Annotated in this window: 90 protein-coding genes and 1 pseudogene; 37 read left to right on the forward strand and 54 right to left on the reverse strand. The window is 37.6% G+C overall.

The window, feature by feature from the left end; translation table 11 throughout:
- From CDOM15925_RS06455 to CDOM15925_RS06475, 5 genes and pseudogenes are all read left to right on the forward strand, one after another.
- Positions 1–658: pseudogene (locus tag CDOM15925_RS06455) on the forward strand (hypothetical protein); the annotation flags it as partial.
- Positions 659–817: 159 nt separating this feature from the next.
- Positions 818–1,867, forward strand: coding sequence for a dehypoxanthine futalosine cyclase (locus CDOM15925_RS06460; RefSeq protein ID WP_169942284.1), 1,050 nt, complete (start codon positions 818–820; stop codon positions 1,865–1,867).
- On the forward strand, positions 1,867–3,093 hold the full coding sequence (locus CDOM15925_RS06465) for a M16 family metallopeptidase (protein ID WP_169942286.1): 1,227 nt from the start codon (positions 1,867–1,869) through the stop codon (positions 3,091–3,093). Before CDOM15925_RS06460 ends, CDOM15925_RS06465 begins: the two co-directional genes overlap by 1 nt.
- The gene (gene recG, locus CDOM15925_RS06470; protein ID WP_169942288.1) at positions 3,083–4,900 is read left to right on the forward strand and encodes an ATP-dependent DNA helicase RecG; all 1,818 of its coding nucleotides are present in this window, start codon (positions 3,083–3,085) and stop codon (positions 4,898–4,900) included. Before CDOM15925_RS06465 ends, recG begins: the two co-directional genes overlap by 11 nt.
- A gap of 86 nt (positions 4,901–4,986) precedes the next feature.
- A complete protein-coding gene (locus CDOM15925_RS06475) occupies positions 4,987–5,199 on the forward strand; it encodes a 2-hydroxymuconate tautomerase family protein (protein ID WP_169942444.1) in 213 nt (70 codons plus the stop codon).
- Between the two features lie 133 nt (positions 5,200–5,332).
- On the opposite strand, the gene hpf is transcribed toward CDOM15925_RS06475, so the two are convergent.
- The 6 genes from hpf to fliW are packed head-to-tail and all read right to left on the reverse strand — an operon-like array spanning position 5,333 to position 12,294.
- A complete protein-coding gene (gene hpf / locus CDOM15925_RS06480; RefSeq protein WP_169942290.1) occupies positions 5,333–5,863 on the reverse strand; it encodes a ribosome hibernation-promoting factor, HPF/YfiA family in 531 nt (176 codons plus the stop codon).
- A gap of 39 nt (positions 5,864–5,902) precedes the next feature.
- Positions 5,903–6,373 carry a hypothetical protein gene (locus CDOM15925_RS06485; protein ID WP_169942292.1) on the reverse strand — a complete coding sequence of 157 codons (471 nt, stop codon included), beginning with the start codon at positions 6,371–6,373 and terminating at the stop codon, positions 5,903–5,905.
- Positions 6,373–7,299: a type II secretion system protein gene (locus CDOM15925_RS06490; protein WP_169942294.1), complete on the reverse strand. Its 927-nt coding sequence runs from the start codon at positions 7,297–7,299 to the stop codon at positions 6,373–6,375. The genes CDOM15925_RS06485 and CDOM15925_RS06490 overlap by 1 nt, the downstream gene beginning before the upstream one ends.
- On the reverse strand, positions 7,299–7,895 hold the full coding sequence (locus CDOM15925_RS06495) for a prepilin-type N-terminal cleavage/methylation domain-containing protein (RefSeq protein WP_169942296.1): 597 nt from the start codon (positions 7,893–7,895) through the stop codon (positions 7,299–7,301). Before CDOM15925_RS06495 ends, CDOM15925_RS06490 begins: the two co-directional genes overlap by 1 nt.
- Positions 7,895–11,881, reverse strand: coding sequence for a hypothetical protein (locus tag CDOM15925_RS06500; RefSeq protein WP_169942298.1), 3,987 nt, complete (start codon positions 11,879–11,881; stop codon positions 7,895–7,897). Before CDOM15925_RS06500 ends, CDOM15925_RS06495 begins: the two co-directional genes overlap by 1 nt.
- A 29-nt stretch (positions 11,882–11,910) precedes the next feature.
- Entirely contained in the window at positions 11,911–12,294 is a 384-nt protein-coding gene (gene fliW / locus CDOM15925_RS06505; RefSeq protein WP_169942446.1) for a flagellar assembly protein FliW, read from the reverse strand.
- 147 nt (positions 12,295–12,441) lie between these two features.
- On the opposite strand from fliW, the gene CDOM15925_RS06510 reads away from it, so the two are divergent.
- On the forward strand, positions 12,442–13,089 hold the full coding sequence (locus CDOM15925_RS06510; RefSeq protein ID WP_169942300.1) for an outer membrane protein assembly factor BamD: 648 nt from the start codon (positions 12,442–12,444) through the stop codon (positions 13,087–13,089).
- Between the two features lie 9 nt (positions 13,090–13,098).
- Positions 13,099–15,513 (forward strand): endopeptidase La, encoded by a 2,415-nt coding sequence (lon, locus tag CDOM15925_RS06515; protein ID WP_169942302.1) that lies wholly within the window; start codon positions 13,099–13,101, stop codon positions 15,511–15,513.
- Positions 15,514–15,793: 280 nt separating this feature from the next.
- On the opposite strand, the gene CDOM15925_RS06520 is transcribed toward lon, so the two are convergent.
- The 7 genes from CDOM15925_RS06520 to CDOM15925_RS06550 all read right to left on the reverse strand — a co-directional run bounded on the left by CDOM15925_RS06520 (position 15,794) and on the right by CDOM15925_RS06550 (position 22,070).
- Entirely contained in the window at positions 15,794–16,900 is a 1,107-nt protein-coding gene (locus CDOM15925_RS06520) for an alanine racemase (RefSeq protein ID WP_169942304.1), read from the reverse strand.
- A 125-nt stretch (positions 16,901–17,025) separates the two neighbouring features.
- Entirely contained in the window at positions 17,026–17,286 is a 261-nt protein-coding gene (gene rpsR, locus CDOM15925_RS06525) for a 30S ribosomal protein S18 (RefSeq protein ID WP_169942306.1), read from the reverse strand.
- A 20-nt stretch (positions 17,287–17,306) separates the two neighbouring features.
- Complete coding sequence (locus CDOM15925_RS06530) at positions 17,307–17,873, reverse strand: single-stranded DNA-binding protein (RefSeq protein WP_169942308.1); 567 nt, start codon at positions 17,871–17,873, stop codon at positions 17,307–17,309.
- Between the two features lie 9 nt (positions 17,874–17,882).
- Positions 17,883–18,269, reverse strand: a complete 387-nt coding sequence (rpsF, locus tag CDOM15925_RS06535; RefSeq protein WP_169942310.1) for a 30S ribosomal protein S6 — start codon at positions 18,267–18,269, stop codon at positions 17,883–17,885.
- 84 nt (positions 18,270–18,353) lie between these two features.
- Entirely contained in the window at positions 18,354–19,340 is a 987-nt protein-coding gene (gene holA, locus CDOM15925_RS06540) for a DNA polymerase III subunit delta (RefSeq protein WP_169942312.1), read from the reverse strand.
- Positions 19,333–21,255 carry an RNB domain-containing ribonuclease gene (locus CDOM15925_RS06545; RefSeq protein WP_169942314.1) on the reverse strand — a complete coding sequence of 641 codons (1,923 nt, stop codon included), beginning with the start codon at positions 21,253–21,255 and terminating at the stop codon, positions 19,333–19,335. Before CDOM15925_RS06545 ends, holA begins: the two co-directional genes overlap by 8 nt.
- The gene (locus CDOM15925_RS06550; protein ID WP_169942316.1) at positions 21,252–22,070 is read right to left on the reverse strand and encodes an HDOD domain-containing protein; all 819 of its coding nucleotides are present in this window, start codon (positions 22,068–22,070) and stop codon (positions 21,252–21,254) included. The genes CDOM15925_RS06545 and CDOM15925_RS06550 overlap by 4 nt, the downstream gene beginning before the upstream one ends.
- Positions 22,071–22,219: 149 nt before the next feature.
- Here CDOM15925_RS06550 and ilvC point away from each other — a divergent pair, with 149 nt between their 5' ends.
- Genes ilvC through ruvX form a run of 4 tightly spaced genes read left to right on the forward strand, consistent with a single transcriptional unit; the run spans position 22,220 to position 25,681 of the window.
- Positions 22,220–23,242: a ketol-acid reductoisomerase gene (gene ilvC / locus CDOM15925_RS06555; RefSeq protein WP_169942318.1), complete on the forward strand. Its 1,023-nt coding sequence runs from the start codon at positions 22,220–22,222 to the stop codon at positions 23,240–23,242.
- A gap of 2 nt (positions 23,243–23,244) precedes the next feature.
- Complete coding sequence (locus CDOM15925_RS06560) at positions 23,245–24,546, forward strand: divergent polysaccharide deacetylase family protein (RefSeq protein WP_169942320.1); 1,302 nt, start codon at positions 23,245–23,247, stop codon at positions 24,544–24,546.
- Complete coding sequence (gene dprA / locus CDOM15925_RS06565; RefSeq protein WP_169942322.1) at positions 24,543–25,307, forward strand: DNA-processing protein DprA; 765 nt, start codon at positions 24,543–24,545, stop codon at positions 25,305–25,307. Before CDOM15925_RS06560 ends, dprA begins: the two co-directional genes overlap by 4 nt.
- Entirely contained in the window at positions 25,304–25,681 is a 378-nt protein-coding gene (ruvX, locus tag CDOM15925_RS06570) for a Holliday junction resolvase RuvX (protein ID WP_169942324.1), read from the forward strand. Before dprA ends, ruvX begins: the two co-directional genes overlap by 4 nt.
- Positions 25,682–25,698: 17 nt before the next feature.
- Here ruvX and CDOM15925_RS06575 read toward each other — a convergent pair whose 3' ends face one another.
- From CDOM15925_RS06575 to hemW, 5 genes are all read right to left on the reverse strand, one after another.
- Positions 25,699–26,733, reverse strand: coding sequence for a hypothetical protein (locus CDOM15925_RS06575; protein WP_169942326.1), 1,035 nt, complete (start codon positions 26,731–26,733; stop codon positions 25,699–25,701).
- Positions 26,730–27,767, reverse strand: coding sequence for a tRNA preQ1(34) S-adenosylmethionine ribosyltransferase-isomerase QueA (queA, locus tag CDOM15925_RS06580; protein WP_502707280.1), 1,038 nt, complete (start codon positions 27,765–27,767; stop codon positions 26,730–26,732). Before queA ends, CDOM15925_RS06575 begins: the two co-directional genes overlap by 4 nt.
- Positions 27,742–28,533, reverse strand: a complete 792-nt coding sequence (gene tatC, locus CDOM15925_RS06585; RefSeq protein WP_169942328.1) for a twin-arginine translocase subunit TatC — start codon at positions 28,531–28,533, stop codon at positions 27,742–27,744. Before tatC ends, queA begins: the two co-directional genes overlap by 26 nt.
- Entirely contained in the window at positions 28,533–28,994 is a 462-nt protein-coding gene (tatB, locus tag CDOM15925_RS06590; RefSeq protein ID WP_169942330.1) for a Sec-independent protein translocase protein TatB, read from the reverse strand. Before tatB ends, tatC begins: the two co-directional genes overlap by 1 nt.
- A gap of 65 nt (positions 28,995–29,059) precedes the next feature.
- Positions 29,060–30,112 carry a radical SAM family heme chaperone HemW gene (gene hemW / locus CDOM15925_RS06595; protein WP_169942332.1) on the reverse strand — a complete coding sequence of 351 codons (1,053 nt, stop codon included), beginning with the start codon at positions 30,110–30,112 and terminating at the stop codon, positions 29,060–29,062.
- 142 nt (positions 30,113–30,254) lie between these two features.
- Between hemW and CDOM15925_RS06600 the strand changes: the two genes are divergently transcribed.
- The 13 genes from CDOM15925_RS06600 to CDOM15925_RS06660 all read left to right on the forward strand — a co-directional run bounded on the left by CDOM15925_RS06600 (position 30,255) and on the right by CDOM15925_RS06660 (position 41,513).
- Entirely contained in the window at positions 30,255–30,722 is a 468-nt protein-coding gene (locus CDOM15925_RS06600) for an RNA pyrophosphohydrolase (protein WP_169942334.1), read from the forward strand.
- Positions 30,722–31,921, forward strand: a complete 1,200-nt coding sequence (locus CDOM15925_RS06605; RefSeq protein WP_169942336.1) for an aspartate kinase — start codon at positions 30,722–30,724, stop codon at positions 31,919–31,921. The genes CDOM15925_RS06600 and CDOM15925_RS06605 overlap by 1 nt, the downstream gene beginning before the upstream one ends.
- Positions 31,918–32,460: a HobA family DNA replication regulator gene (locus CDOM15925_RS06610; RefSeq protein ID WP_169942338.1), complete on the forward strand. Its 543-nt coding sequence runs from the start codon at positions 31,918–31,920 to the stop codon at positions 32,458–32,460. Before CDOM15925_RS06605 ends, CDOM15925_RS06610 begins: the two co-directional genes overlap by 4 nt.
- 5 nt (positions 32,461–32,465) lie before the next feature.
- Positions 32,466–33,086 (forward strand): DNA polymerase III subunit delta', encoded by a 621-nt coding sequence (locus tag CDOM15925_RS06615; protein ID WP_169942340.1) that lies wholly within the window; start codon positions 32,466–32,468, stop codon positions 33,084–33,086.
- Positions 33,083–34,231: a dihydropteroate synthase gene (gene folP / locus CDOM15925_RS06620; RefSeq protein WP_169942342.1), complete on the forward strand. Its 1,149-nt coding sequence runs from the start codon at positions 33,083–33,085 to the stop codon at positions 34,229–34,231. The genes CDOM15925_RS06615 and folP overlap by 4 nt, the downstream gene beginning before the upstream one ends.
- Positions 34,224–36,161: an NAD-dependent DNA ligase LigA gene (ligA, locus tag CDOM15925_RS06625; RefSeq protein ID WP_169942344.1), complete on the forward strand. Its 1,938-nt coding sequence runs from the start codon at positions 34,224–34,226 to the stop codon at positions 36,159–36,161. Before folP ends, ligA begins: the two co-directional genes overlap by 8 nt.
- Before the next feature lie 30 nt (positions 36,162–36,191).
- Positions 36,192–36,917, forward strand: coding sequence for a 23S rRNA (cytidine-2'-O)-methyltransferase TlyA (tlyA, locus tag CDOM15925_RS06630; RefSeq protein WP_169942346.1), 726 nt, complete (start codon positions 36,192–36,194; stop codon positions 36,915–36,917).
- Positions 36,883–37,767 (forward strand): bifunctional riboflavin kinase/FAD synthetase, encoded by an 885-nt coding sequence (locus tag CDOM15925_RS06635; protein WP_169942348.1) that lies wholly within the window; start codon positions 36,883–36,885, stop codon positions 37,765–37,767. The genes tlyA and CDOM15925_RS06635 overlap by 35 nt, the downstream gene beginning before the upstream one ends.
- Positions 37,764–38,468, forward strand: coding sequence for a carboxy-S-adenosyl-L-methionine synthase CmoA (cmoA, locus tag CDOM15925_RS06640; protein ID WP_169942350.1), 705 nt, complete (start codon positions 37,764–37,766; stop codon positions 38,466–38,468). Before CDOM15925_RS06635 ends, cmoA begins: the two co-directional genes overlap by 4 nt.
- An 88-nt stretch (positions 38,469–38,556) precedes the next feature.
- The gene (locus CDOM15925_RS06645; RefSeq protein WP_169942352.1) at positions 38,557–39,648 is read left to right on the forward strand and encodes a transglutaminase family protein; all 1,092 of its coding nucleotides are present in this window, start codon (positions 38,557–38,559) and stop codon (positions 39,646–39,648) included.
- The gene (locus tag CDOM15925_RS06650; protein ID WP_169942354.1) at positions 39,645–39,968 is read left to right on the forward strand and encodes an aryl sulfotransferase; all 324 of its coding nucleotides are present in this window, start codon (positions 39,645–39,647) and stop codon (positions 39,966–39,968) included. Before CDOM15925_RS06645 ends, CDOM15925_RS06650 begins: the two co-directional genes overlap by 4 nt.
- Positions 39,961–40,233: a heavy-metal-associated domain-containing protein gene (locus CDOM15925_RS06655; RefSeq protein WP_169942356.1), complete on the forward strand. Its 273-nt coding sequence runs from the start codon at positions 39,961–39,963 to the stop codon at positions 40,231–40,233. The genes CDOM15925_RS06650 and CDOM15925_RS06655 overlap by 8 nt, the downstream gene beginning before the upstream one ends.
- A 2-nt stretch (positions 40,234–40,235) precedes the next feature.
- Entirely contained in the window at positions 40,236–41,513 is a 1,278-nt protein-coding gene (locus CDOM15925_RS06660) for a M20/M25/M40 family metallo-hydrolase (RefSeq protein ID WP_169942358.1), read from the forward strand.
- Positions 41,514–41,591: 78 nt separating this feature from the next.
- Here CDOM15925_RS06660 and nth read toward each other — a convergent pair whose 3' ends face one another.
- Positions 41,592–42,224, reverse strand: coding sequence for an endonuclease III (gene nth, locus CDOM15925_RS06665; protein WP_169942360.1), 633 nt, complete (start codon positions 42,222–42,224; stop codon positions 41,592–41,594).
- Positions 42,225–42,334: 110 nt separating this feature from the next.
- Here nth and CDOM15925_RS06670 point away from each other — a divergent pair, with 110 nt between their 5' ends.
- The 7 genes from CDOM15925_RS06670 to CDOM15925_RS06700 are packed head-to-tail and all read left to right on the forward strand — an operon-like array spanning position 42,335 to position 49,555.
- Positions 42,335–43,147 carry a peptidylprolyl isomerase gene (locus CDOM15925_RS06670; RefSeq protein WP_169942449.1) on the forward strand — a complete coding sequence of 271 codons (813 nt, stop codon included), beginning with the start codon at positions 42,335–42,337 and terminating at the stop codon, positions 43,145–43,147.
- Positions 43,148–43,157: 10 nt separating this feature from the next.
- Positions 43,158–44,222, forward strand: a complete 1,065-nt coding sequence (fbaA, locus tag CDOM15925_RS06675; RefSeq protein ID WP_169942362.1) for a class II fructose-bisphosphate aldolase — start codon at positions 43,158–43,160, stop codon at positions 44,220–44,222.
- Positions 44,223–44,230: 8 nt separating this feature from the next.
- Positions 44,231–45,559, forward strand: a complete 1,329-nt coding sequence (locus tag CDOM15925_RS06680; RefSeq protein WP_169942364.1) for a MotA/TolQ/ExbB proton channel family protein — start codon at positions 44,231–44,233, stop codon at positions 45,557–45,559.
- Entirely contained in the window at positions 45,543–46,601 is a 1,059-nt protein-coding gene (locus CDOM15925_RS06685) for an OmpA family protein (RefSeq protein WP_169942366.1), read from the forward strand. The genes CDOM15925_RS06680 and CDOM15925_RS06685 overlap by 17 nt, the downstream gene beginning before the upstream one ends.
- A complete protein-coding gene (locus CDOM15925_RS06690; protein ID WP_169942451.1) occupies positions 46,597–47,442 on the forward strand; it encodes a 1-aminocyclopropane-1-carboxylate deaminase in 846 nt (281 codons plus the stop codon). Before CDOM15925_RS06685 ends, CDOM15925_RS06690 begins: the two co-directional genes overlap by 5 nt.
- A gap of 4 nt (positions 47,443–47,446) precedes the next feature.
- Complete coding sequence (hisD, locus tag CDOM15925_RS06695; RefSeq protein WP_169942368.1) at positions 47,447–48,754, forward strand: histidinol dehydrogenase; 1,308 nt, start codon at positions 47,447–47,449, stop codon at positions 48,752–48,754.
- 48 nt (positions 48,755–48,802) lie between these two features.
- Positions 48,803–49,555: a flagellin gene (locus tag CDOM15925_RS06700; RefSeq protein WP_169942370.1), complete on the forward strand. Its 753-nt coding sequence runs from the start codon at positions 48,803–48,805 to the stop codon at positions 49,553–49,555.
- Positions 49,556–49,886: 331 nt separating this feature from the next.
- Here the strand turns inward: CDOM15925_RS06700 and dnaK are convergent, their stop codons facing one another.
- From dnaK to CDOM15925_RS06720, 4 genes are read right to left on the reverse strand one after another with little or no spacing between them, the layout of a single operon-like run.
- The gene (gene dnaK / locus CDOM15925_RS06705) at positions 49,887–51,770 is read right to left on the reverse strand and encodes a molecular chaperone DnaK (protein WP_169942372.1); all 1,884 of its coding nucleotides are present in this window, start codon (positions 51,768–51,770) and stop codon (positions 49,887–49,889) included.
- A 31-nt stretch (positions 51,771–51,801) separates the two neighbouring features.
- Complete coding sequence (locus CDOM15925_RS06710) at positions 51,802–52,035, reverse strand: hypothetical protein (RefSeq protein WP_169942374.1); 234 nt, start codon at positions 52,033–52,035, stop codon at positions 51,802–51,804.
- 23 nt (positions 52,036–52,058) lie between these two features.
- On the reverse strand, positions 52,059–52,583 hold the full coding sequence (gene grpE, locus CDOM15925_RS06715; protein ID WP_169942376.1) for a nucleotide exchange factor GrpE: 525 nt from the start codon (positions 52,581–52,583) through the stop codon (positions 52,059–52,061).
- On the reverse strand, positions 52,580–53,371 hold the full coding sequence (locus CDOM15925_RS06720; protein ID WP_169942378.1) for an HrcA family transcriptional regulator: 792 nt from the start codon (positions 53,369–53,371) through the stop codon (positions 52,580–52,582). Before CDOM15925_RS06720 ends, grpE begins: the two co-directional genes overlap by 4 nt.
- A gap of 316 nt (positions 53,372–53,687) precedes the next feature.
- On the opposite strand from CDOM15925_RS06720, the gene CDOM15925_RS06725 reads away from it, so the two are divergent.
- Together CDOM15925_RS06725 and CDOM15925_RS06730 are read left to right on the forward strand one after the other, a co-directional pair.
- Positions 53,688–53,942: a helix-turn-helix domain-containing protein gene (locus tag CDOM15925_RS06725; RefSeq protein WP_169942380.1), complete on the forward strand. Its 255-nt coding sequence runs from the start codon at positions 53,688–53,690 to the stop codon at positions 53,940–53,942.
- Complete coding sequence (locus CDOM15925_RS06730) at positions 53,935–54,090, forward strand: hypothetical protein (protein ID WP_169942282.1); 156 nt, start codon at positions 53,935–53,937, stop codon at positions 54,088–54,090. The genes CDOM15925_RS06725 and CDOM15925_RS06730 overlap by 8 nt, the downstream gene beginning before the upstream one ends.
- Positions 54,091–54,441: 351 nt before the next feature.
- Here CDOM15925_RS06730 and CDOM15925_RS06735 read toward each other — a convergent pair whose 3' ends face one another.
- The 8 genes from CDOM15925_RS06735 to CDOM15925_RS06770 form a co-directional block, all read right to left on the reverse strand.
- Positions 54,442–54,810 (reverse strand): nitrous oxide-stimulated promoter family protein, encoded by a 369-nt coding sequence (locus CDOM15925_RS06735; protein ID WP_169942382.1) that lies wholly within the window; start codon positions 54,808–54,810, stop codon positions 54,442–54,444.
- Positions 54,811–54,877: 67 nt separating this feature from the next.
- Positions 54,878–55,591 carry a 3-deoxy-manno-octulosonate cytidylyltransferase gene (kdsB, locus tag CDOM15925_RS06740; protein ID WP_169942384.1) on the reverse strand — a complete coding sequence of 238 codons (714 nt, stop codon included), beginning with the start codon at positions 55,589–55,591 and terminating at the stop codon, positions 54,878–54,880.
- Positions 55,588–57,054, reverse strand: coding sequence for a threonine synthase (thrC, locus tag CDOM15925_RS06745; protein ID WP_169942386.1), 1,467 nt, complete (start codon positions 57,052–57,054; stop codon positions 55,588–55,590). Before thrC ends, kdsB begins: the two co-directional genes overlap by 4 nt.
- The gene (gene cutA / locus CDOM15925_RS06750; RefSeq protein ID WP_169942388.1) at positions 57,051–57,359 is read right to left on the reverse strand and encodes a divalent cation tolerance protein CutA; all 309 of its coding nucleotides are present in this window, start codon (positions 57,357–57,359) and stop codon (positions 57,051–57,053) included. Before cutA ends, thrC begins: the two co-directional genes overlap by 4 nt.
- Entirely contained in the window at positions 57,356–58,198 is an 843-nt protein-coding gene (gene argB, locus CDOM15925_RS06755; RefSeq protein ID WP_169942390.1) for an acetylglutamate kinase, read from the reverse strand. The genes cutA and argB overlap by 4 nt, the downstream gene beginning before the upstream one ends.
- Before the next feature lie 37 nt (positions 58,199–58,235).
- Complete coding sequence (locus CDOM15925_RS06760; RefSeq protein WP_169942392.1) at positions 58,236–59,147, reverse strand: tetraacyldisaccharide 4'-kinase; 912 nt, start codon at positions 59,145–59,147, stop codon at positions 58,236–58,238.
- Positions 59,140–60,273: a DegT/DnrJ/EryC1/StrS family aminotransferase gene (locus tag CDOM15925_RS06765; RefSeq protein ID WP_169942393.1), complete on the reverse strand. Its 1,134-nt coding sequence runs from the start codon at positions 60,271–60,273 to the stop codon at positions 59,140–59,142. The genes CDOM15925_RS06760 and CDOM15925_RS06765 overlap by 8 nt, the downstream gene beginning before the upstream one ends.
- A gap of 17 nt (positions 60,274–60,290) precedes the next feature.
- On the reverse strand, positions 60,291–61,046 hold the full coding sequence (locus tag CDOM15925_RS06770) for an NAD+ synthase (RefSeq protein WP_169942395.1): 756 nt from the start codon (positions 61,044–61,046) through the stop codon (positions 60,291–60,293).
- Between the two features lie 123 nt (positions 61,047–61,169).
- On the opposite strand from CDOM15925_RS06770, the gene CDOM15925_RS06775 reads away from it, so the two are divergent.
- Positions 61,170–61,778, forward strand: a complete 609-nt coding sequence (locus CDOM15925_RS06775) for an MBL fold metallo-hydrolase (RefSeq protein WP_169942397.1) — start codon at positions 61,170–61,172, stop codon at positions 61,776–61,778.
- A 307-nt stretch (positions 61,779–62,085) separates the two neighbouring features.
- Here the strand turns inward: CDOM15925_RS06775 and dsbD are convergent, their stop codons facing one another.
- The gene (dsbD, locus tag CDOM15925_RS06780; RefSeq protein WP_169942399.1) at positions 62,086–63,846 is read right to left on the reverse strand and encodes a protein-disulfide reductase DsbD; all 1,761 of its coding nucleotides are present in this window, start codon (positions 63,844–63,846) and stop codon (positions 62,086–62,088) included.
- Between the two features lie 139 nt (positions 63,847–63,985).
- On the opposite strand from dsbD, the gene CDOM15925_RS06785 reads away from it, so the two are divergent.
- Positions 63,986–65,983, forward strand: coding sequence for a DUF4214 domain-containing protein (locus CDOM15925_RS06785; RefSeq protein ID WP_169942401.1), 1,998 nt, complete (start codon positions 63,986–63,988; stop codon positions 65,981–65,983).
- 25 nt (positions 65,984–66,008) lie between these two features.
- On the forward strand, positions 66,009–66,824 hold the full coding sequence (gene ppk2 / locus CDOM15925_RS06790; RefSeq protein ID WP_169942403.1) for a polyphosphate kinase 2: 816 nt from the start codon (positions 66,009–66,011) through the stop codon (positions 66,822–66,824).
- A gap of 38 nt (positions 66,825–66,862) precedes the next feature.
- Here ppk2 and CDOM15925_RS06795 read toward each other — a convergent pair whose 3' ends face one another.
- From CDOM15925_RS06795 to CDOM15925_RS10265, 5 genes are read right to left on the reverse strand one after another with little or no spacing between them, the layout of a single operon-like run.
- Positions 66,863–67,501 (reverse strand): hypothetical protein, encoded by a 639-nt coding sequence (locus CDOM15925_RS06795; RefSeq protein ID WP_169942405.1) that lies wholly within the window; start codon positions 67,499–67,501, stop codon positions 66,863–66,865.
- A gap of 46 nt (positions 67,502–67,547) precedes the next feature.
- Positions 67,548–68,309, reverse strand: coding sequence for an ABC transporter ATP-binding protein (locus CDOM15925_RS06800; RefSeq protein ID WP_169942407.1), 762 nt, complete (start codon positions 68,307–68,309; stop codon positions 67,548–67,550).
- Positions 68,293–69,273, reverse strand: coding sequence for a FecCD family ABC transporter permease (locus CDOM15925_RS06805; protein ID WP_169942409.1), 981 nt, complete (start codon positions 69,271–69,273; stop codon positions 68,293–68,295). The genes CDOM15925_RS06800 and CDOM15925_RS06805 overlap by 17 nt, the downstream gene beginning before the upstream one ends.
- Positions 69,270–69,911, reverse strand: a complete 642-nt coding sequence (locus CDOM15925_RS10260; protein WP_283956678.1) for an ABC transporter substrate-binding protein — start codon at positions 69,909–69,911, stop codon at positions 69,270–69,272. The genes CDOM15925_RS06805 and CDOM15925_RS10260 overlap by 4 nt, the downstream gene beginning before the upstream one ends.
- Complete coding sequence (locus CDOM15925_RS10265; protein WP_283956679.1) at positions 69,859–70,296, reverse strand: ABC transporter substrate-binding protein; 438 nt, start codon at positions 70,294–70,296, stop codon at positions 69,859–69,861. The genes CDOM15925_RS10260 and CDOM15925_RS10265 overlap by 53 nt, the downstream gene beginning before the upstream one ends.
- A gap of 385 nt (positions 70,297–70,681) precedes the next feature.
- Between CDOM15925_RS10265 and CDOM15925_RS06815 the strand changes: the two genes are divergently transcribed.
- Positions 70,682–71,458 (forward strand): TonB-dependent receptor plug domain-containing protein, encoded by a 777-nt coding sequence (locus CDOM15925_RS06815; RefSeq protein WP_169942411.1) that lies wholly within the window; start codon positions 70,682–70,684, stop codon positions 71,456–71,458.
- Between the two features lie 75 nt (positions 71,459–71,533).
- Here the strand turns inward: CDOM15925_RS06815 and CDOM15925_RS06820 are convergent, their stop codons facing one another.
- The 17 genes from CDOM15925_RS06820 to CDOM15925_RS06900 form a co-directional block, all read right to left on the reverse strand.
- A complete protein-coding gene (locus CDOM15925_RS06820) occupies positions 71,534–71,872 on the reverse strand; it encodes a M15 family metallopeptidase (RefSeq protein WP_169942413.1) in 339 nt (112 codons plus the stop codon).
- Positions 71,841–72,047 carry a hypothetical protein gene (locus tag CDOM15925_RS06825; RefSeq protein WP_169942415.1) on the reverse strand — a complete coding sequence of 69 codons (207 nt, stop codon included), beginning with the start codon at positions 72,045–72,047 and terminating at the stop codon, positions 71,841–71,843. The genes CDOM15925_RS06820 and CDOM15925_RS06825 overlap by 32 nt, the downstream gene beginning before the upstream one ends.
- Positions 72,047–72,388 (reverse strand): hypothetical protein, encoded by a 342-nt coding sequence (locus CDOM15925_RS06830; RefSeq protein WP_169942417.1) that lies wholly within the window; start codon positions 72,386–72,388, stop codon positions 72,047–72,049. The genes CDOM15925_RS06825 and CDOM15925_RS06830 overlap by 1 nt, the downstream gene beginning before the upstream one ends.
- A 13-nt stretch (positions 72,389–72,401) precedes the next feature.
- Positions 72,402–72,749 (reverse strand): hypothetical protein, encoded by a 348-nt coding sequence (locus CDOM15925_RS06835; protein WP_169942418.1) that lies wholly within the window; start codon positions 72,747–72,749, stop codon positions 72,402–72,404.
- Between the two features lie 482 nt (positions 72,750–73,231).
- Positions 73,232–73,588 (reverse strand): hypothetical protein, encoded by a 357-nt coding sequence (locus CDOM15925_RS06840; RefSeq protein WP_169942420.1) that lies wholly within the window; start codon positions 73,586–73,588, stop codon positions 73,232–73,234.
- Between the two features lies 1 nt (position 73,589).
- Positions 73,590–74,243, reverse strand: a complete 654-nt coding sequence (locus tag CDOM15925_RS06845; protein ID WP_169942422.1) for a hypothetical protein — start codon at positions 74,241–74,243, stop codon at positions 73,590–73,592.
- 3 nt (positions 74,244–74,246) lie between these two features.
- Positions 74,247–74,438 carry a hypothetical protein gene (locus CDOM15925_RS06850; protein ID WP_169942424.1) on the reverse strand — a complete coding sequence of 64 codons (192 nt, stop codon included), beginning with the start codon at positions 74,436–74,438 and terminating at the stop codon, positions 74,247–74,249.
- The gene (locus tag CDOM15925_RS06855; RefSeq protein ID WP_249934705.1) at positions 74,438–75,202 is read right to left on the reverse strand and encodes a hypothetical protein; all 765 of its coding nucleotides are present in this window, start codon (positions 75,200–75,202) and stop codon (positions 74,438–74,440) included. Before CDOM15925_RS06855 ends, CDOM15925_RS06850 begins: the two co-directional genes overlap by 1 nt.
- Positions 75,189–75,476 carry a hypothetical protein gene (locus CDOM15925_RS06860; protein WP_169942426.1) on the reverse strand — a complete coding sequence of 96 codons (288 nt, stop codon included), beginning with the start codon at positions 75,474–75,476 and terminating at the stop codon, positions 75,189–75,191. Before CDOM15925_RS06860 ends, CDOM15925_RS06855 begins: the two co-directional genes overlap by 14 nt.
- An 11-nt stretch (positions 75,477–75,487) precedes the next feature.
- Complete coding sequence (locus tag CDOM15925_RS06865) at positions 75,488–76,540, reverse strand: hypothetical protein (protein ID WP_169942428.1); 1,053 nt, start codon at positions 76,538–76,540, stop codon at positions 75,488–75,490.
- Between the two features lie 12 nt (positions 76,541–76,552).
- Positions 76,553–77,101 carry a hypothetical protein gene (locus tag CDOM15925_RS06870; protein WP_169942430.1) on the reverse strand — a complete coding sequence of 183 codons (549 nt, stop codon included), beginning with the start codon at positions 77,099–77,101 and terminating at the stop codon, positions 76,553–76,555.
- 11 nt (positions 77,102–77,112) lie between these two features.
- Complete coding sequence (locus CDOM15925_RS06875; RefSeq protein WP_169942432.1) at positions 77,113–77,442, reverse strand: hypothetical protein; 330 nt, start codon at positions 77,440–77,442, stop codon at positions 77,113–77,115.
- A 2-nt stretch (positions 77,443–77,444) separates the two neighbouring features.
- Positions 77,445–77,756: a hypothetical protein gene (locus CDOM15925_RS06880; protein WP_169942434.1), complete on the reverse strand. Its 312-nt coding sequence runs from the start codon at positions 77,754–77,756 to the stop codon at positions 77,445–77,447.
- Positions 77,757–77,834: 78 nt separating this feature from the next.
- Entirely contained in the window at positions 77,835–79,292 is a 1,458-nt protein-coding gene (locus tag CDOM15925_RS06885) for a hypothetical protein (protein WP_169942436.1), read from the reverse strand.
- Between the two features lie 2 nt (positions 79,293–79,294).
- Positions 79,295–79,474, reverse strand: coding sequence for a hypothetical protein (locus CDOM15925_RS06890; RefSeq protein ID WP_169942438.1), 180 nt, complete (start codon positions 79,472–79,474; stop codon positions 79,295–79,297).
- Positions 79,475–79,568: 94 nt separating this feature from the next.
- Complete coding sequence (locus CDOM15925_RS06895) at positions 79,569–80,009, reverse strand: hypothetical protein (RefSeq protein ID WP_169942440.1); 441 nt, start codon at positions 80,007–80,009, stop codon at positions 79,569–79,571.
- Between the two features lie 148 nt (positions 80,010–80,157).
- A complete protein-coding gene (locus CDOM15925_RS06900) occupies positions 80,158–81,141 on the reverse strand; it encodes a transposase (protein WP_169942442.1) in 984 nt (327 codons plus the stop codon).
- Positions 81,142–81,369 lie beyond the last annotated feature (228 nt).

Below are 81,369 nucleotides of genomic sequence, written 5' to 3' on the forward strand. Positions count from 1 at the left end.
TAAGATATATATGCGTCTGCCTGATGATGTTGTAGTAGGCGATAAGCTTAAAGTAACTTATACCGATCCTGATGATTCTAGTAAAACTATAAGCGAAGAGATAGAGATTAGTCAGCAAGATATAGACTTCGGAAAAGTTGGGGCAACTATCCTTACAAAACCTGATACTCAAATTTCGGTTAGCGGTCAGATAGTGGATCAAAACGGTGTAGCAAATACCCCTGTATCGTTTAAGATGAAAATCACTGACGACAACGCGAGCGATACTATCGAATATGATGCTAATAAAGGAGGTATCTACGGTGGTTTAGGAAATGATACTTTAGTGTTTAACTCGGATATCGATCTAAGTAAAGTTGCAAATCTAGACAAGAAGATAGATAGCTTTGAGGCTATAAAGCTAGGTAATGACGGCGCTAGTGGGGCTGTTAAGCTAACCATCACAGCCAAAGACGTATTTGATGTAACTGATGATTCTAACACCGTACTAAAGATACTAGGCGATAGCAACGATAAAGTTGCAGGCAAAGGCGAGTGGAGAGAGTCAGCCGATCAGTCAAAAGCAGAAGCGGGCTTTAAAGTCTATGAAAGTGTAAATCAAGTAGACGGTAAGACTATCCAAATTCAAATAGACTCAGACATCAAAACAGATTTTTAATCTAAATTTACCCCGAGAAACATATCTCGGGGTAATCAAATTTAACTTCTAACAAAAGATTTTTTATTTTAAATTTCACCATTCTTTTTATAAATCATTTTTTATCATAATTAAAACCATTTTTAGCTACACTTTTGCAAATTTAAACAAAGGAAAATTTTGGCAAGACTTAGTGTAGATGAAGCTGTAAATTTGATAGAAAATGCCGAGCTTAACGAGCTTGGAGCTATGGCGCTAGCCAAAAAGCGAGAGCTTCATCCTGAAAAAATCACAACTTTTATCGTCGATAGAAACATAAATTATACGAACGTTTGCTGGGTTGATTGCAAATTTTGTGCATTTTATCGCCATGCAAAAGAAGAAGATGCTTACGTGCTAAGCTTTGAAGAAATCGGGCAAAAGATAGAGGAGCTAATAGCCATAGGCGGTACGCAAATTCTCTTTCAAGGCGGCGTTCATCCTAAGCTTAAGATCGACTGGTATGAAAACTTAGTCGAGTGGATCAGTAAAACTTATCCACAGATCACTATTCACGGTTTTTCTGCGATTGAGATTGATTACATCGCAAGAATTTCTAAGATTTCGACTCGGGAAGTTTTAGCTCGTCTAAAGGCAAAAGGGCTTTATTCTATCCCGGGAGCCGGCGCTGAGGTGCTAAGCGATAGGGTTAGAGATATCATAGCGCCTAAAAAATGCGACACCCAAACTTGGCTAAGGGTTCATAAAGAAGCTCATGAGATCGGCGTAAAATCAACCGCTACCATGATGTTTGGCACGGTTGAGACGACTCGCGAGATAGTTGAGCATTGGCAGCATATTAGGGATTTACAGGATCTTACCGGAGGCTTTAGGGCGTTTATATTATGGAGTTTTCAAGGGTTAAATACCAAATTAGCCGCCGAGAGACCGGAAATACAAAAACAATCATCAAATCGCTACTTGCGACTACTTGCAGTTTCAAGGCTCTTTTTAGATAATTTTAAAAACATCCAAAGCAGCTGGGTAACGCAAGGAAGCTATATAGGACAACTTGCACTGCTCTTTGGTGCAAACGATCTAGGCTCAACCATGATGGAAGAAAACGTCGTAAAAGCTGCAGGTGCAGCATACAGAATGAATCAGGACGAGATGATAAATTTAATACGCGATGTGGGCGAAAAACCTGCAAAACGCAATACAAATTACGATATATTGGAGAAATTCTACTAATGAAAGTTGTAAATTTAAAAGTTAAAAACACCCAAATTCCGGTTGTCTTTGAAAGCTCAAAGGCTTTGCCTGTAGTGTCTTTAAAGCTGGTTTTTAAAGTGGCGGGAAGCTATGAGGACGGTAAGCTTGCGGGACTTGCGAATTTAAGCGCAAGACTTTTAAACGAAGGCACTCTTAAAAAAGGCTCAAATGCTTTTGCAAAAGAGCTTGAGATGCGTGCCGTATCGCTTCATGCACAAACAGGATTTGAAACGCTAAATATCGATCTAAGCTGCCTAAAAGAGCATTTTGAGTTTGCATGCTTAAAATTATCCGAGCTTTTAAAAGACCCAAATTTTAGCGAGGATATCCTTGATAAACTAAAAAAGCTAGTAATAGGCGAAATTTTAAGCAATGAAAGCGACTTTGATTATGTGGCACGGTCTGCTTTAAACGAGCTTTTGTATCCAAACACTTCACTTGCAAGAGGGTCGATAGGCACTAAAGAGAGCGTGTCTAAAATCACGCTTAAAGAGATTAAAGAATTTATCAGCTCTCATCTTGATTTGGCGAATTTGATGGTAGTTTTTGGCGGAGATGTAGATCTTAACGAGCTAAAACTAGAGCAAATTTTAAGCGGTTTAAGCGACGGCAAGGCGCGAGAGCTAAAGAAGCTGCAAACTAGCCGAAAGATGAGTCAAAAATTTATCATTAAGCCAAGTCAACAGGCTTATATATACTTCGGCGCTCCTTTTGAGGTGGGTATAGATGAGATATTTAAGGCTAAAGTGGCTAGCTTTATACTAGGCGAGAGCGGCTTTGGCGCTAGGCTTATGGAGGAAATTAGAGTTAAACGAGGTCTTGCGTATTCGGCTTACGCAAGAAGCGGATTTATGCTAAGCTACTCTCAAATTTCAGGTTATCTTCAAACCAAAAACGAGAGTAAGGACGAGGCTATAGCAGTAGTGAAGGACGAATTTGATAAATTTGTCAAAAAGGGCGTTGCGGCGCGCGAATTAGCTCAGGCTAAGAGATTTTTGCTGGGCTCTCAACCGCTTCGCCAAGAGACGCTTTTTAACAGGTTAAATATCGCTCAAGGTGAGGTTTATAACGGCTTTAAGATAGGCTCGTTTAAAGATGAGCTTGATAAAATTTCTAAGCTAAAACTTAGCGAACTTAACGAATTTATAGCTTCTCACGATGAGATAACCAAGCTAAGTTTTGCCGTGCTTTATAATGAAATTTAAACCCGGCGACAAGGAAATTTTAAACAAAATAGGCGTATTTACGCTACTTGATCTTTCTCTTAAAATTCCAAAGAGTTTTGATGACACGACTATAACCCAAAGCCCAAAAGACGGTAACGTGAGCATCGAAGTGGTGATAAAAAACTCATATAGGCAAAGCGGGATCTTGCATGTCTTAGCATGGTGCGAGAGCTGGGAGCAAAACGTTAAAATCATCATATTTAATGCCAAGTCTTGGCATTTTGGAGCATTTAAAACAGGCAAGCAAATTTATATAAACGGCAAATGCTCCTTTGCTTTTGGCTCTTGGCAGATAACAAATCCAAAGATAATCACAAAAATAAACGAGATAATCCCCAAATACAAACTAAGCCTGCGTGACGATAGATTTAAAGAGCTTGCAAGCAGATATGTAACTATAGAAAATTTGCTTGCCGAAGGACTTAACGAGAGTGAAGCTAAATTCTTAAGCGATCTTCACAAGAGCGATCATAATAGCGCGCATTTGCTTGAAAATTTAGACAAAGGCTCGCACGGGCTTGAAATTTTAAAATTTGTTGAGATTTATAACTATCTAAGAAAGCTAAGTACTAAAAAAACCGATTTTGCAAGCAAGAAAGTAGAAACTTTTGACATAAGCCCTTGGGTATCATCCTTGCCGTTTAAGCTTACCGATGATCAAAAAAATGCCATAGCCGATATCAGGTTTGATCTTAGCGGCGATAAGGTAAAAAGGCGAGTTGTCATGGGCGATGTGGGAAGCGGCAAGACTATAGTTATCCTTGCTACGGCTTTAAGCGTATATCCTAAAGCTGCAATCGTGATGGCGCCTACTTCTATACTTGCCGAGCAAATTTACGATGAGGCGGTAAGGCTGCTGCCTGAATTTATGAACATCAAGCTTGTAAAGAGTGGCGAAAAAGAGCCTGAATTTGAAGGTGTGAATTTGATAATAGGCACGCATGTGCTTCTTTATAACGAGCTTGTCAAATCGCCTGTCGTTATGATAGATGAGCAGCATCGCTTCGGCTCAAACCAGCGCGAGAAGATAAATCAACTGGTGCGCGACGGACAAAACTACGCTCATGTGATTCAGTTTTCAGCCACACCCATACCGCGTACTCTTAGTATGATACAAAGCTCGTTTGTGGAATTTAGCTTTTTAAAGCAGATGCCGTTTAAAAAAACTATACACTCGCAAATTTTACAAAGTGCGGACTTTGAACGGCTTTTAAAGCACATCAGGCAAGAAATTGCAAAAAATAAGCAAGTAGTTATCGTGTATCCTCTAGTGGAAACAAGCGAAAGTTCAAGCTATCAAAGCTTAAGCGAGGCGCAGGATTTTTGGCTTAAAAATTTTAAAAATGTGTTTATAACCCACGGCAAAGACAGGCAAAAAGAGCAAATTTTACGTGAATTTAGACAGAATGGAGATATCTTACTTTCAACTACGGTTGTTGAGGTGGGAATTTCTTTGCCTAGGCTTAGTACGATAGTCGTAGTGGGGGCTGAAAGGCTAGGGCTTGCCACGCTTCATCAACTACGAGGCAGGGTGGGCAGGCAGGGTGGAGAGGGCTTTTGCTTTCTCTTTACTAAGCTTAAAAATCCGCCTGAGAGATTGCGTGAATTTTGTGCCACGCTTGATGGATTTGAGATAGCGCAGATAGATCTTAAAAATCGTCAAAGCGGAGATATATTAGGCGGAGTGTTTCAGCATGGAGCGACGTTTGAATATTATGAATTTGAAGAGAATTTAACGGCTGCGGCAAAAAATCGTTTAGAGAAAATTGGCGTAAATAAATTTTAAGAACAGTGTCTAAAGTGCTAAAATTTGATGTCTATTTGCCGCAAGATGGGTTTTAGCATGAAATTTATAACTACAAGGAGATGAAGATGCCGTTTGTAAATATCAAAATCACAAAAGAAAAAGAGCCTGTAACCACGGAACAAAAGCAAAGATTGATATCGGGAGTAACCGAGCTTGTGGCTGAAATTTTAGGAAGGAACAAGGCTTCAACGGTAGTGATAATAGATGAAATCGAAATGGATAATTACGGGCTTGGAGGCGAAAGCATAACTCAAGTCAGGAAAAAACAAGGAAGATAAAATTAACTTCAAATTTTGATGTTAAAATTTAAGTCGCTTAAGTTAGCTGATAGTTTGGTTTATGTTGGTTTTTTAATAGATTAAAGATAAATTTAAGTAAATAGAATGAGGGGGCAAAGACTGCCCCTAAATTTTAATAAAGTCCGAATTTGCCGTCTGAGCGTTTGTATAAAACTCTCATTTTTGCATCTATATCGTTAAATACGTAAAACTGCATGTCGCTATCTTTAAGCTTTGCTAGAGCTTCTTCTATCTCAAGCGGCTTATATAGCTCAAGCTCCATAGGAATAACCTCATCTATATCTTCGTCGTTAGGCTCATCGGCTATGGTTGCCCTTATAGCTTTGCCGTCGTCTTTGTTTTTAACGGTTACGTTCTTGTCATGCTCTCTGCGAAGTACCTTTGAAGCGCGATCTATCGCAAGATCAACCGCTGCATATAAATCCTTGTCTTTTTGGCGAATAACTATAGTGTCTTTTCTAGCCAAATTTATAGCAAATTCTACGCTAAAACCTTTTTTGCCGTTTTTTTCATCAGCCGAAACGACGCAACGTCCCGAAATAATATCTAAATTGTATTTGTTGAGCGAATCAAAAGCGTTTTGGATGTAGCTTTTGATCGGATCGGTTAGTTCAAATTGTTTTCCTGTGATGCTTGTATTCATCATAGCTCCTTTGCATTAATGTGCGTCTATTATAGCATATTAAAGCTTTTGGATAGTGCGTCTATGAAAAGTAACCGGAATGTTAAAATCAGGGTTTGAAGTTACCGTTACATCTAAGATAACTGTGCCGGTTGAGGGATTGTTTCCTGCTCCGTCTAGAGTTATAGGAGTGCCGCAACCGTTTATCTGTCCTATGAAATCAACTACATCAACGGTTACGTTAAATAAAATTGTGCCGTTTCTTGAAAGATTGGTATTGACTATCCTTCTTGCGGCTGCATTTGCCGTAGGACATCGTTGAGTACCGCCACCATTGCCTATCTGCATGGCTAACAAATTTTGCACCGCCATCTCGGTTGCGCCTTGGGCTAAGAGTTCAGCCTGCTCTCTTAAGAATATATCCGTAGTGTGCTTTGAAGTGGTTGCCGATAATGAAAGGGCAAACATACTAAGAGTGGCAACTAAAACTAAAAACATTATAGCCATAACCAAACTAAAACCGTTTCTCATTAATACACCGCCTTTGTTTTGCATACGGTTGTCTCTTCTTCCCCATTACTAAGAGATCTTTGACCGTCTCTCATACACAGCTTAAGGACTACCACTCCATTTGCTTCGGTAAAGTTAAATCTTGTTACATTTCTTGCAAGTACTGCAGAATTTGCATTTTGAAAGCTGTTTCCTACTACCCATGGGCGATAGTTATATCTAAGCTCTAAAGTAAAGTCGTTTGCAGTATTGTTTGTAGGAACCACGGCATAAGCTGTGTGAAGTAGAAAGTACTGTTCTGAAATGCTTCTACCTACAGGATAAGTTATATTTATAGTTGTGTCGCCGTTAAAGCTATTTACTCTTGCTATATCGTTTGCCTGATTTGTGTCGTTATATCCGAATGATGTTTGGACATTGATATTGCCAGTGCCTTTAAAAAAGACCCCTAATTGATTTTGATTGGTTGTTGTTGTAGGGTTATTCGTAAGATCCCTTATGTTATTCCAAGCATTTTGTAAAAAACTTAAAGGAGTTTCTATAGAACCTGTTGTAGTTATGGTATCGGCTGGGTTGAGTCTGGTTCTAGCCGTATTGGCATGATTTAAATCTATAAATCCGCTCCATCCGCCATCTTGAAATGCCTCATAGCTGTAGCTTATCCATTCTAAAATATCATAAGTATTATCTAAGGTTGGATCTTCGGTCGATACGAATGTATCTGGATTTGCTCTCTGCCTTCCTATGCTTGAGCCTTTTATGCGAATCGCAAGTCTTTTTGAGATTTGTTCTAAAACTAGCTCGGTTTCAGCTTGTAGAGTGTTTATGGCTCTGCTTTGAAGGTATCCTTTGTATATATTTATAGATATCTCTATGCCTACTAATGCTAAAATTCCTGTTATAACTATAACTACTATGAGTTCAAGAAGAGTAAAAGCTTTTTTCATTACCACTGCCTTAATTCAAGAGCAGGACTATCGCCTATATTTGAAGAGTATGCTCTAAGAAGTATGGTTTGATTAGTATTGCCCAGAGTAGCCGTGGTAGTGATAGATATCTCTTTTATATTATTATTAGCAGTTCCCGTCATGTCAACATTTGCTACACTGGTATTTAATGTTTGATTTAAGATATTGTCCCTAGAATAGCCATTCTCACCCGGTCCTATAGGTGCTGTAATAGTTACTTCATCATTATTGAAAGAATTTATATCCTGTTCTTGACCTGCCTGGCAAGCACTATCTCTTGCAATAGCAGAGAAGGTTCTTGTTCTATCTCTAGTAATACCGTTTCGATCATAGAAATTTGGTAAGCCACCAAATATCGGAGTGGGTAAATTTACAAGAGTCAAATCATTTGTGCAACCCCAAGGTGTTTTTAGCACTAAGGCAAGTCTTGTTTTCGTATCCATAACGCTTTGTTGTATGATTGAGGTTTCGTTATTTCTTGCGTTTTGAAAGAGTATCGTAGGCACAGATAAAAACACTATGCCGATGACTACTATGGATACGATAAGTTCAATTATAGAAAAACCTCTTTTCATTACCAGTCTAACCTCTTATTGGTTCTTTCTGAAATTGGGGTACTGCCCTCTTTGTTAAATTTCTCTCCGCCTACCACATCACCCACTCCGACGTCCTTGCCTCCTTTATCAAGAGATTGACCTCCCCAACTTAAGCCTGAAGTAGGATTGAAGAATTGAACATTAAAGTCGTTTGTAGTAGCAGATGGATTTGCTTGGTTGTATAGTAGCCAAGCAGGCGCTGTCATCTGTATAACATCTTGCTTTGGCGCAAAAGTGCTTGCTAGCCATACTTGCTCTATGCCGTTTGCTATTATGCTTTCCGGTGTTATTATTGTCGTGCCGTCATTAAAATTCGCAGATGTATATGCCGTAACTATACCTTGTATGTTTGTATGGCTTTGATTTACAAACCAATTGTTTATTTGCGGAGGAGTAGCTGAATTTGCTATAGCATACTGAGTCGTGTCGCATCCGTTACAAAAGACTGAATAGTAAATTTGTGCATTAAATCCTGTCCTTGGACCGACATAATCAGGCGCATAGACTCTTCCGTAGTAGAAATCAACATTTGTAACGTTTAAAGGAGCTGCATAAGGTGCGCCAGCTACCGAATCAGTATCTGAAATATTGTTAAAAGTAAAGTTATTTGAAGTGATTCTAAATGGATTTCTTGCAAATCTAATATCTCTAGCAAAGTTAAATCTAACTGTATAAGGCGCAGTGCCGTTTAAGAAAAATCTCCTGTCGGCAAAATATGCTCCGTTGTTATTAGTGTTTATATTTGCTTTACTGTTTATGATGTTTTGATTGTTGTCGGGATCTTGGATTTGTTGATTGAAATACAATATGTTTTGTAAAGCAGCAGCCGCTCTATCTGCAGCAGCGTTTATAGATCTTCCTTGTAAATTTGTAAAATCACTCACATCTCCTTGGATACCTGTAGTAAAAGTGACGTTTCTAGAGTAACAACCTCTAGTGTATAGAGTTGCTGTTGTATTTGCATTATCTCCTAATCTTGCGGTTATATTGAAATTCGCAGTCGCTTCCATACCGGTAGCATCTCCTGAAAGATAGGTCATAGCTCCGTTGTTAAAATTTAGAATTCGTAAATTATTAATTGATATATCGTTTGGCACAAAGAGCAAATTTAAATCATTTCTAGCGCTTATATCGCAACCTATCTTGCCTGCGGCATTTTCAGTTATAGTATCATTGTCTATTATACAATCATTCAAATTTGGATCAGTTGCTCCTGATGCTTGATCTACGTTTGTCCATTTTTTATCCCTTGCAGTTATTAGGACATGACCTATATTAGGATATACGAAATTTGTTCCATGTTCAGGCGCAAAAATTTCGCTAATACCATCCCAAACCCTTGTTAGCTGACCTCTACCATTTTCAAATTTTGCTTCTAGTGTAGTTTGGTTTTGGAATGCAAAATTCGCAACAGGGCAAGTAGTAGGTCTTAATGGCGATAGTCCAAAATTTATCGGATTTACAACTGTTGAATATGTTTTAGATAAAGCATTGCCGTTATTTACAGCTTCAAGCCATATATTTGTATATCCTTTTCCTCCTACTAGATTACCGAAGTTATTTGTTCTATTGTCGGAATTATAAAATCTAAATTCCTTAGGTCTTATACTAAATGGATCAGAAGCGCAAGACGGAGTTCTGATAAGTTTGTCGCTTGCATCCAAATACGAAATTCTAAAATATAGCTTTTGGTAGGCTTCATTGATCTTAATACCTTTTAAGTCAAGCATATTTTGATTATCTAGTTGGTCTTTACTGAAAAGGAAAAAGTTCTTTTTAGTATCGGTGGCACCTACTATTTCGTTGATGACGTTTTGTCCTTTTTCGCAATCGCCGTTTGGTACTATATCTACTTTAATCTTCTCAGTAGGAAGAATGTCGAAATTTTCCAAAACTCTACCTGTCGATGAAGAGGTCATTATATTTAAGAGTTTGGTATCAAATTCTCTTCCTGCTAGTTGAGTAAATAAATTCTCAGAGTTTCCGAGTTCGGAAAATTTCTTGTTAACTATTCTGTTTGATATACCGGCAACTTCTAGGTGGTATTTTTTATCTTCACATCTGTTTATGATACCGCTATATCTCACACCTATATCTTCATTGATAAATTCAACATTATGTTTGATGTAATCATCAGGATCAAATTCCTCTGCCAGTCTTGTATCAAACTGTATAAGAGCTTCGTTTGTTTTATGCAAAGTTCCTCCGTTGCCTATGCCTGTGGCGCCTTCTCCTATCGAAAACTCTATAATTCCATTTTGTTCATCAACTCTTTGAAGGTTTGAATTATCGCTTATTTTGGACGTTTTGCTAACGTCAAATCCATTGCTTTTTGTGGAGCTTGGATTCATATAAGTAGTTTCTGCTATGTAAGAAACGTTTTTTTGATTGAGAGTGGAGGTTAAACCTACCTTAAAGGCATCTTCAGAACCTCTATTTATTATTTTTAGTTGCAGTCTTAAAGTGTCGCCTGTTTTTGCTAGTGTTTTGCTGCCTGAGTCGGTACTTACGTCTTTAAAATCTTTCTCGTCTGTTTGATTTTTACCTCTAACTTGTAGTTTTTCTATGTAACATACTTCAGGTTCATAAAGCTCGGTAGCAAATGCAACTAAGCCTATGTTTTCCCTTTCACCCATAACACCTCCGCCAGGGCGAGTTATAGCTTGTGCAGTGAGCTTTATCGTGGTGGATGTCTGTTTGTTTGAGATATGATCTTTTAGATTGTATATATCAAGGTCCATCTGGTTGTTATAAAGCTTGTGAGCAACCATGGGTTTGTCAAATCTCGTAATAGTACTATTAAACTGATTTTCTAAGCGGTTAAAGTTGTTTGAACTTACTGAGCGGTATACGTTTTTGGAATCTAAAATTTCTATATTTTCTTTATCAACCTCTGCTTTTGCACCAAAAGATAAAATTGTAAGGCTTGAATTTACCTTACCGCTAGCAGGCGTAAAAAATCCGCTTAAAGGAACTTCTAGAGTATCTATACGAGACTGTTTTCCTCTTAAATGGATAGGCGCCAATACGGTAAGTCCGTCATATACATAAACTCCCTTTGGTTTTAATCCATCTGAGGCACCTTTGTCTTCAAAGTCATATACTATAACCAATGCCCAACCGCCGTAATGAGGGGCATATAGTCCTCCAACCCATCCATTGTCTCTATACCCATAGAAATTAGTAGGTTTCCAGTTGGAGGCTTTTATATCTCCCGCGCTAAAAGTTCTTTCTGTATTTGTTTTGCCTAATGATTTTTTAACCAAATCTGTTACATCTACGCTGGCTTGATACGTAAATTGCATTCCATAAGTTGAGAATGAGCCATACCATCTTGTGTCTTTCTCTTCGGCAGTCAGCCTATGGTAGGTTTTTCCATTAACCTCCTTAGGTGTTCCAAATGTTATTTCATTAAACTGATGTATGTTTTTAAAATATTTTTTTCTCATTTCTTCGGCATCTGGTGTATTCCAACCCAAAGAGATACCTCCACCCCAGTAAAGCCTTGCAAAGACTACTTTTTTGCCATCAATATTTTTTTCTGCATATTCATCTAAAAAAGCATTTCCAGACTCTTGTCTAAAGTTAAAAGTGGCTCTAGAAGAGTTGTGCTTATAGTTAAGATCTTCTTTTATAAATTCAAATGGTTGTATAACAGTATCATTGCCGTATTGTCTAGTAGGCTGAAAACCGTAGCCTTTTGTAGGCATTAGTATAGTAGAGCCTATAGTTTCTATATCTCCGTATATTTTTTTTCTTTGATTTTCACTTGTCTTGTTTGGCTCAAGTAGTCTTTTTGATAGTGTTCCTTGGGCGTTTATGTCTACATACCCAGTAGGACCTCTATAGTAAACTGCGCTCGAGTCAATGCTGTGAGTTAGATTATTATTGTCTTTGTATTCTGCTCCAAATAAAGCGGTGCATAATGCAAAAGTACTAATTAAAATGCAACTTATTTTTTTCATCTTAAATCCTTTTTGCTAAAAGCAAAACATTATTTTTGTATAAAATCTGAAATTTTCTCCGCTTGTTTATAGTCCGGATAGTTATATACGTCCAAAACCACTTGAGATAACGTCATATTTGTCATATTGCATACGATAGGAGCCATAAAATTTACGGTTGAGGTCTCTATCGGAACGCTTACAATCATTATGTTATATACTCTTAACTCGCTATTGTCATTTATATCCATGAGCTCTTGATAGTATGTCGGTATCTCAAATTCGTAATTTCTTAAAGCATATGGATTTATCATTGTAAAAGATGTTTCATCATCTTTGCTTTTAAGTTTTACAAAAAATTTGTCAAGCTCTATAAGCTCCATGCTTTTAATGTGCTCAAAGCCTAAAATAGGACTTTTAACCTCAAATACCATCAAAGTTCTCCTGCTTTTAAAATGTTACAATATTGTATCAAATTTTTTTATATTTTAAGCTAAATTGTAAATTTATTTTAAATTTATCGAAAAATAACCCAATGCATAGTAAAATATCACATTTTAAATTCTAATATAAGGACGTTTATGAAATTTGTCACTAAAATATTATATGCGACGATCTTTATTTTTTTACTAAGCGGTTGTGCCGAAAAATACAGCGAGCTTTATAATTTAACTCCCGAAGAATGGTACTCTCAAATCATTGCCGATATAAAAGATCGCGACTTGGAAAGTGCCGATAAGCACTATACTTCAATGTCAAGCGAACACGTAGCAAGCCCGCTTTTAGAGCAAATTTTGCTTATCCTTTCTCAGGCTCACGCAAACGAAGAGGAGTATTTGCTGGCAAATTTCTATCTTGATGAGTATATTAAGAGATACGGCGACAACGGACCTAAGACCGAATTTGCACACTATCTTAAGATAAAGGCGAATTTTGACTCGTTTTCTCAGCCAAATCGCAATCAAAAGCTTATGCAAGATAGTATTAACGAGATAGAAAAATTTCTTTACATCTATCCAAATACCAAATATCGACCGCTCATAGAGACGATGCTTACGAAATTTCAGCTTGCGATATTTTATCTTGACGAGCAGATTGCTGATTTGTACGAGCGAACAGGCAGAAGTGAATCTGCTGAAATTTACAAGAAAAAGGTTGAAAATTCACCGTTAAATGACGCCAAGCTTATTAAGCCTCAGCTTCCTTGGTATAGAAAAATTTTTGAGTAGGAGATAAATTTGCAGATAAACGAATCAAAAACATTTCCCGCAGAGCTTCCTATAATCGTTGAAGACGAGCTATTTTTATATCCATTTATGATAACTCCGCTATTTTTAAGCGATGATGAAAATTTATCCGCTTTAAATTTGGCTATCGAAAACCAAAGCCAAATTTTAGTAGCCCCGACAAAGCCTCAAAACGAAGGCGCACGCGACTTTGAAGGAATTTATGATGCGGGTGTCATTGGGACTATCATGCGCAAGGTTCCTTTGCCTGACGGAAGAGTCAAAATTCTCTTTCAGGGCATGAGTAAAGGCAGGGTTGTCCTTGAGTCAAAAGGCAAGCCTTTAAGAGCTACAGTGGATATCATCCATGAAAAACGCCCGACAGCTGTAAAAAGTGATGCGCTCGTAACTGTGCTTCGCGAAAAAGTACGCGATCTGGCTGCGCTTAGCCATTTTTTCCCGCCTGATTTGCTAAAAACTATCGAAGAAAGCGTTGAGGTAAGCAGAGTGTGCGATCTGGTTTTAAGCTCGCTTAGACTTAAAAAACAAACCGCATATGAGTTTTTTATAGAGGAAAATCTAGAGCAAAAACTTCTTAAACTAATCGACTTTATCATCGAAGAGATAGAGGCTAATAAGCTTCAAAGAGAGATTAAAAGCAAGGTTCATTCGCGTATCGATAAAGTAAATAAAGAGTATTTTTTAAAAGAGCAGCTAAAGCAAATTCAGCAAGAGCTAGGTAGCGATACGACTCGCGAAGAAGAGATCGAAGAGTATAGAAAAAAGCTTGAGAAAAAGAAGAAATTTATGGGCGAGGATGCTTATAAGGAGATTAAAAAGCAGATAGACAAGCTTGGTAGGATGCATCCTGATTCTGCCGATGCGAACACTATCCAAAGCTATCTTGACTGGGTTATAGAAGTGCCTTTTGAAAATATAGCCAATAAAAAATCAAGCGTTGCCGAAGTAAGTAAACATCTAAACACCGATCACTATGGACTTGAAAGACCAAAAACAAGGATTGAGGAATATTTCGCTTTGCGTGAGCTTTTGGAGCTTAGAGGAGTTGCCGATAAGGTAAATAACGGAGCTATTTTGTGCTTTGCGGGACCTCCGGGAGTGGGTAAAACGAGTCTTGCAAATTCCATCGCAAAAGCGCTTAAAAGAGAGCTCGTGCGTGTAGCACTAGGCGGGCTTGAGGATGTAAATGAGCTTAGGGGGCATAGAAGAACTTATATAGGAGCGATGCCGGGGCGCATGGTGCAAGGCCTCATAGAGGCTAAGCAGATGAATCCTGTCGTGGTGCTTGATGAGATAGATAAAGTAGGCAGAAGTTTTCGCGGCGATCCTACGGCGGTTTTGCTTGAAATTTTAGACCCTGAGCAAAATAATAAATTTAGAGATTATTACTTAAATTTCAATATTGATCTAAGCAAAGTAGTATTTGTAGCTACCGCAAATGATGTGGGGTCAATACCGCCTGCGCTTCGCGACAGGATGGAATTTATCCAGCTTAGCTCATACACACCGCAAGAGAAATTTGAGATAGCTAAAAAATATCTCATTCCTCAAGAGCTAAAAAAGCACGGACTTAAGCCAAGCGAGGTAAGCTTCGGAAAAGATGTGCTTAAGCTTATCATAAGCGACTATACTAGAGAAAGCGGTGTGCGAAATTTGCGAAGAAGGCTTGCCGATATATTTAGAAAAGCCGCTAAAAAACTGCTTATGGATAGTAGCTTAAGCAAAGTAAGTATCACGACTAAGAATTTAAATGAATTTTTGGAAAAAAAGGTCTTTGAGATAGAGCTTGCAGACAAGGTTGATCAGGTAGGGCAGGTGAATGGTCTAGCTTGGACCAGTGTGGGTGGAGATGTGCTTAAGATCGAAGCTATAAGGATACAAGGCAAAGGCGCTATGCAAGTGACGGGCTCTCTTGGAGAAGTGATGAAAGAGAGCGCGTATATCGCATTTAGCCTTGTTAAAGTTCTAATAGATGAGAAAAAGCTAAAAGTACCTGCTAAGATAATTCCAAATTTGGCTGAAGATAAGAAAAAACCGACTGTAAGCGACGTGTATAGAAGATATGATCTGCATATTCATGTTCCCGAAGGAGCAACTCCAAAAGATGGACCGAGTGCCGGTATCACGATGGTAACGGCTATCGCTTCTATACTAACCGATACAAAAGTAAAAAGCGATGTGGCTATGACGGGTGAGATCACGCTAAGTGGAAGAGTACTGCCTATAGGAGGGCTTAGAGAAAAGCTTATCGCGGCACACAAGGCCGGTATAAAGACGGCGATAATCCCTCGTAAAAACTACGAGCGCGACTTAGACGATGTGCCAAACGACGTAAAAACCGACGTGAAGATCGTTGCCGTTGATACGATAGAAGATGTTTTAAAGGTCGCATTAGTCTTAAAATAAATTTGATGAAGTCTTGCTAGAAAAGGCAAGGCTTCGTTTATGTTATTGATTGTTTTATTTTTTAAATTTAACCAGTAGCTAAGTAAAATTTTATACTTTTGTATATTGTATTTTTGCTCTAGCTTAAAATTTCCCGCATAGTTAATTTTATACTTCTCTTGTTTGTCTATAGTGATCAATTCAGCCTCATTTATTTTTTGCATATGGTACAAATTTAAATAAATACAATTAACGATATTCTTCAATTGTGTTTCATTCTCTTCTGAGCTATGATTAAATTTTAGTAAATTTTACCCCTGCAGCTTACCTCTATTTTATCCACAACTTGCCCGTCTTCAATCAAATAAGCAAATTCATATAAATTTACGACAGGGCAGATGTGGTTTGGGTAAATTTCAAGCTTATCGCCTATATTAACGCTATCTCTTAAATTTTTATCATAAATTATGGCATGCTCGTCATAGACGGAGTCAATCCACACGTCAGTTCCTTTTATCTTGCCAAGTCCCGGTGTAGCCACAAATCCTACGGTGCGTCTTTGCTGGGTTAGACCCTTTGCTCCTACATCGGTTATCACGCGTTTGTTTGTAGGTTTGCTGATGATAGTCGTAAGTACGGTAGCTGCATTCATACTAAAGTCGCCGTAAGCCATGGCTTGAGATGCGTCCATAAAGATATAAGTTCCAGGCCTTATCTCTGTTACGCCTTTTAGTATCTCAAAATCATTAATCAGCGAAGGCGTAGATCCTATACTTACTATCTCGGCTGGCAAATTTAGCTCGCTAGCGATAGATGAAAATTCAAGAGTGCGCTTTTGGCTTTTTAAGTGAATCTGCTCACACTCTTTTTTGTCGGTAGCTTTGTATGAGTGACCGTCGTGTGAAAATATGCTTTTGAAATTTATATTTTTGCAAATTTTAAGATGGTTTATAAGAGCTGTAAAATCTTCTTTTTTGATTACTCCTGAGCGATTTTCACCGACTTCTATTTCTATTAACACATTAGCTTTGGCGCTAAATTTTTCAAACGCACTTTGAACTAAATTTGCTTGCTCGATACTGTCAATCCCAAAGCTTAAATTTATGCCGTCTTTTGTGAGTTTTATGATTCGCTCAAATTTTTCATCGCCTACTATTTCATTTGCTATAAATATATCTTTAATTCCGTTTTTAGCCATCACTTCGGCCTCACCGACTTTAGCCACAGTTATGCCTTTGGCTCCAAAATTTTCTTGAAGTTTGGCGAAATACGGCATTTTGTGAGTTTTGGTATGCGGGCGTAAATTTACTTTGTATTTTTCTGCATACTCTTGCATTTTTTGCAAATTTTGCATTACGATTTTTTTATCTATGATTAAAGCGGGTGTTGGAATTTCATGAAATCGCATATTATCTCCTTGAATAGAGTAAGGAAATTATACTACGTAAATATTGATAAAGTTTATGAAACTAAAGAAATTAAAAGTGAAATTTAAATATATAAAAAGATAAAAGCCCTAAAAAGGGCTTTATATTATAGACCCTCGAAAGGATTTGTAACTACGTTGTCGCGATCTACTATGTAAGGTATAAATGCCGCGTGTCTCGCTCTTTTGATAGCTTGCTCAACCATCTCTTGGTGCTTTTTGCAGTTGCCTGTAAGACGTCTTGGCATTATTTTAAAACGCTCTGAAAGAGAGTATTTTAAAAGCGTTGTGTCTTTGTAGTCTATAAAATCAACTTTTGCTTCGCAATATTTGCAATATTTTCTTGAATATTTTCTTTTCTCTGCCATAATTAAATCCTAATCCTTAATTAAAATGGTATTGTCTCGTCGCTGTCGTATTTGTCAGCGTCCACATCTATGTCTTGAATTTTATCGTTGTAATCATCTTGCCTTGGTTGCCTATTGTAGCTTTGCTGGTTTTGAGCTCTTGAGGCATTATAGCTGTTTGCGTTTTGGTTATATCCTTGGTTGCCGTAGCTTTGATTGCCATAACCGCTACTTTGTCCGTAATTAGCTTGTTGATTACTGTTTTGATTAAATCCGCCTTGTTGTCCTGAACCGCCTAGCATCTCCATATTTTCAACGCTTACGCTATGTTTGCTTCTGTTTTGACCGTTATTGTCCGTCCACTGATCAAACTTTAAGCGACCCTCAACTAGAAGTTTTGAGCCTTTTGAAAGATATTGGTTTGCTATTTCAGCCTGTTTGCCAAAAAATGTAATATCGATGAAGCAGGTTTCTTCACGTTTTTCGCCGTTTGCGGTAAATTTTCTAGTAACGGCTATAGAGCTGTTTCCTATTGCCGCTCCGGCTGTTGTGTATCTAAGCTCGATATCTCTTGTAAGATTTCCTACTAAAACGACTTTATTAAACATTTTTAGTCCTTATGCTTCCTGTGACGGAGTCTCTTCAGCTTTTGGTTTTGGTTCTTTTTTGCTTTGCTTGATACCTTTGCTTAGTCTTTCCCAAGCCGCAACTTCTTTTTTGTTCTCAAATTTCACTGTTAAGAATTTGATGATGTCTTCATTGATTCTTATGATACGCTCAACTTCTGCAATCGCAACTGTAGGAGCTGTAAAATAAGCTACAAAAAATACGCCGCGCTCGTGTTTTTTAACAGTATAAGCAAGCTTTCTTGTGCCAAGCGATAGCAAAGACGTAATCTCTGCACCATTTTTTGTAAGGATTTCTTTTATGAAATCAACTTTTGCGCTTACCTCTTCTTCTGTCAAGGTAGGCTTAAATACGAATAAAAGTTCGTAATGCTTCATTAATTCTCCTTGTGGGTATTAAGCTCGCATGCGAGCAAGGGGATGTCCGTTTAAAGACAAGGACTGATTTTATCTTTTTTTTACTTAATATTTGCTGTTTTTATGGATTAAATTTTGCGTAGATATAAGTGAGGATAATAAAAAATGTGTTTTGTCAAGCTTTGCATTGGTCTTTATCTCAAATTCCATTAAATTTAAGGCTGCAAAAATTTCTTTATAAGTTTTTAAATTTATGCTCAAGCATTGCTTTTTAAGCTCGTTTGCGATGTTTGGAGGCGGTGTGTAGCCAAGAGTTTCTTTGATATCGAATTTCCCGTTTATCTTTATAAAGCTATGCAGTTTAAACAGCCTAAAAAATGCTCTATAGAGTGAATTTATAAATAGCATTTCGTTAAAATTTCCATCATCCGCGCAAGAGAAAAAATCCTGCCTGATGTCTTTTAAATTTATAAATTTGTCGAAAAAATCATCAAAGCTTATGCTTGAAAGCGAAAATACCAAATTTCTGACCGTATTTTCATTTATCGGCTCATTTAGGCTTGCAAGCTTGTTTAGTTCGCTTGCGGCTAAATATAAATTTTCGTTGTGAATTCTATAAAGCTCAAAAAGAGCGTTTTTGGTTATATTTAAATTTATCTTACCCGCTTGCCTGCTTAGCAGAGTTACGGCTTCGTCAGGCGAATTTGGCTTAAAAAATCTAGCAAAATTTACGCCGAATGCTTTTTGCGTATCAAAGGTTATCTTTGTGTCCGCTTCGTAAAATTCATATATAAAAGCGCCACCGTTTTTGCAAGCTTCGATTAAAATTTTAAGCTCTTTTGAAGGGATTTTTTTGTCGCTTTTTATGTGAAGCAAAGCCTCGTCGCCAAAAAGCGAAGGCTCGCAAAGATGTGATTTAGCAAGGCTAAAATCATACTCGTCGTAGTAAAGGCTAAGTAAATTGAGCCCTTCAAATTTGGCTAAAATTTCCTTTGAAAATAGCTCTATTTGATACTCATCCGCTCCAAAAAGCAGAAATGTGTTTGGAAATTTCGGACTTTGCAGTAGTCCTTCAAGCTCTCTTCTATACATCGATTTTTTTAATTACTTTACCGAAAATTTCACCGCTTGCGATGTCTGCGTCGGTAATTTCTATGATAAGTTTTTGAAGCAGCTCGGCAGAATATGAGTTTAAAAATATTCTTGCGCCTTTTATCTCATCGTCAAGCTTTGCGACAAGCATATTTTGATTTTCGCTTACGTAAGCCTTAAACCTCTGTCCGATACGTTCTTTTGCCCATCTGGCAAATTTCCTATCCATGAAATCATATGCCACTTTATCAGCTTCTCGCTCAAGTTCGCTTAAATTCGCACAAGTACTTTCGATGTTTAAAAGCAGGTAGTTAAAGAGTTTTTTGTCATCTTTCATTTTCGCTTTAAGCAAGCGGTGCAAAGTAAGATCCGAGTAGCGGCGAATCGGGCTTGTAAAGTGAGTATAGCGATCAAATCCAAGCCCGAAGTGTCCTAAATTCTGAGCTGAGTATTCGGCCTTTTTTTGAGATTTAATGATCAGTTTATCTATCTCTTCGCGGTTGCCCATAGTATCCGCTTGGGCTTGAATTTTGCGTATTAGGTTGGCTAAATCGCTTTCGTATGTGAAATCAAATCCAAGAGCGGCTAAATCCTGAAGTAAATTTTCTATCTTTCTGATATCCGGCGCTCCGTGATTTCTAAAAACTCCTACACCGTCTATCAGCTTTGCCGCGGCTTTATTGGCTAAAAGCATACAGTCTTCAACAAGCCTATGGGAGTTTGAGTCGGTTTCAAAACGAGTTGAAAGAAGCTTGCCTTCATCATCAAGTGCCATTCTAAGCTCCTGTGTTCTAAAATCAAATGCGTTTTTAAGCCTTTTTGTGCGTAAATTTGATGTTAGCTCAAAAAGCGGCTTTATCCAAGATATCTCGCTTGTCCTTTTGTCTTCTAAAATTTCATCGATTTCGTCGTAGTTGAATCGCTTTTTAGAATTTATAATAGCTTCAAAGAGCTCTTCGCCAACGACATCTAAATTTTTATTAAGTTTGATCTTGAAACAAAACGCAAGCCTTGTTACGTTCGGTTTAAGCGAGCAGATGTTTTCACTTAGGCTTCTTGGTAACATAGGTATGGCGATATGTGGAAAATATATCGAAAACCCACGTGATTTAGCCTCTTTGTCAATTGCCCCGTAGCTGCTTACGTATTCGCTTACATCCGCGATCGCGACGTAAATTTCTAAATTTTTCTCATCAAAATATATCGCGTCGTCAAAGTCTTTAGCATCAATGGGATCAATAGTGCAAAACTCAAGCTTGCTTAGATCAACTCTGCTTGGATACATGCTAGCATCAACGCTATCTCCCCAAGATTCAGCTTCAAGTTCGCTCGCTTCGCTAAATTTATCGTTTTTATTATAGATCGCAAGTGAAATTTTCTCATCCGAGAAAGGATCGTTGATATTACCTATAACTTCGGTAATCTCGTTGTTAAGATTATTTATCTTAAGCAGAGTTCCTATAGGTAGCGCTTTTAGTGATTTTTGAGTAGCTTTTAAAGCCAAGCTAAGCCCTGTTTTTAAATTTACTCCTAAAATAGCTTGACCAAAATGCTTGGTATAAACCACACTCGTTTCGTTGGCTAATTTTAAAGCAAGAACGACCTTTGCACTTTGACGTTTTTTCTTAAGCGGAAGCAGTTTGGCTAAGACGATATCGCCGTAGTGAGAGTTGTTTAGATTTTTATTTTCTATTAATATGTCTTGTTTAAAGCGCTTATCAAATGGTATCAAAAATCCTGTGCCGTTTGAGCTTATGTCAAGCTTGCCGCAAACAAAACCGTTATTAAGATAAAATTTGTCGTTGTGAGAGGTTATGGCGCCTAAATTCAGGAGATTTCTAAGCGTCTCTTTGTGTTCGCTTGAAATCTCCTTCCCGTTTAATCCATCAAGTAGTTTGGTTAAAAATTCTTTCACAAATTAGCTTTTACTTTAGCCACGGCTTCTAAAAACTTATCGTGGGCAAAGCCGTATTCGTCTAGGAAAGGAAGAGTGTTTTGAATGCTTTCGTCATCAAGCTGATGGAAGATATTTACTGCATTTTTTACTATTCTTAAAGCTACGGAGTAAGGCTTGATATGCTCAGGAGCGTCTTCAGGAGAATTTGAATAAAAGATAGAATCCACAAGCTCGGTTTCAAGATTCCACTGTTCAAATATCTTAGCCGTTACAATTTCGTTTGATATATCTAAAATTTCGTTTTCAAGCTCTGAAAGATCAAAAGGATTTGAAATTTCTTTTAATTTTGCTTTAAAGTCAGCCCCCTTACCGGTCTCTACTAACTCGTGAGAAATGACGGTTTTGCCTACTTCAAGCATAAATGAAGCAGGAGATAAAACGCTTAGAGATCTTGGATTTATCTTAGAGTACCAGTTATACATAAGAGCGTTTTGCATAATTGAGATATTTAAGAAATCCTGACTTGTGATATCGTATGGATCAAGATCTATCTTAAAGCTCTTTTTGACCGCACTTGATAGTGCAAAACCTCGAATAGTAGCCATGCCAAATAGCGAAACCGCTCTTGAGATAGTTGTTATCTCGCGACTAAAGCCGTAAAGCGGAGAATTTGCCGAACGCAATATGTTTGCCGTAAGCATAGGGTCTTTTTCTATTATCTGTGCAAGATCGCCAAGAGAGCTATTTTCATCAGCACAAATCGCCTGAATTTTTATAACCGTATCATCAAGTGGCGGTAGTGCTTTAATGTGTTTATATATTGATTGATTCATAATTTAACGCTTTAAAGTTGAATTTGATTTTGGGCATTTTACACTAAATGGCTTTTTAAAAAACTTAAAGCGTAAATTTGATTTTGTTTCAGTGACATTTGAGTTGGTTGATTGTATAATCTCGCAAATTTTATCTCAAAGGAGAAAATATGGCGGTAAATATATACTATGATAAAGATTGCGATTTAAGTCTTATTAGAAGCAAGACGGTCGCCGTGATAGGCTTTGGATCCCAAGGGCACGCACACGCTGAAAATTTAAGAGATAGCGGTGTAAAAGTAGTAATAGGTCTTGCAAAGGGCGGAAAAAGCTGGGCTAAAGCGGAGGCTAAAGGCTTTGAGGTAAAAACCGTTGGTGAGGCTTCAAAAATGGCCGATGTGATTATGATTTTAACTCCGGATGAGATGCAAGCTGAAATTTTTTATAACGAGATCGAGCCAAATTTAAGCGAGGGTAATGCGATAGCTTTCGGACATGGATTTAACGTTCATTTTGGACAGATCAAAGCTCCTGAAGGAGTTGATGTCATAATGATAGCTCCAAAAGCACCCGGTCATACCGTAAGAAGCGAATTTGTAAAAGGCGGCGGAATTCCTGATCTGATAGCGGTTGAGCAAAACGCTTCAGGACAAGCAAAAGAGCTTGCTTTAAGCTATGCAAGCGCTATAGGGGGCGGAAGAACGGGTATCATAGAAACTACGTTTAAAGACGAAACCGAAACCGATCTCTTTGGCGAGCAAGCTGTGCTTTGCGGCGGACTTTGCGCATTAGTAAATGCAGGCTTTGAAACGCTGGTTGAGGCGGGCTATGAGCCTGAAATGGCGTATTTTGAATGTCTGCACGAGCTAAAGCTAATCGTTGATCTTATGTATCAAGGTGGAATGGCGGATATGCGCTACTCTATCTCAAATACTGCCGAGTATGGCGACTATGTAAGCGGCACAAGAGTCGTAAACGAAGACAGTAAAAAGGCTATGAAGGAAATTTTAAAAGAGATTCAAAACGGCAAATTTGCAAAAGACTTCATCCTTGAGCGAAAAGCGGGATATGTAAGAATGAATGCCGAGCGCGGAATTGCCGAAAGAAGCTTGCTTAATCAAACCGGCAAGAAGTTAAGAGCTATGATGCCTTGGATAAGCGCAGGTAAAATCGTAGATCAAAGCAAAAATTAAAATTGAGTCCTAAAACAAAGAAAAAAACTACCAAAAAGCGCACCGTAGCTAAAAATACTAAAAGCGTTAAGAAAAAAGAGCAAAAGAGCGCTTTTTGGGGTTATCTTAAAATCATTATCGTATGCCTTATCGTAGGAGCTCTTACCTACGCGGCTTTGTCTTATATCTACTCAAATAAAGATAGCCAAAACACTATAAAAAAAATAGAAAAGTATCTTGATAAACAAAGCGTCAAAAAAGACCCACCGGCAAAAGAGCCTGCCGTTAAATTTGAGCCTAAAACAGAATCAAAAATCGAGCCTAAAATCAGTGTTGAGCCAAAGATAAAACCTAAAACTCAAAACGAAGTAAAGCCCCAGATAAAATCAGAAGCTGTCAAGCAAGAGGATACTTTAAATAAAACAGATAACAGCACACCGGAGCCAAAAATAACCCCTAAAGAACAGCAAGAATTTTATCCGCCTGAAATTCCTGATGAAAAGCCTACTAAAAAAGGCTCTATACATATAGAAGTGTTTGATAAAGACGGAGCCAAGCAAGATGAGCGCAGAGTCGGTGAAGTGCCCAAGAAGCAACCTCCTCAAAGGAAGACAAAAGAGTCCGAATCCTCTTTGGATACCAGTAAAGCTCAGGTGCTAAACGGCACAAAGAAGCAATTTGGCAAACCAAAGCTGGTAATCATAATAGACGATGTTGCTCACAAACATCAAGTAGATGCGATAAAATCAATCAAACTAAAGCTTACTCCGTCGTTTTTCCCTGCCACTAAAGATCATCCCGATACGCCAAAGCTTGCAAAAAAATTCAGCTTTTATATGATTCACTTACCGCTTCAGGCGAAAAATTTTAAAGGTGAGGAGATAGATACCTTAAGAGTGGATGACGGCTATGAGAAAATTTTAAATCGACTTCAGGCGATTAAGCGCGATTTTCCTAATTTGATATATATAAACAACCATACAGGCAGCAAATTTACAAGCGATTTTGATGCCATGGATAGGCTTATGAGAGCTGTTAAACATGAGAATTTGATATTTATCGATAGTAAAACGATAGCCAATACAAAAGTCGCAGCCGCAGCCAAAAAGCACTCTATGCCCTATATCTCAAGGGATGTGTTTTTGGATCACGAAGACAGCAAGGCCGCTATAACAAAGCAGCTAAAATACGCCGTTGCGCTTGCTAAGAAGCATAGTAGGGCTATAGCTATAGGACATCCTTATAAAAACACTATGGATGTTTTGAAAAATAGCTCCGAGATACTAAAGGATGTAGAGGTTGTTTATCTAAAGGATATTTTGTGAATTTTTTAAGCGAGCTTCCTTCTCAGCTAAATAGACTTAAAAAACCTCCAAAAAAGCTTTATTATAAGGGAAATTTAGAGCTTTTAAAGCTTCCTATGGTATCGATAGTGGGCTCAAGAAGAGCAAGCGTATATACCAAAAACTGCGTTTTAAATTTGGCTAAAACTCTCTCAAATTTCGGAATTTGCGTAGTAAGCGGAGCGGCTTTGGGTGTTGATATCAAGGCTCACGAAGGAGCCTTTCCAAACACCATAGCCGTTTTTGGCAACGGACTTGATATAGTTTATCCAAGAGCGAATTTAAAAGCCATAGAGCGAATTTACGGCTCCTGCCTTGCTTTAAGCGAGTATGATTTCTCCACTCCTGCCGCTGCACATAGGTTTTTGGAGCGAAACCGAATAGTTGTAGCTCTCAGCAAGGCTTTGGTTGTCGCGCAAGCCGATCTTAAAAGCGGCTCCATGCAAAGTGCAAGGATGGCTCAAGAGCTTGGAATTAAAATTTACGTCTTGCCTCAGCGACTTGGCGAAAGTGATGGCACAAACGAGCTTTTGGCTTGTGGCAAAGCCGAGCTTATAAATGATTTTGATGAATTTGCCTCCAAATTTACAACGAATCTACCTAAATCAAAAGATGAAATTTTAGATTTTTGCAAAAATGGAGCGGATTTGGATGAAGCGTTGGCTAAATTCGGAGATAAAATTTATGAGTATGAACTATTTGGTAAGCTTGTCATATCAGGCCTTAGAGTGAGTTTGGCATGAGCGTAGTTGCTATAGATGTGGGGTTAAAACGCATAGGCGTAGCGCTTGGAGTGGGTGGTGTGGTAATGCCTCAAAAGCCGATTCTAAGAAAAAATCGCAATCAAGCGGCTCGTGATGTGAACGCCGTTTTATCAGAGCTTGGTGCAAAGACTTTAGTTGTAGGAGTGCCTCTTGGCGGAAGTAGTGAAGATGAGATGAGAAGGCGCATAAGCCACTTTGTGTCGCTTCTAAATTTTAGCGGCGAGATAGTCTATGTCGATGAAGCCATGAGCAGCTTTGAGGCAAGTGAAATTTATAAAAGCTCTGCAAAAGACGGAAAGCTTGATAGTATAGCCGCGATGATTATTTTAAAGCGCTATTTAAAGATTTTATAAATCCCAAATTTGATTATTTAATTTTGATTTTTACTGCAACGATATTCGTGAGTGTTGTTTAGTATGCTTATAAGCGCGTCCGAAGTGTATGGTTGCGTTAAATACTCAACATAAATTTTAGGATCTATCTTTATGCAGCGATCATCATTTTGTATGATTACAAGAGGTATATTTTTTTCGATGAGCGAAGTTTTTATCTCCTCTATATCTACGCTTTTTAGCAGTTTTGCCTGAACAAATATGATATTTGGGCTAAAAATAGTATCTTCCACGTGCCTTTTTATGATATCCCAATCTGACGTAGGCTTAACGTCAATGCCCATAAATTCAAGATCGTTTTTAAGTATAGAAAAGGCATAGGGATTGCTCTCGGCTATGAGGGCGGTAAATTTATTATCCATTCTTATCTTTAGTTTTTTAAGTATATCAACTTTGGTTTCTGATAACTCTAAGGTTATGTCCGTTGAAATTTTGATTGATTCTTGAGTTTCAAAGTCAAATCTTATCTCAGAGTCGTTTTCGGAGGCGAGTTTTTTAGCAAATCGATAAAATTCTCTACTTTTTTCGCTCATGCAAATGTGTATGTTTTCGACCTTTTTGCACTCTTTGGCGAAATTTTTGTTAGCCCAGACCGAGATAGTAAATTTGATCTGATTTTTTTTGTAGCTACTTAGTAGAAATTTAATGATAATAGTTGAATTTGAAAGGTTTAAAAGCATTATTTGAGCTAGTGCGTCCGTAAGCTTTATGATATGAGAAGCGTCGGTTTTAAAAACTCTTGGATAGCTGATATTGTAATCAAGCAAAAGATAATTTTTGCTTTTTTTGGCATCTTCGTTAAGAGATGAGGTAAGAAAAAACATATAGCTTACAAGGTCGGTTTGCTCGTATGGTTTTTTCTTGTAATCTAAAAAATATTTGTTTGTTTTTTTCGCAAGCTTTATTCTTTGATCGTTAAATTTAGTATTAAAGCTTTTGGAATACAAAACATACATTACCAAAATAAGCATGTAGATCAAAAACAAAATCACAAAAAGATAGCTGACATTCATATTATAAGCATCCCATCGCCGTAAGAGTAAAATTTATATCTGTTTTCTATGGCGGTCTGATAAATTTGCATAGTCTTATCAAGCCCTATGAAGCTACTTACGAGCATGATTAGCGTTGATTTTGGCAGGTGAAAATTTGTAAGCAAGTAGTTTTGGCGAATTGGCTTGTTGTTAAGGTTTAAAAACAGCTTGCAAATTCCGCTAGGTTTTTTGCTTCTTGCAAACTCTTCAATACACCTTGTAACAGTCGTTCCGATGCCTAAAATCGGTTTGTTTGAGTTGATAAGCTCTTGAGTTTGACTTGGAATTTCATAAAATTCTCCGTGCATTTTATGATCGTTTATATTTTCGCTCTCCACGCTTTTAAAGGTTCCCGCGCCTATATGAAGGGTTATAAAGCTTATATCATGGCTTTTTTTAAGCTCTTTTATCATCTCGTCGCTAAAATGAAGGCTTGCCGTAGGAGCTGCGACTGCACCGTGATGCTTTGCAAATATGCTTTGATACCAGCTCTCATCGTCTTTGTTGTCAGCTCTTTTTATATAAGGCGGAAGCGGAACGTGTCCGATCTTTTCAAGCAAACCAAATAACTCGTTTGTGCTTAAAATTTTATCATCTTGGCTAAATTTGACAACCCTTGTTCCGTCTTCAAAAATTTCAAAAACCGTAGCCTTTAAATTCGCGTCAAATTTTATCCGCGTTCCGGCTTTTACCTTGCCACGTATATAAACGCTAAATTTATCATCGTTAAGCGCAGCGTTAAGCAGCACTTCGCTTGCCCCACCGCTATCCTTGTGTCCTAAAATTCTAGCTTTTATCACTTTAGTATCGTTAAAGACGATATCGCATTGGGGTAAAATTTCATGAAGGTTTTTAAATTTAAGATGATGAATTTTATCTTTTTCCCTCTCGTAAACAAGCAGTTTCGCATCCTCTTTGGGTAGAGTAGGGCGATCTGCTATGAGTTCGGCAGGCAAGTGATAATCATAGCTGCAAAGTGCGTTGATATCAGTCGCCATTGTAGTATATTTCATCATCGTCTTCTTCTACGACATGCTTCTTCTTTGGCTCTTGTTTCTCTTCTTTTTCGATTTTGGCAGGATTTATTTTTTTGGCTATAAATATCGATAGTCCGTAAAGTCCGATGAGCGGAATCGCCATTAGAAACTGGCTGATGATATCAGGAGGAGTCATGATGGCTGAGAAGATAAATATGATAACTATGGCGTATCTGAATGAATTTTTAAGCATCGCATCATCCACAAGCCCAAGTTTTGCCAAGAAAAAGGTAATTACGGGAAGCTCAAAAGCTATACCAAAAGCTATTAAAAGCTTGGTAAAAAACCCTACATACTCGCCTATACTAGGAAGTGCGGTAAATAACTGTCCGCCAAAATTTATGAGAAAGTTAAATCCGATAGGAATCACTACGTAATAGCAAAACGCAGCCCCCATGAGAAACATAAAAGTAGCCGATAGAACAAACGGAATTACGTATTTTTTCTCATTTTCGTAAAGTCCCGGTGCTACAAACAACCAAAATTGCCAAAAAATAACCGGCAAAGAGAGCATAAATCCCGAGAAAAACCCGACTTTCATCGCAGTAAAAAACGGCTCTTGCACCTGAGTGAAGATGATGTTGCTTCCTGCAGGAAGTGCGTTTTTAAGCGGAGCGGTCATAAGAGCAAGGATCGGATTCCAAAAGCTAAAACATACTACAAACATCACGATTACGCTCATAACGCTTATAAAAAGCCTCTTTCTAAGCTCTACTAAATGTGGTTTTAACTCTTCAAACATTACGCCTCTTTTTTCTCTTCAGATTTTGTGGCGGCTACTGTATCATCGCCTTTTGCTTCGGATTTTTGTTCTGTGCTTGAGTTTAAAATTTTATCTTTTATCATCTCTTTCGGATTTTTTATACTTTCGATATCTTTTTTGATTGAATTTAGATTGTCACTAAGCCCGCCCGTAACGTCGCTAACTCCTTTTTTGATCTCGTCAAGCTCTTCAAAGGTAAGTTTTTTGCGTACACTTTGGGTTGTTTGGGTAAAACTCTCTTTGTATTTTCTGGCATCCTCTTTTAGCTCTTGAATTTTTATCTCTTGATCGAAATTCGCCTTAGCGTCGTTTATGGTTTTTTTGAATGTTTTAAAAAATTTCGCTATCTCGACCATGGTTTGAGGAAGCTTTTCAGGCCCCAAGAAAAGCACTGCAATAACGGCTATCATGATGATTTCAGGTAGGCTCATACCAAACATTTTTTATCCTGATTTTTTAGTTTAAGTCAGGCATTTTATCAGGTTTTATCTCAAATTTGCATAAATTAACCGATTATAAACAAAGAAATTTCATCGGCCAACAAGAAATTTTTAACCTGATATCGCCCGTTTTTGAAGTTAATCTTTCTTGTCTTGCGTAAAATTTCAGCTTTTTGTAGTTGAAGCGGTGTTAGATCAAAAGCGTCTATACCGACTATGCTTCTTGCTCCAAGAAAAATTCGTTCCGTTTGCAACTCGTCTTTGCTTAAAAATTCGGTCTGTTTGCTAATAGGATTTTTGATATATTGGCTTAAATTTTCATTTCCGTAAAATCTAACATTCTTCATAAAACCAACTGCATAAGCTCCTACGGCAAGATAGTTTTTGCCTTGCCAGTAGCCAAGATTGTGTCTGCAAATTTGACCGAAATTTGATATTTCGTATTGTTTTAAACCTATGTTTTCAAGCTCGTTTATTAAGAATTTAGCAAGCCTTGGGCTATCTTGTTGATAGCTTGTCTTTTTATAAAACGGAGTATTTTTTTCAAGCGTTAAAGAATACGCGCTAACATGTGAAATGTCTAAATTTTTGATATTTTGAGCTTCCGTTAATAGGCGTTTTTTAGTGTCAAATTTTGTACCGTAAATAAGATCGACATTGATATTTTTAAAGCCCGCGATTTTAGCATTTTGGACGGCTTTATAAACCTGCTTAGAATCGTGGCTGCGACCAAGAAATTTAAGCTTGTCTTCAAAGAAGCTTTGAGCTCCGAAGCTCATGCGGTTTACGCCAAGTGAGCGCATAAATTTAAGCCAAGTTAAATCTGCGGAATTTGGATTGGCTTCGGTGGTTATCTCACAGTTTGAAGTTAAAAACGGAGCGAATTCTTTAAATAACGGCTCATAAAATTCGGCACTAACAGCACTTGGAGTACCTCCACCTATAAAAACGCTTTCGATCTCGCCTTGAGCAACATTAAATTTCTTAATTTGCGTGCGCAAATCAACTATTATCGAATGAAAATAATCGCTTATTAGGTTTTGTTTGCCCGTAACTGAGCCAAATGCGCAGTAAGGGCATTTACTTTCACAAAACGGAATGTGTATGTATAAAAGCATAGTCCTCTTTAATCTAAAATTTTCGCAATTGTAACAAATCTCGTTTTAAATTCCTTGCGATAGCTGAAAATGGCGATTTTAAAGCTTCATATAAACTCTTTTAAGTTAAAATCTAACAAAATTTTTATTTTAGGTTTAGTTTATGCAAAAAAGCTACAGATCAAATGTCGCCGCCGTTGTTTTGGCTGCTACATATCCTTTTGATTGTAGGGTTTTTATAGCTCAAAGATGTGATTTGCAAGGTGTTTGGCAGTTTCCTCAAGGAGGAATCGACGAGGGGGAAAACCCTAAAGAGGCGCTTTTAAGAGAGCTTAAAGAAGAGATAGGCACAAATGAGGTTGAAATTTTGTGCGAGTATCCTGAGTGGCTTAGCTACGACTTCCCGCCAAACGTCTTAAAAGCCAAGAGATACCCTTATGACGGACAAACTCAAAAATACTTTTTAGTAAAGCTAAAAGCGGGTGCTAAAATAGATATCAAAACCAAAATTCCGGAATTTAATCAGTATAAATTCGTCCATGCCAAAGAGGCTTTAAACGATATAAACCATTTTAAAAAGCCGATTTATAGCAAGGTAATGGGATATTTTAAAGAGAAAGGATTTATCTAATGCTAATCGTTCAAAAATACGGAGGCACGAGTGTAGGAACGCTTGAAAGGATAGAATCGGTCGCCAAAAGAGTGATAGAGACTAAAAAAAGCGATGCTGATGTCATAGTCGTAGTTTCGGCAATGAGTGGCGTAACAAATCAACTAATCGAATACGCAGAGCACTTTACCAAGCATCCTGACGATATAGCTATGGATATGCTTTTAAGCTCAGGCGAGCGCGTTACCTGCGCACTTCTTACGATAGCTATTAATAATATGGGCTATAAGGCGGTCGGCTTAACGGGCAGGCAAGCGGGCATCATTACCGATGAAGTGCATACTAAAGCACGAATCGAAATGATAGATACAAGCCGCATGAAAGAGGAGATAAAAGAGGGCAAGATAATAGTAGTAGCGGGCTTTCAAGGTATAGATAAAAACGGAAATGTAACCACGCTAGGACGTGGCGGAAGCGATCTAAGCGCAGTTGCCATAGCAGGAGCCTTAGATGCGGATCTGTGTGAAATTTACACCGATGTGGATGGAGTTTATACTACCGATCCTAGGATAGAAAGCAGAGCCAAAAAGCTTGATAAGATAAGCTATGACGAGATGCTTGAGCTTGCAAGTCTTGGAGCTAAGGTGCTTCAAAATCGCTCGGTTGAGCTGGCTAAAAAATTAAACGTAAATTTAGTTACAAGAAGTAGCTTTAATAACAACGAAGGAACATTAATAACAAAGGAAGAGAATATGGAAGCAGTTTTAGTAAGCGGTATAGCACTTGATAAAAACCAAGCAAGAGTTACTCTAAGAGGTGTCGTGGATAAGCCGGGCATAGCTGCTGAAATTTTCTCGGCTCTTGCTGAAAAAAATATAAATGTCGATATGATAATCCAAAACGTAGGGCAAGACGGCACTACGAATTTAGGCTTTACGGTGCCTCAAAACGAGCTTGAAGTAGCCAAAGAGTGCGTGGATAAATTAGCTGCGGCAAAACACGTAGAATATAGCGAAAATATAGTCAAGGTTTCCGTAGTCGGAGTAGGTATGAAAAGCCACAGCGGCGTAGCTTCGCTTGCTTTTAGAACGCTTGCGGACGAGGGCATAAATATACAAATGATCTCAACAAGCGAGATAAAAATTTCCGTTATTGTCGATCAAAAATACGGAGAACTGGCGGTTCGCGCACTACATCAAGCATATAAGCTGGATAAATGAGCGATTTTATAAAGTGGACGTTGGAAGCGATCAGAGAACAAGGATCGCTAATGAGTTGGATGGAAGAAAGGCGCACGGAATGGACGCCTCTGCTTGCATCCAAGCTTAAATTTTTGCTTGAAGGGCGAACTTTTATCATGATAACCGATCATGACAGAAGCTGGTTTGAGAGATATTTTCTTAAAAATATAAACAAGCCTACAAATTCTCGCCCGATATTGCCGTTTATGTCGCTTAGAGCCATCTATCCTTCTTTTGATGCTATTAGCTCAAAAGAGGAAATTTCACTGCTTTTAGACATGCTAAGCCTTGCTTTTCCAAACGGATATGTTCTCTTTTATGTCGGAAAAAGCAACGACAAAAGCGCGCAGATAGCCAAAGGCAAGGATGATAGCTACATGTGGCTGTTTGACGAGCAGGCGCAAAACAGCTTTTATCTAAGTTCAAGCGACGAGCTTTTGGATATCAAGCTTTTATCGCTTTATAAACTTTTTGATAAAAGCATTGATGCTGCGCTATTTGCTAAAGTGATGCTTTAGATTTCATGCATAGCAAGATTGTTATCACGAGTGATTTTGAAGCTTTAAAAGAGGAGCTTTTAAGGCTTTATGATCCAAATTTTTTAAGATTTTTTATAAGTGAAGATTTCTTGCTTGAAAATGCAAAAGAGGTCATAACTGAAGCCTATATCGCAGAAAATAGCGAGAAACTGCTTGTTGTTATGGCTAAAAATTTTCGCATAGAAGCGCAAAATTCACTCCTTAAGATCATAGAAGAGCCTCCTAGAAATATCAAATTTATAATCGCTTGCGAGTCTAAAAATATGCTGCTTCAAACGATTCGCTCGCGTCTAATCACCGAAAACAGGCTTATAAAAAAAGAGCGCATAAAAAGCGGGTTAAATTTCACTCGCCTTGAGTTAAAAGAAATTTATCGCTTCATAGATGAACAAATCGAACTTGAAAGAGCCGATAAGCTCGGTAAAAACGAGCTAAAGGAGCTAATTTCATCAATTGCCATAGAAGCTAGCGAAGCTGGAGTTAAATTTAGCCAAGATGAGCTAAGCTACTTTTACAAGGCGGTTAAGCTTGCCGAGCTAAATACAAAATCACACGCGCTCTTAACGCCAATATTGCTAATGATATATGAAAAGGGCCGAAGGTGAAAATTTTTAAGATAAATCAAGACACAAATTTTGATGAAATTTGCAAATTTATAAGCCCTAGCAAAGAAGGCCAGGCGATAATGAAAAAAAAGGCGAATCTCAATTTTTTCCTTTTAAAAGATATCCGCTCGCCTGCTGCAAACATACTAAAACAAGACGCGCTTAGCATAGGAGCCGAGCTTGTCACTCACAAAAATACGATTTTAAACGGCGAAAACTCAACCGCGCTTTTAATCGCAACCGACGCGCAGATAAAAGAGCTTGCAAAAAAAGAGGCTGCACAGGATTTTGGACTTAAAAATTTGGCTATCTTTTTAAAATCAAGCTTTATAAAGCCAATTAAACCCCAAATAATGGGAGTTGTAAATATAAACGAAGATAGCTTTAACGCCCAAAGCAGAGTAGATACAAAAAGCGGTATAAAAAAGATAGAAGCGATGATAGAAGAGGGTGCTGATTATATCGATGTAGGCGCGGTTAGCTCGCGTCCGGGCAGTAAATACGTAGGCGCTGAAGTCGAGTTTGAGCGACTTAAGGATATCGTGGCTGAAATTTACCGCCTAAATTTGCATGAAAAGGCGAAATTTAGCCTTGATAGCTTTGATGAATACTGCCTTGAATACGCGCTAAATCACGGCTTTAAGATGATAAACGACATAACGGCAAATACAAATTTAGCTAGCCTTGCCGTTAAGTATGGCGTGCAGTACTGCCTCATGCATATGCAAAACAGTCCTGAAAATATGCAAGACAGTCCGCATTATGATGATCTCCTCGGCGAGATAGATAGCTTTTTTGCGGATAAAATCGCCAAAGTGCGCGAGCTGGGATGCGAAGATATCGTGCTTGATGTCGGTATCGGCTTTGGAAAAACGCCGCAAGATAATTTGCTTTTGATAAAGCATTTGGAGCATTTTTTGCACTTTGGCTTGCCTCTTTTGGTCGGTGCAAGCAGAAAGTCCGTCATAAATTTTTATAGTCCAAGCGAGGTTAGCAAGCGACTTCCGGGAAGTTTGTATCTGCATCAAAAAGCCTTTGAAAAAGGCGCAAGTATAATCAGAACACACGATGTGAGCGAACATGCGCAGATGTTTAAGATGGATGAAGCGATGAGAAATTTAAGCCTTTGGAGCCAAAATGGATAAAAAAGAGTATCTAAAAAGCGTTGATCTACTAATTTTGTGGGCGAAGGCGTATTATGAAGATGACGCTCCGCTTGCAACCGACGAGGAGTATGATGAGCTTTATCACAGAGTGCTTGAGTTTGAGCGCGCAAATCCTGCTGAAATTTCGATGTTTTCGCCGACCAAGCGAGTCGGCGGCGAGGTAAGCGAGGGCTTTATAAAGGCTGATCACATCGAGCGTATGTGGAGCATGGAGGATATATTTGACGAAGCAGAGCTGGTAGCTTGGCTAAATCGTGGCGATAAGCTTGGGCAAAAATTTGTTATCCAGCCTAAATTTGACGGAGCTAGTCTTAATCTTCTTTACGAAAATGGCGAGCTAAAACGCGCCATAACTCGCGGTAACGGCATAACTGGCGAAGACGTAACGACAAATGCAAAAGTAATTAAAAACATCCCGACAACTATCGTTTATAGCGGCAAGATCGAAATTCGCGGCGAGGTCGTCATATCAAAGAGTGATTTTGACGAGATAAATTTAGCTCGCATGCAAAGAGGCGAAACTCAGCTTGCAAATCCTAGAAACGCAGCCTCGGGTAGCCTCAGGCAGCTTGATAGCAAGATAACTGCAAGCAGGCGGCTTCAGTTTCGTCCGTGGGGGTATGGGGCTCAAAATTTAGGGCTTAAAAACTACTCTGAGATCATGGAATTTATCTACTCTCTTGGCTTTGAGCGCGAGGAGTTTTTTAAAATTTGCCTTAATCTTGAAGATATAAAAACCGCTTACAGCGAGCTTCTAAATTTACGTGAAAATAAGCCCTTTATGATGGATGGAATGGTCGTAAGAGTTGATAGCGTGGCGTTTTCAAACGAGCTTGGATACACAGAAAAATTTCCGAAATTTATGGTCGCTTACAAATTTCCTGCGATTGAAAAGACGACAAGGCTTGTTGATGTGGCGCTTCAGGTGGGAAGAAGCGGTGTCGTAACTCCCGTAGGCGTGCTTGATGAGGTAAATATCGACGGCGTTAAGGTTAAATCAGCCACTCTTCATAACTTCGATGAGATTAAGCGCCTTGGCGTTATGAAAGGCGATTTTATAAGCATTATCCGCTCAGGCGACGTGATACCAAAGATAACGGGAGTCTTTAAAGAGCGCAGAAACGGCTCTGAAGCACCGATAGAGCGTCCGAATAACTGCCCGGTTTGCGGTACTATGCTGCTTGATGAAGGGGTTTTTATCAAGTGTCAAAATTTAGAGTGCAAGGCACGCGTCATAAACTCACTCATTCACTACGCTTCAAAGCGCTGTCTAAATATCGACGGGCTTGGCGAAGCTATCGTAAATCAGCTTTTTGAAGCGGGATTCGTAAATAAAATAGCCGATATATACAGGCTTAGTGAAAATGAATTATCAAGTCTTGAGGGCTTTAAGGATAAGAAAATTTCAAATTTGCTAAATGCTATTGATATCGCGCGCACTCCAAATCTGCATAGCTTCATAACCGGTCTTGGAATAGAACATATCGGAGAGGTTGCGGCTAAGAAGATAGCAAGGCAGTTTGGCGACAAGTGGCTAGAGCTTAGCTATGAGGAGCTTATGAGCATTGACGGCTTTGGTGACGCGATGGCTGAGAGCTATGTGGAGTTTATGCAGGTAAATAGATCAAATTTAACAGAACTTTTAAGCTTTGTAACTCCGAAATTTGAGAAATTTGAAGTTAAACAAAGCGATATAAGCGGTAAAACATTTGTGATAACAGGCACGCTTAGTAAGGGTAGAGATGAATTTAAGGCTATTTTGGAAGCTCACGGCGCTAAGGTTTCAGGCTCGGTTTCCAAAAAGACCGATTTTGTTTTAGCAGGAAGCGAGGCCGGAAGTAAGCTTGATAAGGCGCTTGAGCTTGGCGTTAGAGTGATAAGCGAAGAAGAGCTTATGGGGATGCTTTGAGGTTAAATTTGGCTGCTTTTAGGGGTTGTGATGAGGTTTGATCTGTTTGCGGCGCAAAGGCTAAATATCAGCAGAAACAAGGCTAGCGAGCTTATAAAATCGGGCAAAATTTTATTAAATAGCAAGACTCAAACCAAGCCGAATTCGCAAGTTAACAACGAGGATAGTATAAATTTGCTTGAAGAGATTTACGTCGGGCGAGGAGCGCTTAAGCTAAAGAGCTTTTTAGAGAATTATAAGCTTGATTTAAAGGGTAAAACCGCTCTTGATATCGGTAGCAGCACGGGAGGCTTCGTGCAAATTTTGCTTCAAAATCTAGCCGGTAGAGTAACCGCGCTTGACGTGGGCAATAGCCAGCTTGATGAGAGCTTAAAAAACGATAGCAGAGTTGAGGTGAAAGAAGATACCGACATAAGAGAGTTTGCCCGTGAGGCAAAATTTGAAGATGAAAATATGAAATTTGACGTAGTAACCTGCGATGTGAGTTTCATCTCGGTAGTGCAAATTTTGCCCGACATTTTAAAAGTTGCCAAAAAGGATATAATAATACTCTTTAAGCCCCAGTTTGAGGTTGGGCGTGAAGCTAAGCGCAATAAAAAAGGAGTCGTAACCGATGCCAAGGCTTTATCGCGAGCAAGAGCGAAATTTGAGCTTGCGGCTGCAAATTTGGGCTTGGTATTACGGGAGTGTCGGCAGTGCGAAGTAAGAGGAAAGGAAGGAAATGCCGAATTTTTCTACGCTTTTAACAAAGGATAATATCACCGCCGTTGCTATCGGGCATTTTGACGGGGTGCATCGCGGGCACAGGGAACTTTTAAATCGTTTAGGCGAATTTGGCGGGCTTGTTGTCATCGATAAAAACAAGGCAAACATCACTCCAAAGCTTAAGCGCGCCGAATACTCGAGATATCCGTGTTTTTTGTATGATTTTAACGCTATAAAAGGGCTTAGCGGAGATGAATTTATAGCTCTTTTGAAAAGAGATTTTAAAAATTTAAAAAAGATAGTCGTGGGATTTGATTTTAGATTTGGTCGAAACAGGGCGTGGGATAAATATGATTTGAGGCGAATTTTTGACGGTGAGGTTGATATCGTAGAGGAAGTTTGCTTTGAGGGTATGGGTGTGCATAGCTCTGCGATTCGAGAGTTTATAAAACAGGGGCAAATTTACGAGGCAAATCTCTTAATAGGGCGCGAATACTCAATCGAAGGCGATGTAATCAAAGGTCAAGGAATAGGGCAAAAAGAGCTTGTGCCGACTCTAAATTTGGACGTGAAAAACTATCTTTTGCCTATCGAGGGCGTTTATGCAACCAGAACCAGAATAGGCTATAAGACTTACGGTTCGGTAACTTTTATCGGAAATCGCTTAAGTACGGACGGCAAATTTAGCGTAGAAACTCACGTCATAAACGAAAATATATCAAACGCAAGCCACGTGGCGGTATGCTTTATAAAGCGACTTCGCGGAAATATGAAATTTGCCGATTTAAGCAGTTTAAAAGCGCAGATTAAATTCGACATAAGCGAGGCTTCTAAATTCGTAGGAACCTGTGATCTGTATATAGACGACAAGATGATAAGAGGGGGCGTGGCGCAAAGATGAGAGATGAAATTTTTAAAGAGCCGATAAAAAAGCAGTTTGAATTTGACGCTGCGGTCGCTAGCGTGTTTGACGATATGATAAACCGCTCGGTTCCGCACTATGATATAGCCCAAAGTCTCATTGTCGAATTTCTTGTAAAAACCTTAAAAAAAGAAGCTTTTGTGCTAGATCTTGGCTGCTCTACGGCTTCTACTTTGCTAAGGCTTTATGAGGCGAGAAGTGATCTGAATTTGCGCGGTATAGATAACGCAGCCGCCATGCTTGAAAATGCAAACGCCAAGATAAGAGCTTATGGCGCAAATATAACTCTTGAGCTTGCCGATATCTTGGAGTGCGATTTAGGTGTGCAAGATGCGGTGCTGATGAACTATACTTTGCAGTTTATCCGCCCTATAAAAAGACAGGAATTCGTAGGCAAAATTTACGAGAGCCTAAATGAAAACGGAATTTTCGTCTTTAGCGAAAAGATGATATTTGAAGATAAGACATTAAGTAAAAATATCATCGAAATTTACGAAAACTACAAGCTAAATCAAGGGTATTCTAAATTCGAAATCGCTCAAAAGAGAGAAGCTCTTGAAAACGTGCTGATACCATACACTGAAGCCGAAAACAGAGAGCTTGCTTTAAATGCGGGATTTAAGAGTGTGGAGTGCTTGTTTAGGTGGGCAAATTTCGCCACATTTATAGCATTTAAGTAGTATAAAATTTTCAAACGAATTTTAGTAATTAGCAAGTAAAATACCTATTAAGAGTTGCGGTGCAACTATATTTATACAAGGCATTTTCATGCAAAGACGTGATTTTTTCAAATTTAGTGCGGTTGTCGGTGCGGCTAGTTTTGCGCCTAATGTTGTTTTAGCTAACATTGAGGCGATTAAGACGCCTAACAAAAATAGAATTTTTGACGTTAGCTTTAAGCATAGTCTAAAAGAGCAGGGCAAGCTTAGCAGGCTTTGGGTTCCGCTTCTTGTCGGTAACGAATATCAGCAACTTGTAAGCAACTATGATGTATCGACAAACGCAAAAGAGCACTACATCTCAGATCTTGTGATACCTACGCTTTATGCGGGATTTAACGAAGATGAAAAAGATGGCAATTTAGAGCTTAAATTTCGTGTGCAAACACAAGAGAGAAACACTGATTTTAGCAAGGTAAATTTCAACGAAAACGAAAAACTTAGCCCTGAAGTTGAGTTTTTCTTAAAACCTACTAAGCAAATCCCAAATACAGGCATAGTAAAGCAAAAGGCTGATGAGATCGTAAAAGGCATAAAAGGCGATCTTGAAAAGGCAAAAGCTATATACACTTGGGTTGCAAACACCATGCAGCGTGATAATAGCGTCATAGGATGCGGTCTAGGAGATGTAAAAGCGATACTTGAAAGCGGAAAGCTCGTGGGCAAATGTACCGATATAAACTCCGTTTTTGTAGGGCTTTGCAGAGCAGTTGAGATACCTGCTAGAGAGCTCTTTGGCATAAGAGTCGGTCAAAGCAGATTTTCAAACGAGATGGGCAAGGCGGATGAAAACGGACTTGCTAAAATTTCAGGCGGACAGCATTGCAGGGCGGAATTTTATCTTAAAGGATACGGCTGGATACCCGTAGATCCTGCCGATGTTACTAAAGTGCGTCTGGGCGAAAAGCTAAGCAATAGCGATGAGAAGCTAAGCAAAATTCGCGAATATCTCTTTGGCAATTGGGAGATGTGCTGGGTAGGATTTAACTACGGGCGCGACTTCATCTTAAAGCCCGAGCCCGAGCAAATCCCGCTAAACAACTTCGGCTATCCGTATGCGGAAACTGACGGAAATACGGCAAATTATTATTCGCCAAAAGAATTTAGCTACGACTATACCGCACAAGAGTTAAAAGCTTGAGAAGCGTATTTTTAGCCATCGCTTCGATAATAAGTGCTTTTGCGGCTACACTTTGCTGCTTGCCGGCACTTGTTTTTTTGATATTTGGATATACGTTCACTCTTTTTGGTTTTACCGAGCAGCTAAGCGAATTTAGAGGGATTTTAAGTATTCTTGCCCTTGTTTGCTTGGCTCTTTCTATATTTTATTTTTTTAAAAAAGATAGAAGTTGCTCGCTTAAAAAAACAGGCAAAAAATGGCTTTTGATATACGTTTTTTTAGCTGTTTTTGTGTTTATTTTGCTATCATATCCTGAAGTTTTGGGAGCTATCTATGCGTAAATTTATCGCTCTTATCTTGCTTTGCGCTTTTGTATTTGCCGATCAAAAAGTTGTTATTTTGGTTGAGGAGATGCACTGTCCGCTTTGTACGGCTATGGTTAGAAAAGCGCTATTAAAAGTAGATGGCGTAAAAGAGGTGAAGGCTAGTTTGCGCGATAAGACGGCAGTTGTTAAGACGCTTAAAGATATAAGCGAGCAACAACTCTTAGACGCGGTAGCAACAACAGGCTATAAAGGTAAGATAATAAACAACTTAAAGGAGTAGAAATGCAAAAAAATGACGTTATGAGCGACTTTAAAAAGCTTTGTGAAATTCCTCACTGTAGCTATGAGACAGAACAGATGAGAGAATTCTTGGTCGAATTTGCCAAATCTCAAGGCTTTAATGTAGATGTGGACGAGCTTGGAAATATACACGCTCACAAGGGAAATCCTAAAATTTGCCTTCAAAGCCACTATGATATGGTTTGCGTGGGTGCTGCTCCAAAGCTGGAACTTATCGAAGAAAACGGGATTTTAAGAGCTAAAAACTCAACTTTAGGTGCAGATAACGGCATAGGTGTAGCCATGATGATGGGTGCAATGAGAGAATTTGCGAATTTAGAGTGTCTATTTACAAACGATGAAGAGGTTGGGCTTGTAGGCGCAAACGGATTTAAAAGTAAGATTATCGCTCCAAATTTGTTAAATTTAGACAGCGAAGAGGATGATCGTGTGACTTTAGGCTGTGCAGGCGGTATAAACGTAAGCGCAAAGGTAAGCGATGAAAAAGTTAAAAAAAGCGGAAAAGTTTATGAAGTAAGTGTTACTGGACTTCCGGGTGGTCACTCGGGTAATGAAATTCATAAAAACATCCCAAGTTCCATAAAGATAATCGGCAAATTTTTAGCCGAAAACGGTTGTGAGCTGATCAGTCTTGACTTTGGCGAAAGAAGCAACTCTATCCCTGCAAATGCAAGATGCAAGGTGCTTTGCGCGCAAGAGCTAAAATCAGACGGCCTTGTAGAAGTAGTTGCTCTTAATGAAGATAAGGCTGAGGTGCTGGCTCATAGTGGTAAAATTTTAGCCCTTATTAACTCATTCCCGCAAGGCGTAAGAAGCTATAATGTCGAGCTAAATATGGTAAATAACAGCATAAATCTCTCAACCGTCAAGCAAAAAGACGGCTTGGTGGAATTTGACTTCTTCGGAAGGGCTATGACTAGAGAAGGGCTTGATATCGTAGGTTTTGAGACTAAGACATTAGCTGATGCTCTTGGATTTGACGTTAGCGTAAGAGATCGTTCGGCTAACTGGAGTCCGTCTATTAGCGAATTTAGCGAAGTAGTGCTTGAAGAGCTTAAAAAATTTAAGCCAGAAGCTAAATTTTCAGCCGTTCACGCAGGGCTTGAATGCGGAATTTTAGTAAGCAAGCAGCCCGGACTTGAAGCTTGCTCTATCGGACCGAACATCCACTCGCCTCACTCGGTAAATGAGCGCTGCGAGATAGAGTCTGTCCAGATGATGGATAAGGTAGTAAGAAATATAATCGCTCGTTTTCAATAATCTTTAATAACCTAGCTACGGTATTTTAAGCATTATATGCCGTAGCTATTTTAAATTCGCAAGACAATTAAATTTAAGCTAAATTCTCTTATCCTTGCTCTTGCAAAGGTCGTTTAAAAAACACTCGTCGCAATTTGGCTTAATCGCCTTACATGTATATCTGCCAAAAAGAACCATTGCTTGATGAAGCGTGTTTAGGTCTGTTTTAAAAGCTTTTGTTAGATCCATCTCCACTCCTTCGGGAGTTTTGGCTCTACTTAAGCCTAGTCTATGAGATACGCGAAATACGTGCGTATCTACGGCCATTAAATTTGCTCCGTTGTGCTCGATAAGAACTACGTGAGCCGTCTTTTGTCCGACACCCGCTAAGCTTACCAGTTCCTCTTCGCTAAGCGGAATTTCACCGCCAAAATTCTCCATTACGCTTTTTGCCATTTTGATTAAATTTTGGGCTTTGTTATTAAAAAAACTACAGCTTTGTATGAGCATTTTAACACTTGCCAAGTTCGCGTTTGCCATACTTTTTATATCCGGATAGCTTTTAAAAAGCTCAGGCGTTATTAAATTTACTCGCTTATCCGTGCACTGAGCAGATAGCATAACGCACACCAAAAGCTCGTAAGGGTTGTTAAATTTAAGCTCGCTTCTTGCGTCTTTAAAATGGAGCAAAAACCGCTCTTTGATCGCTTTTATATCTTTTTTTGTTCTCATATCGGGCTACTTTAAGTCCTTTTAGTAAAAATTTTTAATAAATTATAACCTAACATTAATTACTTTCTTGCTATAATTTTAAACAAATTTTTTAAAAAGGAATAAGCATGATGAATAAAGTTTTATTCGGGGCTTTAAGTTTGGCTGCGGCCGTAAGTCTAAACGCAGCAGTTTATGCAACTGTTGACGGTATGAATATCGAGGATAAGGATGTGGCTATAACTCTTGGCGCAATGCCCGGCGTGCATTTGCAACAACTTCCTGCGGATACTCAAAGAAAAGTTATAGACGAGACTATCAGCAGAAAACTTCTTGCAAAAGAGGCCAAAAAAAGCGGCGTAGAAAAAGAAGCGCAGTTTAAGGAGGCTCTTGAGGAGGCAAAAGACGCTATTATGCTTGATATATGGATGAAGAAAATTTATGATGATATCAAAGTAAGCGAAGCTGATATAAAAGCATTTTACGATAAAAACAAAGAGCAGTTTTCAATCCCTGCTCAAGCTAAAGCTAAACATATCCTAGTAGCTGACGAGAAGGCTGCAAACGAGATAATAGCTCAACTAAAAAATCTAAAAGGCGACGCTCTTGTGGCTAAATTTATGGAGCTTGCAAAATCAAAATCAATTGATCAAGGCTCGGGCGCTAACGGCGGCGAGCTTGGCTGGTTTGGTCAATCTCAAATGGTTAAACCATTCGCCGATGCGGCATTTGCACTTAAAAAAGGCGAAATCACAACAAAACCTGTCCAATCGCAATTTGGCTACCATGTAATCTTAAAAGAAGATAGCAAAGTTGCAGGAGCGGTTCCTTTAAATGAAGCAAAAGGACAGATAGAAGCCGGCTTAAAGATGGAAAAATTTAGAGACGAGATGAGAAAAAGAGGCGACGCTCTTCGCTCTAAAGCAAAAATAGAATATAAATAAGAGGTGTAAAATGGGTGTTTTAGATATAGTAAAGCCGGGAGTTTTGGTAGGCGATGATGTAAATAAACTCTATAACTATGCCAAGCAAGAGGGATTTGCGATCCCTGCCGTAAATGTCGTAGGAAGCGACTCGGTAAATGCCGTATTGGAGTCGGCGAAGAAGGCTAACTCACCCGTTATTATTCAGTTTTCAAACGGAGGAGCGGCGTTTTATGCGGGCAAAGCCTGCCAAAACGCTGCGGTACTGGGTGCAGTAGCCGGAGCTTCGCATGTGCATATGCTTGCTAAAGCTTACGGAGTGCCTGTAATCCTTCATACCGATCATGCGGCTAGGAAGTTGCTTCCTTGGATAGACGAGCTTATCAAATTTAGTCGCGACTATAAGAAATTTCACTCAACTCCGCTTTTTAGCTCTCATATGCTTGATCTTAGTGAAGAGAGCTTGGAAGACAACATAAGCACTTGCGAAAAGTATCTTGCCGAGCTTAGCGAGCTGGGTATCAGCCTTGAGATAGAGCTTGGCGTAACGGGAGGAGAAGAGGACGGCGTGGATAACACGGGAGTTGACAATGCGCTTCTTTATACCCAGCCTGAAGATGTGGCTCTTGCCTACGAAAGGCTTAGTAAGATAAGCGATAGATTTAGCATAGCGGCTAGTTTTGGCAACGTACATGGGGTTTATAAACCCGGAAACGTAGTGCTAAGACCTGAAATTTTAAAGAATTCTCAAGAGTATGTTGCTAATAAATTTAATACTTCTTGCAAAAATCCCGTAAATTTCGTCTTTCACGGCGGAAGCGGAAGCGAGCTAAAAGATATCAAAGATGCCGTTAGCTACGGAGTTGTCAAGATGAATATCGACACCGATACGCAGTGGGCGTTTTGGGATGGAGTAAGAGGGTATGAGCTGGAACATAGAGCCTATCTGCAAGGACAGATCGGAAATCCTGAAGGCGAAGATAAGCCGAATAAAAAATACTATGATCCGCGCAAATGGTTAAGATGCGGCGAAGAGAGTATGGTTAATCGTTTGATGGTAGCCTTTGAGGATCTAAACTGCTTAAATAGAAACTAGGCTTAAGTATGGATGTCAAAAATAACGCATTTGCCGACTTGGCTATCCCTGAAACCAAGGGCAGGAGAGCGTCTTTTGTCTATCTTAAGATAGTTTTTGTACCAGTTCTTATCTATGTAGTAGCGCTTCTTGGATATTTTAAAAAGATAAATTTCGATATCGGACTTCACACAGTCATTATGATGGGTGTGATACTTGTAGTTGCGCTCATATTTGCTAAACATAGCGCCGAGCTTGCTTGCTGCTATTTTGAGCAAAGCGGGGCTGACTTCAAGCGAAGTCTCAAAGAATACATCATCAAGCATCTTTTAGTGATCGGCAAAGATACCAAATCAAATGCCAGCTTTGATGATTTTGTAACATACTATACAAGAAATTTAAGAAACGAAAATTTCGCTTCGGTCGGAGCGGGAATTTTCCCTATGCTTGGAATTTTAGGAACATTTATAAGCATAGCTATCTCAATGCCCGAGTTTAACTCATCAAACACAGTCGGTCTTGAAAAGGAAATTTCTATCCTTTTAAGCGGCGTTGCGACTGCGTTTTACGTTTCTATTTACGGAATTTTTCTTGCACTTTGGTGGATATTTTTTGAGCGATACGGGATGAGCAAATTTGAAACTCTCGTTAGACGGCAAAAAAACGCCACGAGTGATTTTTTCTGGAGCAAGGAAGAGATCGATAAACGCTATTTGCAGCAGAGCTTAATGCACTTTGAAAAGATCGGAGTTATCTTTGAGCATGTGAGCAATCAGGAGTTTTTTACCGAGCTTGATAGAGCTATAAACAAGAAATTTCAAATTTTTACCGACATCTTAAAGGCTGAAGAAAATGCGGTGAAGCTTAGCAGTGAAAGTGTAAAGCAAACGATGAATACGCTACTAAAGACGACAAAAGAGCAAAGGGATTTGGTTAAAATTCATAGCGAAATTTTAAACGTCATCAATCAATTTAATCGCAACATCAAAGATATGCAGATAAAATTTTCAGAGCAATACAACAGACTTTATGAAGTCGGCGGCGATCAAATTTCACGTCTTGAACGAAGCGTGAGTGAAATTCAAAGCGGAGTTATGAGCTTTAATAATTCGCTTCATATATTTAGTAATGAAATTTTAGAAAAACAAAAGCAAGCCATGGACGGCTTTAAAGACTCTTTGATAGACGGAGTGCAGGCTTTTAAAACGGCTTTTGACGATGAAGCTAGCTTGGCATACGAAGATAACAGTACGCTTATTAGCGAGCTTAGAAAAGACATTATGAAACTTGATGAAGAGGCTAGTGAAATCCTTGAAAGCATAGAAAAAACAAGCATATTAGATGAAGATAGAAGATAAAAGACACAATTCCGATCAGACATTTTGGATATCTTATGCCGATTTGATGGCCGGGCTTATGTTTGTCTTTATGCTGATAATCGGTGCGGTAGTCGTCAAATATGTCCTTACGCAAAGCGATATAGCGCGCCTTCAAGTAAATTTAAAATCCCAAGAGCAAAATCTTACTATAGCTCAAAAAGAGCTTAGAAACAAAGAGGCTCTTATACAAAATATCTTTTCAAATTTAAACACCGCAAAGCTTGAAAATCAAGAATTGGCAGAGATAAACGAGCTTATAAACGAGCGCTTGCGCAGGATAAGAGATGAAAAATCACGCCTTGAAAATATCACTTCAGCTTATGCGCATAAGCTTGATGATGCAAATAAGACGATTGAAAATTTGGATCTGCAAGTTAAAGAACTTATAATAAGCCTCAGCGAAAAAGAACGCCAAGTAAGCGAGCTTTTGGCAAGTCTTGAGGCTCAAGGATTGAGGTATGAAAATCTTGAAAAAGATTACAACGATACTAAAACGCAGATTAAAAATTTAGGTCTTTTGCACTCAAACGTCATCTCGAATTTACGCTCTAAGCTTGGCGATAAGGTTCATATCGATCCTGCTTCAGGAGTTGTTGCTCTGCCAAATTCTATACTATTTGACGTTGGCTCGCACACTCTTAAAGAGGAGTCAAAAGAGAAGCTTAAAGAGATCTTGCAGAGTTACTTCGAGGCTGTTTTAAATAGCGATGAAATTCGCAAGCATATCGATAAAATCGTCATCGAAGGACACACTGACTCGGTAGGAAGCTATCTGTATAACCTTGATCTGTCGCAAAAGCGCGCTTATGAGGTGCTTGAGTTTATATACTCTTGGAATAGCGATAAGAGATTAGAAGAGTATCTTATAGCTAGCGGGCGTAGTTTTGGCGATCTTGTCATGAAAGACGGCAAGGAAGATGCCGAGGCTTCAAGGCGGATTGAGATTAAGATTTCAATCTCGGATAAAGAAGCCATGAGAGAGATCGAAGAGTTTTTGGAGCGACAAAATAAAAAATATTGAGCCTATCAAATTTAGAAATCTTAGCTTTTATCTACTTAGAGATGATCTTATCGGAGGTGAATTTAACGGCAATAAAGCCAGAAAGCTTGAGTATTTTTTAAATTCAAACCTAAACGGCGTCAAAAGAGTAGTAAGCCACGGCTCAAGTCAGTCAAATGCGATGTATAGCTTAAGCGTTTTTGCTAAGATGAAAGGGCTTGAGTTTTGTTACGTAGTATCTCATCTAAGCTCAAATTTGAGAGAAAATCCTATCGGAAATTTCAAATTCGCCTTGCAAAACGGCATGAAGCTTTTTATAGATGAAAATAGAGAAGCTAAAGCAAAAGAGCTTGCAAGCGGCAAAGAAGCGCTTTTTATAAATGAAGGCGTGGCACAGCCCGAGGCTGAAGCGGGTTTTATAACTCAAGCTAGAGAGATAGAAGGCTGGGCTAGCAGTAGTGACAGAACGGTTGATATATTTTTGCCATCAGGAACCGGAACGAGTGCGGCTTATCTTGCAAAGCACACTAAATTTAGAGTGCTAACCTGTCCTTGCGTGGGGGATGAGGAGTATTTAAGGGAGCAAATTTCGGCTCTTGATTTGAATTCAAAGGTTGAAATTTTAAATCCGCCAAAGAAGTATCACTTTGGAGATTTGAAATTTGAGCTTTATGAAATTTGGCAAGAAATTTTAAAAGAGACAAAGGTGGAATTTGATCTCATATACGACCCTGTGGGGCTTATAACTCTTTTTTCAAATTTGGATAAATTTGAAAACGAGATTTTATATATCCATCAGGGCGGAATTTTGGGCAATATCAGCCAAAAGCTTAGATATGAAAGAAAGATAAATAAAAGGTGATAAGATGAAATTTTTACTTACAAGCGATGAGAATTTTAAAGATAGCTTTAAACAGCTGGTAAATCGCTCGGATATGGATATGGGAAGCGTAACTCCCGTTGTTTTGGAAATTTTAAACGATGTGAAAAAAAACGGTGATGCTGCTCTTTTTGAACAGGTTGGCAAATTTGATCGCTGGAAGCCAAATGAAGCGGATTTTAAAATAGATCCTGTCGATATGCAAAGAGCCTATGATGGAATAGATGATTCATTAAGACACGCTTTGAATTTAGCCTATGATCGTATTAAGGCTTATCATGAAAAAAGCCTTCCTCAAACATGGACACAAAAGGACGATCAAGGAGTTCTTTTGGGAGCTAAATATACGCCAGTAGATAGAGCGGGGCTTTATATACCCGGTGGAAAGGCGGCGTATCCAAGCTCGCTTCTTATGAATGCTATACCTGCCATAGTTGCAGGAGTTAAGCAGATAGTCGTGTGCACTCCTGCCGTTGAAGGCAAGGTAAATAAGCTGCTTTTGGCGGCGATGCATATTTGCGGCATCAAAGAGGCTTATAAAGTAGGCGGAGCGAGCGCTATTGCCGCTATGGCGTATGGAACAAATTTGATAAAAAAAGTAGATGTAATAACGGGCCCCGGAAATATCTATGTGGCCACTGCTAAAAAGCTTGTTTACGGTGAAGTAAATATCGACATGATAGCGGGACCTAGTGAGATAGGAGTGATAGCCGATGAGAGTGCAAATCCTCGCCATATAGCTATAGATATGCTAAGTCAAGCGGAGCATGACGAGCTTGCCAGTGCGTTTTTGATAACTCCAAACCAAGCTTTCGCCTCGCAGGTTCAAAGGTGTATAAACGAGGAGCTAAAAAGCTTGCAACGAGAATCAATCGCAAGGGCCAGTATAGAGAATAAAAGCGCGATTATCGTAGCTCGCGATATAAAAGAGTGCGTTGAGCTGATGAACGAACTGGCGGTTGAGCATCTTGAGATAGCCACAAACGACGCTATGGAGATTATGGCTGATATAAGGCATGCGGGCGCTATATTTATAGGGCACTTTACGCCTGAGGCTATGGGTGATTATCTTGCAGGACCAAACCATACTTTACCGACAGGAGGAAGCGCTAGATTTTACTCGCCTTTAGGTGTTGAAAATTTTATCAAAAAAAGCTCTATCATATCCGTTAGCGCAAAAGGCATCACGGAGCTCGGGCAAGCTTGCATGAAGCTTGCGGAGGCTGAGGGATTAACTGCGCATAAGCGATCGGTTGAAATTAGATATAACGAGCTAACGGGCATAGGTTTATAAGAAATTTATGAGCCTATCTGTATAATGAGTAAAAAATAGGAGATTTATATGAAACTTGGAAATAATTTTGCAAGCACTCAAAATCAGTATCTGGATCAAGCAAAAAACGCGACTCAAAAAGCTCTAAACAACATAGCAGTAAATCGTGCTATAAGCGGCGAGGATAGTTCGAATTTGATTATAGCGGATAATTTAAGAAGCCAAAGTTCGGCTTTAGAGCAGGGTATAGCTAATGCAAACGACTCTATCGCGATACTTCAGATAGCTGATTCTACGCTTGAAAACATAACCAAAAGTGCCGATAGGATAAATGAGCTATCCGTTAAAATGAATAGCCCCATATTAAATCAAGATCAAAGAAATATGCTAACTCGCGAGGCAAGCGCGCTTGCGCAATCCATGCAAGATAGCCTTACGCAAGCTAGCTTTAACGGTAAAAATATATTTTCTGAAAATTTGAGCTTTTTTACGGGAGATAAAACCGCAAGCGTGAATTTATCGAGTGTGAATTTAAAGAATTTGGATATAAACGATCAGCAAAGCGTGGTTGATTTTATATCTTCGATCAACTCTCTTCGCTCCGAGATAGGCTCTACTCAAAACGGAATTTTTTCAAGCATAAACGCAGGTTTGGCTAAAAATACCGCGCTAAGAGCAAGCGAAGCTAATTTATTAAACGATGATTTAGCAAAAAACATCGGCTCTTTAAATTCAAACACTATCAAGCTTAACGCTTCTATATTTGCTCAAATTCACAATACTTCAAATTTACAAAATCAAGTTACAAGGCTACTTGGGTAAAATTTAAATGGAGGGTTTAAACTCTCCATTTAAATTTCTGCTTCATATCATCTATAAAATTCTGATTATAAAAGCGTATAGGTTTTGCATAGTATGCCGCGCGTAAAACACTTTGTATAAGTTTTTGCAAGTTAGAAGCTCTGATGAGTTTTATATGGCGAGAGTAAGCGCAATTTGCAACAGGCTTAAGAAAAAGCTTATAGCGATCTTGGAAATCAAGCCGTTGCAGCTGTTGGTCATAGTAGATATAGTAAAACTTATTTGAAAGAATTTGTAGTTTGTATGAGCTGAGATAAATTTAAGGGGCGAAGCCACCCCTTAAATTTCTATATTATTCAACTTCAGCGTCGATTACGTCGTCATCCTTTTTCTTGTTTGCTCCGCCGCTTTGCTCGCCGGCTTGAGCGTTGTCTTTCTTATACATCGCTTCTGCTAGCTTGTGGCTTGCTTCGCTAAGCGCCTTTACTTTAGCGTCTATCTGCTCTTTGCTTGCATTTTCATCTTTTAGCGTCTCTTTCAACGAATTCAAAGCGCTTTCGATATTTGCTCTATCTTCGCCTGAAATTTTATCTCCAAGCTCGTTTAGGCTCTTTTCTGTTTGGTGAGCTAGTGAATCAGCTTGATTTCTTGCCTCAACCGCCTCTTTGCGCTTTTTATCATCTTCCTTATGAAGCTCTGCGTCTTTTACCATCTTGTTTATCTCGTCATCACTTAGTCCGCTTGAGCCTGAAATCGTGATGTTTTGAGCCTTGCCCGTCGCCTTATCTTTAGCTGAAACAGTTAAAATTCCGTTTGCGTCGATATCAAATTCAACCTCTATTTGAGGCACTCCGCGAGGAGCAGGCGGGATTCCTTCGAGGTTGAATTGCCCAAGAGATTTATTATCTCTTCCAAATTCTCTCTCGCCTTGAAGAACGTGTATGGTAACTGCACTTTGATTATCTTCGGCTGTTGAGAACACTTGGTTTTTCTTAACAGGTATGGTTGTGCCTTTTTCTATGATCTTTGTCATCACGCCGCCAAGTGTTTCGATACCAAGGCTTAGCGGAGTAACGTCAAGAAGCAATACGTCTTTTACGTCGCCTTTGATAACCGCACCTTGTATCGCCGCACCTATGGCAACCACTTCATCAGGATTTACGGATTTATTTAGCTCTTTGCCGAAAGCCTTTTTAACCTCTTCTTGAACTAACGGCACGCGCGTAGAACCACCAACCATAACGATCTCTTTTACTTCGGATTTGTTTAATCCCGCCTCTTTTACAACCTCGTTAATCTTGTTAATCGTTTCTCCTACAAGATCATCGATCATGCTTTCAAATTTTGCTCTTGTAAGCTTTTTAACAAGGTGCTTAGGGCCTGTCGCGTCAGCCGTGATAAATGGTAAATTTATCTCTGTTTCTTGAGCGGAGCTAAGCTCTTTTTTGGCATTTTCGGCAGCTTCTTTTAGTCTTTGAAGTGCCATTACATCGCCTTTTAGATCGATTCCGTTTTCTTTTTTGAACTCGTCAGCTAGCCAATCTATCAAGCGATTATCAAAGTCATCGCCTCCCAAGAACGCATTACCGCCTGTTGAGAGAACCTCTACTACGTTATCGCCTGTTTCAAGAACCGTTACGTCAAAAGTACCGCCACCAAGGTCATAAACTACTATTTTTTCAGCCTCTTTTTTGTCAAGCCCGTATGCAAGAGCGGCTGCCGTAGGCTCGTTTATGATACGAAGCACGTTTAGTCCCGCTATCGTGCCTGCTTCTTTTGTTGCTTTTCTTTGACTGTCGTTAAAGTAAGCAGGTACTGTTATAACCGCATCTACAACGCTCTCTCCAAGATATGCTTCGGCATCTTCTTTTAGCTTCATTAAGACTTTAGCCGAAATTTCTTGCGGAGTATATACCTTGCCGGCTATCTCGATAGCGCAAGCGCCGTTTCTATCCACAACATGGTACGGCAAGCGAGTTTTAGCCTCTTTTGCGGCATCTTCGTTGCTCATAAGACCCATAATTCTTTTTATAGAGTAGATGGTCTTTTCCGGATTTGTAACGGCTTGACGTTTTGCGCTGTCGCCTACTAAAACTTCTCCTTTATCTGTAAATGCTACGACAGAAGGAGTTGTGTTTTTGCCCTCTTTGTTCTGTATAACCTTGCTCTCACCTCTTTCATAGACACTTACGCAAGAGTTTGTCGTACCAAGGTCTATTCCTATAACTTTTCCCATTGTTTTTCCTTTTTATTTAAAATTATTTTTTTTATTGTTTTTGTAATATATGATTATATTTTCCGTCTATAATCCTCCATGCACACATATATAATGCATGACCTGAGCGTTCTTTGCCTGTTTTTTCAAAGTGATATGGCGCATAAACATTTGCGGTTTCATAATCATGAAATTCTCCATTTGTTTCGATATAATCTCGTATACATTTCAATTCTTCTTCAGAATATAGTTTTCCGCTATCTCTTTTTTGTTTAGCTTTTGCCATTATCTTTCCTTGATTTGTAATATCTATTTAGCCACAGAAACCATTGCAGGACGCAAAATTCTACCGTTTATAAGGTAGCCTTTTTGTATCACTTGCACGATCGCACCGCTTTCGTGAGCATCGCTTTCAACTCTCATCATGGCATTGTGCACATTCGGATCAAATTCACCATCCGTGCTAATAGCCGTTACGCCGTGCTTTTCAAAGCATTTTTTAAACTGGTCTATAGTGATATTGATGCCCTCTTTGATTTTGGCTGCAAATTCATCGCCTTCCGGATTGAAATTTGCCGCCATTTCCAGCGCGTCAATCACCGGCAAAAGATCTCTTGCAAATTTTTCGTTAGCATAATTTACTAGATCAACTTTTTCTTTTTCAAAGCGTTTTTTGATATTTTCAAAATCAGCATTGGCTCTGTAATACTTATCCGTTAGCTCATCAATTTGCTTTTGAAGTTCAAGATTTTTTAGATTATCATCGCCAAAGCTAATGCTCTCATCGCTACCTTCATCAGGTATTAGATCTTGTGCTTTTATCTCTTCACTCATGCCGCATCCTTTATATAGTTAAAAAATTTCTCATAATCCGTATAAACGCTTCCCGCACAAATCATCTTAGCCTCATCGCCAAGATATTTCACGTCTTGCTTTATACCGATATGCCCATCGTCAAAAAGCGGAGAAAACGCTAAATTTGAACTCATTAACCGCTCAAAGCCGGGATCTAATATTGTTTTAAATCTCTCGTCTTTAAACATACTAAAGGCTATTTTTTCATTTTCCTGAAAATAAATTTTCGTTCTCTTTAACTCTTTGATTCTGTTTTTAAGCTCGTTTAATCCTACTTGAGACGCTATCTCCTCAAGTCTATCCAAGCTAATTCCTAAAAGATTGTTTAAAAATTTCTCGACTCTACGATCAAATTTAAGAGCAATCTCGTCACTACTAAAATTTAAAACTAAAAATCTATCGTTTAAGTTCAAAATTTCCTCTAAAATTTGATACTTATTACCGTAAATCATGCAATAAATCTCAAAATCTCTGGCGAGTTCTTTCAAAAAATACTCATCTGAAATTTCAAGCTCTTTGTCAAAGCTAAGATGAGTTTGCCAATATGCGTTCATAGTTGAGGCGGTAGGTATCCTTCCTCCGCTTATATGAAGCTGTGTTATGGCTCCTTCATCTGATAGCTTTTTAAAATAAACCCTGATAGTCGAAGCAGGAATCGCTACTGACATACGAGAGCAAAGCTCGCTTGAACCAATTGGTGAATTGTCATTCAAATAAGCTTTTATGATAGATTGCAGAATCAAATCTCTCTTGCTGGTTTTTATCATATTAGCACTCTTTTATTTTAATTGCTAGAAGCATTATACAATATTGAGTTAGATATTGTCAAGTATTTAAATTAAAAGATTTTATTTAGATAACTTTAGCCTTATATGCTCATATTTTAATTAACAAGGAAAGTATTGTCTTTTGGATATTAGATTTATCAAATTTGTATATATTTAAATAAATTTATACGAAATAATGTATAAAATAATATAAATAAAATATAAAATATAATATAAAATAGATTTTATATAAATTATTTTCATTATACTATAATAATTTATGTATATTTAATAATATAAACTGTATAATTATACAATGGTAGAGATAAGTGATATTTTTAATTTGTTGCACAATGCTGTCGAATCAAAAAATATGGGTAAGAAAATTTCACAAGCCCAAATGGCAAAACGCCTTGGAGTGTCAATGAGAACTTATCAGGATTGGAAGCTTGGAATTTCAAAGCCTCAAGCCGCTATTGCAGTGTGTCAGCTTCTTTGCGAGCTTGATGATGAAGATGTCGTGTATGTAGTTAAAAAAATAAGAAAATTGATAGGAAATTTAGATGGATAGATTAACACAAAAAGAAAGAGTGCAGCTTGAAGAGGTTTTTGCGGCAATTTATGCAAATAGAGAATCAAAATTTAAAAGCATTTATACAAATTTATTTAAAAGATTGGTTAAATTTAGTAATAAATTTAAAAAAGTCTTTTGGATATAAATAACTGTTTTAAATAATAATACAAGCAGAGTGCTTTGCAATTCTACTAAAAAATGAATTAAAACCAAACTTATAATAGGAGAGCAGGCTTTTATAAAGGCTTTTGGTTAATGGGGAAAATTATACAAAAATATAAAGTTGCATTTTTGAATATTTTTTATTTGTAAATTGAAACATATGATCTTTTGAATATACTATTATTTTTAATAAATATTGTGATAATGTCGGCAAAAAAGTTCTTAAAAGTACTTTTATAGTAATAGAGTATCTCTTAAGCTTATTGATTGTTTGGCTTTAGTTTTTACCCTTTAGTGATGGAATAAGTTGTTAATTCAGCCAATTTGACACTCTTTAATGCTCATTGTTTGTTCTAAATCCAAACATCTTTTTAATTTTAGTAAGTCCAAGCTTCATGCCGCTATATCTCATTATCTTTGCCATCTGCTTCCATCTGCTTTTTTCGTAGCAAGGGTGCGGACACTTTCTACAGCTTGGCTTTACTTCGTGCGGACACTGGCTAAGGCGTTCGTGAGCATAGTAAAACAACTCTTCGCACTCTTTGCAAAGCGATGTGGAAACGTTAAAGTTGAGGTTTTCACCTTTGTATGCAAGATTTAAATTTATTTCGTTTTTAAAAGCGCTTGGATGATTATCCTTGCAATTTATGCTCAAAAACTTTGCCATTGTGCTAACTTGCTCTATAAATTTTTCTTGCGTCATTTTGCTTCCTTTGGCGTAAATTTAGCAAATTTCATCGCGCAAATCGTTAATTTAAATCAACGCAAGGCTATTTGTTTAAGAATTTGTTTAAGGCTCTTTGTAGGTCCTCTTCGCAGTCAATGCCTATACTTTGGCTACTTACTTCAAGCATGGCTATTTTTTTACCGTTTTCAAGCGCTCTTAGTTGCTCTAATTTTTCCGTATCTTCAAGGAAGGAGGGCTCAAATGCGCAAAATTCACTAAGCGCTTTTACGCTATATCCGTAGATGCCAAGATGCGCTTTATAAGCATTGCATTCGCTTCTGTTAAAAGGAATTCTTGAGCGAGAAAAATATAGTGCAAAGCCGTCTTTATCGGTTACGACTTTAACTAGATTTTTATCGTCGGCATTTTTATCGTCTATAGTTTTGTAGCATGAAAACATAAATGCTTTTTCTCGGTTATTTTCGCAGAAATCTTTAAATTTAGCTATATTTTCAGGCTCTATAAAAGGCTCGTCGGCTTGAACGTTTATGATAATTTCGTCTTTGTTGAGGTTTAAAACTGTAACCGCCTCATTTATACGGTCAGTTCCGCTTTGATGATCCTTGCTTGTCATGACCGCTTTAAATCCATATTTTTTAGCTATTTTAAGCACCTCTTCATCATCAACCGCGATTAAAATTTCATCCACGTTTTGCACTCTTTTTGCGGTTGCGATAAACATCGGCGAGCCGTTGATGGGCTGTAAAATTTTATTATGAAACCTTGTTGAAGCAAGGCGAGCAGGTATTACTATCATTGCTTTATCCAGTTTAGAATTTTATCCTCTATCTCATCTTTGTGCGCTATGTCGGTATGAACGGCTTGTGAGCTAAATAGCGACTTTATAGACTCAGGAACGATATCGCTAAATTCTTTTGCTAAGGCTTCAAGTCCTGACTTTTCATCTTTTAGATCTTCATTTTTACACGCCTTAAACATACTTGGCGCAAATTTAACCCAGTGGGCGGTAGAGGTGATCACGGTTGGGCGGGTCAAATTTGAACTCATCTTAAAGCAAGTGGCTGTGTGAGGATCGATTATCACGTCTTTGATTGCTTGCTCTTTAATTATCTCTTCGCACTCTTCATCACTACAAAAATCAGCTTCAAAATCTTTTTTAAGCTCTTCTAGCTCACTTGAATTTAGCCTATAAAAGCCATTTTCAGATAAATTTTGCATAAGCTCTTTTGTTCTAACCGCTCCAAATTTATCAAAAAGCAATCTCTCGACGTTTGACGAGATCAATATATCCATAGCCGGACTTATGGTTTTTACAAGGGTTTTGCCTCTAAGATCATAAACGCCGGTGGTAAAAAATTCGGTTAAGATATTATTTGAATTTGAGACGATTTTGATTTTGTCTATTTTTGCACCCATTTTTTTAGCGTAGTATGCTCCAAGCGCATTGCCGAAATTTCCGCTTGGTACGATGATATCAAAACTCTCTTGCGCTTTTAAAACCCCTGTTTTTAGCAGATATGCATAAGCGTAGACGTGATATATGATCTGAAATAAAATTCGCCCGAAATTTACCGAATTTGCAGCGCTTAGAGATACTCCAAGTTCTTTTAGGGCTGTTTTGAAATTTTCGCTAGCCAAAAGCGTTTTAAGCGCTCTTTGTGCATCGTCGAAGTTGCCTTCTATGCCGATAACTTTTAAATTTTTAGCGCTTGCGTTTATCATTTGAAGGCGCTGAACCTCGCTTGTGCCGTCTTTTGGGTAGAGGCAGACTACTTTTATATTTGGCACATCGCTAAATGTTTCAAGCGTAGCAGGACCCGTATCTCCGCTTGTAGCGCACATTATGAGGTAGTTTTCGCCCTTGTTCTTAGCAAGCTCACTTAAAATAACTCCAAACGGCTGAAGCGCCATATCCTTAAAAGCTCTAGTAGGTCCGTGATAAAGCTCGTTTATGTATAAATTTTCGCCGATTTTTCTTATCTGAACGGGCTCGTTTGGCTTGTCAAATTTCAGATATCTTTTTAGGGCTTTTTCAAATACATCGTTTTTAACGTCAAATTCAAATTTTTTAATGATCTCAAGCGCGATTTGCTCGTAATTTAACTCCTTTGCTTGCGCGAAAAATTCATCATCCAGCTTAGGCAGGTTAAGCGGAGCATAAAGCCCTCCGTAATTTGAACTAGGCGCAAGAAGCGCGTGGCTAAATTCAACCGCGTTTAAATTTTCATTTTCATTGGCTCTTGTTTGGTGAAGTTTCATTTTTTGCCTTTTGTTGATTTTCTAACCCATTTTGCGTATTTTTTAAGCGCACCGTCAGCTTTTATAATTGCGATTTCAGGAAGCTCGTAGCTGTGGTTGGATTTTATAAATTTGCTTATTTTTTTAAATTTTTTATCCGTTTTTATAAGTAAAATTCTCTCTTTTTCAGAGCAAATTTCATTTTCCCATACATAGGTGCTTTTGGCCTTTATCACGCTTACACAAGCTGCGAATTTACGCTTTATGAGTTTTTTTGAAAGTTTTTTTGCGCCTTTTTTATCGCAGGAGGTTATCACAAATTTCATCTTATCATTGTTCCTATTCCGTCATCGGTAAATAGCTCAAGAAGTATGGAGTGGGGCAGTCTGCCGTCTATGATATGTGAGTTTTTAACTCCGCTTTTTACGCAAGCAAGTGCGGCATCTACTTTTGGTATCATGCCTCCGCTTATTACGCCTGAGTTTTTAAACTCTTTTATACTTGCTTCATCAAGCTTGCTTATGAGATTTTTTTCTCCGTCTAAAATTCCTGCCGTATCTGTTAAAAACATTATCTTTTCGGCTTTTAGTTTGCATGCTATCGCGCTTGCGCAAAGATCGGCGTTGATGTTGTAGCTGTTTGCGTTTTTATCGGTTGCGATAGGCGCGATAACGGGCACAAAGCCCTCTTTAAGCAAATTTAGCACGATATTTTCATCTACATCGGTGATATCGCCCACAAAGCCGTATTTACCGCTATCTGACTTGACCGCATTTAGCATATTGGCATCCTTGCCGCTTATGCCTATGGCTTTTGCGCCATGCTTGTTTAAAAGAGCCGTTATCTCTTTGTTTATTAGCCCGCTTAGCACCATCTCAACGACTTCCATCGTCGCTTCATCGGTCACTCTTAGTCCGTCTACAAATTCGCTTTTTATATCAAGTTTTTCAAGCATGGAATTTATCTTTTTGCCTCCGCCGTGCACAATGACCACTTTTATGCCTACTAAATTTAACAGCACGACATCGCGTGCAAAGTCGTTTTTTAGCTTTTCGTCTATTTGCGCCGCACCGCCGTATTTGATGACGAAAATTTTATCTCTAAATTTTTGTATATACGGGAGTGCGGATACGATAATTTCGGCTGTTTTGATATGTTTTTGCAAATTTGATCCTTTTTTGGGCGATTATAACAAATTTTGCCTAGAGAGTAGCTTTGATAAGCTCTTTAAAATCGCTTGAAAGAGTCGTTTTAAGAGTTATTAGAGATATCGGCAAGCCAAATTCCTCTATCTTTACGAAATCTTTTTTGGTAACTAGTAGCGAAGTGGCTTTGTAACGCTTTAAAATCTCTTCAAGCTCGCCTTTGGTAAAGCTATGATGATCTTCAAAAAACTCTCGCCCTATGCACTTTTCATAAAACGGACTAAGTCTTGCCGGATTTGCTATGGCGGTAACTAAAACCATCCTATCGCCTGGGTTAATGATCTCGCTTTCTCGGGTGAAATCAACTCCTTCTTGCACGATACGGTCTGCAAATTTATAAAAGCTCTTAGGATATCTATAAGCACCGCTTGGTATAACGAAATCAAAATATGGCTCGTTTGAGGGCTTAATGAGAATGTCAAATTTTTTGATGTGAAATTTAGAAAAGCCGTCATCAAGCAAGACGTATCTGGCTTTAAGACTGCGAGCTAAATTTATGGCTTCATCGCGGTTTTCGCTTACGATGACATTTGCGTTTTTAACGCTTTTTGCATACTCCATCGCCTCGTCGCCGCTTGTTTTGACATCGGTTAGAATTTCGCCGTTTATGCAAATTTGCTTAAGTCCTTTTGAGGCGCGCTTATATCCTCTAAGAATGATAAAACCACCCTCAAATTCGTTTGCTATAGCTATACAAAGGGGAGTTTTTCCGCTTCCACCAAGGGTTAAATTCCCAATACTTATTATCGGGATATCAAAAATTTTTTTAGAAGCAAGCTTAAATTTGACCCAAACAACTATAAAATAAATAGCACTAAGAGGCAAAAGCAGTATCGCAAGAAGCTTGCAGGCTAAATCAGGACTATAAAAATATCGCTGCGCAAAACTATGCACAAACCTCTTAAACACGGTGTTTAGCTATCTCTTTTATCGTTTCGCAAATTTTATAAACCTCTTCATCTTTTAAAGCCGCATAAATCGGCAATGAAAGCACTTGCTGATAGACTTTAAGCGCGTTTGGATAAGCATTTACTTTAAGTGCGTATTTGTTTTTGTAATAGCTTAAAAGATGCATCGGTATATGATGAAGCGAAGTGTGAATACCGTTTTCAAGTAGCTCTTTGGCAAAGCTATCGCGATTTTTGTCGACTTTTATGATGTATTGTACGTAGGTATGATCTCGTTTTTTAATCGGAGTCGTGATGTGCGGGCAGTCTTTTAGCTGTTCATCGTAAATTTTAGCTATCTCTTGGCGTCTTTTGATAAATTTATCGTTTTTACCGAATTGACCCATCGCATAAGCTGCGCAAAGTGCTGTAAGATCGTATTTAACGCCGATATCAACCACATCGTATATATAGCTTAAATTTCCGTCTTTATCAATGCCGTTTATGATGGCGTGATTTCTAAGCAGCTTAGCTCTTTCTGCTATATTATCGTCGTTTGTTACCATAAAGCCGGCAGTTGCGATCGGATTTGTAAGCTGAGAGTGGATACTAAAGCAAGCAAGGGAGGAATCGTCAGTAGAGCCTATTTTCTTATCTTTATAGGTAAGTCCTATGCCCTTGCCCGCGTCGTCAAATACCTTTATACCGTATTCGTTAGCTATATCGTAAATTTCATCCATATCGGTAGCTTGACCCGCTACGTGATTTACAAATATGCCCTTTAGTTTTTTGTGATTATTTACTTTAAGGACATCTCTTAGCGAATTTGGATTCATGTTAAAATCATCTTCGTTTACATCTACAAATATCGGCTCGGCGTCAAAATGCCTGATTGATTGCGCTACGCTTGGAGTTGAATTTACCGAACATATAAGCTTATCTCCACGTTTTAGATCTATAGAGCAAAGCGCAAGATGGTGTGCTGCCGTTCCGTTGTTTGTCGTTACCGCATGTTTTACGCCAAAATACTTCTTAAGCTCCGCTTCAAACCTGCTAATCATAGAAGCTCCGTTGTCCTTAAGGGCTTCTTTTATAAGCTCTATCTCTTTTTCGTCGATAGATGGCTTGTAAAATGTAATTTCCTCCATAATTTCAACTCCTTAATTTAGTTTATCTTGGCAATCGGTGGCATGCTAAGCTTAAATTTGTTTCTTGATATTCTTGCAAGTATCATATTTACGAGTTCGTTGTCAAATTTGCCTAACAGCTTTTTTTTGCTCTCTTTTTTTTCTATATCTATTAAAACCTTGTCGATTTTTTCGTATTCATATCCCATATCCCCTTCGTCCGTTTGACCCTCATAAAAGTCTGCCGAAGGCGGTTTTGCGATGATAGCTTCATCTACTCCTAAAAATTTGGCAAATTCAAAAATTTCGGTTTTAAAAAGTTCTCCGATAGGGTTTAAAGCACATGCCAAATCTCCATGGATAGTGCTATATCCAAGCATTAGTTCGCTTTTGTTTGTTGTGCCTACTACCAAAGCGTTTATGCTTGCCGAATAGTCATAAAGCAAGCTCATCCTAACCCTGGCGGCTAAATTTCCGCTTCTTAAATTCGATAGTTTTTCGCCTATGCTGCCGCTAAAGCTATCTAAAATGGGCTGGATATTTATGATCTTATGGCCGATGTCAAGCTTTTTGCAAAGAGTTAGTGCATCTTTTAAATTATCTTCGTTTGAAAATTTAGTAGGCATTATAAGAGCGTAAGTATTTTTAGGCTTAACCATCTTACAAAGCGTTGCTACAACTGCTGAATCGATACCTCCGCTAATACCGATGACAAAATTCTCCGCTTTGCTTTTTGCAAGGTAGTCAGATAAGAAAATTTGTAACTTAGAGCTGATCTGATTATAATCTTTCATATATTTATTACCAAGTATTTAATTTATTCTTTAGCATTATACTTATTTTTTTATAAAAAAATCTTTTAAGCTTAAAAAATATACAATAAAAATTATATTTATTTTACATTAAAGAAATTTTAGATGAAAGTGTTATTTAAATCTTGCGGCTCATACCAGACAAATTGCTATATAGTTTCTAAAAACGGCTTTGAGCTCATCATTGACCCAGGCGAAAACGCCTTTAAATTTGTAACCGAAAATGTAAAAAATCCTATCGCCATACTTAATACTCACGGACACTCAGATCATATTTTTTCAAACGTTAGCTTAAAAAATTTATTTAATATTGACGTGTATATTCATAAGGACGATAATTTCATGCTTCAAAGAGATATTTTCGGTGAAGGATACGAGACTATGAGCGATGCCATAACGGTAGGCGGCGCTAAATTTGAAGATGCAAGCTTTAAAATCGGAGAATTTGATATATCTTATCTGCATTTTCCGGGTCATACTCCCGGATGTTCGATGGTAAGAATTGATGACGTGATATTTAGCGGGGACTTTTTATTTTATCGCTCGATAGGGCGTTATGATTTTGCGTATTCAAATGAAAACGATATGAAAAAAAGCCTTGAGAAATGTCTTGGCATGAGCGGTGACTTTGAACTTTTCCCTGGGCACGGCGGAGCTACTACTTTAAAAAACGAGCAAGCCAATTTACCGCTTTGGCTTAGAAATATGAGATAAATTTAGCTTGCGGTTTATCTACTGATTAGGATTTGTTTTATTGATTTGAGTGATACGTTTTGGCATTTTTAAGAGCCTTGGCGGATTTTACATAATCCGTTAAGACGCAAGGATGTTGATTTTAAATATCTGCTACTAGCTATTTAGTTTGTGTTACTATAAGTAACTTAAGCAGGCAAGCTTGTAAAAATAAAACAAATTTCAAAGTCAAATTTAATGAAAATTCAAATTTAAGTCATAAATTTATGACTTTTGCGTGGAAGCGCTTTTAATCTACTCCTAAAATTTTGTCTTAAATTCCTTAAGACTAAAGATTAAATTTATCCAAGTGGGCCAAAAATTTCTCAGGCGGATAAAATCCTATAACTCTTGCACCTTTTAGCTCCTCCTCGCCCTTGTAAAATATCAGCGCAGGCGGACCTATAAGCCCGAATTTATTCATGAGTTCGTTGTCTTCTTTGCTTCCTTTAGTAACATCTACTCGTATTAAAGTTAAATTTTCAAGCCTGCTTAATACCGCTTGCTCCTTAAATGTTATCTCGTCAAGTTCGTTGCAGCTTACGCACCAAGTAGCGTAAAAATCAATCATAACCGGCTTGCTTGAGCTTTTTATAGCATTTTCAAGCTCGTTTACGTTTGATACGCTGATAAATTTTGCCTCTTTGTTATTTATAGCCCCCGATGTGCTGAAATTTGCAAGGGGATTTGCAAGCGACTTCGCTCCCGTAAAAGAGCCTATGATAAGTATGAACGCGTAGATAAATAGGATTAAAGATACCGATTTAAGAGCTTTTTTACCGGAGCTGCTGTTTTCATTTGTGCTGTCAAATGCTCCAAAATATACACTCATAAATACTCCCGTGATCCCGTAAAGTAAGAATTCTATCTTAGAGCCAAGTACTCGTGCGCTAAGCCATATCGCCATAAATATCATGATAAAGCCAAAGAGTCTTTTAATGTTATCCATCCAAATTCCCGGTCTTGGAAGCAGTTTGCCCGAGCTTGCACCGATGATTAGAAGAGGTACACCCATGCCAAGCCCCATGATAAATAGAGCCGATCCGCCAAAGAGCACATTTCCGCTTTGCGCTATATAAAGAAGCACGCCTGCAAGAGGTGCTGCGACGCATGGACTTGCAATGAGAGCGGATAAAAATCCCATGATGAAAATTCCTATAACTCCGTCTTTGTTTTCTGCTTTTTTGTTGAGTAAATTTTGGATTTTTAAAGGCATTTGAAGCTCGTAAAGTCCAAACATCGATAGAGCAAGTGCGACAAAGACTAAGCTAAAGCCGATAAGCACGGCAGGAGTTTGCAGTATGCCACTAAGTCCTGCACCAAAGATACTTGCTACTATACCCGCTACCGCGTAGGCTAAAGCCATGGCAAAGACATAGATAAACGAAAGCCAAAATCCGCGTTTAGCGTTTAGCTTGTCTCCTGATTTGGATACGATAATGCTTGAAAGTATCGGTATCATAGGAAATATACAGGGGGTAAGCGAAAGTAAAATTCCATAGCCAAAAAAGGTAATAAGCGATAAAACAAACCCTTTGTCGCTTAAATTTTTAGCGATGCTGTCTTGCTCGGATAGCTCACTTTCGCTAGGCAGGCTAGAGGCTGAGGGCGTGTCATCATCTTTTGGAATTAACGCTATCTTGTATCCGCTTAAGCCGCTTGATATGTTGTAATTATTTACTTGCGGTTGGTAGCAAATGCCGTTTTTGGCGCAACCTTGATACTCAAGCGTGATATTAAAGCTGTCGCTTTGATTTATCTCTTTAAGCAAATTTATAGGCACAAATAAGCTAAATCTTTCAGGATATACGTCAAAACTGCCGTCGTTTATAAAATTTGGCAAATTTAGCTGATCGTTTAGCGTCTTGCCTTTGCTGATTACTTTTAATGTGTCCTTATATACGTATATATCTTTTGCCAGATCAAACCTAAATTCGACATTTTGGCTGTCGGTTTTCGCGCTTAACCCAAAAGCTTCGGCAACCGAAAGCGGATCGCCAAATGCTGATACGATAAGTAAAAATATAGAAAAAATCGCTTTTTTAAACATATTTGTCCTTAAAAATTTCTAGTCGTATTTTACAAGAATAATATAAAGTTAGTGTTAAATATGTAAAGTCGTAGAAATATTAAAAAATAAATAAAATTGCTATATAATTAAAAATTGATTTTGATACAAAAGGATGTTTATGACACTAACTAGTAAGGATATAAATTCGCTTTATATAGCGATTTTTAATAGAGTTCCCGAAGGAGACGGTCAGCAGTACTGGCTAAATGAGGCTAATATAAATAATTTTGACATGAATTCTATTACCGAGATAATGCTTCAAAGTAATGCGGCAAAAGAGTTTTTTAAAGACAAAGAAAATAATGAAGATTTTATAAATCACATATATACAAATTTGCTTGAAAAAGATAAGACAACCGATCCTGAAGGAGTATCTTACTGGAGCAGTCTTTTAAATGCAGGTATGTCAAAAAGTTTAGTTGTCAATGAGCTTTTAAAAGCTGCAGAATATGGAAAATTTAGCGATCCTAATGCAATAAAAGCTCAAAATTTATACTTTAATAAGTTAAAAACTGCAGAAGTTGCTGCAAAATCTATTAAAAATGTGGGGACAAACGGTACTATAAATGAAAAGATAGCTCCATTTTCAAATATCTTAAAAAACATAACCGACAAAAGCACAGCAGAAGATATTGCAACTATTATCAAGACACAAGCTATTGTAAACAATATACCTATCGTGTCAAACAAAGAATTTGCAGCTATTATTGCAAAGAGCTTTGAAAATGCAAATGCCGATCAAATAGAGGATATGTTAAATAATTTAGTCGCAAACGGATTTATAAAATTTAATCAGATAAGTGATAAAGACGGCTTTTTAAAGCTTTTTGAAGATAGTAAGATTCTCATAGAGGCTAAAGAAGTTGATTATACTTTATATAAAGGAGATGATGGTAAATTTTATAAAGATGAAAATAATAAAAAAACTCTTGTTGATATATCGTTGGATAAACTTAAAATAAGTGCAGTAAAGTTGGCTGACGGTAAAATTTATAGGTTTAAGAATACCGAAAGTAAAAAAGAAGATGACATCAAGGGTTATAATTTAGAAAAATTAATAAAAAACAGCAAAGACGGCGATATGCTGACAGCCCAAAAAGCTTCTATTTTATTTGGAGAAAAGGGTGATATAAAAGAAATTTTAGCCGATGTTGAAACGATAGTGGGTATAAATTATACTGGAAAACTTGAAGGAGTAAAGATAGCCGAAAATGTAATCTTTAGAATTTTGGATACTGCTGAAAATTTAGAAAAAACCGGCGCTATAGAGGTTTTAACTTTATTGAGCGACAAAATAAAAAGTATTGATATAAATAAAGACCAAGCCAAGCTCAATCTTAGTTTGACGCAGTTTAAAAGTATAAAAGATAAATTTACGGATTCAAGTGATAAAACAGGAGCTATTAAAAGTTTTGGAGCATTTGCAGATAAACTTGCATCAAAAGAGAGTGTGGTTATTAAAGATGGATTAGGCGATATAAAAGAGTTTCTTGGCGATAGCGCAGGGCTTAGTGTCATTAAGAGCGTAGATGCTATAGATATCATAGACGACAAGAACGCTTTAAGTCTTACTTTGGCTCAATACTCTTTGTTGTCAGATAAATTTATAGACCCAAATGATAGCCTGGAAGTTGATGGTGTTACAGGTGCGCTTAAGGCAAGCAAGCTAAAGGATGTATTTATACTATCTAAAAATGCTTCAAATTTGAGCATATCTAGCTTTTCTGTAGGCGACAAGATAGATTTTAAAAATTTAGGCATAAATAAGGCGGATACCGTAAATCTAGACATTAAATCAGGAGCTTCAAAAGCTATTGAAGATACAAATATCTATAGCACAACTATAGACGCTAATATATCCGATAAAGATTATGGCGGGAAAAATTTTAATGATCTTTTCTCGCCTAGCAATACCGCTTTTAAAAATTCTACTACAGGAGCTAAGACTATAGCTATCGTAGCGGTAAAAGGCAATGATATAACGCAGCTTTATAGAATAGATGCAAACAATGACGATGTATTGAATGCTAATGAAGTATCGCTTTTAGGAATTTTAACTTCAAATAGCGATACCGGTGTAGTTTTGAGTGATAAAAATATATTAACAGGAGAATAGCAAGCTATTAATTTGAAAGGTTTAAATGTCAAAAAACAAAAAAGACGATAAAAAGGCTAAATTTGATTACGAACATGAGCTTAGAAAGCTTCAGATCGAGCTTTTGAAATTTCAAAACCACGTAAAAGAGCAGGGTTTAAGAGTGCTTATCATCGTTGAGGGGCGTGATGCGGCGGGTAAGGGCGGAAGTATAAAGCGCCTAACCGAGCATCTAAACCCGCGCGGATGTCGTATAGTCGCACTTGAAAAGCCAAGCGACGTAGAGCGATCGCAGTGGTACTTTCAGCGGTATGTGGCACACCTTCCAAGCGCCGGAGAGATCGTGATATTTGACCGCTCGTGGTACAATAGAGCAGGAGTTGAGCCTGTGATGGGATTTTGTACTCAAGAAGAGCACAAGGAATTTTTGCGCGAGGTGCCAAAATTTGAAGAGATGATAAAAAACTCGGGCATAATTTTCTTTAAATTTTACCTGTCGGTTTCAAAAGAGGAGCAGAAAAAACGCTTCAAAGAGCGTCTTACCGATCCGCTTAAGCAGTTTAAAATTTCGCCGGTAGACGCTAAAAGCCAAGAGCTTTGGGATCAATACACCATCGCCAAATACTCCATGCTGCTTGCTTCAAATACTCCCGCTTGTCCTTGGACGATAGTATCATCCGATAGCAAAAAGCACGCGCGGATAAATATATTTAGGCATATTTTGGCAAATGTCGAGTATCCAAAGAAGATAGACGCGAAGAATTTTGAATGCGACTCTGATATCGTAAGAAGCGGCGAAGAGGAGATAAGGCTGATGGAAGCGAATTTGAAAAATGATAATTTTTTTAAGATGAAAGGTTAGTTTAACGCTTCAAGCTAAATTTTGATAATCAGAGATAGCTAAATATCTCTGATTACTTTTTCTACTTTTCGCCACGCAAAAATTTGTACAAGTAGCGGGATTGTAGTTATTATCTCTGATGCCATATAAAGAAATATAAGTGTTTGCAGTGAAAACGATAGACCAAAACTTGGTAAAGCTCTTAAAAACAGCACCGCTACAAAACAAAAAATAGAGACGAAAACGTATGTTTTAAAAAGTCCGTTTTGCGTTATTTTGGCTAGTCTTAAATTTATCCTAAGCCATGCTATCCCGACGTATATTAGTATAATAAACACCGCTAAACCTAAGACGCTAAAAATCGTTTCGTTGTTTTTGGCAAAGAGCATTAGGGCGGCTAAACCTACTATTACAAATGTCGCCATAATACTCTTTTTAAATATCTCAAATACTTCGTTTTGAGAGATATCTTGAATAGCTTTTAAGGCATTCCACATATATACAATACCGGCGATAGAGACGATAAGTAGTATCACATTCAAGGCGAGTCTTGAACTTGGATATTCGATTTTGATGAAAAATCCGATTAAAAACGGCACTGCTAAGCTAGAAAACATTATGGCGCTTGATATAAGACCATCTCTTCTAGCTTTTGCTAGCCTCTCATCTTGCTCGACTAAAATTTCATTATTATTCATTAAATTCTCCTAAATTGATAAAACTTCTCGTAATTATACTTAAATTTTACTTCTGTGTGCTAAAAATTTGCGTTATGCTTGGTATTTGCTTGCTGCCTATATCAAATTTAACTCCTCTTATATCCACATCATAAAGCGAGCTTAAATTTTCTTTATTTAGCACCTCACTGCTTTTGCCAAAGACGTAGCTAAGGTCGTTTTTAAGGATGAGAGTGCTATCGGCTACGGCTAGAGCGTGGTTTGGCTGATGAGTGGTAAAGACGATACTTGCATTGCTTTGCTCTTTTAGATTACGAATCAGTGTTAAAACCCTATCTTGATTTTTTAGATCAAGCGCGCTTGTAGGCTCATCTAAAAACATCACTTCACTTCTGCTGGCAATCGCTCTAGCAAGTAAAACAAGCTGCTTTTGTCCGCCCGAAAGGGAGTTAAAACTTTTATTTTTAAGATGTGAAATTTCTAAGCTATGAAGTGCGTCTTCGCAAATTTTGATATCCTCTTTGCTCGGTTTTGAAAAAAGCGAAATTTCACGAATCCGCCCCATTAAAACTATATCAAGCACGTTATAATCAAACGCAACGCTAAAATTTTGCGGTAAAAAGGCGAATTTAGCCTGCGTTTTTACCTCGCCCTCTTTGAGCTTTAAAACTCCCATCATACAAAACATAAGCGTGCTTTTGCCTTGTCCGTTTAGTCCCAGTATCGCTAGTGTTTCGCCTTTGGCAAGGGCAAAATTTAGCCTGCGAAAGAGAAATTTTTGCCCCTCGTAGTAAAACCCCGCATCTTTTATCTCAAGCAGATTTTGCATTTGACGCGCTCCTTTTTAAGAGTATCGCAAAAACCGGGCTTCCGATCAGTGCTGACAGTATACTGAGAGGTACTTCCGCGCTGCTTATGCTTCTAGCTGAGTCATCCACAAACAGCATAAATATCGAGCCTATGACGAAGCAGGCGGGCATTGAGCGCGTGTGATCGCTTCCGCATATGAGCCTTGCGATGTGAGGCACGACAAGCCCGATCCAGCCGATATTTCCGCTTACGCTTACTTGCACGGCGATAAGAAGAGTGCAAAGAATCAGTATAAACGAGCGAAGAAGCGTGATATTTACGCCTAAAACTTTAAGATCGTCGTCGTTTAGGCTAAGCAGGTTAAACCTATATCTAAGTATAATCAAAAGCGCCGTGCAAGGCAGGCTTATAACGGCTAAAAGCGTGAGTTTATCGTAGTTTGCGCTTACGAAGCTTCCAAGCAGCCAGTAGATGATGTTTGGCAAAACTTCTTCGTTGTCGGCAAGATACTGCACCAAGCTTGTAAGTGCGGCAAATACACCGTTTATGACGATACCTGCTAAGATGAGAGAGAAAATGTCAGCTTTAGAGACAAATTTAGCTAGGAAAAATAGCGCTAAAAGAGCTAAAATTCCAAAGAAAAAGGCAAAACCTACGATGTAAAATGAGCCAAAACCTATGAGTATGCAAAGCGCTCCGCCAAATGCCGCTGCGGTACTAACTCCTACGATATGAGGGCCTACGAGCGGGTTTTTAAAAACGGCTTGCAAGCTAAGCCCGCTAAGCGCTAAAATTCCGCCGCAAAGGCTTGAGAGTAAAATTCTAGGCACTCTAATGCCTAAAATGATGCTTTTAGCCGTTTCGTTATCGCTACTGCTTATTAAAATGCTTAAAACTTCGCTAAATTCGATGTGATACTGCCCCATCCCAAGCGAGACGAGGCAAGTTGTAACCCAAATGGCAATGAGAGTGGAAAGTCTCATTTAGAGTATGATGTGCGGTAGAATTTTTGATAAAACTCCTCAACTTTCTTATCAAAATCCACACCTTTAAAATGCTCAGGATATAGCCTTATAGCTAGCCATTCCTCGCCAAGCGCCATGGCTTCTGCCGTAGGATAGCCCCAAGCCTTGGCAAATTCAGGCATCATGTAAATTTTATCCATCTTGATAGCGGCTACGTTTGCAAGCTGAGGGTTTGACTTAAGCTCGTTTGGGACCTGCGGATAGCGCTCTTGGACAAATATCATGTCGGGATTATAAGCGATTAAATTTTCGGCTGAAATTTGCTTATAGCCTTTGATATCTTTTGCGGCTACGTTTTCTCCGCCCGCTCTTGCAAACAGCACTCCTGTGTATTTGCCGCTTCCATAAGTGGTAAGATCCGGATTTGCCATGTAAATTCTAACTTTTTTGTCTATCTTTAAGCTATGCATTTTGCTTTTTAAGAAGGCTTGTTGATCTTTTACAAATTTAATGAGCTCAGCCGCCTCTTTTTCGCGGTTTGCTACTTTACCAAGTATCTCAACACCTTCATAATAGCCCTCTGTGTAAGCTTTGGCTTCGTCTTCAAGAGTAGGCTTTTTCTTTATCCTCTCTTTTTGAAAAGCTGATGCCAACAACCGGTATCTTAAGCTCTTCCATTTTTGCGATATATTCGCTTGGGATGTAGTTTGTTACGATAACGACATCAGGCTTTAATTTAAGAACCGATTCGTAGTTTATAGCCTTTAAGTCGCCGGGGGTCGGCATATCTTTAAGGCTTGGAGCAAGGCGAGCATAGTTCTTGCCAAGCGTCTTTTCGCAAGTTTCAAGCACGCCAACGACCTTATCCATGGCGTTTATTTGATTAAGCACGTTTAGACTTTGGTGCTGAAGCACGATTATGCGATTAACTTCGTCGGGAAGGGTTACATCTCTGCCTAGTTGATCAGTGATGACACGGTCTGCAAATAAAGATGAAGCGCAAAGCGCAAGACTTAATGCAAACTTTAAAAATTTGCTCATATTTTCTCCTTTAAATTATTTAAATATATTTTTTAAATTCCTAAATTTAGTATTTATAATATATAAAATATAAAATAATATATTATAAAATTTGTTATATAAATTTGATATAAAATCAATATAAAGATAGCTATAAATTTATCTTTTTGTGCCCGCACGGCTTGAAGGCAAGAGGTTTAAATTTGTGTATTACTTTTTGAATAAATTTGAATTAAATTTGCTTGCCAAATCAAAAAAAGAGCTTGAATTTATATAAATTTATATTTGCAAATTTTCAAAATTTAAAGAGACGACTTATCTTTTGCATATACTTAATTTATAATTAATAAGGTTTTAAAAAATAATGATATATACTATCAGTTTTATTTTTATCTAAGGGAAATTAATGAGAATTAGCATTTTTGCTTCAAGTGTCATCATGGCTACTTTGGCTTTAGCCGATGCCGGCGGATCTTATTCGGTCGTGCTTCCAAGCGTAGAAGTTGAAGGAATTTCAGAGCAAGATAGCCTAAAAGGCTATATAACCTATGATAGCGCGGAGCTAAATAGAAACGGCTTAAGTAATAAACAGACCCCACAAACCATCGAAACAATCGACATACAAAAAAACCGCAACTACGGCACTAACGATCTTTCAAGCATACTGGAAGGAAACGCGGGCGTTGACGCTGGATATGATATGCGCGGAGAGAGCATAAGGATAAGAGGCTTTAGTATAGACGGTGGAGATATTTATAGAGACGGAGTGAGGGATTCCGGTCAGATCAGAAGAAGCACCGCAAACGTAGAAAGGGTTGAAATTCTAAAAGGTCCGGCTTCTATACTATACGGAAGAAGTGACGGTGGAGCGGTTGTGAATTTGGTAAGTAAGAAGGCAAATTTCATACCTTTGCAAAAGATATCCGCCAGATACGGCAGCTGGTATAGAATGGGTATGGGGGCTGACGTAAATCACGTTGCAAACAGCAAGTTGGCCTTTAGGCTAACCGCAGACGGCGAGCGAGGAAAATCTTGGCGAGATGATATCAAGTATAAAAATTTCATGATAAGTCCTAGCGTTATAGTAACAAACGAAGAGGGCGATATCAGCTTTGAGGCGCAATACACATTTGATAATGCGTGGAGAGTTCCTGATAGAACGCCTACTAAGATTTTAAGATAAAAGTCAAGCCCGATTTTGATAATAGATTGTGATTAGTTGATTGTAGTTATTGATAAATCGGTGTTTAGAGTGTTTTTAGCAATTTCTTTCAAAGTGTGGAGTATCTATAAAACTTTTAAAATTTCCGCCCCATTTGTTTTCAGCTGATAAGCTTTCCCAATAATCACCTATTGCTTGTAGCTCTTGCTTTGAAGTTATATAATTGTTATCTTTGAATATATGTAAATCAATAGCACATCTTTTTAGGTGCATTGAATTAGATGTTTTAGATTTGCCCTGATTAACGTAAATTTCTTGCTGTTCTTTAGTTCTTTCGGCTTCGCCTACTCTTACATCGTAGTTATTATCGTGGAGGTAGTTTAGCAGGATAGCTAAGTCCTTACTAAAATTTTCTTGATGTTTTCCTAGTGTCATATTTAAATCTTATCTCGGTTTGTTTTGTGATTATCTTAACTAAGTTTTCTAAGCTGTCAAGTCTTTTATTAATGCTATCTATCCTTAAAGATATTATCCAGTTAAGACCCGTAAGCAAAAGAGCCGATACTGTTACTATCGGCTCAAGATGATTTAAAAAATCAAATGAAGTCATTACGATATAGCTACTTCGGATATACCGATGATATAAACTTCGTCAAATTTAACGTTATTAAATGTAACGTCTTGTAGAGCTGTTTTTATTTCGCTCTCTTTAAGTCCTGATTTGCCGTAGAAAGTTAAAGTATACTTTCTGCCTGCTTGACTTTTACCCGTAACAGTTACCCTTAACACGCTTGCCTCTACTTCATTTCCTGAAGTGCTTTCAACTTCATAAACGTTGTAAGTTCCCTCTAAGTGATTATCACAAAAAGTTTTAGCCGTTGCTCCCTCAGCAGGAAGCGCAAAGCCAAAAGTTCTACCTGCTATTTGATTTCTTACTAATGATTTAGCCATTTCTTATCCTTTCTTACTTGTCAAATTTAAGCGTTACGTATTCGCATTTTACATCACTATCGTAAGAGCTATCAAACTTGCCTTTTATATCGGTTAAAAGCTCTGGATATTCACTTGCGTTTTTAACGTGAGGAAGCGTAAACATTGTAGAAATTCTACCGTTTTCATTTCTATCGCCTACGATAAACACTTTTTTGTTTAAAGGATTAGGGATTTGATTTAGAGCTTGACCGCCCGAACCCACAGACTTATATTTCTCAACCTTGCCAGCCATTATGTCGATAAGTTTTTGTTTATCGCCGTCATTGCCGACTACATCAATACTTAAAGGTCTTAAACCTTGAATTGTTTGTTTTAACATTTCCTTTACTCCTTGAGTTTATTTTATGTTTGTATATATACGCTTGAAATTATAAGAAATGGATTGTAAAGTCGCACAAAGCAACAAGAAAAACACCTAAACAACGGGAAAGTAATTGAGTAAAATGCGACTAATTAAGATTTATTTAAGTGAAAAAGACAAATAGAGTATTACGAATAAAAGAAAATTAATTATTTAAAACCGGGAAAAACAAAAAAGCTCAAGTCAAAAAGTTAAATTTTTAAAAGCAATCAAGCCGAATAAAAATACATCTCTCATTATTTCCTATTGTGGAAAAATACCGCTTAAAAAGCTGGTGTTACGCTGACGGCTTGAAAAACTTTCAGATCGCGCAGAGCGCGGGAAAGTTTTTACTGCGCCCTAAGCTCCACACAAAGCTTTTAAGCAAATACCCACAATTAGGAAAACAATGAGAGAAAATGAGAACTTGGGGGAGGGGGTAAGCAGGTTAAGAGGGAAATCTATTCCATAAACAAAGCGCAGCTGACTTCCTCTATTTTCATACCGCCCGTTTCTAGGTGTGTCTTTATCAAGCTTGATAATTTGCTTTCAGTCATAGTCTTTTTAACATTATGGATTAATGTTTGCTTACTTCGGCGGTTTGAGTTTTTACAAAAAGCTTTATATTGCTTATAATAGTTAAAGTCGTCAATAGGCGGCAAGGTTGTTTCGTCCTCAAAATGAACCTCGTAAATATACTTAATTTTAGCAGTAGAAACAGCCTTAAGAAAAGCTTGTAAATCAGCAAGGCTTTTAGCTTCAAGTTGTGAGGTAATAGTGCGGTTTCCTTGTTGCTGGGTTATTTTGTATAGTGGCATATTAATAATCTCCCAAATTATCAGATGTAGAAACTAAATCAAAGCTATGATACTCTAAAGCCTCAATTTTATTCAAAGAATTAACTTTTACAGAAAATTTTAAATCATAATAAACGTCAATATAAAAACCTGACAAATGTTTAAAAGCAGGAAAAACATATTTTTCGTAAGGGTCTTCATAAATTCCGTGCGGTGGCAAAGCTGGATAATTAGGAATTGTAGGAAAAATAGGCAAATATTTATCAGATAAAAAACGAATAAGTTTATCGTTTAAAGAATCAATCAAAGTAGCAATATCAGATGTAAAATTATAAAATATTTCCATAGGATAAAATCTAAAAAGATTTTTAAGTCCATCAAAATCTTTACCTATAATTTCATCATTAATGCGCTCAACCGAATAGATATCCCCAAGCAAAAAAGAACCGCCCCTAAGTTTAAGTGAATTATAATCATCCTTAGTAGATAAATAAAAAGAACTACTTGTAATTAATAATCCGTCAAAATATGGCATTTTATCATAACGAACATCAAAGCCGTAACTATCTGGAAAACTCCAACCAGCCCTAAAAGAAGTATGTTTTATAGAAAAATGATAACGAACAGAAAAAGGAATTAATCCAGCACAACAACAATGCTTTAAAAGAGCAACCATTTATCACTTGTCCTTACCGACTATACCTAAACAAAGGAGTTTTAAATAATGATTTGTTTGGTCTATTTTTTGCGATAAAGTGATATTAGTTTCTTTATCTGCACCTAAAAATTTATTAAGTTTTTCAAGATTTTCGTTTATCTTTCTTAGTTGCTCCATTTCTTGAGCGAAAGCATTTTCACAATCAAGAGCCATTAGGGATTTACTCCTTTCGTTTTATTGTTAAAATAACCTAAGCCGTTAAGCATAGTCATAAACTGCTCGCTTAAGCCCGTTATATTGCCTTTATCGTCCTTTACATACATAAATTCGGCAACTTTATTAAGACTTTCAATATCCACAGCAGTGCCACCAGTTATACGTCTTAAAATTTCTTTATCGTTAGCGGTAAATTTAGATGTTAAAATTTTAAAAAGTAGTGTTTGATTAAAACTATCGGCTTTAGCCTTTGCATAAGCCAACTGTTGGTCTTTAGAGTGCATTATAAGCTCACGTTGTTTCATAACACCATCAGCACGATTATAATATTGATTTGCGCTCTGCTGTGCATTAAAAACAGTATTAGCACCATCAACGACAACTTTAGCGTATTGTATGCGCTCCTCCATAGAAGCACCAAAAATTTTAGAGAACATACTTGCCTTAACACCTTTTTTAAATTTCTTTAAAAGCCCCGTAGCTTTACCAACTAAAGGATTTAAAATAGTGCCTAAAAGAGCAATAACCACAGCTAAAATTTTACCGATAATTGCCTCTTGTTTTTGGATATAAAGCATTAAAGCAGAACTAAACATAATAGTAATACCACTGTTAATAGCCTCTTTAAGTATTCCGTCGTCCATTCCGTTTGCCTTAAGACGTTGTAAAACCTCATTATAGGCGACGTTATAGGTTAAATCCTCAAACATTTCATCAATGCCGAGTTTTAAAATCCGAGTGCCGTTATTAGTGTTTGACATTTTGAAGCACCAAATTAACAAAATTAGTAAAAGTCTTATCAGTAGCAGAAACTTGACGTTTTATGCCAACAACCTCAGAATAAATAAAAATACAAAATAAAAATATAAAAATCATAAAACAAGGAAGTAGCCAACGTTCAAAAAAACTAGGCTTTTTAACAACTCTATAACCTTTTGCATCTAAATCATTAAGATAATTAAGAACAGACGAAATATCAGTCTTGCTTTGCTTCTCACTATTTAAATACTGTTTTGGTGTGTATGGATTATCCATTTTATACTCCTTTAATTTGAAAATTCTTTATCAATCTCACTAGGTAAAGTAAAATTAAATATCTTAGTTATATCAGGTAAATTACCAAATAATGTATCAATATCCGTGTCGTCAAGCTCAAACGAATTAACATCGGTTGCAGTCCTTGCCCTTGTAGCTTGATATTGTAAAGCAACAGCACGAGGGGAAGCGTTTGTTATGGTTTTGCCGTCTAAATCTGCAATGTTTTGAGCGGTTTTTTGATAAGTGTCTTGCTCTTTGTAAATTTCATAGGTTTTAGTTGAGTTTTCCACCTCTTTTGTTTTTTGCTCGAGCATAGATTTATTATAAGCCATAACTTCGGCAGGCAAAGAAACTTCAACGGGCTTATTAACGGACAATTCAGCCTCCAAACGTCTTATAACTACATCGTTTTGAACTTTAACATTATTCTTGACTTCCGCCGTCATTTTTCCGCTTGTGATAGCATTTGCGACACGTTGAGAGTTATTAATCGCAGTTGCATTCATAGCGGATATAAGCTCATTATTTGCGAGTTGAGCTTTACCAAGATTATCAACAGCCGAAGCAATAGACCTTAAAGCAACATTATCAATAGACGGCTTAACATCTGGCTTAATTAAATCCTGCGCAGTATCTTTAACAACAGTATCACCAGCCGATATATTAGGCTTAAACCCCTCTTTGTTTTCATCTTTAGCTTTATCAGAAACATTATTAAAAGCATTAGAAAGAGATTTTAAAGCAGTATCAGAAAAAGAGTTATTACCAACCATAGAAAGAGTAGTCGCAAGAGAATTAGCTTTTATAACATCAATTAAAGAACTCAAAAGTAAATTTTGAGAATATAAAAGCTGATTTCTTTCAGACATCAAAGAAACCAAACTAACACTAGGTGTTTGCTCAATCTTTGGAGCAGGAATTTTATCAAAATCAAACTGCTCTTTTGTCTTTTCAGATTTAAACATATTAATAAGATAAACAAAAGCAGCAGAACCTAAAAGACCTTGCAAAATAGAGCTAACAGACTGAGAACTAAGAACACCAACTAAAGGAACAGCCATAACAAACCCCTATTAAGTAGCAGGAGGAAACTCACCACCATTATCACCAGAATTATTATCCTTGACAATAGTTTCAGGCTCAAAAGTGCGAGTTAAAAAAGACTGCGGACAATAAAAAACGCAATCACCCGAAAGGCTTGACAATTTATAACAAATTATAAAACCATTAACTGAATTTAGCATAAAGAAAGAAGCAACAATTTTATAAACTCTATCATCAAATTTAAACTTAACAAATTGACCGTCTTTAAAAGAGCCAAAACTACCATTTAAAGAGTTTTTACCAATATCAAACGGAGACGGAATTAACGAATTATCCTCAACAGGTTTATCAACCTTACTCAAAAATTGCTCTGGGCAAATAATACCTTTAGCCTTATCATCAATCTTATTTAAAACATAAAAATTGACATAACTATTTTCAGCGACAAGCATAGAATAAGAACTATGCACAATGAAAATTCCGTCATAGCCCCTTACATTAACTTGAGTTTTATGAGGCAAAGAGCCGTTATCGGCATCAAATCCTTGAGGATAAACAAGAGCAAAATTTTCAAACATATCAAAGCCCCTTAAGAGATTATCTTATAAAATTTATCAAGCGATTTATCTATAACCTTGATATTTTCGCTTAATAGCTCAAGCTGTTTATAATCTATACTTTTACCCTCTTTAGCCTGATTTGCTATATCATCTATTGCCTGCGAAGTAGCGGTAAGACCTAAAACGACATCGTTAGCGTCTTTACTATCTATTTTTGATAATTCGTCTAAAACCTCACTAGCCAAAACAATCGGAACACTAGCCTTTGGCAAAAATATAGAAGCTAAAGCACCTAACCCCTTAACGATAGGATTTACCTTATCCGTAAAATCCGCAATTTTTTCTTTATTGATTGACATTTTTACTCCTTGTCATATAAATTTAATGTATTTTCTTTGATAGCAAAAAGATACTTAACCCCACGAACAAGATAATATCCTTTTTCATCGGTAAGCTTTGCTAAATTTATTTGATAGCTTTGATTTTTATATTCAATCATAGCCTTATCAAAAAGCCACGAACCCTCTTTTATATGCCTACCCGTATTCAGATAATGCATATCATCATACCTTTTAAAAAATTCTTTCTTAAGCTTAGGATTATTGAAATCAACACAGACTTTTTTATCCCCCTTGCTTAATAAGTCATTTAAGATACTTTCTAAAATGGTCATTTTAAAACCTTTAAAACATAAAATTTAAAAGGATTTCCGACAACAACAAAACCCCTTTTAAGCCATAATGCTTGAAACTCAATCCAATTCATCATTTAACCTTTGATATTTAATAGCTGTTAAAGCGTCTATAATAGGTTTTTTATACTCCTCGTTTATCATCTCTTTTAAAGCGATAATAAATTGGTCTAAAGCAAAATAAACCAAGCTTGAATAAGGATTAACAATATCAAGCCCGTTGTCGTTAATAATCTTTTCGTTATCGTTAAACGAGCCTGCAATTTTACTTAAGCCGTATTCGTGCAAATTTAGCCCCTGTTTTTCTAAATCTTTCTTGACTTCCTCAAGAACTATTAAAAAGTTATTATGCTCATAACCAAGATTTGTATATACAGCAGATATAAAAGCCTTAAGAGCCTTTTTAGCTTTTTTTAAATCCCTTGACTTAATAAAGTCGTGTTTGCTTAGATGTTTAAATTTTAAGTTATCCCAATTAGCAAGATAATCCCAAAATTTAAAGCGGTTGTTATCACTTTCAACTCTGAAATAAATAGAACGAATAGAAGTTGATACAATAGAATTAGAGCTTATACGCTCCCTTTCATCGTCCGTTAAATCATACCATTTACAAATTTTAAGACCGTCTAGCCAAAAAGAGCCAAGATTATTAAATACAAAGCTTACTTCGTCAATCGTATTTAGAGGAATAAGCCTTTTAAGCATTAACCTACCGAACTCTACCTCATGGCGAAATACGCATATATCCCTTTCAATGTTAAATCCGTTAAGCTCCCACTTTGTAAAAATTAAGTTTGAGATGTTTTGATTTTGTATCTGTTTGATTTTGTCATAGACCCTAAACATATGAGGACTTTTACCGAAGCTCATACCCTCAAAGCGGTTAAAACGCATAAAGTTATTAACGTTTATATCACTTATAGATACTAGCCCTTTTACCTGCTCCTCATCGCTTAATAAATCATCATCGCTCTTACTTGAAAGAACGGTATCGGAATAGCTACTTACCTTTTTAAGGGAACGGAAATTAAAAAAGTCGCTTGGAGTGTATTTAATACCCGTAACATCGGTGCATAAATCAAGACGTAAAATTTTAATGACGTATTTATCATCAAAGATACTAGATAAGAAGCTTTTTACCTGCTCCATACAAAGGATATGACCGTATTTAAGCAGATAAACGGAGCGGAATTGTAATTTTATATGATATATGCCTTTCGTATCGAAATCAGTATCGGAAACCGAAAAGAAAATATCATCATTTTTTACAAATCCGAAGTAATTAGCCATACCCTTTGAGCTTATAAAAAAATCGCCGTGATTTAGCCCTAAACTTGATTTAACAACCTTTTCGCCGAAAGCTTTTATGTTTAGTGCGCTCTCTTTGGCTACTCTTACTTTATTGACGAAACTTTTAAATTTAGTGTCAAAAGTATATTTATCGGTGCAAAGAATACCGATAACTAAAGTATCTATGCCTTGATGAAGTATTTTAAGGTTGTTTAGGTTGTAATTCATTGTTAAGCCTTAACCCAATCTTGAGCCTGCCAATCAAAAACTAAAACATCGCCAAAAAGCTTTAATAAAGATATTAATTGATGTTTTTGTAAAGTATCCTGACAATTTAATTCAACTTCAACATCTTTAACTCTCAAATAATATCTAAGATTTTTACCAAAATTTAATACGACAGATTTCATAATTTAAAAAACTCCATTTAAGATTAATTTCAGTGTTTGCAACGCCTGTACTACCTGATAGGCAGGGCGTCAGCAAAACAAAACGCCCTAAAAATTAAGCTTTTACTCCCTCAAACTTAAGCATAGCAGATACGAATAACTCAATCGCAGGAACAAATTTATCAAAGACGATAACAGGTGTAGAATTGTAATTATCCTTATATAGCCTATACTCTATCTTTCCGCTTGCAATATAAATCTCGTTTTCTTGAAGCTCTAAAAATTGAGCTTGAGTAATCCTTGTGGTATGCTCTCCGCCCGAGTTCATAGCGACATAAGTCATAACATAGCTATCTTCCCATTTTTGGGTTTCTCCGAAATCATCAACCATAGGATTACCGTCTTTATCGGTCTTAGTCTTTCCGTCAACTTTCTTGAGTTTTAAAACCTTTATTCTTTGCTCGAATAAATCGTTACCTTGATTAAGAGCGTTATAAATCTCTCTTGCTCTTAATTCTTGCTCTGGTGTAGTTAGGGCATTAGTTTGCTTTGCCATTTTTTAGTCCTTTATGTCTTGTAATATGTATCTATTTTGGATAAGACGGGATAAAGCCCGTTTATCAACGCCACTCTCTCTTATTAAATCCTTTCTTGATATACGTTTGTTATATCTTGAAAGAAGTTTATACACGCTATATAAAATCTTAATATGCTCCGAGCTTATGTAAATTTTTGCCATTTATAAAACTTTCATCGAAGCTAAAAAGAGATTTTAAATATCTAACTATCGCACACATAACGGCTACGATAGCAACTTTTTTGTTTTTGCCTTTATTTATTAGGTTTTCGTATTTTTGTCTGAATTTATCGTTAAAACGTATCGATACAATAGCAACTAAGAATAAAACACGTCTTATACTTGAGCTACCTTTTTTATTAATACATTTGGATTTCTTAACCGATATTCCGCTTTCATAAATGCGAGGGGATAAACCAAGAAAAGATATAAACTGCTTTGCGGTTTTATCTCGGTTAAAGTGTAGATTAGGGAATAAATTTAATGCTAAATCTATACCGAAACCCTTATTATTATTTACGATTTCATCACAATTCGGTATAAAGCTTTTAAGGATTTCGTAAGCGAGAATTTTAAGCTTTTTATGCAAAGATTTTATCTGATTAGTTAGAGTTGTAATGATTTCATTAAGACTTGGATCGCTTACGAAATCTTGAGACTTTTTAAAATTCTTTAATTGTGTTTGGATTTTAGATAAAAGAAGTATAGCCGAGTTATAAGATTTTATAAGGTTGTATTCTTTGTTATAAGTTGTTGGATTTAATTCGGAGTGAAAAATTTTACAATATAGAGCCAGTCCGTAACTATCTTTAAAATCCGTTTTTTGGTGTGATAGATGTTTTAAAAAATAGCTTGTTTTTTGAGGATTTAAAAGCGAATATCTAAGTTTTAAATCACTTAAGACAGATTGTAAAACTATATGATAGTTATTTGTGTATTCAAAAACTATCGTTATATTATCTTTGATAAATGACTTAAAATATGCTTTTATCGTTTCGTAATCGTTTGGGAGTGAAACGTAAAGAGGTTTTTTAGTTTCGTTTGAAGTTAAAAAGCAAATATCTAGTTTGTCCTTAGATACGTCCGCACCTACAAAAAAATCCTTTTTCATAACTAACTCCTTGAGAATAGAATTAGGGTATAATCTTTTCTTGTATTCAGTTTCAGAGAACTAAGATTTTTAATCAGATTTTAACCCGTAAAGCCCCTAAATCTTAGTAACAGTGTCTTAGCACTTAGGATATATACAGAGGCTTTACAATTCTATGAAAAAATGAAATCAGAAATCAATATACAAAAATGTATATTTAGATTTTTTGATTTGTAGGGGTAATCATAC

The sequence above is a fragment of the Campylobacter sp. RM15925 genome (assembly GCF_012978775.1).
Lineage (GTDB): Bacteria > Campylobacterota > Campylobacteria > Campylobacterales > Campylobacteraceae > Campylobacter_A > Campylobacter_A canis.

What these genes read in the sequence shown, in the direction of transcription:
- CDOM15925_RS06465 (WP_169942286.1), top strand. Translation starts at nt 1,867, where the DNA reads ATGAAAGTTGTAAATTTAAAAGTTAAAAACACCCAAATTCCGGTTGTC.
- recG (WP_169942288.1), top strand. Translation starts at nt 3,083, where the DNA reads ATGAAATTTAAACCCGGCGACAAGGAAATTTTAAACAAAATAGGCGTA.
- CDOM15925_RS06475 (WP_169942444.1), top strand. Translation starts at nt 4,987, where the DNA reads ATGCCGTTTGTAAATATCAAAATCACAAAAGAAAAAGAGCCTGTAACC.
- hpf (WP_169942290.1), bottom strand. Translation starts at nt 5,863, where the DNA reads ATGAATACAAGCATCACAGGAAAACAATTTGAACTAACCGATCCGATC.
- CDOM15925_RS06485 (WP_169942292.1), bottom strand. Translation starts at nt 6,373, where the DNA reads ATGAGAAACGGTTTTAGTTTGGTTATGGCTATAATGTTTTTAGTTTTA.
- CDOM15925_RS06490 (WP_169942294.1), bottom strand. Translation starts at nt 7,299, where the DNA reads ATGAAAAAAGCTTTTACTCTTCTTGAACTCATAGTAGTTATAGTTATA.
- CDOM15925_RS06495 (WP_169942296.1), bottom strand. Translation starts at nt 7,895, where the DNA reads ATGAAAAGAGGTTTTTCTATAATTGAACTTATCGTATCCATAGTAGTC.
- CDOM15925_RS06500 (WP_169942298.1), bottom strand. Translation starts at nt 11,881, where the DNA reads ATGAAAAAAATAAGTTGCATTTTAATTAGTACTTTTGCATTATGCACC.
- fliW (WP_169942446.1), bottom strand. Translation starts at nt 12,294, where the DNA reads ATGGTATTTGAGGTTAAAAGTCCTATTTTAGGCTTTGAGCACATTAAA.
- CDOM15925_RS06510 (WP_169942300.1), top strand. Translation starts at nt 12,442, where the DNA reads ATGAAATTTGTCACTAAAATATTATATGCGACGATCTTTATTTTTTTA.
- CDOM15925_RS06520 (WP_169942304.1), bottom strand. Translation starts at nt 16,900, where the DNA reads ATGCGATTTCATGAAATTCCAACACCCGCTTTAATCATAGATAAAAAA.
- rpsR (WP_169942306.1), bottom strand. Translation starts at nt 17,286, where the DNA reads ATGGCAGAGAAAAGAAAATATTCAAGAAAATATTGCAAATATTGCGAA.
- CDOM15925_RS06530 (WP_169942308.1), bottom strand. Translation starts at nt 17,873, where the DNA reads ATGTTTAATAAAGTCGTTTTAGTAGGAAATCTTACAAGAGATATCGAG.
- rpsF (WP_169942310.1), bottom strand. Translation starts at nt 18,269, where the DNA reads ATGAAGCATTACGAACTTTTATTCGTATTTAAGCCTACCTTGACAGAA.
- holA (WP_169942312.1), bottom strand. Translation starts at nt 19,340, where the DNA reads ATGTATAGAAGAGAGCTTGAAGGACTACTGCAAAGTCCGAAATTTCCA.
- CDOM15925_RS06550 (WP_169942316.1), bottom strand. Translation starts at nt 22,070, where the DNA reads ATGAATCAATCAATATATAAACACATTAAAGCACTACCGCCACTTGAT.
- ilvC (WP_169942318.1), top strand. Translation starts at nt 22,220, where the DNA reads ATGGCGGTAAATATATACTATGATAAAGATTGCGATTTAAGTCTTATT.
- ruvX (WP_169942324.1), top strand. Translation starts at nt 25,304, where the DNA reads ATGAGCGTAGTTGCTATAGATGTGGGGTTAAAACGCATAGGCGTAGCG.
- CDOM15925_RS06575 (WP_169942326.1), bottom strand. Translation starts at nt 26,733, where the DNA reads ATGAATGTCAGCTATCTTTTTGTGATTTTGTTTTTGATCTACATGCTT.
- queA (WP_502707280.1), bottom strand. Translation starts at nt 27,767, where the DNA reads ATGAAATATACTACAATGGCGACTGATATCAACGCACTTTGCAGCTAT.
- tatC (WP_169942328.1), bottom strand. Translation starts at nt 28,533, where the DNA reads ATGTTTGAAGAGTTAAAACCACATTTAGTAGAGCTTAGAAAGAGGCTT.
- tatB (WP_169942330.1), bottom strand. Translation starts at nt 28,994, where the DNA reads ATGTTTGGTATGAGCCTACCTGAAATCATCATGATAGCCGTTATTGCA.
- hemW (WP_169942332.1), bottom strand. Translation starts at nt 30,112, where the DNA reads ATGCTTTTATACATACACATTCCGTTTTGTGAAAGTAAATGCCCTTAC.
- CDOM15925_RS06600 (WP_169942334.1), top strand. Translation starts at nt 30,255, where the DNA reads ATGCAAAAAAGCTACAGATCAAATGTCGCCGCCGTTGTTTTGGCTGCT.
- CDOM15925_RS06605 (WP_169942336.1), top strand. Translation starts at nt 30,722, where the DNA reads ATGCTAATCGTTCAAAAATACGGAGGCACGAGTGTAGGAACGCTTGAA.
- CDOM15925_RS06610 (WP_169942338.1), top strand. Translation starts at nt 31,918, where the DNA reads ATGAGCGATTTTATAAAGTGGACGTTGGAAGCGATCAGAGAACAAGGA.
- CDOM15925_RS06615 (WP_169942340.1), top strand. Translation starts at nt 32,466, where the DNA reads ATGCATAGCAAGATTGTTATCACGAGTGATTTTGAAGCTTTAAAAGAG.
- ligA (WP_169942344.1), top strand. Translation starts at nt 34,224, where the DNA reads ATGGATAAAAAAGAGTATCTAAAAAGCGTTGATCTACTAATTTTGTGG.
- tlyA (WP_169942346.1), top strand. Translation starts at nt 36,192, where the DNA reads ATGAGGTTTGATCTGTTTGCGGCGCAAAGGCTAAATATCAGCAGAAAC.
- CDOM15925_RS06635 (WP_169942348.1), top strand. Translation starts at nt 36,883, where the DNA reads ATGCCGAATTTTTCTACGCTTTTAACAAAGGATAATATCACCGCCGTT.
- cmoA (WP_169942350.1), top strand. Translation starts at nt 37,764, where the DNA reads ATGAGAGATGAAATTTTTAAAGAGCCGATAAAAAAGCAGTTTGAATTT.
- CDOM15925_RS06645 (WP_169942352.1), top strand. Translation starts at nt 38,557, where the DNA reads ATGCAAAGACGTGATTTTTTCAAATTTAGTGCGGTTGTCGGTGCGGCT.
- CDOM15925_RS06655 (WP_169942356.1), top strand. Translation starts at nt 39,961, where the DNA reads ATGCGTAAATTTATCGCTCTTATCTTGCTTTGCGCTTTTGTATTTGCC.
- CDOM15925_RS06660 (WP_169942358.1), top strand. Translation starts at nt 40,236, where the DNA reads ATGCAAAAAAATGACGTTATGAGCGACTTTAAAAAGCTTTGTGAAATT.
- nth (WP_169942360.1), bottom strand. Translation starts at nt 42,224, where the DNA reads ATGAGAACAAAAAAAGATATAAAAGCGATCAAAGAGCGGTTTTTGCTC.
- CDOM15925_RS06670 (WP_169942449.1), top strand. Translation starts at nt 42,335, where the DNA reads ATGAATAAAGTTTTATTCGGGGCTTTAAGTTTGGCTGCGGCCGTAAGT.
- fbaA (WP_169942362.1), top strand. Translation starts at nt 43,158, where the DNA reads ATGGGTGTTTTAGATATAGTAAAGCCGGGAGTTTTGGTAGGCGATGAT.
- CDOM15925_RS06680 (WP_169942364.1), top strand. Translation starts at nt 44,231, where the DNA reads ATGGATGTCAAAAATAACGCATTTGCCGACTTGGCTATCCCTGAAACC.
- CDOM15925_RS06685 (WP_169942366.1), top strand. Translation starts at nt 45,543, where the DNA reads ATGAAGATAGAAGATAAAAGACACAATTCCGATCAGACATTTTGGATA.
- hisD (WP_169942368.1), top strand. Translation starts at nt 47,447, where the DNA reads ATGAAATTTTTACTTACAAGCGATGAGAATTTTAAAGATAGCTTTAAA.
- CDOM15925_RS06700 (WP_169942370.1), top strand. Translation starts at nt 48,803, where the DNA reads ATGAAACTTGGAAATAATTTTGCAAGCACTCAAAATCAGTATCTGGAT.
- dnaK (WP_169942372.1), bottom strand. Translation starts at nt 51,770, where the DNA reads ATGGGAAAAGTTATAGGAATAGACCTTGGTACGACAAACTCTTGCGTA.
- CDOM15925_RS06710 (WP_169942374.1), bottom strand. Translation starts at nt 52,035, where the DNA reads ATGGCAAAAGCTAAACAAAAAAGAGATAGCGGAAAACTATATTCTGAA.
- grpE (WP_169942376.1), bottom strand. Translation starts at nt 52,583, where the DNA reads ATGAGTGAAGAGATAAAAGCACAAGATCTAATACCTGATGAAGGTAGC.
- CDOM15925_RS06720 (WP_169942378.1), bottom strand. Translation starts at nt 53,371, where the DNA reads ATGATAAAAACCAGCAAGAGAGATTTGATTCTGCAATCTATCATAAAA.
- CDOM15925_RS06725 (WP_169942380.1), top strand. Translation starts at nt 53,688, where the DNA reads ATGGTAGAGATAAGTGATATTTTTAATTTGTTGCACAATGCTGTCGAA.
- CDOM15925_RS06730 (WP_169942282.1), top strand. Translation starts at nt 53,935, where the DNA reads ATGGATAGATTAACACAAAAAGAAAGAGTGCAGCTTGAAGAGGTTTTT.
- CDOM15925_RS06735 (WP_169942382.1), bottom strand. Translation starts at nt 54,810, where the DNA reads ATGACGCAAGAAAAATTTATAGAGCAAGTTAGCACAATGGCAAAGTTT.
- kdsB (WP_169942384.1), bottom strand. Translation starts at nt 55,591, where the DNA reads ATGATAGTAATACCTGCTCGCCTTGCTTCAACAAGGTTTCATAATAAA.
- thrC (WP_169942386.1), bottom strand. Translation starts at nt 57,054, where the DNA reads ATGAAACTTCACCAAACAAGAGCCAATGAAAATGAAAATTTAAACGCG.
- cutA (WP_169942388.1), bottom strand. Translation starts at nt 57,359, where the DNA reads ATGAAATTTGTGATAACCTCCTGCGATAAAAAAGGCGCAAAAAAACTT.
- CDOM15925_RS06765 (WP_169942393.1), bottom strand. Translation starts at nt 60,273, where the DNA reads ATGGAGGAAATTACATTTTACAAGCCATCTATCGACGAAAAAGAGATA.
- CDOM15925_RS06770 (WP_169942395.1), bottom strand. Translation starts at nt 61,046, where the DNA reads ATGAAAGATTATAATCAGATCAGCTCTAAGTTACAAATTTTCTTATCT.
- CDOM15925_RS06775 (WP_169942397.1), top strand. Translation starts at nt 61,170, where the DNA reads ATGAAAGTGTTATTTAAATCTTGCGGCTCATACCAGACAAATTGCTAT.
- dsbD (WP_169942399.1), bottom strand. Translation starts at nt 63,846, where the DNA reads ATGTTTAAAAAAGCGATTTTTTCTATATTTTTACTTATCGTATCAGCA.
- CDOM15925_RS06785 (WP_169942401.1), top strand. Translation starts at nt 63,986, where the DNA reads ATGACACTAACTAGTAAGGATATAAATTCGCTTTATATAGCGATTTTT.
- ppk2 (WP_169942403.1), top strand. Translation starts at nt 66,009, where the DNA reads ATGTCAAAAAACAAAAAAGACGATAAAAAGGCTAAATTTGATTACGAA.
- CDOM15925_RS06795 (WP_169942405.1), bottom strand. Translation starts at nt 67,501, where the DNA reads ATGAATAATAATGAAATTTTAGTCGAGCAAGATGAGAGGCTAGCAAAA.
- CDOM15925_RS06800 (WP_169942407.1), bottom strand. Translation starts at nt 68,309, where the DNA reads ATGCAAAATCTGCTTGAGATAAAAGATGCGGGGTTTTACTACGAGGGG.
- CDOM15925_RS06805 (WP_169942409.1), bottom strand. Translation starts at nt 69,273, where the DNA reads ATGAGACTTTCCACTCTCATTGCCATTTGGGTTACAACTTGCCTCGTC.
- CDOM15925_RS10265 (WP_283956679.1), bottom strand. Translation starts at nt 70,296, where the DNA reads ATGAGCAAATTTTTAAAGTTTGCATTAAGTCTTGCGCTTTGCGCTTCA.
- CDOM15925_RS06815 (WP_169942411.1), top strand. Translation starts at nt 70,682, where the DNA reads ATGAGAATTAGCATTTTTGCTTCAAGTGTCATCATGGCTACTTTGGCT.
- CDOM15925_RS06820 (WP_169942413.1), bottom strand. Translation starts at nt 71,872, where the DNA reads ATGACACTAGGAAAACATCAAGAAAATTTTAGTAAGGACTTAGCTATC.
- CDOM15925_RS06825 (WP_169942415.1), bottom strand. Translation starts at nt 72,047, where the DNA reads ATGACTTCATTTGATTTTTTAAATCATCTTGAGCCGATAGTAACAGTA.
- CDOM15925_RS06830 (WP_169942417.1), bottom strand. Translation starts at nt 72,388, where the DNA reads ATGGCTAAATCATTAGTAAGAAATCAAATAGCAGGTAGAACTTTTGGC.
- CDOM15925_RS06835 (WP_169942418.1), bottom strand. Translation starts at nt 72,749, where the DNA reads ATGTTAAAACAAACAATTCAAGGTTTAAGACCTTTAAGTATTGATGTA.
- CDOM15925_RS06840 (WP_169942420.1), bottom strand. Translation starts at nt 73,588, where the DNA reads ATGCCACTATACAAAATAACCCAGCAACAAGGAAACCGCACTATTACC.
- CDOM15925_RS06845 (WP_169942422.1), bottom strand. Translation starts at nt 74,243, where the DNA reads ATGGTTGCTCTTTTAAAGCATTGTTGTTGTGCTGGATTAATTCCTTTT.
- CDOM15925_RS06850 (WP_169942424.1), bottom strand. Translation starts at nt 74,438, where the DNA reads ATGGCTCTTGATTGTGAAAATGCTTTCGCTCAAGAAATGGAGCAACTA.
- CDOM15925_RS06855 (WP_249934705.1), bottom strand. Translation starts at nt 75,202, where the DNA reads ATGTCAAACACTAATAACGGCACTCGGATTTTAAAACTCGGCATTGAT.
- CDOM15925_RS06860 (WP_169942426.1), bottom strand. Translation starts at nt 75,476, where the DNA reads ATGGATAATCCATACACACCAAAACAGTATTTAAATAGTGAGAAGCAA.
- CDOM15925_RS06865 (WP_169942428.1), bottom strand. Translation starts at nt 76,540, where the DNA reads ATGGCTGTTCCTTTAGTTGGTGTTCTTAGTTCTCAGTCTGTTAGCTCT.
- CDOM15925_RS06870 (WP_169942430.1), bottom strand. Translation starts at nt 77,101, where the DNA reads ATGTTTGAAAATTTTGCTCTTGTTTATCCTCAAGGATTTGATGCCGAT.
- CDOM15925_RS06875 (WP_169942432.1), bottom strand. Translation starts at nt 77,442, where the DNA reads ATGTCAATCAATAAAGAAAAAATTGCGGATTTTACGGATAAGGTAAAT.
- CDOM15925_RS06880 (WP_169942434.1), bottom strand. Translation starts at nt 77,756, where the DNA reads ATGACCATTTTAGAAAGTATCTTAAATGACTTATTAAGCAAGGGGGAT.
- CDOM15925_RS06885 (WP_169942436.1), bottom strand. Translation starts at nt 79,292, where the DNA reads ATGAATTACAACCTAAACAACCTTAAAATACTTCATCAAGGCATAGAT.
- CDOM15925_RS06890 (WP_169942438.1), bottom strand. Translation starts at nt 79,474, where the DNA reads ATGAAATCTGTCGTATTAAATTTTGGTAAAAATCTTAGATATTATTTG.
- CDOM15925_RS06895 (WP_169942440.1), bottom strand. Translation starts at nt 80,009, where the DNA reads ATGGCAAAGCAAACTAATGCCCTAACTACACCAGAGCAAGAATTAAGA.
- CDOM15925_RS06900 (WP_169942442.1), bottom strand. Translation starts at nt 81,141, where the DNA reads ATGAAAAAGGATTTTTTTGTAGGTGCGGACGTATCTAAGGACAAACTA.